Origin of the sequence: Phaeobacter sp. PT47_59 (assembly GCF_028890025.1) — a bacterium.
Lineage (GTDB): Bacteria > Pseudomonadota > Alphaproteobacteria > Rhodobacterales > Rhodobacteraceae > Phycobacter.
In genome coordinates this window covers 1-108,582 of the sequence record NZ_JARCJL010000007.1, presented here as the reverse complement: position 1 = coordinate 108,582, position 108,582 = coordinate 1, and the positions used below count along the sequence as shown (strand labels likewise).

122 protein-coding genes (1 of these 122 only partly in view) are annotated in these 108,582 nt (G+C 62.5%); 55 read left to right on the top strand and 67 right to left on the bottom strand.

The genetic code is table 11. The features are described from left to right. The 7 genes from PXK01_RS08665 to mgtE all read right to left on the bottom strand — a co-directional run. Positions 1-590: the 5' portion of an enoyl-CoA hydratase-related protein gene (locus tag PXK01_RS08665; RefSeq protein ID WP_274859663.1), read on the bottom strand. The gene continues 190 nt to the left of window position 1, outside the view; 590 of the gene's 780 nt are visible here — the first part of the coding sequence; its start codon is at positions 588-590; its stop codon lies beyond the left edge, outside the window. A gap of 12 nt (positions 591-602) precedes the next feature. Continuing rightward, on the bottom strand, positions 603-1,901 hold the full coding sequence (locus tag PXK01_RS08660; protein WP_274859662.1) for a 3-hydroxyacyl-CoA dehydrogenase: 1,299 nt from the start codon (positions 1,899-1,901) through the stop codon (positions 603-605). Next, positions 1,898-3,613 (bottom strand): class I adenylate-forming enzyme family protein, encoded by a 1,716-nt coding sequence (locus PXK01_RS08655; RefSeq protein ID WP_274859661.1) that lies wholly within the window; start codon positions 3,611-3,613, stop codon positions 1,898-1,900. Before PXK01_RS08655 ends, PXK01_RS08660 begins: the two co-directional genes overlap by 4 nt. 487 nt (positions 3,614-4,100) lie before the next feature. Continuing rightward, positions 4,101-5,144: a succinylglutamate desuccinylase/aspartoacylase family protein gene (locus tag PXK01_RS08650; RefSeq protein WP_274847595.1), complete on the bottom strand. Its 1,044-nt coding sequence runs from the start codon at positions 5,142-5,144 to the stop codon at positions 4,101-4,103. After that, positions 5,144-6,049 carry a 30S ribosomal protein S6--L-glutamate ligase gene (rimK, locus tag PXK01_RS08645; protein ID WP_274859660.1) on the bottom strand — a complete coding sequence of 302 codons (906 nt, stop codon included), beginning with the start codon at positions 6,047-6,049 and terminating at the stop codon, positions 5,144-5,146. Before rimK ends, PXK01_RS08650 begins: the two co-directional genes overlap by 1 nt. Beyond that, positions 6,046-6,540 (bottom strand): ATP-dependent zinc protease family protein, encoded by a 495-nt coding sequence (locus tag PXK01_RS08640; protein WP_274859659.1) that lies wholly within the window; start codon positions 6,538-6,540, stop codon positions 6,046-6,048. The genes rimK and PXK01_RS08640 overlap by 4 nt, the downstream gene beginning before the upstream one ends. Continuing rightward, a complete protein-coding gene (mgtE, locus tag PXK01_RS08635) occupies positions 6,540-7,910 on the bottom strand; it encodes a magnesium transporter (RefSeq protein WP_274859658.1) in 1,371 nt (456 codons plus the stop codon). The genes PXK01_RS08640 and mgtE overlap by 1 nt, the downstream gene beginning before the upstream one ends. 78 nt (positions 7,911-7,988) lie before the next feature. Here mgtE and PXK01_RS08630 point away from each other — a divergent pair, with 78 nt between their 5' ends. Both PXK01_RS08630 and PXK01_RS08625 read left to right on the top strand, forming a co-directional pair. Further along, complete coding sequence (locus PXK01_RS08630; protein WP_274859657.1) at positions 7,989-8,252, top strand: hypothetical protein; 264 nt, start codon at positions 7,989-7,991, stop codon at positions 8,250-8,252. 337 nt (positions 8,253-8,589) lie between these two features. Continuing rightward, entirely contained in the window at positions 8,590-9,840 is a 1,251-nt protein-coding gene (locus tag PXK01_RS08625) for an MFS transporter (protein WP_274859656.1), read from the top strand. 93 nt (positions 9,841-9,933) lie between these two features. On the opposite strand, the gene PXK01_RS08620 is transcribed toward PXK01_RS08625, so the two are convergent. The 12 genes from PXK01_RS08620 to dctP form a co-directional block, all read right to left on the bottom strand. Then, positions 9,934-10,695, bottom strand: coding sequence for a DeoR/GlpR family DNA-binding transcription regulator (locus tag PXK01_RS08620; protein ID WP_274859655.1), 762 nt, complete (start codon positions 10,693-10,695; stop codon positions 9,934-9,936). A gap of 48 nt (positions 10,696-10,743) precedes the next feature. Continuing rightward, positions 10,744-11,637, bottom strand: coding sequence for an HAD-IIA family hydrolase (locus PXK01_RS08615; protein ID WP_274847602.1), 894 nt, complete (start codon positions 11,635-11,637; stop codon positions 10,744-10,746). Then, positions 11,634-12,536 carry a glycerophosphodiester phosphodiesterase family protein gene (locus PXK01_RS08610; protein WP_274859654.1) on the bottom strand — a complete coding sequence of 301 codons (903 nt, stop codon included), beginning with the start codon at positions 12,534-12,536 and terminating at the stop codon, positions 11,634-11,636. The genes PXK01_RS08615 and PXK01_RS08610 overlap by 4 nt, the downstream gene beginning before the upstream one ends. 9 nt (positions 12,537-12,545) lie before the next feature. Then, complete coding sequence (locus PXK01_RS08605; protein WP_274847604.1) at positions 12,546-13,625, bottom strand: sn-glycerol-3-phosphate import ATP-binding protein UgpC; 1,080 nt, start codon at positions 13,623-13,625, stop codon at positions 12,546-12,548. Then, on the bottom strand, positions 13,626-14,474 hold the full coding sequence (gene ugpE / locus PXK01_RS08600) for a sn-glycerol-3-phosphate ABC transporter permease UgpE (protein ID WP_274847605.1): 849 nt from the start codon (positions 14,472-14,474) through the stop codon (positions 13,626-13,628). After that, positions 14,474-15,355 carry a sn-glycerol-3-phosphate ABC transporter permease UgpA gene (ugpA, locus tag PXK01_RS08595; RefSeq protein WP_274847606.1) on the bottom strand — a complete coding sequence of 294 codons (882 nt, stop codon included), beginning with the start codon at positions 15,353-15,355 and terminating at the stop codon, positions 14,474-14,476. Before ugpA ends, ugpE begins: the two co-directional genes overlap by 1 nt. Positions 15,356-15,436: 81 nt before the next feature. After that, positions 15,437-16,750, bottom strand: a complete 1,314-nt coding sequence (gene ugpB, locus PXK01_RS08590; RefSeq protein ID WP_274859653.1) for a sn-glycerol-3-phosphate ABC transporter substrate-binding protein UgpB — start codon at positions 16,748-16,750, stop codon at positions 15,437-15,439. Positions 16,751-17,172: 422 nt separating this feature from the next. Then, on the bottom strand, positions 17,173-18,690 hold the full coding sequence (locus tag PXK01_RS08585; RefSeq protein WP_274859652.1) for a malonate--CoA ligase: 1,518 nt from the start codon (positions 18,688-18,690) through the stop codon (positions 17,173-17,175). Between the two features lie 3 nt (positions 18,691-18,693). After that, positions 18,694-19,950: a malonyl-CoA decarboxylase gene (locus tag PXK01_RS08580; RefSeq protein ID WP_274859651.1), complete on the bottom strand. Its 1,257-nt coding sequence runs from the start codon at positions 19,948-19,950 to the stop codon at positions 18,694-18,696. Next, positions 19,947-21,263: a TRAP transporter large permease gene (locus PXK01_RS08575; protein WP_274859650.1), complete on the bottom strand. Its 1,317-nt coding sequence runs from the start codon at positions 21,261-21,263 to the stop codon at positions 19,947-19,949. The genes PXK01_RS08580 and PXK01_RS08575 overlap by 4 nt, the downstream gene beginning before the upstream one ends. Before the next feature lie 3 nt (positions 21,264-21,266). Then, positions 21,267-21,812, bottom strand: coding sequence for a TRAP transporter small permease (locus PXK01_RS08570; protein WP_274847611.1), 546 nt, complete (start codon positions 21,810-21,812; stop codon positions 21,267-21,269). Between the two features lie 68 nt (positions 21,813-21,880). Then, positions 21,881-22,867 carry a TRAP transporter substrate-binding protein DctP gene (dctP, locus tag PXK01_RS08565; protein WP_274847612.1) on the bottom strand — a complete coding sequence of 329 codons (987 nt, stop codon included), beginning with the start codon at positions 22,865-22,867 and terminating at the stop codon, positions 21,881-21,883. Positions 22,868-23,005: 138 nt separating this feature from the next. On the opposite strand from dctP, the gene PXK01_RS08560 reads away from it, so the two are divergent. After that, complete coding sequence (locus tag PXK01_RS08560; protein ID WP_274859649.1) at positions 23,006-23,662, top strand: GntR family transcriptional regulator; 657 nt, start codon at positions 23,006-23,008, stop codon at positions 23,660-23,662. Positions 23,663-23,682: 20 nt separating this feature from the next. Here the strand turns inward: PXK01_RS08560 and speB are convergent, their stop codons facing one another. The 8 genes from speB to hmgA all read right to left on the bottom strand — a co-directional run bounded on the left by speB (position 23,683) and on the right by hmgA (position 31,687). After that, positions 23,683-24,639 carry an agmatinase gene (gene speB / locus PXK01_RS08555; protein WP_274847614.1) on the bottom strand — a complete coding sequence of 319 codons (957 nt, stop codon included), beginning with the start codon at positions 24,637-24,639 and terminating at the stop codon, positions 23,683-23,685. Between the two features lie 52 nt (positions 24,640-24,691). Continuing rightward, positions 24,692-25,333 carry a maleylacetoacetate isomerase gene (maiA, locus tag PXK01_RS08550; RefSeq protein WP_274859648.1) on the bottom strand — a complete coding sequence of 214 codons (642 nt, stop codon included), beginning with the start codon at positions 25,331-25,333 and terminating at the stop codon, positions 24,692-24,694. Between the two features lie 68 nt (positions 25,334-25,401). Continuing rightward, the gene (locus PXK01_RS08545; protein WP_274847616.1) at positions 25,402-25,944 is read right to left on the bottom strand and encodes a VOC family protein; all 543 of its coding nucleotides are present in this window, start codon (positions 25,942-25,944) and stop codon (positions 25,402-25,404) included. Further along, positions 25,941-26,153: a DUF2783 domain-containing protein gene (locus tag PXK01_RS08540; protein WP_274847617.1), complete on the bottom strand. Its 213-nt coding sequence runs from the start codon at positions 26,151-26,153 to the stop codon at positions 25,941-25,943. Before PXK01_RS08540 ends, PXK01_RS08545 begins: the two co-directional genes overlap by 4 nt. Before the next feature lie 5 nt (positions 26,154-26,158). Then, complete coding sequence (locus PXK01_RS08535) at positions 26,159-27,772, bottom strand: FAD-dependent oxidoreductase (protein ID WP_274859647.1); 1,614 nt, start codon at positions 27,770-27,772, stop codon at positions 26,159-26,161. Between the two features lie 204 nt (positions 27,773-27,976). Next, complete coding sequence (locus PXK01_RS08530) at positions 27,977-28,927, bottom strand: MBL fold metallo-hydrolase (RefSeq protein WP_274847619.1); 951 nt, start codon at positions 28,925-28,927, stop codon at positions 27,977-27,979. A gap of 78 nt (positions 28,928-29,005) precedes the next feature. Further along, entirely contained in the window at positions 29,006-30,262 is a 1,257-nt protein-coding gene (gene fahA, locus PXK01_RS08525) for a fumarylacetoacetase (RefSeq protein WP_274859646.1), read from the bottom strand. Between the two features lie 69 nt (positions 30,263-30,331). Next, positions 30,332-31,687, bottom strand: coding sequence for a homogentisate 1,2-dioxygenase (gene hmgA / locus PXK01_RS08520; RefSeq protein WP_274847621.1), 1,356 nt, complete (start codon positions 31,685-31,687; stop codon positions 30,332-30,334). A gap of 71 nt (positions 31,688-31,758) precedes the next feature. Between hmgA and PXK01_RS08515 the strand changes: the two genes are divergently transcribed. Together PXK01_RS08515 and PXK01_RS08510 are read left to right on the top strand one after the other, a co-directional pair. Beyond that, the gene (locus PXK01_RS08515) at positions 31,759-32,199 is read left to right on the top strand and encodes a MarR family winged helix-turn-helix transcriptional regulator (protein ID WP_274859645.1); all 441 of its coding nucleotides are present in this window, start codon (positions 31,759-31,761) and stop codon (positions 32,197-32,199) included. Between the two features lie 67 nt (positions 32,200-32,266). Further along, positions 32,267-33,493: an adenylate/guanylate cyclase domain-containing protein gene (locus tag PXK01_RS08510; RefSeq protein WP_274859644.1), complete on the top strand. Its 1,227-nt coding sequence runs from the start codon at positions 32,267-32,269 to the stop codon at positions 33,491-33,493. Positions 33,494-33,496: 3 nt separating this feature from the next. Here PXK01_RS08510 and PXK01_RS08505 read toward each other — a convergent pair whose 3' ends face one another. The 7 genes from PXK01_RS08505 to rimM all read right to left on the bottom strand — a co-directional run bounded on the left by PXK01_RS08505 (position 33,497) and on the right by rimM (position 38,907). Beyond that, a complete protein-coding gene (locus tag PXK01_RS08505) occupies positions 33,497-34,306 on the bottom strand; it encodes a division plane positioning ATPase MipZ (RefSeq protein WP_274847624.1) in 810 nt (269 codons plus the stop codon). A 189-nt stretch (positions 34,307-34,495) separates the two neighbouring features. Next, complete coding sequence (rpmE, locus tag PXK01_RS08500) at positions 34,496-34,717, bottom strand: 50S ribosomal protein L31 (RefSeq protein WP_065271573.1); 222 nt, start codon at positions 34,715-34,717, stop codon at positions 34,496-34,498. Positions 34,718-34,728: 11 nt separating this feature from the next. Further along, entirely contained in the window at positions 34,729-35,100 is a 372-nt protein-coding gene (gene rplS / locus PXK01_RS08495) for a 50S ribosomal protein L19 (RefSeq protein ID WP_274847625.1), read from the bottom strand. A 285-nt stretch (positions 35,101-35,385) separates the two neighbouring features. Further along, positions 35,386-36,843, bottom strand: a complete 1,458-nt coding sequence (locus PXK01_RS08490; protein ID WP_274859643.1) for a M20 family peptidase — start codon at positions 36,841-36,843, stop codon at positions 35,386-35,388. Positions 36,844-37,035: 192 nt separating this feature from the next. After that, positions 37,036-37,371 (bottom strand): YegP family protein, encoded by a 336-nt coding sequence (locus PXK01_RS08485; protein WP_274847627.1) that lies wholly within the window; start codon positions 37,369-37,371, stop codon positions 37,036-37,038. 117 nt (positions 37,372-37,488) lie between these two features. After that, positions 37,489-38,319 carry a tRNA (guanosine(37)-N1)-methyltransferase TrmD gene (gene trmD, locus PXK01_RS08480; protein WP_274859642.1) on the bottom strand — a complete coding sequence of 277 codons (831 nt, stop codon included), beginning with the start codon at positions 38,317-38,319 and terminating at the stop codon, positions 37,489-37,491. 84 nt (positions 38,320-38,403) lie between these two features. Beyond that, positions 38,404-38,907 carry a ribosome maturation factor RimM gene (gene rimM / locus PXK01_RS08475; RefSeq protein WP_274859640.1) on the bottom strand — a complete coding sequence of 168 codons (504 nt, stop codon included), beginning with the start codon at positions 38,905-38,907 and terminating at the stop codon, positions 38,404-38,406. A 196-nt stretch (positions 38,908-39,103) separates the two neighbouring features. On the opposite strand from rimM, the gene PXK01_RS08470 reads away from it, so the two are divergent. Continuing rightward, positions 39,104-39,547, top strand: coding sequence for a hypothetical protein (locus tag PXK01_RS08470; RefSeq protein ID WP_274847630.1), 444 nt, complete (start codon positions 39,104-39,106; stop codon positions 39,545-39,547). Here the strand turns inward: PXK01_RS08470 and bluB are convergent. The 6 genes from bluB to ffh all read right to left on the bottom strand — a co-directional run bounded on the left by bluB (position 39,544) and on the right by ffh (position 43,663). After that, positions 39,544-40,200 (bottom strand): 5,6-dimethylbenzimidazole synthase, encoded by a 657-nt coding sequence (gene bluB / locus PXK01_RS08465; protein WP_274859639.1) that lies wholly within the window; start codon positions 40,198-40,200, stop codon positions 39,544-39,546. The two genes, PXK01_RS08470 and bluB, sit on opposite strands and share 4 nt — an antisense overlap. A 4-nt stretch (positions 40,201-40,204) precedes the next feature. Then, positions 40,205-40,582: a 30S ribosomal protein S16 gene (gene rpsP, locus PXK01_RS08460; RefSeq protein ID WP_274859638.1), complete on the bottom strand. Its 378-nt coding sequence runs from the start codon at positions 40,580-40,582 to the stop codon at positions 40,205-40,207. 84 nt (positions 40,583-40,666) lie between these two features. Continuing rightward, positions 40,667-41,011: a chorismate mutase gene (locus PXK01_RS08455; RefSeq protein ID WP_446728358.1), complete on the bottom strand. Its 345-nt coding sequence runs from the start codon at positions 41,009-41,011 to the stop codon at positions 40,667-40,669. After that, complete coding sequence (locus PXK01_RS08450; protein WP_274847634.1) at positions 40,968-41,573, bottom strand: GNAT family N-acetyltransferase; 606 nt, start codon at positions 41,571-41,573, stop codon at positions 40,968-40,970. Before PXK01_RS08450 ends, PXK01_RS08455 begins: the two co-directional genes overlap by 44 nt. Continuing rightward, positions 41,573-42,118, bottom strand: coding sequence for a GNAT family N-acetyltransferase (locus PXK01_RS08445; protein ID WP_274859637.1), 546 nt, complete (start codon positions 42,116-42,118; stop codon positions 41,573-41,575). The genes PXK01_RS08450 and PXK01_RS08445 overlap by 1 nt, the downstream gene beginning before the upstream one ends. 6 nt (positions 42,119-42,124) lie before the next feature. Further along, entirely contained in the window at positions 42,125-43,663 is a 1,539-nt protein-coding gene (gene ffh / locus PXK01_RS08440; RefSeq protein WP_274847636.1) for a signal recognition particle protein, read from the bottom strand. 297 nt (positions 43,664-43,960) lie between these two features. Between ffh and PXK01_RS08435 the strand changes: the two genes are divergently transcribed. After that, positions 43,961-44,488 carry a prolyl-tRNA synthetase associated domain-containing protein gene (locus tag PXK01_RS08435; protein ID WP_274859636.1) on the top strand — a complete coding sequence of 176 codons (528 nt, stop codon included), beginning with the start codon at positions 43,961-43,963 and terminating at the stop codon, positions 44,486-44,488. 47 nt (positions 44,489-44,535) lie between these two features. After that, on the top strand, positions 44,536-44,985 hold the full coding sequence (gene rpiB / locus PXK01_RS08430; RefSeq protein WP_274847638.1) for a ribose 5-phosphate isomerase B: 450 nt from the start codon (positions 44,536-44,538) through the stop codon (positions 44,983-44,985). Between the two features lie 83 nt (positions 44,986-45,068). Here rpiB and PXK01_RS08425 read toward each other — a convergent pair whose 3' ends face one another. Continuing rightward, a complete protein-coding gene (locus tag PXK01_RS08425; protein ID WP_274859634.1) occupies positions 45,069-45,650 on the bottom strand; it encodes an FMN-dependent NADH-azoreductase in 582 nt (193 codons plus the stop codon). Between the two features lie 141 nt (positions 45,651-45,791). Here PXK01_RS08425 and PXK01_RS08420 point away from each other — a divergent pair, with 141 nt between their 5' ends. Continuing rightward, on the top strand, positions 45,792-46,670 hold the full coding sequence (locus PXK01_RS08420; RefSeq protein WP_274859633.1) for a LysR family transcriptional regulator: 879 nt from the start codon (positions 45,792-45,794) through the stop codon (positions 46,668-46,670). Then, positions 46,667-47,569, top strand: a complete 903-nt coding sequence (locus PXK01_RS08415) for a DMT family transporter (protein ID WP_274859632.1) — start codon at positions 46,667-46,669, stop codon at positions 47,567-47,569. The genes PXK01_RS08420 and PXK01_RS08415 overlap by 4 nt, the downstream gene beginning before the upstream one ends. A 6-nt stretch (positions 47,570-47,575) precedes the next feature. On the opposite strand, the gene PXK01_RS08410 is transcribed toward PXK01_RS08415, so the two are convergent. Continuing rightward, positions 47,576-47,923, bottom strand: coding sequence for an ArsR/SmtB family transcription factor (locus PXK01_RS08410; protein ID WP_274859631.1), 348 nt, complete (start codon positions 47,921-47,923; stop codon positions 47,576-47,578). A 274-nt stretch (positions 47,924-48,197) separates the two neighbouring features. Between PXK01_RS08410 and PXK01_RS08405 the strand changes: the two genes are divergently transcribed. From PXK01_RS08405 to PXK01_RS08375, 7 genes are all read left to right on the top strand, one after another. Next, entirely contained in the window at positions 48,198-48,542 is a 345-nt protein-coding gene (locus PXK01_RS08405; RefSeq protein ID WP_274859630.1) for an AtpZ/AtpI family protein, read from the top strand. A gap of 40 nt (positions 48,543-48,582) precedes the next feature. Continuing rightward, on the top strand, positions 48,583-49,383 hold the full coding sequence (locus PXK01_RS08400) for a F0F1 ATP synthase subunit A (protein WP_274847644.1): 801 nt from the start codon (positions 48,583-48,585) through the stop codon (positions 49,381-49,383). 83 nt (positions 49,384-49,466) lie between these two features. After that, positions 49,467-49,703 carry a F0F1 ATP synthase subunit C gene (locus tag PXK01_RS08395; RefSeq protein WP_008205040.1) on the top strand — a complete coding sequence of 79 codons (237 nt, stop codon included), beginning with the start codon at positions 49,467-49,469 and terminating at the stop codon, positions 49,701-49,703. Between the two features lie 85 nt (positions 49,704-49,788). Further along, positions 49,789-50,337 (top strand): F0F1 ATP synthase subunit B', encoded by a 549-nt coding sequence (locus PXK01_RS08390; protein ID WP_274847645.1) that lies wholly within the window; start codon positions 49,789-49,791, stop codon positions 50,335-50,337. A gap of 4 nt (positions 50,338-50,341) precedes the next feature. Then, a complete protein-coding gene (locus PXK01_RS08385; RefSeq protein ID WP_274847646.1) occupies positions 50,342-50,899 on the top strand; it encodes a F0F1 ATP synthase subunit B in 558 nt (185 codons plus the stop codon). A gap of 266 nt (positions 50,900-51,165) precedes the next feature. Continuing rightward, a complete protein-coding gene (locus PXK01_RS08380; RefSeq protein ID WP_274847647.1) occupies positions 51,166-51,375 on the top strand; it encodes a hypothetical protein in 210 nt (69 codons plus the stop codon). 99 nt (positions 51,376-51,474) lie between these two features. After that, positions 51,475-51,864 carry a CZB domain-containing protein gene (locus PXK01_RS08375; RefSeq protein ID WP_274847648.1) on the top strand — a complete coding sequence of 130 codons (390 nt, stop codon included), beginning with the start codon at positions 51,475-51,477 and terminating at the stop codon, positions 51,862-51,864. A gap of 6 nt (positions 51,865-51,870) precedes the next feature. On the opposite strand, the gene PXK01_RS08370 is transcribed toward PXK01_RS08375, so the two are convergent. After that, positions 51,871-52,641, bottom strand: coding sequence for a FadR/GntR family transcriptional regulator (locus tag PXK01_RS08370; protein ID WP_274859628.1), 771 nt, complete (start codon positions 52,639-52,641; stop codon positions 51,871-51,873). Between the two features lie 199 nt (positions 52,642-52,840). Here PXK01_RS08370 and PXK01_RS08365 point away from each other — a divergent pair, with 199 nt between their 5' ends. From PXK01_RS08365 to PXK01_RS08345, 5 genes are all read left to right on the top strand, one after another. Then, entirely contained in the window at positions 52,841-54,085 is a 1,245-nt protein-coding gene (locus PXK01_RS08365) for an aminotransferase-like domain-containing protein (protein WP_274859627.1), read from the top strand. A gap of 53 nt (positions 54,086-54,138) precedes the next feature. Then, positions 54,139-54,435 carry a hypothetical protein gene (locus tag PXK01_RS08360; protein ID WP_274847651.1) on the top strand — a complete coding sequence of 99 codons (297 nt, stop codon included), beginning with the start codon at positions 54,139-54,141 and terminating at the stop codon, positions 54,433-54,435. Positions 54,436-54,581: 146 nt separating this feature from the next. Continuing rightward, on the top strand, positions 54,582-58,037 hold the full coding sequence (locus PXK01_RS08355) for a chromosome segregation SMC family protein (protein WP_274859626.1): 3,456 nt from the start codon (positions 54,582-54,584) through the stop codon (positions 58,035-58,037). A gap of 134 nt (positions 58,038-58,171) precedes the next feature. Further along, positions 58,172-58,639 (top strand): YbjN domain-containing protein, encoded by a 468-nt coding sequence (locus PXK01_RS08350; RefSeq protein ID WP_274847653.1) that lies wholly within the window; start codon positions 58,172-58,174, stop codon positions 58,637-58,639. Positions 58,640-58,732: 93 nt separating this feature from the next. After that, entirely contained in the window at positions 58,733-59,098 is a 366-nt protein-coding gene (locus PXK01_RS08345) for a hypothetical protein (RefSeq protein ID WP_274847654.1), read from the top strand. Positions 59,099-59,108: 10 nt separating this feature from the next. On the opposite strand, the gene PXK01_RS08340 is transcribed toward PXK01_RS08345, so the two are convergent. The 4 genes from PXK01_RS08340 to PXK01_RS08325 all read right to left on the bottom strand — a co-directional run bounded on the left by PXK01_RS08340 (position 59,109) and on the right by PXK01_RS08325 (position 63,313). Next, a complete protein-coding gene (locus PXK01_RS08340; protein WP_274859624.1) occupies positions 59,109-60,281 on the bottom strand; it encodes a lytic murein transglycosylase in 1,173 nt (390 codons plus the stop codon). Positions 60,282-60,325: 44 nt separating this feature from the next. After that, the gene (gene cbiB, locus PXK01_RS08335) at positions 60,326-61,237 is read right to left on the bottom strand and encodes an adenosylcobinamide-phosphate synthase CbiB (protein WP_274847656.1); all 912 of its coding nucleotides are present in this window, start codon (positions 61,235-61,237) and stop codon (positions 60,326-60,328) included. Further along, on the bottom strand, positions 61,234-62,196 hold the full coding sequence (locus PXK01_RS08330; protein WP_274859622.1) for a threonine-phosphate decarboxylase: 963 nt from the start codon (positions 62,194-62,196) through the stop codon (positions 61,234-61,236). The genes cbiB and PXK01_RS08330 overlap by 4 nt, the downstream gene beginning before the upstream one ends. A 142-nt stretch (positions 62,197-62,338) precedes the next feature. Next, positions 62,339-63,313: a glutathione S-transferase family protein gene (locus tag PXK01_RS08325; RefSeq protein WP_274859620.1), complete on the bottom strand. Its 975-nt coding sequence runs from the start codon at positions 63,311-63,313 to the stop codon at positions 62,339-62,341. A gap of 217 nt (positions 63,314-63,530) precedes the next feature. Between PXK01_RS08325 and PXK01_RS08320 the strand changes: the two genes are divergently transcribed. Further along, entirely contained in the window at positions 63,531-63,899 is a 369-nt protein-coding gene (locus tag PXK01_RS08320; protein ID WP_274847659.1) for a hypothetical protein, read from the top strand. Between the two features lie 89 nt (positions 63,900-63,988). Here the strand turns inward: PXK01_RS08320 and PXK01_RS08315 are convergent, their stop codons facing one another. Beyond that, positions 63,989-65,161, bottom strand: coding sequence for a MalY/PatB family protein (locus PXK01_RS08315; RefSeq protein WP_274859619.1), 1,173 nt, complete (start codon positions 65,159-65,161; stop codon positions 63,989-63,991). 99 nt (positions 65,162-65,260) lie between these two features. On the opposite strand from PXK01_RS08315, the gene def (PXK01_RS08310) reads away from it, so the two are divergent. The 5 genes from def (PXK01_RS08310) to PXK01_RS08290 all read left to right on the top strand — a co-directional run bounded on the left by def (PXK01_RS08310) (position 65,261) and on the right by PXK01_RS08290 (position 68,066). Continuing rightward, positions 65,261-65,782, top strand: a complete 522-nt coding sequence (gene def / locus PXK01_RS08310) for a peptide deformylase (protein ID WP_274847661.1) — start codon at positions 65,261-65,263, stop codon at positions 65,780-65,782. A 35-nt stretch (positions 65,783-65,817) separates the two neighbouring features. Further along, a complete protein-coding gene (def, locus tag PXK01_RS08305) occupies positions 65,818-66,324 on the top strand; it encodes a peptide deformylase (RefSeq protein ID WP_274859618.1) in 507 nt (168 codons plus the stop codon). After that, the gene (def, locus tag PXK01_RS08300; protein WP_274847663.1) at positions 66,321-66,818 is read left to right on the top strand and encodes a peptide deformylase; all 498 of its coding nucleotides are present in this window, start codon (positions 66,321-66,323) and stop codon (positions 66,816-66,818) included. Before def (PXK01_RS08305) ends, def (PXK01_RS08300) begins: the two co-directional genes overlap by 4 nt. 15 nt (positions 66,819-66,833) lie before the next feature. Further along, on the top strand, positions 66,834-67,739 hold the full coding sequence (fmt, locus tag PXK01_RS08295) for a methionyl-tRNA formyltransferase (protein ID WP_274859616.1): 906 nt from the start codon (positions 66,834-66,836) through the stop codon (positions 67,737-67,739). A gap of 90 nt (positions 67,740-67,829) precedes the next feature. Further along, a complete protein-coding gene (locus PXK01_RS08290; protein WP_274847665.1) occupies positions 67,830-68,066 on the top strand; it encodes a GlsB/YeaQ/YmgE family stress response membrane protein in 237 nt (78 codons plus the stop codon). A gap of 5 nt (positions 68,067-68,071) precedes the next feature. Here the strand turns inward: PXK01_RS08290 and PXK01_RS08285 are convergent, their stop codons facing one another. The 6 genes from PXK01_RS08285 to ispH all read right to left on the bottom strand — a co-directional run bounded on the left by PXK01_RS08285 (position 68,072) and on the right by ispH (position 71,941). Continuing rightward, positions 68,072-68,695, bottom strand: coding sequence for a trimeric intracellular cation channel family protein (locus PXK01_RS08285; protein ID WP_274859615.1), 624 nt, complete (start codon positions 68,693-68,695; stop codon positions 68,072-68,074). A gap of 22 nt (positions 68,696-68,717) precedes the next feature. Continuing rightward, positions 68,718-69,188: a ribonuclease HI gene (gene rnhA, locus PXK01_RS08280; RefSeq protein ID WP_274847667.1), complete on the bottom strand. Its 471-nt coding sequence runs from the start codon at positions 69,186-69,188 to the stop codon at positions 68,718-68,720. Then, positions 69,181-69,780, bottom strand: coding sequence for a class I SAM-dependent methyltransferase (locus PXK01_RS08275; RefSeq protein ID WP_274859613.1), 600 nt, complete (start codon positions 69,778-69,780; stop codon positions 69,181-69,183). The genes rnhA and PXK01_RS08275 overlap by 8 nt, the downstream gene beginning before the upstream one ends. Further along, on the bottom strand, positions 69,777-70,229 hold the full coding sequence (locus PXK01_RS08270; protein ID WP_274847669.1) for a DUF3429 domain-containing protein: 453 nt from the start codon (positions 70,227-70,229) through the stop codon (positions 69,777-69,779). Before PXK01_RS08270 ends, PXK01_RS08275 begins: the two co-directional genes overlap by 4 nt. Then, on the bottom strand, positions 70,226-70,840 hold the full coding sequence (locus PXK01_RS08265) for a LysE family translocator (RefSeq protein WP_274847670.1): 615 nt from the start codon (positions 70,838-70,840) through the stop codon (positions 70,226-70,228). The genes PXK01_RS08270 and PXK01_RS08265 overlap by 4 nt, the downstream gene beginning before the upstream one ends. A 102-nt stretch (positions 70,841-70,942) precedes the next feature. After that, positions 70,943-71,941, bottom strand: a complete 999-nt coding sequence (gene ispH, locus PXK01_RS08260) for a 4-hydroxy-3-methylbut-2-enyl diphosphate reductase (RefSeq protein ID WP_274847671.1) — start codon at positions 71,939-71,941, stop codon at positions 70,943-70,945. Between the two features lie 370 nt (positions 71,942-72,311). On the opposite strand from ispH, the gene PXK01_RS08255 reads away from it, so the two are divergent. Continuing rightward, complete coding sequence (locus tag PXK01_RS08255) at positions 72,312-74,444, top strand: ATP-binding protein (protein WP_274859612.1); 2,133 nt, start codon at positions 72,312-72,314, stop codon at positions 74,442-74,444. A 110-nt stretch (positions 74,445-74,554) separates the two neighbouring features. Here PXK01_RS08255 and PXK01_RS08250 read toward each other — a convergent pair whose 3' ends face one another. Continuing rightward, positions 74,555-75,127: a LabA-like NYN domain-containing protein gene (locus tag PXK01_RS08250; RefSeq protein WP_274847673.1), complete on the bottom strand. Its 573-nt coding sequence runs from the start codon at positions 75,125-75,127 to the stop codon at positions 74,555-74,557. Between the two features lie 135 nt (positions 75,128-75,262). Here PXK01_RS08250 and folK point away from each other — a divergent pair, with 135 nt between their 5' ends. The 11 genes from folK to PXK01_RS08195 all read left to right on the top strand — a co-directional run bounded on the left by folK (position 75,263) and on the right by PXK01_RS08195 (position 83,778). After that, positions 75,263-75,835, top strand: a complete 573-nt coding sequence (gene folK / locus PXK01_RS08245; RefSeq protein ID WP_274847674.1) for a 2-amino-4-hydroxy-6-hydroxymethyldihydropteridine diphosphokinase — start codon at positions 75,263-75,265, stop codon at positions 75,833-75,835. A 90-nt stretch (positions 75,836-75,925) separates the two neighbouring features. After that, positions 75,926-76,279, top strand: coding sequence for a DNA-directed RNA polymerase subunit omega (rpoZ, locus tag PXK01_RS08240; RefSeq protein WP_274847675.1), 354 nt, complete (start codon positions 75,926-75,928; stop codon positions 76,277-76,279). Positions 76,280-76,317: 38 nt separating this feature from the next. Beyond that, complete coding sequence (locus PXK01_RS08235) at positions 76,318-78,462, top strand: RelA/SpoT family protein (protein ID WP_274847676.1); 2,145 nt, start codon at positions 76,318-76,320, stop codon at positions 78,460-78,462. Between the two features lie 33 nt (positions 78,463-78,495). Then, entirely contained in the window at positions 78,496-79,218 is a 723-nt protein-coding gene (locus PXK01_RS08230) for a DUF2062 domain-containing protein (RefSeq protein WP_274847677.1), read from the top strand. Positions 79,219-79,314: 96 nt separating this feature from the next. Further along, positions 79,315-80,085, top strand: coding sequence for a pyridoxine 5'-phosphate synthase (locus tag PXK01_RS08225; protein WP_274847678.1), 771 nt, complete (start codon positions 79,315-79,317; stop codon positions 80,083-80,085). Continuing rightward, a complete protein-coding gene (locus tag PXK01_RS08220; RefSeq protein WP_274847679.1) occupies positions 80,082-80,519 on the top strand; it encodes an ABZJ_00895 family protein in 438 nt (145 codons plus the stop codon). The genes PXK01_RS08225 and PXK01_RS08220 overlap by 4 nt, the downstream gene beginning before the upstream one ends. Positions 80,520-80,535: 16 nt before the next feature. Next, positions 80,536-80,967 carry a holo-ACP synthase gene (gene acpS / locus PXK01_RS08215; protein WP_274847680.1) on the top strand — a complete coding sequence of 144 codons (432 nt, stop codon included), beginning with the start codon at positions 80,536-80,538 and terminating at the stop codon, positions 80,965-80,967. A gap of 60 nt (positions 80,968-81,027) precedes the next feature. Further along, positions 81,028-81,864, top strand: a complete 837-nt coding sequence (gene lepB / locus PXK01_RS08210; RefSeq protein ID WP_274859610.1) for a signal peptidase I — start codon at positions 81,028-81,030, stop codon at positions 81,862-81,864. Further along, a complete protein-coding gene (gene rnc / locus PXK01_RS08205; RefSeq protein ID WP_274847682.1) occupies positions 81,861-82,547 on the top strand; it encodes a ribonuclease III in 687 nt (228 codons plus the stop codon). The genes lepB and rnc overlap by 4 nt, the downstream gene beginning before the upstream one ends. Beyond that, positions 82,544-83,452, top strand: coding sequence for a GTPase Era (gene era / locus PXK01_RS08200; RefSeq protein WP_274847683.1), 909 nt, complete (start codon positions 82,544-82,546; stop codon positions 83,450-83,452). The genes rnc and era overlap by 4 nt, the downstream gene beginning before the upstream one ends. Next, positions 83,449-83,778: a DUF1491 family protein gene (locus tag PXK01_RS08195; RefSeq protein WP_274859608.1), complete on the top strand. Its 330-nt coding sequence runs from the start codon at positions 83,449-83,451 to the stop codon at positions 83,776-83,778. The genes era and PXK01_RS08195 overlap by 4 nt, the downstream gene beginning before the upstream one ends. 15 nt (positions 83,779-83,793) lie before the next feature. Here PXK01_RS08195 and PXK01_RS08190 read toward each other — a convergent pair whose 3' ends face one another. After that, entirely contained in the window at positions 83,794-84,210 is a 417-nt protein-coding gene (locus PXK01_RS08190; RefSeq protein WP_274859607.1) for a hypothetical protein, read from the bottom strand. Positions 84,211-84,322: 112 nt separating this feature from the next. Here PXK01_RS08190 and recO point away from each other — a divergent pair, with 112 nt between their 5' ends. Next, positions 84,323-85,048 carry a DNA repair protein RecO gene (recO, locus tag PXK01_RS08185; protein ID WP_274859605.1) on the top strand — a complete coding sequence of 242 codons (726 nt, stop codon included), beginning with the start codon at positions 84,323-84,325 and terminating at the stop codon, positions 85,046-85,048. 35 nt (positions 85,049-85,083) lie between these two features. On the opposite strand, the gene PXK01_RS08180 is transcribed toward recO, so the two are convergent. The 3 genes from PXK01_RS08180 to PXK01_RS08170 form a co-directional block, all read right to left on the bottom strand. Then, entirely contained in the window at positions 85,084-85,782 is a 699-nt protein-coding gene (locus tag PXK01_RS08180; RefSeq protein ID WP_274859604.1) for an SGNH/GDSL hydrolase family protein, read from the bottom strand. 137 nt (positions 85,783-85,919) lie between these two features. Further along, on the bottom strand, positions 85,920-87,605 hold the full coding sequence (locus PXK01_RS08175) for an acyl-CoA dehydrogenase family protein (protein ID WP_274859603.1): 1,686 nt from the start codon (positions 87,603-87,605) through the stop codon (positions 85,920-85,922). Next, the gene (locus PXK01_RS08170) at positions 87,575-87,751 is read right to left on the bottom strand and encodes a hypothetical protein (protein WP_274859602.1); all 177 of its coding nucleotides are present in this window, start codon (positions 87,749-87,751) and stop codon (positions 87,575-87,577) included. The genes PXK01_RS08175 and PXK01_RS08170 overlap by 31 nt, the downstream gene beginning before the upstream one ends. A 1-nt stretch (position 87,752) precedes the next feature. Between PXK01_RS08170 and PXK01_RS08165 the strand changes: the two genes are divergently transcribed. From PXK01_RS08165 to dgt, 3 genes are all read left to right on the top strand, one after another. Continuing rightward, entirely contained in the window at positions 87,753-88,517 is a 765-nt protein-coding gene (locus PXK01_RS08165; protein ID WP_446728433.1) for a sulfite exporter TauE/SafE family protein, read from the top strand. A gap of 61 nt (positions 88,518-88,578) precedes the next feature. Continuing rightward, the gene (locus PXK01_RS08160; protein ID WP_274847690.1) at positions 88,579-89,478 is read left to right on the top strand and encodes a cation diffusion facilitator family transporter; all 900 of its coding nucleotides are present in this window, start codon (positions 88,579-88,581) and stop codon (positions 89,476-89,478) included. 76 nt (positions 89,479-89,554) lie between these two features. Then, on the top strand, positions 89,555-90,907 hold the full coding sequence (gene dgt / locus PXK01_RS08155; protein ID WP_274859739.1) for a dGTP triphosphohydrolase: 1,353 nt from the start codon (positions 89,555-89,557) through the stop codon (positions 90,905-90,907). Positions 90,908-90,987: 80 nt separating this feature from the next. On the opposite strand, the gene PXK01_RS08150 is transcribed toward dgt, so the two are convergent. Continuing rightward, on the bottom strand, positions 90,988-92,598 hold the full coding sequence (locus PXK01_RS08150; protein ID WP_274859599.1) for a phosphoenolpyruvate carboxykinase: 1,611 nt from the start codon (positions 92,596-92,598) through the stop codon (positions 90,988-90,990). 342 nt (positions 92,599-92,940) lie between these two features. Here PXK01_RS08150 and PXK01_RS08145 point away from each other — a divergent pair, with 342 nt between their 5' ends. The 7 genes from PXK01_RS08145 to PXK01_RS08115 are packed head-to-tail and all read left to right on the top strand — an operon-like array spanning position 92,941 to position 98,384. Next, positions 92,941-93,648 carry a response regulator transcription factor gene (locus tag PXK01_RS08145; protein ID WP_274847692.1) on the top strand — a complete coding sequence of 236 codons (708 nt, stop codon included), beginning with the start codon at positions 92,941-92,943 and terminating at the stop codon, positions 93,646-93,648. A 35-nt stretch (positions 93,649-93,683) separates the two neighbouring features. Beyond that, positions 93,684-95,399 (top strand): sensor histidine kinase, encoded by a 1,716-nt coding sequence (locus PXK01_RS08140; RefSeq protein WP_274859598.1) that lies wholly within the window; start codon positions 93,684-93,686, stop codon positions 95,397-95,399. A gap of 24 nt (positions 95,400-95,423) precedes the next feature. Further along, positions 95,424-95,897, top strand: coding sequence for an HPr kinase/phosphorylase (locus PXK01_RS08135; protein WP_274859597.1), 474 nt, complete (start codon positions 95,424-95,426; stop codon positions 95,895-95,897). Further along, the gene (gene rapZ / locus PXK01_RS08130) at positions 95,890-96,756 is read left to right on the top strand and encodes an RNase adapter RapZ (protein WP_274859596.1); all 867 of its coding nucleotides are present in this window, start codon (positions 95,890-95,892) and stop codon (positions 96,754-96,756) included. Before PXK01_RS08135 ends, rapZ begins: the two co-directional genes overlap by 8 nt. Positions 96,757-96,777: 21 nt before the next feature. Then, positions 96,778-97,176: a PTS sugar transporter subunit IIA gene (locus tag PXK01_RS08125; protein ID WP_274847695.1), complete on the top strand. Its 399-nt coding sequence runs from the start codon at positions 96,778-96,780 to the stop codon at positions 97,174-97,176. Between the two features lie 9 nt (positions 97,177-97,185). After that, positions 97,186-97,455 (top strand): HPr family phosphocarrier protein, encoded by a 270-nt coding sequence (locus PXK01_RS08120; RefSeq protein WP_274847696.1) that lies wholly within the window; start codon positions 97,186-97,188, stop codon positions 97,453-97,455. Between the two features lie 35 nt (positions 97,456-97,490). After that, positions 97,491-98,384, top strand: coding sequence for a lysophospholipid acyltransferase family protein (locus tag PXK01_RS08115; protein WP_274859738.1), 894 nt, complete (start codon positions 97,491-97,493; stop codon positions 98,382-98,384). A gap of 230 nt (positions 98,385-98,614) precedes the next feature. Here the strand turns inward: PXK01_RS08115 and PXK01_RS08110 are convergent, their stop codons facing one another. Further along, positions 98,615-99,490 (bottom strand): 3-hydroxybutyryl-CoA dehydrogenase, encoded by an 876-nt coding sequence (locus tag PXK01_RS08110; RefSeq protein ID WP_274859595.1) that lies wholly within the window; start codon positions 99,488-99,490, stop codon positions 98,615-98,617. Between the two features lie 156 nt (positions 99,491-99,646). Here PXK01_RS08110 and PXK01_RS08105 point away from each other — a divergent pair, with 156 nt between their 5' ends. Then, the gene (locus PXK01_RS08105; RefSeq protein WP_274847698.1) at positions 99,647-100,471 is read left to right on the top strand and encodes a DUF6473 family protein; all 825 of its coding nucleotides are present in this window, start codon (positions 99,647-99,649) and stop codon (positions 100,469-100,471) included. A gap of 94 nt (positions 100,472-100,565) precedes the next feature. Here the strand turns inward: PXK01_RS08105 and PXK01_RS08100 are convergent, their stop codons facing one another. From PXK01_RS08100 to PXK01_RS08075, 6 genes are all read right to left on the bottom strand, one after another. Beyond that, positions 100,566-101,495: an electron transfer flavoprotein subunit alpha/FixB family protein gene (locus tag PXK01_RS08100; RefSeq protein ID WP_274859594.1), complete on the bottom strand. Its 930-nt coding sequence runs from the start codon at positions 101,493-101,495 to the stop codon at positions 100,566-100,568. Beyond that, positions 101,495-102,253 (bottom strand): electron transfer flavoprotein subunit beta/FixA family protein, encoded by a 759-nt coding sequence (locus PXK01_RS08095; protein WP_274847700.1) that lies wholly within the window; start codon positions 102,251-102,253, stop codon positions 101,495-101,497. Before PXK01_RS08095 ends, PXK01_RS08100 begins: the two co-directional genes overlap by 1 nt. A gap of 264 nt (positions 102,254-102,517) precedes the next feature. Next, positions 102,518-103,090 (bottom strand): cob(I)yrinic acid a,c-diamide adenosyltransferase, encoded by a 573-nt coding sequence (locus PXK01_RS08090; protein ID WP_274847701.1) that lies wholly within the window; start codon positions 103,088-103,090, stop codon positions 102,518-102,520. A gap of 6 nt (positions 103,091-103,096) precedes the next feature. Further along, positions 103,097-103,303, bottom strand: a complete 207-nt coding sequence (locus tag PXK01_RS08085; protein ID WP_274847702.1) for a twin transmembrane helix small protein — start codon at positions 103,301-103,303, stop codon at positions 103,097-103,099. A gap of 71 nt (positions 103,304-103,374) precedes the next feature. Continuing rightward, a complete protein-coding gene (locus PXK01_RS08080) occupies positions 103,375-104,205 on the bottom strand; it encodes an SDR family NAD(P)-dependent oxidoreductase (protein WP_274859593.1) in 831 nt (276 codons plus the stop codon). Between the two features lie 45 nt (positions 104,206-104,250). Next, on the bottom strand, positions 104,251-104,916 hold the full coding sequence (locus PXK01_RS08075; RefSeq protein WP_274859592.1) for an SH3 domain-containing protein: 666 nt from the start codon (positions 104,914-104,916) through the stop codon (positions 104,251-104,253). Between the two features lie 253 nt (positions 104,917-105,169). Here PXK01_RS08075 and PXK01_RS08070 point away from each other — a divergent pair, with 253 nt between their 5' ends. The 3 genes from PXK01_RS08070 to PXK01_RS08060 form a co-directional block, all read left to right on the top strand. Then, positions 105,170-107,518 (top strand): DNA topoisomerase IV subunit A, encoded by a 2,349-nt coding sequence (locus PXK01_RS08070; protein ID WP_274859590.1) that lies wholly within the window; start codon positions 105,170-105,172, stop codon positions 107,516-107,518. 85 nt (positions 107,519-107,603) lie between these two features. Further along, positions 107,604-108,176: a hypothetical protein gene (locus PXK01_RS08065; protein ID WP_274847706.1), complete on the top strand. Its 573-nt coding sequence runs from the start codon at positions 107,604-107,606 to the stop codon at positions 108,174-108,176. 164 nt (positions 108,177-108,340) lie between these two features. Further along, positions 108,341-108,582, top strand: a 242-nt coding sequence (locus PXK01_RS08060) for a GTP-binding protein (protein ID WP_274859588.1), incomplete at its 3' end; no start/stop codon positions are given.

The window sequence follows — 108,582 nt, the reverse complement described above, 5'->3', positions numbered from 1 at the left end:
ATCTGGTCTGCCAGTTCGAAGGCCCGATCCATGAGGCGGTCATGGGGCAGCACCTCGTTCACGCATCCAAGCGTCAGGGCTTCGTCGGCCAGGATGGTGCGACCGGTGATCATCATTTCCTGCGCGGCCAGTCGCCCGATATAGCGCGACAGGCGCTGCACGCCGGAGGCAGAGGCGAAAAAGCCGACCTTCACCTCGGGCAGGGCAAACTTGGCGTTCTCGGAAGCCAGGATGATGTCGCAGGACAGGGCGGTTTCAAAGCCGCCGCCCATGGCAAAGCCGTTGACCGCCGCGATGATCGGCTTTTCCAGGTCAAACCGCGAGGACAGCCCGGCAAAGCCGGAGGCGGGCAGCCCCTTCTTGTTGCCCCCCGAAGCGGTGGCCTTGAGGTCGTTGCCCGCAGTGAAAGCCTTGTCGCCCGCCCCGGTAAGCACCGCAACCCAGAGGTCGTCATCCGCGGCGAAGGCGTCCCAGCAATCGCTCATCTCCTGATGCATCTCGGCATTCACGGCGTTGTAGACTTCCGGCCGGTTCATCGTGACCAGCAGGATGTTTCCGCGCCTTTCGGTCGTGATAAATTCATAGCTCATGGTTTCGTTCCTTTATGCGCCAGTCTTGAGGCCGCCCAAATCCAGTTCGGTGAATTTCCCGCCATTGGCGGCCAGATCCCGCAGGGTCTGTGCAGGGGCAAAGTCCGGATCCTCTGCGCCCAGGGTTTCCATGCGCGCAAGGATCGCCTTTGCGCCGACCATATCGGCGTAAAACATCGGGCCGCCCTTGTCGGCGGGCCAGCCATAGCCGTTCAGCCAGACCACATCGATGTCCGAGGGGCGCTGGGCCTTGTTTTCCTCAAGGATCTTCAGGGCCTCGTTGATCATCGGGTAGATACAGGTCTCGATGATCTCGTCCTGCGACATGCGGGCAGGTTCGGCGCCGGTGATGTCCTTGATGATCTGTTCGGTCACGGGCGAGGGGATAGGCGTGCGCGCAGCGTCGTAGTCATAAAACCCTGCTTTCGTCTTCTGGCCGCGCCGGTCCATTTCGCATAGCGCGTCGCGGATCGGGTTGTCGGTCTTTGCCCCCTTGGACCAGCCGATATCCAGCCCGGCAAGATCGGACATCTGGAAGGGGCCCATCTTGAACCCGAAGGCGTTCAGCGCCGCATCCACGTCCCAGGGCAGGATGCCCTTGTAGACCAGCTTGTTGGCCTGGATCTGGCGAGCAAAGAGGATGCGGTTGCCCACGAAACCCGGGCAGACGCCGACCAGAGTGGCGATCTTGTTAATGTCCCTGGCCAGGGACATGCAGGTTGCCACGACGTCTTTCGCCGTCTTGTCGGCGCGGACGATCTCCAGCAGCTTCATCACGTTGGCAGGCGAGAAGAAATGCAGACCGATCACATCCTGCGGCCGTTGCGTGACGCTGGCGATCTCGTCGATGTCCAGGGCCGAGGTATTGGTCGCAAGGATCGCGCCGGGTTTCATCACCCGGTCGAGCTCGGTGAAGATCTTCTTCTTCAGCTCCATGTTCTCGAACACTGCCTCGATCACCAGGTCGCAATCGGCCAGGTCCTGCATCGACAAGCGGCCGTCGAACCGGCCCATGCGGGCTTCGACCTCGTCCTGCGGGAAACGGCCCTTGTCGGCGCTGCGCTGATAGTTGCCACGCACCACCGCCAACCCGCGATCCAGAGCCTCCTGGGTGGTTTCGACGATCTTGACCGGATAGCCGGCGGTGGCGAAATTCATCGCGATCCCGCCGCCCATGGTGCCCGCGCCAATGATGCCGACGGTGCGCACGGGGCGCTTTTCCAGATCAGGGGCCAACCCGGGAACCGTCCAGGCCGCTTCGCCCGCCGCCGCGATATAGGTTCCAATCTCTTCCTGAGTTGGGTGTGTCATGTCATGTCCTTTTCCGAGGTCTTTGCCTGCAACAGTTCCAGGCATTCGCGGCGCAAGCCGCGTTGATCGAGCTTGTCCGTGGCGCCCCGGGGCAGGGGGCTGTCACGGAACCAGATATGTTGGGGGATCTTGAAGGCCGCGATATGCTCGGCCAGAAAGGCCTGCAGGTCGGCCTCTGTCAGCTGCGAGCCCGCGCGCAATTGCACACCCGCGCCGACGATCTCTCCCAACCGGTCGTGAGGAACGGGAAAGGCGCAGGCTTCGATCACCTCCGGATGCCGGTGCAACGCGCCTTCGACATCCAGACAGGCGATGTTTTCGCCGCCGCGGATGATGATGTTCTTCTTGCGGTCCATGATGGTGATGAAGCCGTCTTCGTCGATCATGCCCATGTCGCCGGTGCGCAGCCAGCCGTCCTGAAGAACCTCTGCGGTGGCCTCCGGCTTGTTCAGGTAGCAGCGCATGTTGCAGGGGCTTTTGACGGTGATCTCTCCGATGCTGCCAACCGGGACCGGATTGCCGTCGTCATCAAGGAACTTGACCTCCTGCAGGGGGGGATAAAGCCGTCCGGCGGTGTTCGGCCTTTCGATGTATTCGTCGCCCACGGCCCCGATGCCGATGGCATTCGTTTCGGTCATGCCCCAGCCGGTGGCCGGTTTCGCATTGGGAAAGCGTTTCGCCAGTCGTGCCACCTGTGCGGCGGGGCGCTTGGCGCCGCCAGATCCCAGGAAATCGAGCGAGGGCAGGTCGATCCCTAATTTTTCGGAGGCATGCATCAGGTCCGCCGATTGTGTCGGAACCCCCAGGAAACGGGTGATCTGTTCGCGGTTGATCACCCGGACGGCCTCTTCTGCATCCCACTTGTAAAGCAGTGCGAGCTTTGCCCCGGCGGGCAGGCTCAGCAGGAACATCGGATGCGTCGCTGTGACGTGAAACAGCGGCGTCACCACCAGGACCGATGGCCGTGGTGCTTCTGGCGCATCCGGTTCGGGCGGGTCGATCAGCGGTGCCATCACCGCCTGCATCAACCAGGTAAAGACCGCGTTCACGGCCCCGCGGTGGGTCTGCACCACGCCCTTGGGATGGCCGGTGGTGCCCGAGGAGTACATGATTGCGAAATCGCTCTCCGGGTCAATCGGATGGTCCGGCCAGCTGTCATCTTTGATCCGGTTGCGCAGGGCGGAGTATGACAGGCCGGTCTGCCCCTCACCATCGCGCACCCCGATCAGGTTCAGGCCGAAGGTGTCTTGCAGAGGGGCCAAACGCTCCAGCCGGGGGGCGTCGGCAAACACCAGTGTCGCGCCGCTGTCCGCAAGGGCGTAATCGAGCTCCTCCGTTGTCCACCAGGCGTTGAGGAACACCACCACGCCGCCGATGGAAGAGATCGCCATGATCAGTATCAGAAGTTCGGGGTAGTTGCGCATGGCAATGGCGACGGGTTGCCCTGGCGTGACGCCCAGTTCATCGCGCAGCGCCCGCGCGAGCCGGTTCACGTCGGAACAGAAGGCATCATATGTCCAGCGTTCGTCCTTGAAGACCAGGTATTCGGCGGCCCCGTTTTCCTGCGCCTCCCGGCTGGCTGGCAGCAGGGCGGGGACATTGGCGGGAATGTTTTTGAAAACCCGGTATCGCGTGCCGCGAATATCCGTTTCGGTGACTTCGAAAACCGGTTCCGTTGCCGTCACATGAGCGGCTGCTTCGTCGACTGACATGCCCGACATCACAACAGCCCCAAGGTTCCGCAACAAAGCGGGTAATGCACTCTATTCATGACTTCCTCCCTGAGACGCCGAATCCTGCCGGGGGGCTGAACAAGGCGCCTTTCCTTACGGAAGGTTAAGAGCGGAAGGCATTCGCGAGCAATACCGCATGCCGGAACGTAATTTTACAAAATGGCCTGTATTGGCCGTCGAAAGGGATGATTTCGCCTTGACCGGCTTGGGGGGCGGATCTGCTCATCCTGCGCCAGCAGTCTGACGGTATCGCAGTCAGGATACGCGCAGTTCTGCTGTAATGGCGTTTTATTTCAGAGTGTTGATGGTGGTCAGGTGGACGTCCCGGCAAAACTGCCGGTCACCAAATCCACGCCCTGTCAGTGGCATGTCGCGCTTGCGAACAGGTCGCTATCCGCGGCTTGCGCGCAGCCCCTGATATTTTGTGGATTTGGTGCCAGTGGCGTAGGGGTGATGGCTCCTGAGCCTAGATGATCTCATCTTCGTCAAACATCGGGTCATCTTCGAGCTGGCTTTCAAGATCCTCCACCGCACCCTCTGCCGTGGCGACGGACTTGACCCGGCCGATGTGGAAAACGGCGTCTCCCTCATTGACGATCGGCATGACTGCGCGCCCGACGATGATGCCGGAGAAGGGGGCTCGGACCTCCATTTCCTTTTCGCCAAAGGGGTCGGAGACCACCGCAAGAACCTCACCCTGGCGCACCAGCGAGCCGTCGCTTTTGAAGATGCGCAACAGCCCGCCCATCGGGGCGCGGAGCCATTTGCTGGACAGGCAGAATTGCGGCGCCGCCTTGGCGGAGGACACGCCGCGTTTCGAGATCATGCCCCTGTGGTTCATGACACGCAGGACGCCTGCGACCCCGGCGCGAATGGAGAATTCATCAAAACGCAGACCCTCACCCGCCTCATAGAGCAGGATCGGTTTGCCGATTTTCTTGGCCTCTCCCCTGAGCGATCCATCCCGCAGGGGAGATTTCATGATGACAGGCGCGCCAAAGACGTTGGCCAAGGCCTCCATCTCCGGATCGTCGGGAGAAATGCGCACCTGGGGGTAGTTCGTGCGATGGATGGCCGCCGAGTGAAGGTCGATGCCCAGTTCAGAACGTCCGACGATCTCGGTCAGGAACCGGTGGGCGAGGCGGGCTGCCAAAGAGCCCGTCTGGCTGCCCGGAAAGACACGGTTGAGATCACGGCGGTCGGGCAGGTAGCGCGAGTGATTGATCAGGCCATAGGCATTCACGATCGGCACGGCCAGCAGGGTGCCCGCAAGCGTTTTCATCGATTTCGACGCCAGTACCCGCCGGATGATCTCGACCCCGATGACCTCATCGCCATGGATCCCACCACTGACGAACATGGTGGGACCTGGCTTTTTCCCGTGGATGACATGCACAGACATCGAGATCGGGGTGTGGTCGGACAGGACGCTGACCGGCAAATCCACCGTGCGGCGGCTGCCGGCTTCGATAGTCCTGCCCGCGATCTCGAATGGGGTGCGCCGGACCATCAGCCTTTGCCCTTTGTCCGTGTGGTGCCCTTGGCGGCGTTCTTCTCGAGGAATTCGATCATCTTGCCGGCAATATCAAGCCCTGTTGCGTTTTCCACGCCTTCAAGACCGGGCGAGGAGTTCACCTCCATGATGACCGGACCGTGATTGGCGCGCAGCATGTCGACGCCGCAGGCATTGAGGCCCATGGATTTCGCGGCGCGTATCGCTGTTGCACGCTCCTCGGCGGAGAGTTTGACGATCTGCGCGGAACCACCGCGGTGCAGGTTCGAGCGGAACTCGCCCTCTGCGCCGGTCCGTTTCATCGCGGCGATTACCTTGCCACCGATCACGATGGCCCGGATGTCGGTGCCGCCGGCTTCCTTGATGAACTCCTGGATCAGGATATTGGTATTGGTCGCGCGGAAGGCTTCGAACACGGATTTGGCGGATCGGTTGGTATCGGCCAGAACCACGCCAAGACCCTGGGTGCCTTCCAGCAGCTTGATCACCAGCGGCGCCTCACCGGCCAGCGCCAGCACCTCTTCGGTCTGCTTGGCGTCATGGGCGAAGGTGGTGACCGGCAGGCCGATCCCGTCCCGTGCCATCAACTGCATGGAGCGCAGCTTGTCCCGCGAGCGTCCAATCGCCACGCTTTCGTTCAGCGGGTAGACCCCCATCATCTCGAACTGGCGCAACACGGCGGTGCCGTAGAAGGTGACCGATGCGCCGATCCGCGGGATCACCGCGTCATAGCCTTCCAGCTTCTCGCCGTTGTAATAGATTTCCGGACGACGCGATGCGATGTTCATGTAGCATCGCAGCGTGTCGATGATATCCAGCTGATGCCCACGTTCTTCCGCCGCTTCCTTGAGGCGTTTGTGCGAATAGAGTTTGGGGTTACGTGCCAACATTGCAATTTTCATAGGTAGTCCTTTCTACGTCGCTCCTGCGGAGGTTCGGTGATCTGATAGGTTTTGCGGGTGTGTACGGCTATGTTGTGATCCTTGAGCGCCGCGCGCCCGATGATCATCGGAAAAGTCATATTGCTGCGGTCCGTGATCGACAGGTCAATCATCCACTGCCGTTTGCCCAGCTGCAGGCGGGTGTGAATGATATAGCGATCCTCGGGGATGCCACTGGTGTTCTTGATGGCCCGGTTCGTATGATAGGGGGCCTCGATGCGGCTGACGGGCAGATGCTCCGAAATCTGGGTGCAAAAACGCACCCAGGGCACACCATCCCGTTCAAACTCCTCGATTTCGGTCGCGTGCAGGGCCGTGGTACGGGCGCCGGTATCGATCTTCGCCTTGATCTTGTTCAGGCCCAGAAGCGGCAGGCTCGCCATCTCCATCCAGCCAATCACGGCTGGAGCAGTCTTCTTGCGGGCGGGTTTCTTTTCGAGGTCAAGCATCATCATACAAGCCATGGCATCATGAGGGTTGCAAAGCTGAGGACGAAGAAGAACCCAGCCATATCCGTTATCGTTGTCAGCAGCGGGCCGCTTGCGGCGGCCGGATCCTGTCCAACGCGTTTCAGCAGCAAGGGCACCACACCCCCGATTGAGACCGCCAGAATGGTGTTGAGCGCGAGCGCCGCACCGATCACCACACCCAGGGCCGGGTTGCCTTTCCAGATCCAGGCCACCATGCCGATCAGCACACCCAGCGCGATCCCGTTGATGACCCCGACAGATACTTCCTTGAGCCAGACCCGCATCGCGTCAATCGGGCGAACCAGACCGAGGCTCAGTTCGCGCATGGTCACCCCGACCGCCTGGTTCCCGGAACAGCCGCTCATATCCGAAACCATCGGCAGGAAGATGGCGAGCGCGATGACCGCGGTCAGCGTTTCTTCATAGGCCGAGATCACGCTGGCAGCGATGATGTTCAAAACGATGTTGGCCGAAAGCCAGGCCAGGCGACGGCGGGACCGCAGCCATAGCGGCATTGATCGCAGCTCATCGCCGACAACACCCTGCCGTTTCAGGCTTTCGCTCTCACTGCGCTCCAGCACGGCTTCGGCAAGGGCGGATCGTGACACCACGCCGACAAGAATACCCTCCGCATCCACGACGGGAACGCCGAGGAAGGGATGTTCGTCAAATATGTCCTCCAGTTGATCCAGAGGCGTGTCGACGTTGACCGTCAGAGGAACGGTCATGATATCGGTCAGCGGCGCGCTGCGTTTGGCGGTCAGAAGCCCGCGCAGAGACACCACCCCCACCGGGCGGCCGCCTTCATCCGTGATATACGGATGCTGACCACGATACCGTTCGAAATCGTCCTCTTCCGAGGCCAGCGCACGCAGGACCTTGCCAACCGTATCCGCGTCGGAGAAGCGGAACACCTCGGCCATCATCAAGCCGCCGGCGCAATCGTAATCATAGGCGGCCAGCTTGCGGATATCCGCAGCGTCTTCGGCATCCATTTCCGAAAGGACCGCCTCGGCGTCTTCGACATCCATCTCGGCGATGACATCGGCCTGAACATCCGAATCCAGCTCTTCAAGGATTTCCGCTGCCCGTTCCGGCTCAAGACGTTCGACCAATTCGGCCGCCATCTCGTCCGGCGCCTCCTCGATCAGCTCTGCAGCCAATTCCGAAGGGACCAGCGCCAGAACGCTGTCGCGCTCTTCTGGAGACAGCGACAAAAGCTCTCGAAGCGCCTCGCTGTAAGGCAAGGGGTCAAGGAGTTCCGCCAGACGCGCTGCGTCATTCTCGGCAATCGCCGCGCGAATGGCTGCGCCGACGATGGCGTCCGCTTCTGTGCTCTCAATGTCCAGCATGTGCTTCCTTTCCTGTTGCCTCTCCCTACATAGCAGATTATATTTTGTCCATAGCTGAAAAAAAATAACGGATATGCTGTGAGACACGATGAAACCGCCGCGAAGCTGGCCGATCTCTATACGCAACAGTTCGGAGGCAAGGCTTCCGGGCGATATCGGATCCCGGAAAAACTGCTCAGGGAATTGATGGGGCGTCGGCGTCTCTATCCAGAAGACCGGATCGCAATATCGCGGGCACTGTTCGAGCTGGGGTATGTCTTGATCGACATGGACAGCTTCTTTGTTGTGATGAGCGTCAATTCATTCGTGAATTATCGGAGGGTCAGCAAGGAGGCGCTTTAGGCTCAGGACCCATTCATCCTATGCCACTGGCTGCGAACCCACGTCATCTGAGCGTCTTGCGTCCGCTGGCGGTGAAGGCCTAGCCTCGGGGTTTGAGGGGCATTCTTCACTTGCGGCAAGTTCCGTGGGCTCTCCTTTCATTACGTGTGGGAATGCACCGTATCCCGGCGAAGACGGGTAGGGCGATCTGGAAGACCAAACCGGAAATGGCACCGGCAGCTTCAAAAGCCCCCCTGCACCCTCACATCAATTTTCCTTATGTGACTGCGCAGATTTCTTGAATTGACGGCGGCGCCGCAATGCATAACGTCGCACTTCTGATTTGAAAGGACCCGGCATGAGCGGCGCAGAAGCACAGAAGACACCCTTGTTCACCCCGGTCTTGATCGTGGGCTGCGTGATCATCATGGTGAGCTTTGCGGTGCGCGCCTCCTTCGGGGTGTTCCAGATCCCCATCGCCGAAGAGTTCGGCTGGCTGCGCACGGAATTCTCTCTGGCCATCGCGATCCAGAACCTGGCCTGGGGCATCGGTCAGCCGATCTTTGGCGCTCTGGCCGAGAAGATCGGTGATCGCAAGGCCATCATCCTGGGCGCTTTGGTCTATGCGGCGGGTCTGGTGCTGAGCGCCGGGTCCTCGACGCCGATCGAGCATCAGGCCTATGCTTGGCTCGTTGGCTTTGGCATTGCGGGTACGGGCTTTGGCGTGGTGCTGGCGGTCGTGGGGCGGGCGAGCTCGGACGACAACCGCTCGATGTCGCTGGCGATTGTCACCGCAGCGGGGTCTGCCGGGCAGATCTTTGGCGCGCCCTGGGCGGAATGGATGCTGACCTTCCTCACCTGGCAGACGGTGTTCCTGGTCTTTGCAGGCGTTGTGCTGACGCTGATCCTGACGCTGCCGCTGATGCGCGCGCCTGACATGGCCAGCAAATCCGAGCTGGAAGAAAGCATGGGCGCAATCCTGATCAAGGCCTTCAAGGATCCCTCCTATACGCTGATCTTCCTCGGATTTTTCAGCTGCGGCTATCAGCTGGCCTTTGTCACCGCGCATTTCCCGGCCTTTGTCACCGAGATGTGCGGGCCCATCCTGCCGGGCGGCGCGCTTTACAGCATCGGGATCACCTCGACCTCTGCGCTGGGCGCGGTTGCGATTTCGCTGATCGGCGCGGCCAATGTGGGCGGCACCCTGTTGGCGGGCTACCTGGGCAAGCGGTACTCCAAGAAATACCTGCTGGCGGCAATCTATGCCGGGCGGACCATCGCGGCGGCGGCCTTCATCATGGTGCCGATCACGCCCACAACGGTGATCGTCTTCTCCATCGTCATGGGCTCTTTGTGGCTGGCCACGGTGCCGCTGACCTCTGGCCTGGTCGCGCATATCTACGGGCTGCGCTACATGGGGACGCTTTACGGGATCGTCTTCTTCAGCCACCAGCTGGGCAGTTTCCTGGGCGTCTGGCTCGGTGGGCGGATGTATGACACCTATGGCGACTACACCTTCGTGTGGTGGATCGGTGTCGCCGTCGGTGCCTTCAGCGCCATCGTGCACCTGCCGGTGCGCGAACGCCCGCTGGGGAGCGTGGCTGCGTAAGCTGGGCAAGGTCGTGAGCTGCCTACGAAACGAGGTGGCTGCCTGCCTGCGCCAATGCCGTGTCTCAGAGGCGCACCCCCAAGGGCATTATTTCTAAAGCGAGTCGCGGCTGGTGCGGGTCACCGGCGGGCCGGACCACTCCATCCCCTCGGGCAGACGGTCAGTGATGAAATGGTCCATCGCATCGAACCCGGCAACCCGGTGGGCGGCGGTGCGACCCCATTTGCTGTGGTCCGAGACCAGCAGCATCTGCCGTGCACTGGCCCGGATGGCGTTGCTGACTTCGGCGTCGAACTGTTTGAAGTCGAGAATGCCAAACTCCGGATCCAGCGCACCGGCGCCGATCACGCCAAAATCCGCAACAAAGCGCCGGTAGCCCTCCAGCGCCGAGGTGCCGACCAGATCGCGGTCTTCGGGGCGCAGTTGCCCGGCCACCACATGCACATCGCAGGAGGGCGCATTGCACATCAGGCGCGCCACCTCGAGATTGTTGGTGACGATGGTGATGTCGGGTGTCTGGACCAGCGCCTCGGCCACATATTGCACCGTGGTGCCGATGCCCAGAAGAACGGTTGAGCCTTCGGGGATCAGCGCCGCCGCCGCTGCCGCAATGGCGCGTTTGCGGTCTTCGTTCAGCGTTGCGCGGGCATGGAAGTTCAGGTTCAGCGGGTTCGACGGCGGCGCCACACCGCCATGGACGCGCCGCGCCAGCCCCTGATCGCAAAGATCATTGATATCGCGGCGGATGGTCTGGGTGGCGACGCCGAAATCGCTGGCCAGCGCGTTGATCGACTGCTGCCCGGAGGCGCGCAGCTGCTCCATGATCTGGCGTTGGCGGTCGTTGAGGTCGCTCATTCCGGCTTCCGTTCCTGCTGTCGCCGCCCCATTCTTCCCGCAGTTGGGTCAGATCGACGGCGCGATCCAATCCGGGGTAATCTCGCTCTGCCGGATGAAGCCGGTGACATCGTGGCCGGCAAACAATCCGTGGTCTGTGATCAGGGCGGTGTTCCAGCCCTGTGCCTGCGCCCCTATCACATCGGTGTGCAGCGTGTCGCCAACCATGGTGATCCTCTGCGGCGCTATGTCACCAAGGCGCGCCTGGGCCGCCTCATAGACCGACGGGAAGGGTTTTCCGTGAAACACCGGGGGGATCCCGAGGCGATCCTGCAGGGCGTGGCCATAGTATCCGGGCTCCAGCGTCAGACCCGTTTCGCGCGGGGCGACCAGATCGGGGTTGGCGACCACAACCGGGCGGGGGTGTGCTGCAAGGCTCTGTTCCAAGAGGGACTGGCGCGCAGCGGTCCAGCCTGCCGTGCTGAGCAGCAGGAAGGCATCGGCCGCCTCATAGGGGGCGGCATCGTCCTCAAGGGCCAGGGCCCGCACCGGCAGTTCCTCGGGATGGAAATCCGGCGGCGCCATCACGCCCCAGGTGCCGGTCGGTGCAATCTCTGTCAGGCAGGTCTCGCAGACCTCGCGGCTGGAGATGATCTCATCTGCGGTGAAGTCGAACCCGAGGCGGGCGAATTTCTCTGTCGTCTGGGCGCGGGTGAAGCTGGCCGCATTGGTCAACACCAACAGCGCCTTGCCCGCATCGCGCAGCTGTTGCACCCGTTCATGCGCGCCGGGGATCGGACGGTCACCGACGTTCAGAACGCCGTAAGCATCAAAGATGAAGGCATCCGTCTGTGCCATCACCTGATCGATTCCCGTGATAGGGGCGGCGGCCCCCTGTCGGCTGCTGACGGGCAGGCGCGGGCGGATTTCCTCGTATCGGGCAAAGGCCTCTTCGGGGGTCATTGCGCAGGGTTTCCTGTTGCAAGCATGTCGTCCCGCAGGCGCACAGCCAGTGCCGGATCGTCGGTGATCACCCCGTCCACATCCGCCGCCAGTCCCTTGCGGATGGCGGCTTCGCCGCGCAGGGTCCAGACCATCACCTGCAGGCCCAGATCACGGGCCAAGGCACGTTGGTCGGGTGTCAGTTCCCAGAACAGCGGGCTCCAGACCGTGGCGCCCCGATCGGCCAGATCACGCAGCATCGCCTCGGGGGTGGAACTGGCACCATCCAGCCAGGGAGACCCTTCGTAGAGGTTGCCGCTGGGGTGTATGGTCTTGCTCATCGACAGATGCGAGCGGCGGAACCCCGGCGCATGGTCGCGCGCGGCCGACAGGATCTGCCAGTTGAAGGCGTGGATCAGGCAGGCTTCTTCGGTGCCTGTGGCCGCGATCACTTCGGTTGCCGCGCGTACGAAATCCGCAGGCTTTGGCTCTGATCCGTCTTCGGGATCGTGTTTCAGCTCGACCAGCACATCAATGGGGCGATCCGCCTTGGCCACCAGATCCAGCACTTCCGAAAGGCGCGGAACGCGGGTGCCGGGTAGTTCCTGTTGCTGCGGGTGTTTCTTTGCGTACTCCGATCCGGGGCGAATGCCGCCGACGTCAAAGGTGCATAGTTCATCAAAGGTCAGCGCACCGATGGCGGGGCCTTCCGTGGTCAGGAAGGCGCCGCTGGCATCGCGCGTCGTGTCTGCCATCAGACGGTGATTATGAGTGACAACCGGCACGCCATCGCGGGTCAGGAGCACGTCCAGCTCGATCCCGTCGGCCCCCGAGGCGATGGTATGCGCAAACCCTTCCAAGGAGTTTTCCGGCAGAACGTCCGGGGCGCCGCGGTGGCCGAATATCTTGGGCAGTTGCATCACGCTTCCCTAGTTCAAACGTTGCCCGGAGGAAAGGTCGAAGAGGTGCAGCTGATCGGCGCCGCAGCCCAGTTCCAGCACCTCGCCGCTGGCATGCTGCTGCACGCCAGAGAGGCGCACCGCCAGCGGCACCGAGGTGCCGGAGACCTTGCCGTGCACCACCGTGTCGGCGCCCAGCTGTTCGACAAAATCGACTTCCAGGTGGAACTGTGCCGCCCCCGTGGCATCAAGTGACAGGTGTTCGGGGCGGATACCCATGGCGACCTTGGCCCCTGCGCTGGCGGGGATCTCACCGGCAAAGCGGATATCGCGGCTGCCGTCCACCAGCAGGCCGCGGCGATCCTCGGTCACGGTGCCCTCGACCACGTTCATGGCGGGGCTGCCGATGAAGTCGGCCACGAACCGGCTGGCGGGGCGCAGGTAAAGATCCATCGGCGTGCCGATCTGTTCAACCCGACCTGCGTTCATGATGATGATCCGGTCTGCGAGGCTCATGGCTTCGACCTGATCGTGGGTCACGTAGATGAAGGTGGCGCCCAGACGTTGGTGCAGGGCCTTCAGTTCGGCCCTGAGCTGCGTGCGCAGCTTGGCGTCTAGGTTCGACAGAGGTTCATCAAACAGGAACACCTTGGGATCGCGCACGATGGCGCGGCCCATGGCGACCCGCTGGCGCTGCCCGCCCGACAGCTGCGCGGGCTTGCGGTCCAGATACTCTTCCAGCCGCAGGGTGCGGGCGGCCTCGGCGATGCGGGTGGCGATCTGATCCTTGGGCAGGCCCTCGTTTTTCAGGCCGTACTCCATGTTGCCGCGCACCGACATATGCGGGTAAAGCGCGTAGTTCTGGAACACCATGGCGATGTCACGCTCGCCCGGCTCAAGGTCGTTCACCCGGCGCTCTCCGATCTGCAGGTCGCCGGTGGTGATGCCTTCAAGGCCCGCGATCATCCGCAGGATGGTGGACTTGCCGCAGCCCGAGGGGCCGACCAGAACGATGAACTCTCCATCCGCGATATCCGCGTTGACGTCGGACACGGCGGTGACACCGCCCGGATAGGTCTTGCCCAGGGATTTGATGTTGAGAGTAGCCATTTATTTCTCGCTTTCGACCAGCCCTTTGACAAAGAGCTTTTGCATTAGAACGACGACCAGAACCGGGGGGATCATGGCAAGGACGGCGGTGCCCATGATGTAGTGCCAGACCGGCAGCGCCTCGCCCGAGTTGACCATGCGCTGGATGCCCATGACGACGGTGTAGAGGCTTTCGTCGGTGGTGATCAGCAGAGGCCAGAGATACTGGTTCCAGCCGTAGATGAAGAGGATGATGAAGAGCGCCGCGATATTGGTGCGCGACAGCGGCAGCAGGATATCCTTGAAGAAGCGGATCGGCCCTGCGCGGTCGATGCGGGCGGCCTCGACCAGCTCATCCGGGATGGTCAGGAAGAACTGGCGGAACAGGAAGGTGGCCGTGGCCGAGGCGATCAGCGGAATGGTGAGGCCCGCGTAGGTATTGAGAAGGCCCATCTTCACCACCACGTCGAATGTGGGCAGGATCCGCACTTCGACCGGTAGCATCAGGGTGATGAAGATCATCCAGAAGAACCCCATGCGGAAGGGGAAGCGGAAATAGACGATGGCATAGGCCGACAGGATCGAGATGACGATTTTGCCGAAGGTGATGACCAGCGCCATGATCAGGCTGTTGAACATCATCATGCCGATGGGCACGCCGCCCGCCTCGGGCAGGCCACCTGCCAGAAGTTGCGAGTAGTTCTCCCAGGCCTGATCGCCGAACCAGAGCGGGATAGGCGATTGCGACAGGGCGCCGGGCCCATGGGTGGAGGCAACCAGCGCCATCCAGACCGGGAAGCACAGGAACAGCACACCGACGATCAGGATCGCATGGGTGAGGAACGTCAGAATGGGGCGATTTTCGACCATCAGTATTGCACCTTGCGCTCGACGTAACGGAATTGGATGAAGGTCATCAGGATCACCATGCCCATCAGGATCACCGATTGCGCGGCAGAGGATCCGTAGTCCTGCCCGATAAAGCCGGTGTTGTAGACCCGGAACACCAGGATCGAGGTGGCATCGGCGGGGCCGCCCTCGGTGGTGGCGTGGATCAGGGCGAAGGTATCAAAGAAGGCGTAGACGAGGTTCACGACCAGCAGGAAGAATGTGGTGGGCGTGAGCAGCGGGAAGGTGATCGACCAGAAGCGGCGCATGGGGCCTGCGCGGTCGATGGCGGCGGCCTCGATCAGGGATTTCGGGATCGATTGCAGGCCTGCAAGGAAGAACAGGAAGTTGTAGCTCACCTGTTTCCAGGCGGCGGCGACAACGACCAGCAAGAGCGCCTGATCGCCGTTCACATAGTGGTTCCACTCCACCCCGATGCCTTTGAGCCAATAGGCCACGATGCCCAGCGAGGGGTTCATCAGGAAGTACCAGATCACCCCGGCCAGAGCGGGGGCGACGGCATAGGGCCAGATCAGCAATGTACGGTAGCCGGTGGCGGCCTTGATCACCCGGTTGGCGGCCACCGCCAGGATCAGCGAGATCGCCATGGCGAGGAAGGCCACCGAGAAGCCAAAGACCAGCGTGGTGCGGAAGGACTTCAGATATCCCGGATCGCGAAACAGCTCGTAGTAATTCTCAAGCCAGACCCATTCGCGGGAAAACCCAAAGGCGTCTTCGATGAAGAACGAGCTTTCCAGCGCCTGGTAGGAGGGCCAGAAGAAGAAGGCGACGGTGATCGCGATTTGCGGCAGCACTAACAGGTAGGGCAGCAGCCGGGAGCGGAAGACGACACGCTTTTGCACGGGCAGGGACCTTTGGGAGATCGTGGAAAAAGGGGGAGGCCCCGGATGGGACCTCCCGATAAAGCCAACAGGTGGGGATGATCAGTCGTTGGCTTTTTCGAACTTGCGCAGCAGGGCGTTGCCGCGCTCAACCGCTGCGTCCAGGGCGGTCTTGGCGTCCTTGTCGCCTGCCCAGACGGCTTCCAGCTCTTCGTTGATGATGTCGCGGATCTGCACGAAGTTGCCGAAACGCAGGCCCTTGGAGGCCGGGGTCGGAGCGTTCAGCGACAGCTGCTTGATCGCGGTGTCGGTCATCGGATCGGTTTCGTAGAAGCCCTGCTCCTTGGACAGGTCATAGGCCGCGGTGGTGATCGGAACATAGCCGGTGTTCTGGTGCCAGTAGGCCTGCTGCTCGGCTGCAGAGACGAACTGGAAGAAGTCGGCGACACAGGCGTATTCGGGCTTCTTGTGGCCGTTCAGCACCCAGAGGGTCGCACCGCCGATGATCGAGTTCTGCGGCTTGTCCGTCACGGCGGTGTCCACCGGCAGCATGGTCTGGCCGAATTCGAAGTCGGTGATGTCCTTCTTGAAGCCACCGTAATAGGCCGAGGAGTTGATCCACAGCGCGGTTTCGCCGTTGACGAACTGGCCACGGCTGTCACCGCGACGACCGCCATAGGCGAACAGGCCTTCCTTGCCCATGTCGGCAATGCGCTGGATGTGGTTCACAACCGCGTCGTTGTTGAAGGTGAACTCGGTCTTGAGCGAGGCAAAACCGTTCTCCTCGGTGCCCAGCGGCAGGTTGTGCCAGGCCGAGTAGTTCTCGATGTTGGACCAGGACTGCCAGCCAAAGGAGAAGGGCTTTTCAACGCCGTTGGCCTTCAGGGCGCGGGCGGCTTCCTCGACTTCGTCCCAGGTGGTGGGAACACCGACACCGGCTGCGTCCAGGGCGGTCTTGTTGTACCACAGAACCGGGGTGGAGGAGTTGAACGGCAGCGACAGGAGGTTGTTGTCGGTGTCGGTGTAGTAGGAAATCACGGCCGGCAGGTAGGCGGAGGGATCGAAGTCGATGCCTGCGTCTTCCATCAGCTTGTAGACCGGGTAGATCGCGCCCTTGTCACCGGCGGCCATCATGGTGGCGGTGCCGACCTCGAAGACCTGCACGATGTGCGGCTGCTCACCGGCGCGGAAGGCGGCGATGGCTGCGGTCATGTTCTCGGTGTAGTTGCCCTTGTAGACGGCATTGATCTGGCAGCTGTCCGAACCGGCGTTGTAGTCGGAAGCAAACTTGTCGACGATCTCGCCCAGCTGGCCGCCCATGGCGTGCCAGAACTGCACTTCGGCTTTTTCTGCAAATGCGGCGGTGCCGACCATGGCAAAGGCGGTGGTCGCCGACAGAATGGATTTGAGTTTCATCTTCATCTCCTATCGCTGCGGTGTGTCAAATTCGGCCGCAGCAGGTCCCCGTGTTGATTCTCTATGAGTTCAATCACTCACATGAGGCGCTTTATTCTGTGTATGTAACGCTCATATGAATTCACTTAGCGTTCAGATGAACATTGCGTCAAGCGTGTGCATAATCTGCCCAGGAATTAATCATTCGCGGGATTGAGGGCCTGTGGCCTGCGTATCTGCTTGATGTCGTGGTGGATTTATGGGCTTTGCAGCGGTCGCCGGGGTGGCGCTGACGCAGATGTGAACGGCGCAGATTTTTCTTCGCCGCCGGGGGTGACGTCAGGCAATGCGCAGCTCGACAGCCCCGGCCCGCAAAGGTGCAGGCCGAGCGCTGATTCCCTGCCGGGCGCCGATGCCCGTGCAATGGGGGTGTGAGAGGGGCTTTAGGCGCCGGTGAAGGTGGCTTTGTACTGGTCGCGCAGGATGTTCTTCTGCACCTTGCCCATGGTGTTGCGTGGCAGCTCATCCAGCACCACCAGCTTGCGGGGATGCTTGAACCGCGCCAGCACGTCGCGCACCCTGTCCATGATGGCATCGGGGTCAGGCGCGGCGCCGGGTTCCGGCACGATGACGCCCAGGACAGTTTCTCCGAAATCCGGGTGCGGCACGCCGATCACCGCGCTTTCCAGCACGCCCGGCTGCTCGTCCAGCACCAGCTCGATCTCCTTGGGGTAGATGTTGTAGCCGCCCGAGATGATCAGGTCCTTGTTGCGCCCGACGATCTGAACATAGCCGTCCCTATCGATCAGCCCGAGGTCCCCGGTGATGAAGAACCCGTCGCTGCGCAGCTCGGCGGCGGTCTTTTCCGGCATCTGCCAGTAGCCCTTGAACACATTGGGGCCGCGCACCTCGATCTGGCCGATGTCGCCGTCCGGCAAGGTTGCGCCCGTGTCGGGATCGGTGATCTTCAACTCCACGCCCGGCAAGGGGAAGCCGACGGTGCCTGCACGCCGCTCGCCCTCGTAAGGGTTGGAGGTGTTCATATTGGTTTCCGTCATCCCGTAGCGTTCCAGGATGCGGTGACCGGTGCGCTCTTCGAATTGCACATGGGTTTCCGCCAATAGCGGCGCCGAGCCGGAAATGAACAGCCGCATATGCGCGGTCAGATCGCGGGTGAAACGCGGATCCCCCAGAAGACGCGTGTAGAAGGTCGGAACCCCCATCATCGTGCTGGCCTTTGGCAGATCCGCGATGATGGCGTCCAGATCGAACTTCGGCAGGAAGATCATCGACCCGCCCGCCGCCAGGGTCACGTTGCTGGCCACGAACAGCCCGTGGGTGTGAAAGATCGGCAAGGCGTGCAGCAGGACGTCGTCGGCCGTGAAGCGCCATTCGCTGACCAGGGTGCGGGCGTTGGACAGAAGGTTGTCCTGCGTCAGCATCGCCCCCTTGGAACGGCCCGTGGTGCCCGAGGTATAGAGAAAGGCGGCCAGATCATCGCCAGAGCGCGAAACCGTGGAGTAGGCCCTATCCTGGCCGCTCGCGGCCTCCATCAGGCTGCCGCTGCCATCGGCGCCAAGGGTCATCAGCTGCGCGTCCAGATCCTGTGCTACCGGCGTCAGCCCCTGCAGGCTAGCGCCATCGCAGACGATCATCCGCGCGCCGCTGTTGTCGATGAAATAGGTCAGCTCATCGACCGTGTAGGCGGTGTTGAGCGGCAGAAAGACCAGTCCGGCTTGGGCGCAGGCGGCATAAAGCGCCAGCGCCTCGGGGGATTTCTCGACCTGAACCGCCACGCGGTCGCCCGGCGCAAGGCCCTTGCCCGTCATCACATGGGCGATCTGTGCCGCCGTCTCGAGGAACTGTTGATGGGTGATCACCTGACCGTCCGGCAGATGCAGGAAGGCGGTGGATTTACCGGCATGGGCGCCAAACAGCCCGTCATAAAGGGGATTTGCCATGGTCTAGCTACTTTCCGTTTTCTGCAGCTGCGATGCGGCGGCCAGGGCGCGGACCTCAGCCGTTGCGGCCACTTTCTGGGTGGTGGCGAAGTGTTCGTGGTTCTGGGCGACCTTCTTGAGGTCATAAAGGTAGTTGACCATCGCGCCGCCCGACTGCGCGCGCCCCTTGTCCGAGGTATCCGCATCGGCGTGCACCGCGTGGACAATGGCGCCATTGCCAAGGTGGAACCGGGCGACCGGATCATAGGGCAGACCGCCGCGTCCCTTGGCCGACAGCAGGTAATGGGCGGCATCGGCCTTGACCCGCTCCGGATCACCGGGATCCCAGTCAAACCCTTCCTTTGCGATCCAGCTTGCCAGTCCCGGGATCGGGGAGAGGGTGACAAAGGTTTTCAGTCCCGCCAGCTCAGTCGCAAGATCGGCGGCGACCTGTTTGATCAGCGAATTGCCGAAGGAGATGCTGGCCAGTCCCGCCTGACAGTTGGAGATCGAATAGAACACCGCCGTATCCGCCTCATCCGCGGTCATCGGTGTGCGATCCTCGGCCAACAGCGCCTGAACAGAGCCTGGAATGCCCTTGGTCAGGGCCACTTCGACAAAGATCAGCGGCTCGTCCGGCATGGCGGGATGGAAGAAGGCAAAACAGCGCCTGTCCGCCGGTTGCAGCCTGCGGCGCAGGTCGTCCCAGCTGTCGATGGCATGTACCGCCTCATAGGCGATGATCTTCTCCAGGATATTGGCCGGGCTTTGCCAGTTGATCGGGCGCAGCACCAGGAAGCCCCGGTTGAACCAGGAGGCAAAGAGATGGCGGAAATCCTGATCCAGCGCCTCCAGTTCGGGGATGCCCCGCCCCAGCCGCAACAGATCCGCCCGCATCCGCACCAGGGCGCCGGTGGCGCCGGGCACGCGGTTCAGGCGGCGGATCAGCTCTTGGCGGCGGGGCTCCACCGCCGCCATGAAGGCACGATAGCTGTCTTTCGAAGGCGCTTGTTCGTAGGCGTCCAGGCCATTGCGCACCGCTTCGGGGTCGATGTTCAGCTGGGTGGCGATATGGGTGAAGAAGGCCAGCTTCTTTTCGTCCTCCAGCCGCTCAAAGCCCGAGATCACCTCTTGTGCCAGCATCAGGCCCGAGGTCTCCCCGGCGGAGCCGACCAGATCCTCGGCCAGTTCCGTGATCGGGCGGCTGTCCCTTTGCCCGCCCCCGGGCCACAGGTAGCGGCGTTCGAAGACGGTGGACAGAAGATCGGCCAGAAGGGTCACAGCGCCCCTCCCATCACCATGTTCGGCAGCCAGGTGGCAAGGCCGGGGAAGAGGCACAGCAGGATGATGGCGATCACCATGCAGGCCACGAAGGGCAGCGATCCCATCAGGATGGTCTTCAGCGAGATATCCGGCGCGATGCCGTTGATCACGTAAAGGTTCAGACCCACCGGCGGCGAGATCAGCCCGATCTCCATGTTGATGGTCAGCACCACGGCAAACCAGATCGGATCAAAGCCCGCGGTGGTGATGATCGGCAACAGGATCGGCGCCGCCATCAGGATCACTGCAACCGGCGGCAGGAAGAAGCCCGCGATCAACAGGAAGACATTGACCGCCCCCATCAAGACCCAGCGGTTCACATCCAGCGTGCCGATCCATTCGGCGATCGACTGGGTGATGAAGAGCGAACTCAGCATGTAGGAGAACACACCGGCGGCGGCGATGATGAAGAGGATCATCACCGATTCCTTGGTGCTGTCACGCAGCACCACCCAGATATCGCGCGGGTTCCACAGCTTGTAGATCACCATCGCAATCACGAGGCACAGCAGCGCACCCACGGCGGCGGTTTCCGACGGCGTCGCAACGCCGCCATACATCGCGTAAAGCACGCCAAGGATGATCAGAAGGAAGGGCACCACGCGGGGCAGGATCTCAAACCGCTGCGCCCAGGTATAGCTGCCCGACCCCAGCCGCTGCGTATCGCCCGAGCGCCAGGTGGAATAAAGCGACCATCCCATGAACAGACCGACGAGCATCAGCCCTGGAATGACGCCCGCCAGGAACAGACGCCCGATCGAGGTCTCGGTGGCGATGCCGTAGACGATCATGGTGACCGAGGGCGGGATCAGGATGCCGAGCGTGCCACCGGCGGCGATGGAGCCCGCAGCCACCCCGTCCGGGTAGCCGCGCTTGCGCATCTCGGGGATGCCCATCTTGCCGATGGCTGCGCAGGTCGCCGGAGAGGACCCCGACATCGCCGCAAACAGCGCGCAGGCGCCAAGGTTGGAGATTACCAGCCCGCCGGGCACCCGGGTCAGCCAGCGCTCCAGCGCCTCGTATAGGTCGGCACCCGCGCGGGTCGAGGCGATGGAGGATCCCATGATGATAAACATCGGGATCGACAGCAGGGCAAAATTATCAAGCTTTCCGAACAGGATCTCGGGCATCAACTCAAGGCTGCGCATGCCGTCGAAGGCGATCAGGAAGCCGGCCGAAACGATCAGCAGGCCAAGCGCGACCGAGACGCCGGAAAACAGCACGAGGATAGTGGCAAGGGCGACCAGCCCGCCCAGGATAAGAGGGTCCATGGCTCAGATCTCCAGGCCGAAGGGTTTGTCGGCGCCAATCAGCAGGGCCACGAGGTCGGCAATCAGCTGCAACAGGAACAGGGCGAAGCCGATGGGAATTGCAAGGTAGGGAATCCAGAGCCGCACGCCCCAGACCGTGTCAGAGCGCCAGCCGCGCTCCCAGGCGAAATGCCAGTATTCGAACCCGTACCACAGCATGATCGCCATGATGCCGATCGACAGGATCGAGGTGAGGATGGCGAGGAAAAACCGCGCCCGTGGCGGCAGCGAAATCGGGATCAGATCCACGTTCACATGGCCGCGCAGACGCTGCACGTAGGGCAACCCCACAAGGGTCGCTGCAATGACCAGATAGATCACCGCTTCGGTCTGCCAGACGGTGGAGCCGTTCAGCACGAAGCGCACGACGATCATCTGGCATGTGATGGCCACGGCGGCCACGATCATGGCGGCTGCGCACCAGCCTGCAAGGGTCGACAGGGCCGCAACGGCCCGCAGGAACGGATTGTTCCCGGTGTTTGCGATCCTGGCCGAGCTTTGTCCTGCCATTCCCGCCTCCTGAATTTCTTGGGTCTTTGGGGGGCAGAGCGGACATGGGTCCGCCCTGCCGGTTCAGATCACTCGACGGCGAGTGCCAGGTCGAGCAGCGCCTGCCCGTCCGCAACCTCATCCACGAATTTCTTGTAGGAGGTTTCCATCGCCAGCTTGCGCCAGGCCTCGAAATCATCCGCGCTCATCTGCGCGATTTCCACGCCCGCGTCGGCAAAGACCTTGGCCGAGGCCGCATCCTGCTTCTTGGCTTCTTCCAGGTAATAGGCTTCGGCCTTTTCGGCGGCGGCCCGCAGGGCGTTCTGCTGCGCTTCGCTCAGGCCCTCAAAGGTGGACTTGTTCATCAGCAGCGGCTGATACATGAACCACAGCGCCACATCGCCGGCCGGGGTGTAGCAGCTCACTTGCTCGTAGATCCGGTAGGAGACAAAGGACGAGGACGAGGTATTCGCGGCCTGCAGAACGCCGGTCTGCATGGCGTTGTAGATTTCAGACGACGCCATCGAGGCGATGGAGGCCCCGGCGCCTGCCAGCATCTGCTCGAACGACTTGCCGGCCGCGCGGGTCTGCAGGCCTTCGATGTCGGAGGGCTTGGTGATGCACTTGTCCTTGCCGGCAAAACCGCCCGCCAGGTAGCCATGCACCAGAACCATAACGTCGTCTTCGGCCATCTTGGCCTCAAGCGCGTCCATGAAGGGCGAATTGCTGAGCCGCGCGGCATGGTCATGGTTCTTCACCAGGCCGGGCATCAGTGTCAGGTTATAGGCGGGCTGCTGACCGCCGGCATAGCTGAGCGGCAGAACGGTCATGTCCAGCTGGCCCCGGCTGAGCGGTTTGTACTGCTCGCGCGGCTTGAACAGGGATTTGGAACCGAAGATCTTGATCTCCAGATCCACTCCGGCGGCGGCGACCTCATCCGCGACGATCTGTGCGACCTTGTGGCGGATGTCCTTGTTCGACCACTGGTGCGACAGGCGCAGCTCGGTGGCATTGGCCAGAACGGCCGACGACAGAAGCGCCGCGGTGGCGACCGCAGCTTTCAGCATGGTTTTCATTTTTTTCCTCCCAGAACTTCCGGCCTTTTGCTGGCCGGAGATGCCCAAACGTAAGCGGCATGTGTTTTTCAAGTCAATCTTTTTGTATACAAGAATGCAAATCTTGAATTTGGTCAGGCGGGGTGCTACTGCGAAAGAATGGGACAGCGGCGTGCAGACACAATCGCGGAAGAGCTGGAAGAGCGGATCTTTGACGGGACGTTCTCGGATGGCGACCGTCTGGACGAGGTGCGGCTGGCGCAGCAATTCGGCGTCTCCAGAACGCCGCTGCGCGAGGCGTTTCAGCGGCTTGCCCTGTCTGGCCTTGTCGAACTGATCCCGCGCCGGGGCGCCTTTGTGCGTCAGCCCGGGCCGGTGGAACTGATGGAGATGTTCGAGGTCATGGCCGAGCTGGAGGCCGTCTGCGGGCGCCTTGCGGGCAAGCGGATCTCGGATCGGGCCCTGGCCGAATTGAACGACGCCAATGCCAAATGCCAGGCTGCGCTCGCGGCGCAGGACAGCGATGCCTATTACGTGGAAAACGAACGCTTCCACCACATTCTTTACCGCGAATCGGGCAACAGTTTCCTGCAGCAGGAAGCCTGCAAGCTGCACAAGCGGTTGAAACCTTTCCGCCGCCAGCAGCTGCGCTTTCGCGGGCGCCTGGCGCAGTCCATGGCCGAGCATGAGGCCGTGGTGCAGGCCCTGACCCATGGCGACGGCGAAGCTGCGGCAGCGGTTTTGCGCGAACATGTGGCGGTGCAGGGCGAGAAGTTCCACACCCTGATGGCCAGCCTCAAAAGCGCAGCGGAATAGTCCCGCCCCTAGCCCCGCTTCTAGTCACGGTGATGCAGGATGCGTCCGATGGTGTTCATCAACAGCTGTGCGGCCAGGATCGAGGTGCAGCCCGTCGCGTCGTAATCCGGCGCCACTTCCACCAGATCAAGCCCGACGATATCGCCGTGCTGGGCCAGCGCATCTATGAACTCCAGAACCTCGTAATAGAGAAAACCGCCGTGGCTGGGCGTGCCGGTGCCCGGCGCGATTGAAGGGTCGAAGGCGTCGATGTCGATGGTCAGGTAGTAGCGTTCCCCGCGCGGGATTCGGTTGATCAGCGCTTCGGTGCCCATCGCACGCACATGGCGGACCGACTGGATGTCCGACCCCATGGCGCGGGCGGCGTCATAACCATCCTTTGCGGTGGAAGAGACATTGCGGATGCCGATCTGGGTCAGCCCGGTGACATAGGGCTTTTCGGCAGCGCGGCGCATCGGGTTGCCATGGCCATAGCGCACCCCGTGGCGTTCATCCACGAAATCGAGATGCGCATCGATCTGCACCACATGGATCGGATCCTGATCGTCAAAGGCATTGATGCAGGGGATATTGACCGAGTGATCGCCGCCCAGGACCACCGGCAGGGCGCCGGCCTCTAGGATCTTGCGCACGCCGTATTCGATATTGGCGTGGCTTTGCAGCGTGTCGGTGTGGATGATGTCGGCGTCCCCCAGATCCACGATGCTGACCTTTTCGGGATCCAGATAGGTGACGTCATCCTCGAAATCATAGGCGCCCGCATGGCCGAAACTGAACAGGGTCGAGGCCTCGCGGATGGCGCGCGGCCCCATGCGCGCGCCGGACCGCCACTGGGCACCGAAATCGAAGGGCGCGCCAAGCACGGCGGCATCGGCATCGATGGCGTTCCAATCCTCCACGTAAGGATATTTGCCAAAGGTGCAGATGCCGACGAAGGGCAGGTTCAGCCGCCCGCTGTCATATCCGTGTTTGCTCATGCCGCGCTCCCCATTGTCTTTGCAGCCAGTAAGGGGAAGCGGCGTGGCCCGGTCAAGCGCCGGGTTGCACCGCGTCCGGATGGGCGGCGGCAAAGGCCGGATGTCGGGCGCAGGCGGCCTCGACCGCCAAGAGGCGCGGCATGTCCGAGATATCCGCCTCCCAGCGGCGCGCGTTGTAGATCTGCGGCATCAGGCAGATATCGGCCAGACCGGGGGTGTCGCCGGTGCAATAGGGAGCTTGCTCGAACCCTGCCAGCAGGGCTTCGAACGCCTGCAGGCCGGGGCGGATGAAATGCTGCATCCAGGCCTTGGGCATATCCTCGCGCCCGCCGCTGATCTGCGTGGCGTGGCGGGCAACGGCCAGGTTGCAGACCGGGTGCAGATCGATTGCGATGGATTGCGCCAGTGCCTGCGCCTGCGCGCGCTTGGCGGGTTCTTTTGGGAGAAGGTTCAGATCGCGGGTCTGATCCAGATAATCAAGGATCGCCAAGGATTGCGTCAGCCGCAGCCCGTCGATCTCCAGCACCGGCACGAAACCCTGCGGGTTGCGCGCCAGATGTTCAGGGCTGCGTTGCTCTCCCTTCACCAGATCGACGGGGATGGATTGATAGTCGATCCCTGCCAGGTTCAGCGCAATGCGCAGCCGGTAGCTGGCCGAAGAGCGCCAGTAATCAAAAAGAACCACATCCGTCATTTTGCCTCTCCCTATATGAAACCGCACCCGAACGGGCCGGGTGCGGTCTGTCATTTTGTGCCCGAGGATCAGGCCTTGTTCAATTCCTTGGCGTGCAGCCAGTCGGCGTGCTGGGGGGCCTTCTTGGTCTTGGACCATTCCTCCAGCATCTCCCATTTCACCGCGTCCAGCTTTTTCAGAAGCGCATCTTCTTCCGGATCGGGGCAGGCCAGTTCCACCCGGTGCCCGTTGGGGTCGAAGAAGTAGATCGAGTGGAAGATCGAGTGATCCGTCACACCCAGCACCTCAACCCCGTTGGCTTCAAGATGTTCCTTGAACTCGATCAGGGTCGCGCGGTCCTTCACCTTGAAGGCGATGTGCTGCACCCATTCCGGGGTGTTCAGATCGCGGCCCATCTCGGGCTTGGTGGGCAGCTCGAAGAAGGCCAGCACATTGCCGTCGCCTGCATCCATGAAGACATGCATGTAAGGATCGGGTTCATGGGTCGATGGCACGTGATCCTCGGCAATCGCCAGGACAAAGTCCATCTTCAGCATGGTGTTGTACCACTCCACCGTTTCTTTGGCGTCCTTGCAGCGGTAGGCGACGTGGTGGATTTTCTCGATTTTCACTTGCTCTCCTCCGAGGGCTGAAGCGCGGCTGCCGCCAGCGCCTGTTTCAGGATTGCGCGTTTCCCGATGTGATTGGACAGGACCAGAACCAGCCGCGCATTGAGCGCGTCGCTCTCGGTCTTGCTGAGGCCTTCGTGCACGGCCAGAAGATCGGCGTAGAAATCATCTGCGCCATCGATGTTCGGGGTCAGGATCAGTTGGTCGGACATCGCTGTTACTCCTTGCCCACGGCGCGGCGGATGGCGGCGCGGAACTGGTTGTCGTCATAGGTAGAGCGGCGCGCGGCCACGTGCTGATCCGGGCGGATCAGGTAGACGCCGCTGTCATTGTCGCCGAGATACCGTTCCTTCAGCGCCAGGGTGCGGTCGTCCTTCACGGACAGCGCCAGGCGGGTGACTTCGATACCGTCTTCCTCGATCACATCGGGGGCTTCGGCGTCGATGGTCAGAAGGGTGAACTTGTCCGCCAGTTTTGGCAGCAGGAATTCATCGCCAAGCGGCGCATCGGGGCAGGGGGAGCCGGGGCGGGTGCGCGCGGGCCCATCCTGCAGCGCATCGGCTGAATTCAAGGTAGAGCCGTCATAGGTACAGGGCACCGACAGGCGGCCCGAGTTCACCAGGGGACGGGCAAATTCATGATGCTCGCTGAGGTCCAGAACCGCATCGCGCAACACGCGGGACATTTCCGATTTCGGGGTGATGAAATCGGTGGAGCGGCTGGAATTCAGGATATTCTCATCGGCGCCGTGGATGCGCTCCTGATCGTAGCTGTCCAGCAGGCTTTCGGGCGCCTTGCCCTCCATCACCAGTTTCAGCTTCCAGCAGAGGTTGTCGGTGTCCTGCAGGCCCGAGTTCGCACCGCGCGCGCCAAAGGGAGAGACCTGATGCGCGGCGTCGCCGGCAAAGATCACCCGGCCATGGCGGAACTTCTCCATGCGGCGGCACTGGAAGGTGTAGATCGACACCCATTCCAGTTCGAACTTCACGTCCTCGCCCAGCATTTCCTTGAGGCGCGGGATCACATTCTCGGGGCGCTTTTCACGCTCCTTGTCGATGTCCCAGCCCAGTTGCAGATCGATGCGCCAGACGCCATCGGGTTGCTTGTGCAGCAGCGCCGACTGGCCCTTGTTGAAGGGCGGGTCGAACCAGAACCAGCGTTCGGTGGGGAAGTCGGCATCCATGATCACATCGGCGATCAGGAAGTTGTCTTCAAAGACGCGGCCGACAAAATCCAGCCCCAGCATGGTCCGGGTCGGGGAGCCTGCGCCATCACAGGCGATCAGCCAGTCGGCTTCGATGTTGTACGATCCTTCGGGCGTGTCGATTTCCAGCGTCACGTGATCGGGGTGGGTGCCGATGGCCGAGACCTTGTTGCGGCCGCGGATCTCAATCGGGGCGCCTTCGGCTTGCAGCTCCTTGACCCGGTTCACCAGGTACTCTTCAAAGTAGTACTGCTGCAGGTTGATGAAGGCGGGGCGCTGGTGGCCTTCTTCGGGCAGCAGGTTGAAATCATAGACCTGGCGGTCGTCAAAGAAGACCTTGCCGATGTTCCACTGCACGCCCTTGTCGACCATCGGCTGGCCACAGCCAAGGCGATCAAGAATTTCCAGCGGGCGCTTGGCAAAGCAGATCGCGCGGGAGCCGAAGCTGACCTTGTCGTTGTCATCCAGGATCACCGCCTCGATGCCCTGCTGGGCCAGGTCGATGGCGGCGGCAAGGCCGATGGGGCCTGCGCCAATGATCACCACCTTGCGCCGCACCGGCGCCGGGGCGTCCTGATCCGCATGGCGTTCATACGGGTACAGGGGCACTTCAAAGATCTTGTTCATCTGGTGTCCTCCCAAATGGTGCCGATTGGCACAGCTTCTCTGTTTCCCGGCCCTGTGATCAGGCCGGGAGGCTATGGTCATCGTTTCATGTCTTTTTGCGGGCCGGTACGATCTGGATCAAACCGGCCTACAGGTTGGATGGAACCTGGGGCTCCGCCCGTTCGGCCCTGAAACCATCCCTTGGGACGGTTTCCAAGACGGGCCTCACCCCTGCAAAGCTTCCCACATTTCCAGATCGCGCTGGGCGGTCCAGATGCGGGGGGTGTCGATGCCGCGGGCCTCGTCATAGGCGCGGGCGACGTTGAAGGGCAGGCAGTGTTCGTAGATCGCGTAGTCCTTGAACTTGGGATCGCATTCCTCGCGTACCGCGTCCCAGGCTTCTTTCAGGGTGCCGTTGCGGGCAGCCACACGGGCGGCGGGGCGGTAGGTGCTTTCGACGAAGTCGCGGGTGTTCTCGATGGCGGCGTTGACCATCTCCTTGCCAACCAGCGCATCGCCCCGGCCCGGCGCGATGGCGTCCACGTCGAAGGATTTGATGGCGTCCAGCGTGTCACCCCAGTCGCTGAAGTGACCGTCGCCGCAGTAGCAGGCCGAGTGGTATTCCACGATGTCGCCGGTGAACATGACGTTCTGGTCCGGCACGTGGATCACGATATCGCCCGCCGTATGAGCGCGGCCGAGGTGCATCAGATCAACGCGACGGTTGCCCAGGTAGATGGTCATATCTTCCGAGAAGGTGGTGGTCGGGTAGGTCAGGCCCGGAATGCTTTCGTGGCCTTCGAACAGGCGCGGGAAACGCTGGAACTCACTGTCCCAGTCTTCCTGGCCGCGTTCCACGACCATGGCGCGGGCGGCATCGCCCATGATGATCTGCTGCGCGCCAAAGGCCGAAGCGCCCAGTACCCGCACCGCGTGATAGTGGGTCAGCGCCACATGGGTGATCGGCTTGTCCGTGACCGAACGCACGCATTCGATCACCTTGTTGGCCAGACGCGGGGTCGCCTGCGCCTCGACGATCATCACGCTATCGTCGCCGATGATCACGCCCGAGTTCGGATCGCCCTCGGCGGTGAAGGCGTAAAGCCCCTCGCCCACCTCGGTGAAGCTGATCTTCTTTTCCGTCATGTCGCCTTGCGACGCGAATGCCTTTGCCATGTGTTCAGTCCTTTTGCGGTGGGCCGAAGACCGCGCGTTAGGGGCGGACTTCGGTGCCAGTGTTTCTTGAGGTTGCGCTTAGCGCTTGTAAGGGTCGTCCAGCGCGGGCAGCACCTTGCCCACACAGTCGCCAAAGCCGATCATGTAGCCGTCGCCCTTGGCCGCACCCTTCAGGGTCAGCGTGTCGCCATCGACGATGAAGGAGCGCTCTTCGCCGGTCTCCAGCGTCAGCGGCTCCTTGCCGCCCCAGCTGAGTTCCAACAACGAGCCACGGCTTTCCTTGGTCTCACCGGAAATGGTGCCGGAGCCCAGGAGGTCACCGGAATTCATCGGGCAGCCCGAGGTGCTGTGATGCGCCAGTTGCTGCGCGGCGGAGTAGTACATCTCTTTGTAGTTGGTGCGCGCGATGGTGGTTGCCTCCTTGCCTTCGGGCGCCATGGTGACCTCAAGGTCGATGTCATAAAGCATCGGCCCGCAGTCCTTGATGTGGTCCAAGAGCTCCACTTCGCGTTCCGGCGTGTCGCAGCGGAAGGGCTCCAGTGCTGCCTTGGTCACGATCCAGGGGCTGATGGTGGTGGCGGTCGCCTTGGCCTGAAACGGGCCAAGCGGCTGGTATTCCCAGGCCTGGATATCGCGCGCGGACCAGTCGTTGAGCAGCACGTAGCCAAAGATATTGGCGTCGGCCTCGGCCACGGTGATCGGGCCTTCGGAAGGGGTGCCGACGATGGCGCCCATTTCCAGCTCGATATCAAAGCGCGCGCAGGGCGCCCAGCGGGGGGCGTCGTCATTCGGGCCTTTCAGCTGGCCCCAGGGGCGGCGCACATCGGTGCCGGAGACCACGACGGACGACGCGCGGCCATTGTAGCCGATCGGAATATGCAGCCAGTTCGGCGGCAGCGCGTTTTCCGGGCCGCGGAACATGGTGCCGACGTTCACGGCGTGGTTCTTGCCCGCGTAGAAGTCGGTGTATTCGCTGACCATCACCGGCATGTGCAGCTCGGCGTCCTTCATCGGCACCAGGAGCGGCTCGACCTTGGCCTGTTCGGCAGCACCTTCGGACAGCAGTGCGATCAGCCGTTCGCGCAGGGCAGCCCAGACGGCGGGGCCTTCTTCCATCAGGTCGTTCCAGAAGGGCACTTCGAACAGGGCGTAGTCGGTCAGATCGATGAGACCCGCCTCTTCGGCGGCCTGCATGTCGAGGATCATGTCACCAATGGCGACGCCGCAGCGGGGGTCTTCTTCTCCAACGGAGAAGACGCCATAGGGCAGGTTGTTCAGCGGAAAGGGCGTGTCGGCGGAATTGGCCGAGGCGACCCAGGATTTCAAAAGGGGCATGGTGTCTCCCAAGTGTTATGTGCGGGCGCCGGGATCACCCCGGCGCTGAAAACGGCTATGGCTACAGGCTTACTTCAGGCCCGGCGTGCCGTCGAATTTCTTTTCGATGTCGGACCAACAGTCGATGTAATCGTCCTGCAGCGGCGCCTCCTTGGCGGCGAATTCGGTCAGGTGCTGCGGGAAGCGGGTCTCGAACATGAAGGACATGGTGTTTTCCAGCTTCTCCGGCCCGAGGTTCGAGTTCGACGCGCCTTCGAATGCGTTCTTGTCCGGCCCGTGCGGCAGCATCATGTTGTGCAAGCTCATGCCGCCGGGGATGAAGCCCTGGGGTTTCGCATCGTACTGGCCGTAGATATTGCCCATCAGCTCGGACATGATGTTTTTGTGATACCAGGGCGGACGGAAGGTGTTCTCGGCCACCATCCAGCGCTCGCGGAACAGCACGAAGTCGATATTGGCGGTGCCCGGCTGCCCCGAGGGCGCGGTCAGCACGGTGAAGATCGAGGGATCCGGGTGGTCGAACAGGATGGCGCCGACCGGGCAATAGGTGCGCAGGTCGTATTTCACCGGCGCGTAGTTGCCGTGCCAGGCGACCACGTCCAGCGGCGAATGACCGATCTTGGTTTCGTGGAACTGGCCGCACCATTTGATCGTCACGGTCGAGGGCACTTCGCGGTCCTCGAACGCCGCCACTGGCGCCTTGAAGTCGCGCGGGTTGGCCATGCAGTTGGCGCCGATGGGGCCACGGCCCGGCAGTTCGAACTTCTGACCGTAGTTTTCGCAGACGAAACCGCGCGCGGGGCCTTCCAGAACCTCGACCCGATACAGCAGACCACGCGGCAGGATGGCGATCTCTTTCGGCTCCAGATCGATGATGCCGAGTTCGGTGCAGAAGCGCAGGCGGCCTTCTTGCGGCACGACCAAGAGCTCACTGTCGGCCGAGAAGAAATAGCTGTCCGTCATCGACTCGGTCACCAGATAGACATGGCTTGCCATGCCGACCTGGGTGTTCACATCGCCGGCGGTGGTCATGGTGCGCATGCCGGTGAGCCAGGTCAGAGCCTCGCCGCCGTGGGCGACCGGATCCCAGCGGTACTGGCCGAGCGAGGTCACATCGGGATCGACGCAGGGTGCGGATTTCCAATAGGGCAGGTCGATCTTTTCATAGCGGTGAGAATGCTTCACCGAGGGGCGGATGCGGTAGCACCAGGTGCGTTCGACGCGTTCGGCGGTGAAGGCGGTGCCGCTCAGCTGTTCGCCATAAAGACCGTAGTTGCATTTCTGCGGGCTGTTCATGCCTTCGGGCAGGGCGCCGGGCAGGGCCTCGGTTTCGTAGTCATTGCCAAAGCCGGGCATATAGCCCTCATGCGGGCCCGCAAGCGACGGGGCCTGGATCATTTCGTGCGGATGTACAGGACGATTCATGGCGCGTTCCTCCTTTTCTGCTTGTCGGGGTAATAGTTGTTTTTGTAACTAACAAGGGCAAGGAGACCCAAATGCCCGAAAAAGATGATTTCCTTTTGCAGGATTTCCTGCCCTTCCTGCTGAACCGCGCGGCCGAGGAAAGCTCGCTCGCGTTTCAGTCCTACTACAAGAATCGCTATGGGATGCTGCGCAATGAATGGCGGGTTCTGTTCCATCTTGGCACCTATGGCACCATGACGGCCAAGGACATCGGCCAGCGGGCAAAGATCCACAAGACCAAGATCAGCCGCGCCGTGGCCAAGCTGAGCGAGCGGCGTTTCATCACTCGCAGTCGCGACGAAAGCGATCGCCGGTCAGAGCATCTGCAACTAACCCCGGCAGGAGAGGCCGCCTATCGTGACCTGCGCGGACAGGCGGCCAGCTATGACAAACAGCTGGCCGATCGGTTCTCGACGGAAGAAGAGCAGCTGTTGCGGCGGATGCTGCGGCAGTTGGCAGGGATCGAGCCATAGACATTTGCGCAAGGGGTGCCCAGATGACAGGGCACAGCCTCATGTGACCAGAGCGAAGGAGCGCCTGATGCAGCAGCCGGATACCCGTACCCTAGCCCTGATCACCTGGCTGGCAGAGCAGGGGCTGCGTTGCCAGGACCGGCAGGTCTTCCTCAACGGGTTCTGCGAGCAACTGATCAATGTGGGCGTGCCCTTGCTGCGGTTTCACCTGGCGCAGCGGGCCTTCCATCCGAAATTCGGCGGTATCGGCTTCAACTGGACACGCAACGAGGGCATTTCACAGGAGCACTACGAGCACCGGGAGGCGCCAAGGGAGATCTGGCTGCAAAGCCCGCTGTTCCACCTGCTGTCCCGGGATCTGGAGGAATTCCGCTCTGACCTGAATGCCGAGGACCGACAGAGGTTTCCGATATTGGAAGAGCTGCGTCGGCGCGGTGCGACCGACTATCTGGCGCAGGGGCTGCGGTTCTCTGACGAAGAAGGCCCGGTGGATCCCTACCATCCCTCCGAGGGCGTGTTGTTTTCCTGGAGCAGCGATCACCCGGATGGGTTTTCCGATGCGGATCTTGCGCTTTTGCGCTCTGTCGCGCCGCATATGGGGCTGGCGTTGAAATCCATGTCCAACCGGCAGATGGCCAGCGATCTGTTGCAGGTCTACCTGGGGCGCGACGCGGGACGGCGGGTCCTGTCGGGAGAGATCCAGCGCGGATCGTCGGACCGGATCAACGCGGTGATCTGCCTTTTCGATCTCAAGGGGTTCACCAGCCTGGCTGAACAGCTGCCCGGACCCGAGGTGATCGATATGCTGAACGATTACTTCGGGATCGCCGTGGCCGTGATCCAGGCGCATGGCGGCAATATCCTGAAGTTCATGGGCGATGGCATGCTGACCATGTTCAACCTTGGCTCCATCGCGCAGGATGCCAAGGCAGCGCTGGATGCGGCAGCTGAGCTGCGCACGAAGATCGGCGCCCGCAATGACGCGCGGACAAAGGCCGGATTGCCCGCCCCGGATTTCACCCTGGCCCTGCACGCGGGCGATATTCTTTACGGCAATATCGGCGCCCAGAACCGGCTGGATTTCACCGTGATCGGCCCGACCGTGAACCAGACAGCCCGGATTGCCGGGCTGCACCATTCGGTCGGGCAAAGCGTGATCCTGTCCCAGGAGGTGCAGCGCGCGGGCGCTGACGCCGGGCATGATCTGGTCTCGCTGGGCCGCTACATGCTGCGCAGCGTGCCCGAACCGATCGAACTGTTCACGATCTACGAAGGGTCTGAGACCCCGCGGTAGGGCCTAGATATTGACCTCGACACCGGGCAGGTTCAGCTCTTTCATCATGTCGCGCAGCTCCTGACGGGCAGCGATGTTGGAGATGTTGAGCTGCTTGATGCCGATATCCTTGAGATCCAAGAGCGTCAGCCCGCGCGGGAACAATTCGCGGAAGATCACCCGTTCGGAAAAGCCGGGGGCGACGCGGAAGCCGATGCGCTTGGACAGCATGTTGATGGCGCGTTCCATCTTTTCCTTGTTGACCATGCGCTGGGTGCCGACGCGGTTGCGGATCACGATCCAGTCGATCGGCTTCAGCCCGGCCTGGGCGCGCAGCTGGCGGGCGTTCCAGACCATCTCGGAATAGACCGAGGGGCCGGTGATCTTCTCGCCCTTCTCGTCGGTGTGGGCCAGAAGGTCGAAATCCACGAAACTGTCGTTGAGCGGCGTGATCAGCGTATCGGCCAGCGAATGGGCCACCTGGCTGAGCCGGGTATGCGATCCGGGGCAGTCGATCAGGATGAAATCCATGTCCGGCTCCAGGCTGGAGACGGCGGCCGACAGGCGGTGATCGTAGATGTTTTCGCCCGGCTGCAGGCTGTCGGGGTCAATGTCGGGCAGCTCGTGCAGCTCGACGATGGGCAGCTCCAGCCCTTCCTGCTTCATGAAGGCCTTGCGGTTTTCCAGATACCGCCCCATCGAGCGCTGCCGCAGGTCCAGATCCAGCGCGGCCACCTTGTGGCCCATCCGGGCCAGGGCGGTTGCCACATGCATGGAGACGGTGGATTTGCCCGCACCGCCCTTTTCGTTGCCGACGACAATGATATGCGCCATTCAGTGATCCCTCTGGTTCCCCGCGCGCCCGGCGCGATTTTCTGCGGACTATAGCCAGAGCCCGAATCATTGAAAAGCGCAGAACCGCCTTAATTAGAGCCTGATCGGCGGCAGCTACAGCATCAGCCATAACAAAAACGCCGCCCGGTGGGGCGGCGTTTTCTTGATACCAGCAGGTGCTGTGGCTGATTAGAAGCCCAGACCTTCGTATTTCTTCTTGAACTTGGACACGCGGCCACCAGCGTCCATCAGGCGGGTCGAACCGCCGGTCCATGCGGGGTGCACGGAGGGGTCGATGTCCAGCGACAGCTGGTCGCCTTCCTTGCCCCAGGTGGAGCGCATCTTGATGATGGTGCCATCGGTCATCTTGACGTCGATGAAGTGGTAATCGGGATGGGTGTCGGCTTTCATGATACCACTCCTTATGCTTTGGTTTTGTAGTTTGCGTCTTCGGCGATACGGGCAGATTTGCCGCGGCGCGAACGCAGGTAGTACAGCTTGGAACGACGCACGCGGCCACGGCGCACGACGGTGATGCTGTCGATGTTGGTCGAATGCAGCGGGAACACACGCTCCACGCCTTCGCCAAAGGAAATCTTGCGGACGGTGAAAGAACCGGCGATGCCCGAACCATTCTTGCGGCTGATGCAGACGCCTTCGTAGTTCTGGACGCGCGAACGCGAGCCTTCGGTCACTTTGTAGCCGACGCGGATGGTGTCACCGGCTTTGAAATCGGGGATCTCTTTCCCCAGGGCGGCGATCTGTTCCGCCTCCAGCTGTGCGATCAGGTCCATCTGATCATCTCCTAATATTTGCTCGTGGTTTGGCCCACGAAGATTTGCGCGTCCTGAGAGCTCTTGGTCTTCATCGGGTCCCGCGATGTGCAGCCCGCCAGAGGTCAGATCGTCCGTTCCTTTTAGGTTCGCTCCTGCGCGGCGCTGAGGGGGTCGAAGAAGACCGGTCAGAAGGTGCCGTGCATTGCAAAACGACTCGGGTTCGCAAAAGCGAATCCAAGTAGGCGGTCTCTAGGGGAAATGCGCGCCCGGATCAAGAGGCAGCTGCGTAATGCCCCTGCGCAGTCACTGCCTGTGCAGCAGGGCCCCGTAGAAGTTGATGCCACGCTCCAGGTTTTCGATCGACAGGCGCTCGTTGGTGCCGTGGATGCGGGGCAGATCAGACCCGGTGACCTTGAAGGGATTGATGCGATAGGCATCCCGCGCTGCCTTGCCATAGTGGCGCGCATCGGTGGCGGCAATGGTCAGGCCTGGAACCGTGGCCAGCGGGCCAAAGGCGTCCAGGATCGAGCTGCGAATCTGACCATAGCCTTCGGCCTTGGAAGAGGACACCGGCGAGGCCGGGTTGGCCAGCGCGGCATCGTAGCGGATTTCCACCTTGGGATCGTCGATGGTGCTGCGGACATGCTCCACCACGTCCTCGATACTGTCGCGCGGATGGATGCGGAAATTGATCTTGGCAGAGGCTTCGGCGGCCAGGACGTTTTCCTTGCTCGACCCGGTCAGCATGGTGGGGGCGGTGGTGGTGCGCAGCATGGCATCCGTCGAGGGCGATCCCGACAGCAGATGTTCAAGCAGGGGATTGAACAGCCAGCGATTGGCAAAGACCACCCGCTGCCCCATCGGGAAATGCTGACCAAGCGCGTCAAAGAATTCTTCCGAAATGCCATTCAGCCCGCCGGGCACCGGGTTGGCCTGCAGCCGTTCCACCGCGCGGGCGATGCGCCCCACGGCAGTGACACGCGGCGGCATCGAGGAATGCCCGCCTTCCGATTGGGCGACCAGCTCCAGCGTGACATAGCCTTTTTCAGACAGGTTGATGCTGGCCACCGGTTGCTCCAGTCCCGGGATGATCTTGTCGAGCACAAAGGAGCCTTCATCCAGCATCCAGTCCAGCTCGACGCCCTGCTTCTTCAGATGCAGGGCCACGGCCATTGCGCCTAGGCCGCCCACTTCTTCGTCGCCGCCAAAGCTGAAGTAGACCGTGCGTTTGGGGGTGAAGCCCTGGGTGATCAAATGTTCGGCCGCCGTGAGCAGGGCGATGGCGGCGCCTTTGTCATCCAGCGTGCCGCGGCCCCAGACAAAGCCATCCGCGATGGTGCCAGAAAAGGGCTCATGCTCCCACAGGTCGTGGGATCCGGGCGCGATCGGGACCACGTCATAATGGGCGGCCAGCAGGATCGGGGCCAGGTCAGGGTCACTGCCCTGCCAGGTGTAGAGCGGTGTTTTGCGCGCCAGCAGATCCCGCGACATGGTCTGATGCACCGCCGGGTAGCGCTCCTGCAGGAAGCCGAGGAAGGCATCAAAATCGGGATGGGTCAGATCGGGCGAGACGGTTTGGAACCGCACCGCTTGCGACAGGCTGGCCGTGGCCTGCTCGATGTCAGCCCCCAGATCAAAGATCTCGGCATTCTCTGGCAAGGGCTCCGGGGCATAGCGCAGGGTGTTCACCGTTAGCACGGCCCCCAGCAGCACGAATGCAATGGCCAGTCCCGCCAGATGCCGTTTCACAAACCGCAACATCTTGACCCTCTCCCCGTTTGGATTTGAGTCTCATGATGGCGGCATCGGGCCGTTCTGTCGCCCCTGACGAGGCGTCAACGCCCCGCGACAGCTTGGAAGACCTGCCGGGCTGCGCAAGCCCGTCGTATCAAGCAAAACACCCCCGATGCTGTGGTCGGGGGTGTTTTTATATCTGTGCTCTGCGCGCCTGGATCAGGCGGTCTGATCGTCCACCGCGGCGTCGGGGGCGTTCTTCTTGACCGACTCGATGCCATTGTCACGGCCCGAGGCACTGGTATAGCTCTGCGAGGTGCCGATCACCTGGCCGTTGGTGGCCTTGAGGTTGAACATGAATTTCCCGGCAGAGGTTTCCTTGCGCTCGTAGCGCGCATCCTCGGGGGCGTTCTTCTTGACCGAGGCGATGCCGTTTTCGGCGCTGGCCTTCTGCTTGTAGCCTTCGCTGGCCAGGATGTTCTCGCCGTTGCCCGCCTTCAGACGAAAGCGGAACTCGCCAGCCTTGTCTTCATAAAGTTCAAATTTCCCAGCCACCTTATGACCTCCTGTCATCATAAAAACTCAAGGTAGAGATAAGCACGGCTTGGCCTTCACGGCAACGGCTTCCAAGGGGAAAAGCCGGGCTGGGACATCAGGAAGGATGACCAGAGGTCAGCTTTCGTCCCGCTTGCGGCTGTAGCTTTCCCACAGGTCGGGGCGGCGCGCCTTGGTGATCTCTTCGCTCATCTGGTGGCGCCACTCGGCGATCTTGCCGTGGTGGCCGGACATCAGGATCTCGGGGATCTCGCGGCCCTTCCATTCGGCGGGGCGGGTGTATTGCGGATGCTCCAGAAGCCCGGAGGAAAAGCTCTCTTCCTCGGTCGAGGCCTGGTTGCCAAGAACGCCGGGGATCAGCCGCACCGTGGCATCGATCAGCGCCTGGGCGGCGATCTCGCCGCCGGTCATGACGAAATCGCCAAGGCTGACCTCCTGGATGCCGTAATGCTCCAGCACCCGTTCGTCGACCCCCTCGAAGCGGCCACACAGAAGCGTCATGCCATCGCAGCGCGCGAGGTTCTGCATCATCTTCTGATCCATCCGGCGCCCGCGCGGCGACAGGTAGATCAGCGGCCAGTTGCCGCGCGTGCCTTCCATCGCGTGTTCGATCGCATTGCCCAGCACATCGGGGCGCAGCACCATGCCCGCACCGCCGCCCGCAGGGGTGTCATCCACGTTGCGATGCTTGCCGACGCCGAACTGGCGCAGATCGATGGTTTCCAGCTGCCACAGCCCCTCCTGCAGGGCCTTGCCGGTCAGGCTTTCACCCAGCACACCGGGAAAGGCGCTGGGAAACAGCGTCAGGATCTTCGCCTTCCACACGCCCGCCAGATCCGGCGTCGGGGTCATCAGCTCGCGCGGCTTCAGGGTCGGGCGGATCGCCTTGCGGCCATGAGATTTGGCGGGAGGCTGTGCCGACGTGGGTTTGGAAGGGGTGTCGCTCATTGCGGATCTGCCATCTGTGAACGGGGTGTGCCGGTCCTATAACGCCCATGTGCCGGGTTTGAAACCGCGGGCGCGAAGACCGGCTCAGAACAGGCCTTCGGGCGGGTCGGCGATGATACGGCCCTGCTCCAGGTCCACCGTGGGTACCGCCGCGAGGGTAAAGGGCAGAAGAACCGTGGTCTTCAACCCGGCTCCATGCAGTTCGAGCAGGTCCGAGGCGCCGTGGTTCTGCACCGATTTCACCCGGCCCAGAAGCGTGCCGCCGGTGTCATAGACCTCCAGACCGATCAGATCGGCGTGGTAGTATTCGTCATCCGGCAGGCTGGGCAGGCGATCGCGCGGGGCAAACAGGCGCAGGCCTTTCAGGGCATCGGCCTGCTCCTTGGTCTCCACGCCGCTCAACCGGGCGGTAAAGCCGTTCTTGATCGCCGCGGTCAGCGTGACCGTGAAACTGCGGCTGCCATCCTCGGAACTGAGCGCACCATAGGTCTCGATGTCTTCGGGAATGGAGCAAAAGCTCTTCAGGCGCACCTCGCCGCGCACCCCAAAGGCGCCTGCCACCGCGCCGACGCAGATCAGATCGCTCATGGGAAAATCCTGTATGGCTGTTGATTGCTGGCCGAATTCATTCCACACTATCTGGGCTATTGGATCTTTTTTCACAAGATCTAGTTTATGGCGGGTGTCGGGCTGGCAGCACCGACGGTCCTATGCTTGCCACAAGTCTTGTATGCGAATGTAGATTTTCCGGATTTTACGGTGCACACCGCGCAAGAGGTCGGCGATGCAGGTTGCTGTTTCGGTTCTACCCCATCTTGATCTGGCCTATATCCAGTATCGCGGCCGCTTTGCCGTTGCCGACCTGCCGCGCGTGGCCGAGGCGGTGAACAAGATCGAAGGCTACTCGGACATGGGGGCGACCTTTGACGACATGAGCCTGGTCACAGACATGGATATCGGCTTTGCGGATCTCAGCAATGTTGCGCGGCTGACCTCGGAACGCCTGTGGGCTCAGGGGCGCGTGTTGCGCTCGGCGATCTGGGCGCCTACGGATCTCAGCTTTGGACTGGCGCGGATGTATCAGATGGCCTCGGCTATGCGCGGCAATCTGGAGGTGGAGGTCAGTGCCGATCAGGCCAGCTGCCTGGCATGGCTGGGCCTTGATTTCATATCCATCGATGAGCTGCTGAATGGGGCGCGGGTCGTGGTGCTGCCCGAACAGGCCTAGCGCGTCTCGATGACCAGGGATGCGGCGCGGCTTTCCCAGCCCTTCTGTTCCAATTCAGGCGTGTCGACCTCGGTGACTTCCGGATGACCGATGCAGAAATAGCCGACCAGTTGCCAGCCTTCGGGGGCGTTCAGGTCGCGGTTCAACTGCGCGGGGTCCAGGACCGAGACCCAGCCCAGGCCCAGCCCTTCGGCGCGCAAGGCCAGCCAGACCAGGGTGATGGCCGAGACCACCGAATAGCGGCGCATCTCGGGCATGCTGCCCGCGCCAAGGCCATGGCCCTTGGTCGTGGTGTCGTCGCAATAGACGGCCAGCTGCACGGGCGCCTCGCGCATCCCCGACAGCTTCAGCCCGGCATAGCGTTCCGCCTGTGCGCCCGAATAGCCCTGCAGGGCTTCGGCATTGGCGGCCTCGAAATTCTTCAACGCGGCGGCGCGGGCGACTTCACTGGTGATGCGAAGGATGCGCCAGGGTTCGCTGAGGCCCACTGAAGGCGCCAGTGAAAACGCAGAGAGGCAGCGCGCAAGCACTGCCTCATCCACTGGATCAGTGCGAAACCGGCGCACATCGCGCCGGAGCCGCATCAACCGGTCCAATTCGCTGCGGAAGCCTTCGGGGAACGCGCCCTCTGTGACGGTATCCCGCAGCGTCATGGTCTTATTCCGCGTCGGCGGGTGCTTCTGCTGCTTCAGCCGCTTCGGCAGCCTTGGCGGCTTTTTCTTCAGCGCGCTCCTGGGCTTTCTTGCCGGGGACGGCTTTCTGCGGGTTGTTGCGCTCTTTCTTTTCCAGAACGCCAGCCGCTTCGAGCATGCGGGACACGCGGTCGGTGGGCTGGGCGCCCTTGTCGAGCCATGCCTTGATCGCGTCGACGTCCATTTTCACGCGCTCTTCGCTGTCTTTGGGCAGCAGCGGGTTGTAGGTGCCGAGCTTCTCGATGAAGCGGCCGTCGCGGGGCATGCGGCTGTCGGCAGCCACGATGCGGTAGAAGGGACGCTTTTTCGAGCCGCCGCGGGCCAGACGGATTTTCATTGCCATGGGTTCAGTCTCCTTTGATGGCGTTGACCGGGGTGGACCCGGTTATTTCGTTCAGTCTCGTATGTGCCAGGGGATCGGGGAGGATCATTCCTGGTGTTTCTTGTGGTGGCGGATGACCTCATCGATGATGAAGTTCAAGAACGCCTTGGCGAATGCAGGGTCCAGATCTGCCTGCTGCGCCAGGTCTTCAAGCCGTGCGATCTGCTTTGCCTCGCGGGCCGGATCGGACGGGGGAAGGTCGTGTTCGGCTTTCAGCTTGCCCACCGCCTGGGTGTGCTTGAAGCGTTCGCCTAGGGTGTAGACAAGGATCGCGTCCAGCCGGTCGATGCTTTCGCGGTGGCCTTTCAGGATTTCTGCGGCACGGGCCACATCGTCGCGTGTCGTATCAGTCAATGGCCCATCCTTTCGGTTTGAACAGCGGGTCGGCATAGTGGCTGATTTCCATCTCGATCCCATGGGCGATCTGGCTGCCCTTCAGTGCCGCCGGGGACGGATGCCGGTAGACCGCATCGCTGCCGTCGATGGTTTCGGCCTCATTGTCCTTCTTGGCGCCAAGCCGTTCGGCCAGGCGGATGGAATCGAGGTTCTTGGGGTCGATGTAGCTGACCGCCGTGTCCCAGCCCAGGGTTTCGTAGAAATAGCGGCGCGCAGCACTGGTGGCTTCCAGCGCGTAGCCCTTGCCGGCCTTGTCGGGCCAGATGATCCAGGCGATTTCACGCTCCGGCCAGCCTGCGGGTTTCCAGCCGCCGGCCATGCCATAGGTTTCGTCCGTCACCTTGTCGTGGATCATCCACATGCCGAAACCGCGGATCTGCCAATGCCCCATTTCAGCGGCATAAAGCATCCAGGCCTCATAGGTGTTGAGCGGCCCGCCCATGAAACGCGCGCGATAAGACGAGAAGGTCGCCTTGAAGTTCGGGTAATCCTCGGGCTCGGGGCCGCGCAGGATCAGGCGTTTGGTCTCGAGGGTGGGGATGGAGGACGTGGACATTACGCGTAGGCCTCCATGCCGCCGTCGGCCAGCTCCGCCGGGGAGAGGTGGCGCCAGAGTTCCAGCGTGCCAAGGCGCGGATGGGTATAATCGTCACCGCGGCGCGCACCCAGCCGTTTCGCCACCGCGCGGGAGGCGTGATTGTCCGGATGCACCAGGCTGATGGCGGTCTCCCAGCCCAGAGCGTCATAGGCATAGGAACGGGCCGCCATGGCCGCCTCGGTCGCATAGCCCTTGCCGCCGAAGCCTTCGAACAGATCCCAGCCGATTTCCGGCTCGGGCCAGCCATGGGGATTCCAGAGGCCGATATTGCCCGCCAGCTTGCCCGAGGATTTCTCGTCCACGCTCCAGCGCCCGTAGCCCAGCATCTGCCAATGGCCGATCTCGCAGGCGAGGTGCCGCCAGACCTGTTCCGGCTTCATCTGACCGCCCACGTAAGTTGCGCGATCAGAGGCATAAAACTCGCACATGGTGTCGAAATCCGACAGCGCAGGGGCGCGCAGGATCAGGCGTTCGGTCTCGATGGTGGGGACGGTCACGGTCATGGGGCGTTACTTCTTCTTGCCAAAACCGGAGAGGCCACCGGGCAGGCCGCCCATGCCCCCAAGACCGGGCAGGCCACCGGGCAGACCGCCCTTGCCGCCAAGCGCCTTGGCTGCGGCCTCCATCGCCTTGGGGTCCAGCTGGCTGGGATCCATGCCGCCGGGCAGACCGCCTGCCATATCGGGCATGCCGCCACCCTTGCCGAACATGCCCTTCATGGCCTGTTTCAGCATCTTGCCTTTGCCCATCTTGCCCATCTTCTTCATCACATCCGCCATCTGGCGGTGCATCTTCAGAAGCTTGTTGAGGTCGGAAACCTCCATGCCGGAGCCCGCCGCGATGCGCTTCTTGCGCGAGGCCTGCAGCAGGGCCGGGTTGGCGCGCTCCTTCTTGGTCATCGACTGGATCATGGCGATCTGGCGCTTCAGCACCTTGTCGTCCATGCCGGAGTCTTCGACCTGTTTCGCCATCTTGGCCATGCCGGGCATCATCTGCATCATGCCCTGCATGCCGCCCATCTGGAGCATCTGTTCAAGCTGCATCTTCAGGTCATTCATATTGAAATGACCCTTCATCATGCGCTTCATCATCTTCTCGGCCTGTTCGGCCTCGATGGTTTCCTGCGCCTTCTCGACCAGGGCCACGATGTCGCCCATGCCAAGAATGCGGCCCGCGATCCGGTCCGGCTCGAAGGTCTCGATGGCGTCCATCTTCTCGCCAAGGCCGACAAAGCGGATCGGCTTGCCGGTGACGGCGCGCATCGACAGCGCCGCACCGCCGCGCCCATCGCCGTCCATCCGGGTCAGAACCACGCCGGAGATGCCGATCTTGGCGTCGAATTCCTCGGCGACTTCGACCGCGACCTGACCGGTCAGACCATCGACCACCAGCAGGGTTTCGCGCGGCGAGACCACATCGCGCACATCCTCGACTTCCTGCATCAGGACTTCGTCGATCTGCAGGCGACCGGCGGTATCCAGCATATAGACGTCATAGCCACCCAGTGCCGCCTGCTGCTTGGCGCGTTTGGCGATGTCGACGGGTTTCTGGCCCTTGACGATGGGCAGGGTGTCGACGCCGATCTGGGTGCCCAGGACCGCCAACTGATCCATCGCGGCCGGGCGATAGACGTCGAGCGAGGCCATCAGGACCTTCTTGCCCTCTTTTTCCTTCAGCCGCTTGGCCAGCTTACCGGTGGTGGTGGTCTTACCCGAGCCCTGCAGGCCGACCATCAGGATCGGCGCGGGCGGGTTGTCGATCTTGAGCGTGCCCGGATCGCCTTCACCGCGCAGGGTTTCGACCAGGGCATCATGGACGATCTTGACGACCTGCTGGCCGGGCGTCACCGATTTGGTCACGGCCTGGCCGGTGGCCTGATCCTGTACCTTCTTGACGAAATCACGCGCCACGGGCAGCGAGACGTCCGCCTCCAGCAGGGCGACGCGCACCTCGCGCAGGGCGGTCTTGACGTCTTCCTCGGAGAGGGCGCCCTGTTTGGTCAGCCGGTCAAATACACCGGAAAGGCGTTCGGATAGATTTTCAAACATGCCTTGCGGCCTCCTTTGAGCCGGTTTCGGTTTTCTGCCCCCGGTATGTAGGGACCACGACGCCCATGCACAAATGCCCCCACGGGCGTAACACGCTGGTGGAGGGCGATCCCCGGCAATGCACGGGGACCGGAAGACATGGGAATCTTCCGGAAAGTTGCGCTGTCCCTACGCCGGATCGGTTGGGGAGTCAACTCTGCTGGGGTTTGTAACCGGAGCAGGGCGCCGCATTGTGCCTTGGGCAGATTTGCGGCATGAGAGGCAACAGCACATGACCAATAGCGGATCGACAGCCAGATGAATACCAGCGCCGGGGACATTTCGACCATGCCCGTCTCTTCAGATGCGCTCTTGGCGCGGCTGGATGACTGGGGGCTGGCCTACAGGCTTCACGAACATATCCCCCTGCGCACCGTCGAGGATGCCAAGACGGTGGAAGATCAGATCATGGAGCCGGGCCTTACCACGCTTCGGATCAAGAATCTCTACCTGCGGGATCGCAAGAAGCGCAACCTCCTGGTCTCGGTCGAGCAGGACCGCGAGATCGACCTCAAGGCACTGGGCAAGGAGATCGGCGCGCCGGGGCTCAGCTTTGGTTCGGCGGATAGGCTGATGGAGCACCTGGGGATCTTTCCCGGCGCCGTCAGCCCGCTGGCGATGATTACCGGGGCGCAAAAGGGTGTGGCCTTCCACCTGGATCGCGCCGCGCAGCAGGCGGATGTGATCTCGATGCATCCGCTCATCAACACCCGCAGCGTCGTCATGGCGCGCGGCGACCTACTGGCCTTCCTTGACCGCATCGAGGTCGAGGTGAACTGGATCTGAAACACGGGCAGCGCCTTGCGTTTCGCATATATAAGGAATGACATCCCATGGCTGACAACAAACGTATCGTCCTGTCCAGCGACCACGCCGCCATCGACATGCGGCAGGCCATCGCGAAACATATCGCGGCAAAGGGCTGGGAGGTGGTCGATATCGGCCCCACCACCCCCGAAAGCACCCATTATCCCAAGCACGGCGAAGCAGCGGCGCAAAAGGTTGCCTCGGGTGATTGCGCGCTGGGCATCATTCTCTGCGGCACCGGGCAGGGCATCATGATGGCGGCCAACAAGGTCAAGGGCATTCGCTGCGGCGTCTGCTCGGAACCCTTCTCGGCCCGCATGACCCGGGAACACAACGATGCCAACATGCTGTCGATCGGGGCGCGCGTGGTCGGGGAATCGCTGGCGCTGGAGATCGTGGACGCCTTCCTTGACGCCGCGTTCGAAGGCGGTCGCCACGGCACCCGCGTCGATATGATCAAGGAGATCGAAGCCTGAGCGGTTTCGATCCTGCCAAAGACAAAAGAGCCCCCGGATCCGGGGGCTCTTTTCGTTTCTATGAGAGAGGGGCGGGAGCCGGATCAGGCCGCCAGCGCCTCGATCTGGGATTTTGCCTTGGCGAGGGCGGCGCCTTCGTCGATGGCCAGGGTGTCGGCTGCGACGATCTCGACCTCGGTGATGCCCATGAAGCCCAGCATGTGGCGCAGGTAGCCGGTGGCGAAATCCACGGCCGACCCGGCCTCGGTGCCGCCCGAGGCAACCGCGATGATGGCGCGCTTGCCTTCCAGCAGGCCAGCGGGGCCAGCCTCGCTATAGGCGAAGGTCAGGCCAACGCGGGCGACCAGGTCGATCCAGGCCTTCAGACCGGCAGGCACCGAGAAGTTGTAGATCGGCGCGCCGATCACCAGCGTGTCGGCGGCCTTCAGTTCCTCGACCAGCGCGTCGGACAGGGCCAGCAACCCTTTCTGTTCGTCGCTGCGCTGATCGGCAGGGGTGAAGTTGGCGCCGATCCAGGCCTCGTCCAGCAGCGGCAGCGGTGTCGCCAGGTCACGGCGGATCACCTCGTCAGCGCCGAGGCGCGCGACGATCTGGGCGGTCAGATCGCGGGAGACGGAGCCTTCGCGGCGGGCGGAGGAGTCGATATGCAATACGGTCTTGGTCATTGTGTTTTGTCCTGTTCTGGGGTGAAGCTTTGAAAACACAAATGTGTCATTGCAATTTTGAACGCAATTCTCGATATTTCACAGGATATGCGCAAATTTGCACATGGGGCCGCCCTCTGCAAATTGACAACGGAGAGACAGATGGAAAACTGGGATGAGGTGCGCACGGCCTATCAGGTGGCGCGTATGGGCACCGTCAGCGGCGCCGCCGAGGTCTTGGGCGTCCACCACGCCACGGTGATCCGCCATATCGACGCGATCGAGGCGCGCCTGGGCGTCAAACTGTTCCAGCGCCATGCCCGTGGCTATACCCCGACCGAATCCGGGCAGGATCTGTTGCGGGTGGCGCAGACCACCGATGACCAGTTCAGCCAGCTGGCCGGGCGGCTCAAGGGGCAGGGCGACGAGGTCACCGGCGAATTGGTCGTCACCTCCCTGTCCTCCCTGTCGCACCTTCTGGTGCCGGTGCTGACGGATTTCCAGCAGATGCATCCGGGATTGATCATCCGCTACCTGACCGGAGAGCGCCTGTTCCGTCTGGAATACGGCGAGGCCCATGTGGCAATCCGGGCCGGGAATGCGCCGGACCAGCCGGACAACGTGGTGCAACCCTTCCTCAGCCAGCGGGTCGGTATGTTTGCAACGACCGATTACGTGGAACGGTACGGCATGCTCGGTGGCGTGGAGGACCTGCACAACCACCGCTTTGTGGGCAGCGACAATGAGAACAGCCGGGCGCCGTTCTATCGCTGGCTGCGCGAGCATACGACGCCGGAGACCATCATGTTCCGCTGTACCGATGGGGTTGCCATGCAGGAGGCGGTGCTTGCCGGGGCGGGGATCGGTTTCCTCTCGCTCTGGGAGGCCGCGCGTCACGACAACCTTGTGCAGATGATGGAACCCTTGAAGGAATGGGAGGGCAGCCTGTGGCTGGTCACCCATGTGGATTTGCATCGCACCAACAAGGTGCAGAGCTTCCTCAAGTTCCTGAAAGAAAGGTCCAAGGAATGGGTGGCATGACTCCTGCCCTGAAGGGGCATCTGGCCATGCTGTTGTTCTCGGCGCTGGTGGCGGGGTCATTCTCGCTGGGCGTGATGGTGGCCAATGAGATCGCGCCCGCGGCATTGAACGCGGCGCGCTTTGCCTTGGCTGCGGTGATCATCGGCGCGGTTGCCATTGGGACGCGGAAACTCCGCGCCAGTCATTTCCATGCGCCCTGGCGGTTCCTGGTGCTGGGCGGGCTGTTCGCGGCCTATTTCGTGCTGATGTTCTACGGGTTGAAGACGGCGGACCCGGTCAGCGCCTCGGCGGTTTTCACCCTGACCCCGGTGATGAGCGGGGTGTTCGGCTGGATCCTGTTGCGGCAGGTGACCACCCCGCGCATGGCGCTGGCGCTGGCCATTGGTGCCACAGGCGCGCTTTGGGTGATCTTTCGCGCCGACTGGTCCGCCTTTGTCGTCTTTGAGATCGGCCAGGGCGAGATGATCTATTTCCTCGGTTGCGTCTCCCACGCGATCTATACGCCCATGGTGCGCAAGCTGAACCGGGGCGAGCCTGCGGTGAGTTTCACCTTTGGCATGCTGATTGCGGGTGCGGTGATCCTGACGGTCTTTGGCTGGAGCGACATCCGCACGACCGCTTGGACCGACCTGCCGGGCATCGTCTGGGTGGGGCTGTTCTATCTGGCGATCTTCGCCAGCGCGACGACCTTCGTGCTGCTGCAATACGCGACCCTGCACCTGCCCTCGGCCAAGGTGATGGCCTATACCTATCTCACCCCCTCTTGGGTGATCGTCTGGGAAGTGGCGCTGGGCCGCCCAGTGCCCTCGGGACTGCTTCTTGTTGGGATCGCGCTGACGGTGATCGCGCTGGTGCTGCTGTTGGAGGATGACGCGAAACCTGCCCGCGCGCCGAGCTGATCCCGCCTATTCGCGGTTCTCATCCTCGCCACCCAGTTCGGAAGCAAGGAAGCGTTCAAAGGCATCAAGGTTCACCGGCTCGAACTGGCCAAAGCCCTGCATCCAGACCGAAGCGCCGCGCAGCGCATCCGGTTGCAGCTTGCACCATTTCACCCGGCCCCGTTTTTCCTGCGCGATCAACCCTGCGCGGGTCAGGATGGTCAGGTGCTTGGAAATCGCCGCCAGCGACATCTCGAAGGGTTCGGCCACATCGGTCACGGCCATGTCGTCTTCCAGCAGCATGGTCAGGATCGCCCGCCGGGTGGGATCGGCGAGGGCGGCAAAGACGGTATCGAGATCAGCGCGGTCAGTCACCCCTTGCCGTTAGACGCAAGGGTTTGACCGGTCAAGGCCCGGCTTGGCATCACAGGCGCCCGTTTTGGGGTGATTTTCTTACTTAACCGGAGGGTTGAATGAGGATTTTGCCCTGGAATCTCCAGCCCCTGGCTGTCCGGTTCCTACATTGGCTGAGTTTGCTTGGCGGAATTATATTTTAAATCAATACATTAGGCGCTGTGCCGCAGTCCCATCTGAACAATTGACTCTTTACCCCGCACCCCTTAGCACCCTCATCAGAATTCGCGTGAGGATGGCGCCCGTGACAGATGATGACCAAAAGCAGCGCATGGCGCAGCTGGAGGCCAGACTGGCGGAGGCGCGTAAGGCCCAAGAGCCCAAGCCGCGCGCGGATGAGCATTATTCCCTGGCCAACCAGGCCTGGCGGATGGTGATCGAATTGGTGGCCGGTCTCGGGATCGGCTTTGGCATCGGATATGGGCTGGACCAGCTGTTTGGAACCCTGCCCTTCTTCATGGTGCTGTTCATATTGCTGGGGCTTGCCGCCGGGGTGAAGACGATGCTTCGCACCGCGCAAGAGATCCAGAACGAGAAACTGGCCAAAGAGGCCGACAAAAATGCGCAAGACCGGGGCTGACCCACAGGGGGCAGGTTCTGGCGACAGGAGACACGGACAGATGGGCAAGATTTTCTTTTTCGCGGCACTGGCGCTGGTCGTCGTTTCGGGCTTCCTTTTCGCGCCCGAGCATGCCGCCCTGGCGATCCACCCGATGGACCAGTTCAACGTGAGCCCGCTTTTTGGTGATCACATCGCCTGGTACACCCCGACCAACGTGACCCTGTGGATGGGCCTGGCGATCGTCGCGGTCTTTGCCCTGCTGGTTCTGGGCTCCTCGCGCCGCGCCATCGTTCCGAGCCGCGCCCAGTCGGTTGCGGAACTGGCCTATGGCTTCATCTACAAGATGGTTGAGGACGTTGCCGGCAAGGACGGTGTGAAGTTCTTCCCCTACATCATGACCCTGTTCATGTTCATCGTGATGGCGAACTTCCTGGGCCTGATCCCCGGCTCTTTCACCACCACCTCGCATATCGCCGTGACCGCCGTTCTGGCCGCGCTGGTCTTCTTCACCGTGACCATCGTCGGCTTCGTCAAGAATGGCGTCGGCTTCCTTGGCCTGTTCTGGGTGTCGAGCGCGCCGCTGGCACTGCGCCCCATCCTGGCCATCATCGAGCTTATTTCCTACTTCGTGCGCCCCGTCAGCCACAGCATCCGTCTTGCTGGTAACGTCATGGCTGGCCACGCGGTTCTGAAGGTGTTCGCAGGTTTTGCCGCCGCTCTGGGCGCGTTCAGCTTCCTGCCGATCTTCGCCATCACCGCAGTCTACGCGCTCGAAGTTCTGGTGGCCTTCATCCAGGCCTATGTGTTCACCATCCTGACCTGCGTGTACCTCAAGGACGCACTGCACCCGAGCCACTAAGGCAGGATTGTACCCTCATCCGGGTGGGCCAGATGGCCCTCCCGAGACCCTAAATCACCAATTCCATCGTAAGGAGAGAAATCATGGAAGGCGATATCGCACAACTCGGTCAGTTCATCGGCGCAGGCCTGGCAGCAATCGGTTCCGGCGCAGCCGCAATCGGTGTGGGCCACGTTGCCGGCAACTTCCTGGCAGGCGCTCTGCGCAACCCGTCGGCAGCCGCCGGCCAGACCGCAACCCTCTTCATCGGCATCGCGTTTGCAGAAGCCCTGGGCATCTTCTCGTTCCTGGTCGCTCTGCTGCTGATGTTCGCTGTCTAAGACCTCAGGAACCTCAATCCTTACGGCCGGGCGGCGCGGATCTTCGCGCTGCCCGGTGTAACGGCAAGTTCCCAAGGAGAACGACATGGCATCAAACACGCAAGAGGCAGCACACGGCGCAGCAGATGCCGCGCACGGCTCTGCACCGGGCATGCCGCAACTGGATTTTTCGACCTTCGGAAACCAGATCTTCTGGCTCGCCGTTGCGCTGGTCGTGATCTACCTCATCCTGTCGCGCGTAGCCCTGCCCCGCATTGCGGCGGTACTGGCCGAACGCCAGGGAACGATCACCAACGACCTCGCCGCGGCTGAAGATCTGAAAGCCAAGGCGGTCGAGGCCGAAAACGCATATAACAAGGCCCTGGCCGACGCCCGCGCGGAAGCGCAGCGCATCGCCGCCGAGGCCCGTGCCGAAATTCAGGCCGATCTGAACGACGCAATCGCCAAGGCGGATGCGCAGATCACCGAAAAGGCCGCCGAGTCTGAAAAGGCCATCGCCGAAATCAAGGCGGGCGCGCTGGACAGCGTCAAGACCGTGGCCAATGACACCGCAGAGGCGCTGGTTGCAGCCCTGGGCGGCAAGTCGGACGCCAAAGCCATCGCGGCTGCGGTTGACGAGCGGATGAAAGGATAAGGACATGCGCACAGTACTGGCAATTGCCCTGACCCTTGGCGCCACCTCGCCTGCCTTTGCTGCCGGTGGTGGTATGGACCTGTCCAACACCAACCTGGTTGTTGCTCTGGCCTTCATCCTGTTCATCGGCATCCTGCTGTTCGCCAAGGTTCCGACCTTGATCGGCGGTCAGCTGGACCAACGTGCCGAAGGCATCCAGAAAGAGCTGGACGAAGCCCGCGCCCTGCGTGAAGAGGCCCAGACCATTCTGGCCTCCTATGAGCGCAAGCAGCAGGAAGTCCAGGCTCAGGCGGATCGCATCGTGGCAGCTGCCCGCGAAGACGCCGAAAAGGCCGCTGCAGAAGCCAAGGTCGATCTGGAAAAGTCGATTGCGCGCCGTCTGGCCGCAGCCGAGGATCAGATCGCTTCCGCCGAAGCTTCGGCCGTGAAGGAAGTTCGCGATCAGGCGATCTCCATCGCCGTTGCAGCCGCCGACCAGGTGATTGCAAAGCAGATGACCGCAACCGAAGCGAACAAGCTGATCGAAGCGGCTATCGCGGATGTGGACGCCAAACTGCACTAAGCGGCACCATCAACGCTGAATTCGAAAAACCCGGCCCTGGTGGCCGGGTTTTTTGTATGCATCCACCGGCTGTGCGGTGGCCGACCTTGACAGGCACGTGGCAGAGACGCGGCCGCTCCATTCGTCCTGCAGGGGGGGGCAAACGGGGCCTATCCATAAGGATAGGGCATATGATCAGACGCACCTTTTCTATGCGCTTTGGTGGCGCTGCGCGATCTGCCGGATTGTTTTAAAACTGTAATCAACACGCAATGAAGGAAAGACCCATGGCAGTTGAAACAGGTATTACCAGAGCCTTTGAAATCACCGGTTCCGCGGTGAAGTTTCAGCCACTGTCCCTTCGTGCAGCCGCGGAAGCCGCGGAACCAGGGCGGATCATATCCACGCAATGCTATGGCCTCGGGCTTCCAAGCCTGAGCTATCGACGCGCTCCCAGCGGCAAGACCACCTTTCTGGAACGATTTTCAGCCGCATAACCCGTTGCGCAACGCGTTAGCCATTACACCGTATACCGGCTGTTCACACCCAAGCGCTAAACTGCCCGCACAGGCAGAGGCGTTTGGGGAATTCAGTAGATGTCGGATCTGGCGCAACAGATCAAACAGGCCATGGGATCGCATGGCTGCTGGAAGCTGCAACTGTCAGAGGCCGTGGCCAAGGGCAGGTTGAGCAGCAGTTCTCTGGAGATTTCGCGGGACGATCTTTGCACCTTTGGCAAGTGGCTGCGGCAGCTGTCTCAGGATCCAGTGGTTGCCAATGCGGCAGAGTACCGGCTCGTGGTCGAGGCCCATGCGCGGTTCCACAAGGCTGCGGGGCAGATCGCCAGATGCGTTGAAAACGGCGAGGTCGAGGCGGCAGCAGCGCTGTTAAACGGGAGTGATTTCCAGAAGATCTCGGATCGGCTCACCTCGACGATGGCGGATTGGCGCCAAAACCTGCAACCGGGTGTTTCGCACGGCGCCTGACCGGTTTCAGGATTTACTTCTTTCGTGCTCCAGCCTTTGGCGGGCGATCTCTGCATTGCGTTCGGCGCGCTGGTGATCCATCAGCGCCTGTTTCACATAGTCCAGATGGCGCTCGACCGCGGCGCGCGCACCACCCGGATCGCGGGCCTGCAGGGCCGCGTTGATGGCGCGGTGCTGCTCCACTATGGCGTCATAGGTGGTGTACTGCTGGAACATGACCTTGCGATTGTAGAACACCCCCTCGCGCAGAAGGTCGATCATCGAGCGCATCATATGCAGCATGATCACGTTGTGGCTGGCATCCATGATGGCGGAGTGAAACTCGGCATCAAGCTGGGCCGCCTCTTCCGATTCAGCGGGGTTTCCTGCGGCTTCCATCTTGTCAAAGATGGTCTGGATCACCTGCAGATCATCGTCCGAGCCAAGCCGCGCTGCCCGTTCTGCCGCCAGGCCCTCCATGTCGCGGCGAAAGGACAGATAGTCAAAGACCGCTTCGTCATGGCTGGAAAACAGCTGCACCAGGGCAGGGGAGAAGGCCGAGCCAAGAACATCGCCCACAAAGACCCCGGATCCGGCTTTGGATGTCAGCAGCCCACGATCCTGCAATTCGCCGATCGCCTCGCGCAGCGACGGGCGCGACACGCCAAGACGCTCGGCCAGTTCCCGTTCGGCCGGCAGGCGTTCGCCGGGCGACAGGATCCCGCGCAGAATCAACTGCTCGATCTGGCGCACAACCGAGGTGGAGAGCTTTTCGGGTTGGACTTTCTGAAACGGCATCGGTGCCTCGGACCCTGTAACTAGACACATGGAAGGGTGGTTGAATTGGTCAAATCATATGACCGCGGCCCGCGCAAGCTTTCTAACCCGCGGCAACAAACGGAATGATCCGATCACTCTTTTGTAATAAAAGGTCAGATTTGTTGACTTAATGTTGGTAAAACATACTTTCGGCTCAAGTGGTCCAGGAGAAACGCCCATGTCGTTGAAAGAGATCTTTGCCAGTCGCGCCCTGCGCATGAAGGCATCGGAAATCCGCGAGTTGCTGAAACTGCTGGACCAGCCAGGAATCCTGTCTTTTGCCGGGGGCATCCCGGATCCCTCCCTGTTTCCGGCGGAGGCCTTTGCCGATGCCTTTGGTCAGGCGCTTACGAACGGGCAACAGGGGCAATCGCTGCAATACTCCGTCAGCGAGGGGTATCTGCCGCTGAAGCAGTGGATCGTGGAGCGCATGGGGCGGCTCGGCATCACCTGTACGCCGGACAATATCCTGATCACCTCCGGGTCGCAGCAGGCGCTGGATTACCTGGGCAAGCTGTTCCTGTCGCCGGGCGATACCGCGCTGGTGACGGCGCCGACCTACCTGGGCGCGCTAGCGGCTTTCAACGCTTATGAGCCGCGCTATGACCAGTTGACCCTAGAGGGTAATCGCACCGCGCAAAGCTATCGCGATGGCGCCGAAAGCTCTGGCAGTGCGGTGAAATTCGCCTACCTGTCCGCCGATTTCGCAAATCCCACCGGGCAGACGGTGACGGAATCTGTCCGCGCCCGCCTGCTGGACCTCGCCGAGGAGCTGGACTGCGCCGTGATCGAGGATGGCGCCTATCAGGACCTGCGCTATGACGGGACGCCGGTGTCGCCGATCCTGGCCATGGAACTGGGCCGCAAAGGCTCGATCGAGGACTGCCGGACGATCTATTGCGGCTCTTTCTCCAAGACCCTGTCGCCGGGGTTGCGGGTGGGCTGGGCGGTGGCCGCCAAGCCGGTGATCTCTCAGATGGTGCTGATCAAACAGGCCGCCGACCTGCATTCGGCGACCGTGAACCAGATGGCCGTGAACACCGTGGCACGGCAGATCTTCGACGCCCATGTGGAGAAGGTGCGCGCCGCCTACAAGGCCCGCCGGGATGCCATGCTGGCGGCCTTGCAGCGGCACATGCCGCCCGGCGTGCACTGGACCCGGCCCGAGGGGGGCATGTTCGTCTGGCTGACCCTGCCTGCGGGCGTGAGCGGTGCAGAACTGTTGGCGCGCTCGCTTGAGACGGTGAAGGTCGCCTTTGTGCCGGGCCAGGCCTTCTTTGCCGATGGCGGTGGCAGCAATACGCTGCGGCTCAGCTTCTCGGTGCTGGCCGAGGCAGAGATCGAGGAGGGGATCGCCCGTCTGGGGCAGCTCCTGTCCGAAGCCCCTGCCCAGACTCGGCAGCAGGCCGCGCAGATGGTATGATACGCCTCAGCTCCGGCGTTTGATGGCCGGGCAAGAGGGGTGAGGCGGCTCCGATGCGCGTTCCGACAATTGCGGTTTCTCTTTTGCTGATGGGCTGTGCTGCGCCCAGCACGCACTTCCAAGGGATCGAGCCGGTGCGGGTGACGGTGGAGGGCAGCAGCTTTGATCTGCGCCAACGCGGCACCCTGATCGAGGCGGTGCGTATCAACCCCGAATATGCGCCCCGCTTGGGACCGCTGAGGGATCGCGCGCGGCGCGCGATGGCGGCTTCCAGCGGCTGCAGGGTGCGTTGGGTGATGGGGGATCAGGCGCTATTGCTGGGGCGCCTGGACTGTCGCGATCGCCTGTGATCGCGGGTTTCGGCCTGTTTTTTCGGGTTATCCACAAGATATAGTGGCGACAGCCTGCCTTTGGTCCTGATTTGGGGGCTGCGCCGTTGACTCACGGCCTGCGAACCTGCTGAGGTTTTTGCCACGAGAATCACAAAGGGGCGGTTTTGCGCTTTTCCAAACTCAGGCTCAACGGCTTCAAAAGCTTTGTCGATCCGACCGATCTGATCATCGCGGATGGGCTGACCGGCGTTGTCGGGCCGAATGGCTGTGGCAAGTCGAACCTTCTGGAGGCGCTGCGCTGGGTGATGGGGGAGACCCGCGCGCGTGCCATGCGCGGCGGCGGCATGGAGGATGTGATCTTTGCCGGCACCTCCTCCCGTTCGGCGCGCAATTTCGCCGAGGTGAGCCTGCAGATCGACAACAGTGACCGGCTGGCGCCCTCCGGGTTCAACGACAGCGATCAGCTGGAAATCGTTCGCCGCATCACCCGCGACGTGGGCAGCGCCTATAAATCCAACGGCAAGGATGTGCGGGCGCGCGATGTGCAGATGCTGTTTGCCGATGCCTCGACCGGCGCGCATTCGCCGGCCCTGGTGCGGCAGGGGCAGATTTCCGAGCTGATCAACGCCAAACCCAAGGCACGCCGCCGCATCCTGGAGGAAGCCGCAGGCATCTCCGGCCTTTATCAGCGTCGCCACGAGGCGGAGCTGAAGCTGAAGAACACCGAACAGAACCTGCTGCGCGTCGATGACGTGATCGAACAGCTGGCAGCACAGCTATCGCAACTGGCGCGGCAGGCCAAACAGGCGCAGCGCTATCGCGATATCGGGGAAAAGCTGCGTCTGGCCGAGGGCATGTTGCTCTATCGCCGTTGGCGCGAGGCGGACGATGCCCGCCAGGCGGCCGAGGACGAGCTGCGCATCCGCATCACCCAGGCTGCCAAGGCTGAGGCGCTGAGCCGTGCTGCGGGTGAAAAGCGCGCCAAGGATGAAGAGGCGCTGCCGCCTCTGCGCGAGGAAGAAGCCATTGCCGCCGCCATCCTGCAGCGCCTTGTGGTGCAGCGCGATGCGCTGAGCGACCAGGAGGCGCAGGCGCGGCAGGCGATTGAGCGGCTGACCTCCCGCATTCAGCAGCTTGGCAATGACATTGAACGTGAAGGGGGGCTCAACCGCGATGCGGGAGAGACCATCGAGCGCCTTGAATGGGAACAGCGCGAACTCTCCAAGGCCAGCGAAGGCCATGATGATCGCCTGTCCGAGGCCGCCGAACTGGCGCGCGATGCCGGGCAGATCCTGGAGGCGCGCGAAGAGCACCTGGCACAGGTGACCGAAGACGTGGCCCGGCTTGCCGCGCGCCACCAGTCGGCCCGCCGCCTGGTCGAGGATTGCCAGCGTGCCCTGCAACGGGCGACGGACGAGGGCGAGAAATCCCGCGCCGCACAGGAGAGCGCAGAGGAAGCGCTGGAGCAATCGCAAGAGCGGTTCGAGGCTGCCGTTGCCGCCGAGGAAGATGCCCGCGAAGCCGCCGAGGCCGCCGAAGAGGCGCTGGCCGCCGCGGATGAGCTGCGCGCCGACACCCAGGAGCGCGAGACCGAGGCGCGCTCGCAGCGCTCGGAAGCCGAAGGGGAGCTGGGGGCGCTCAGAGCCGAGGTGACCGCGCTGGCCAAACTGGTGGAGCGCGACACCGCCGAGGGTGGCCAGATCCTGGATGAGCTGAGCGTGACGCCGGGCTATGAAAAGGCGCTGGGTGCGGCCCTCGCGGATGATTTGCGCGCGCCTTTGGCGGAGGTGGATGGTCCCACCGGCTGGGTAACGCTGGCAGGCTATGATCGCGACGCGCCGCTGCCGGATGGGGTGGATCCCCTGGCGAAATATGTCTCCGGCCCCGAGGCGCTGGCCCGGCGGATCGGTCAGATCGGCCTGGTGGAAGGCGATGCCGCCCGCGATCTGCAGGCGCAGTTGAAGCCGGGGCAACGGCTGGTGACGCTGGACGGGGATCTGTGGCGCTGGGATGGCTACCGGGCCTGGGCCGAGGATGCCCCCAGTGCCGCCGCGCTGCGGTTGGAACAGCTCAATCGGCTTGAGGCCCTGAAACAGGACCTGGAACGGGTCGGGGCCCGTGCCGATGGCGCCCGCGCCGCCCATGAAACGCTGCTGCGCAAGCTCGAAGAAGTGTCCCAGGCGGATCAACTGGCCCGTCAGGCCCGCCGTGCTGCCGACCAGCGCGTCGCGGATGCGGCCCGCGCGCTGAGCCGGGCCGAGGCGGATCGCAACATGGCTGAGGGCAAGCTGGAAACCCTTGGCATCGCCCTGGCCCGTCACGACGAAGACGCCATGGCCGCGCGCCTGCAGCTGACCGAGGCCGAGACCGCCCATGCGGATCTGGGGAATCTCGACGAGGCCCGCGCGGTGGTGGAAGAGATCAAGCAGCAGGTGGAAGCCGCCCGTATCACCATGCTGACGCATCGCTCCTCTCATGACGAGCTGCGCCGCGAGGGCGAGGCGCGCACCAAACGCGCCCAGCAGGTCACCAAGGAACTGTCGGGCTGGCGTCATCGCCTTGAAACCGCCGAACGGCGGATCGAAGAATTGGCCGAACGGCGCGAGGCCTCGCAGGAGGAGTTGGAAGACGCCCATGCGGTGCCGGCCGAGATCGCCGAAAAGCGCGAAGAGCTGAACGAGGCGATCGAGGAGGCCGAGGCCCGCAAGGCGGCCGCCACGGATGCCCTGGTCGCGGCCGAAGGTGTGCTGCGCGAGGCGGTCCAGGCGGAACGCGATTGCGAGCGGCTGGCCTCCGAGGCGCGCGAGGCCCGCGCTCGATCAGAGGCGCGGTTCGACGGGGCGCGCGAAACCGTCGCCCATGCTGCCGAGCGGATCGCCGAGGAACAGAATTGCGCGCCGCAGGCGTTGCTCGAACAGCTGGACACCGACCCGGATCAGATGCCCTCGGCCGAGGCGCTGGAGGCGGAAGTATCCCGCCACAAGCGACAGCGCGATGCCCTGGGCGCGGTGAACCTGCGCGCCGAGGAGGACGCCCGCGAGATCCAGACCGAATATGACGAGCTGGTTGCGGAAAAGCAGGATCTGGAGGAAGCGGTAAAGACCCTGCGTAGCGGCATTGCCAGCCTCAACCGCGAAGGGCGCGAACGTCTGCTGACCGCCTTTGAGCAGGTCAACGCCAGCTTTGCCATGCTGTTTACCCATCTCTTTGGCGGCGGCGAGGCGAACCTGGTGATGGTCGAAAGCGACGATCCGCTGGATGCGGGCCTGGAGATCATGTGCCAGCCGCCGGGCAAGAAGCTCTCGACCCTGTCGCTCTTGTCGGGCGGTGAGCAGACCCTCACGGCCATGGCGCTGATCTTTGCGGTCTTCCTGTCCAACCCGGCGCCGATCTGTGTGCTGGACGAGGTGGACGCACCGCTGGATGACGCCAATGTCACGCGCTTCTGTGACCTTCTGGATGAGATGTGCCGCCAGACCGACACCCGCTTCCTGATCATCACCCACCACGCGGTGACCATGGCGCGCATGGATCGGCTGTTTGGTGTCACCATGCAGGAAAAGGGCGTCAGCCAGCTGGTTTCGGTCGACCTGAAGAAGGCCGAAGCCATGGTTGCCTGATCGGTTTCCCGCCCCTTGGGGGCAACCGATCTGCGCCGTCTCGGCGGAAACTCCCCCCTGTCAGGCCGGAGAATTTCTTGTGCCAGGGCAGGCCCCGACTTAGGCTCTTGCTAAACGCCCAAAGGAGAGCCGCCATGCCCCTCGCCAGATCCCTTGCCGTCGCCAGCCTCGTGATGCTGCCTTTGGCGGCGCAGGCCGAAAACCTTTATGCCTTGGATGCAGGAAGCCTGGCGCGGTTCTTCGAGAATGAGGGAGCCGAGGTCGAGCGGACAACCGACAATGTGGGCGACCCCAAATTGCGTGTCGACTATTACGGCAGCGAATTCTCGGTCTACTACTACGGCTGCGACAACAACCGGAACTGCGATGCGGTGCAGTTCTTCTCGGGCTATCAGACCGATGGCTCCGTGCGCCTGTCCAAGGTGAACGAGTGGAACATGCAGAACCGGTTTGCCCGCAGCTATATTTCCGAGGAAGGCTCGGCCCGGATCGAGATGGACATCTTCATGGGTCAGGACGGGATCAGCGCCGATGACTTTGCCCGCCAGGTTTCGATCTGGTCGCGTGCGATGAAGGATTTTGAAGAGTTCATCGGCTGGTAAGCCTTTGCCCGTGCAGCTGCAGCTTAAATCGGGGTCGGGCTCTGTCACCGGATCGTGACCCCGCCTAGCCCTCAAAACCGCTAGGCTGCGGGGATGAGATGCGCCCTGGTATCAACAGCACTGTTTCTTTTGGCGGCTGCGGCTGTGGCCGATGCGCCCGGTTGGGCTTTGCGGCCCTCAGATCGGCCATTTGATCCGGTCGAACTGGCCGCGCTGCCGGGGCAATCCTTCGTGTTCTACGATGATGGAGAGGCCCGTTTTGGTTCCGATGGAGCCTATTCCTATACCTATTCAGCGGTGAATGGCGGCGGCACCAGCTGGGGCAGCTATCACCTTGCGCCTGACGGCAGTGTCTGCATCGACTTCGTGGACGGGTTTTCCCGCTGTGATCTCTATGTTCACAGCGGCACCCGCGTGGTGCTGATCACCCAAAAGGGCGCGCGGTTTCCTGTGCGCTAAGGCCTGGGTGTCAGAGCCGGTTCAGCAGCGCAGGCGTGGGCCAGGCATCGGCTGGCAGGCCAAGGCGTTTTTGTTCACTCTGTACCGCGATCCGGGTCTTGGCACCCAGGATGCCGTCGATATCCCCCACGTCATGCCCCAGGGACCGCAGCTTTTTCTGGAGCTGCTTCATCTGCGCGCCGCTGAGGCCCTGATCGGGATTGCCTGCGTCATAGACCGCAGCGCCCTCCAGCCGGGTGGCGAAATAGGCGGCGGTCATCACGTAGGTGAAACTCTGGTTCCATTCGAAATAGACGTCGAAATTCGGATAGGCGAGGAAGGCCGGCCCCTTGTGCCCCTGCGGCAGGATCAGCGAGGCGGGCGTTTCAGGGGCGGGCAGGCGTCCGTCGCGCGCGGCAACCCCCATGCGCGCCCAGTCCGCCACACTCAGCTTTTGCGCAGGCCCGGTGAGCGACAGATCGATGCCGCCGGGCAGGCGCACCTCCTGGATCCAGGGCTGCCCTGCGCGCCAGCCGAGGTGGGACAACATCTTGGCCCCGGACATCAGCGCATCGGGCGCCGAGGTCTTGAGCGTCACATGCCCGTCGCCATCCGCATCGACGCCGTTTTCAAGAATGTCGCGGGGCAGCATCTGCACCATGCCGATTTCCCCGGCCCAGGCGCCGGTGGTGCGCGCCGGGTCGAAATCTCCGTGTGAAAACAGCTCCAGCGCGGCAAAGATCTGCGGGCGAAACAGCTCCGGGCGGCGGCAATCATGGGCCAGGGTCACCAGCGCGTTGCGGGTGTTGAAATCGCCCTGGAAGGCGCCGTAATCGGTCTCGAACGCCCAGAAGGCCAAGAGCACGCCGCGGTTGATGCCATAGGTGCTTTCGATGCGCCGGAAGGTGCTGTCGTATTTCTTTGACATTGCCTTGCCCCGGTCGATCCGGTTCTGCGAGATCAGGCGGCGCGAAAACTCAATAAAGGGTTTCTGGAACACCCCCTGTGCCCGGTCGGCGCGCAGCACCTTTGGATCCTGCTCTGTACCCTTGAAGAAGGCGTTCACCGTGGCGGGATCAAAGCCTGCTGTCACGGCCTCCTGTTTCAAGCCTGCGATGAAATCAGAAAAGCTGCCGCCGCATTCAGCCATGGCGCTTGCGGGCAGCAACGCGGCGGTTGCAAGGGAAAGGGCCAGTTTGCGCATGCCTTCGGTGTCCTTTCTAGACAGGGAGGTTGCCTTGATATGTGCTAGAAGATCACCGCGATGGCAACTGTCAACACAAGGCCTAGCGCCCAGGCCATCCACAGCATCTCGGTGCAGCGCCGGATCGCATGGGCGTCAGCGCTTTTGGCGCCAGCCTCGTGCACCCATGGAAAATCGCGCATCTTTCCGTCGTAGGATCGTGGCCCCGATAGCGCCACGTTCAATGCGCGCGCCATGGCCGCCTCGGGCCAGCCGGCATTGGGAGAGCGGTGCTGTTTCGCATCGGCCGCGATGGCGGGCCAGTCGCGCAGCACGCGGCCGCTCACCGCGATCAGCACGGCGGTCAGCCGCGCCGGGATCAGGTTCAAAAGATCATCCAGCCGGGCGGCGGCCCATCCGAACTCCTCGTAACGCGCGTTGCGGTAGCCGATCATGCTGTCGGCGGTATTGATCATCTTGTAGGCGATCAGCCCCGGCAGCCCGGCCACCAGGAACCAGAAGGCGGGTGCAATCACCCCGTCCGACATGTTTTCCGCACCGCTTTCGATGGCAGAGCGCGCCACTTGCGGGCCGGTCATGCCGTCGGTGTCGCGGCTGACGATCATCGCCACCGCCTGGCGCCCGCCCTCCAGACCGTTTCGCAGCCCTGTGACCACGGCCAGAAGATGATCGATCAGGGAGCGTTGCGCGATCAGCACGGCGGCCAGCAGGATCTCGACCAGGGGACCAAAGAGCGACAGCAGCCAGCCCAGGATCAAGCCCGTCAGGATCAGAGCCGATGCGGCCGCCACGCCCTTGATCTTGCGACCACTGCCTGCGTTCAGCCCCTCGTCCAGTGTCTTGACCAGCCGACCCATCAGCACAGCGGGATGCGGCAGACGATCCCACAGCCAGCGCGGTTCGCCAAAGAGCGCATCCAGGATCAGAGCAAGGGCAAGGAGTGTGGCGGTGCTCAAAGGGCGGCCTCCAAACGGGTCCAGCCATGGTCCGGCGGCAGGCCAAGGCGCAGGTATGTGGTGGAATAGGGGAAGATGCGGCTCCAGATATGGGCGCGGGCCAGCCGGTCCTGCCAGGCGGCGGCATCATCCACGCGGTAGAGCCGGAACAGATCGGTTCCACCGACCAACTCGGCCCCTTTGGGCAGGACCAGATCGTCTAACCGGGTGGCATCGCGTGCCAGCCGGGCTCGGGTCTGCACGGCCCAATCACCATCGGTGAGCGCGCGAATGCCGGTCTTCAGCGCCGGGCCGGACACGGCCCAGGGGCCTTGCAGATCGGCCAGGCGTGAAATCAGCGCCGGATCCCCGATGGCAAAGCCCAATCGCAAGCCAGCCAGCCCCCAGAACTTGCCAAAGCTTTTCAGGACCAGCGTTCCCGGCTCCTTGGCCAGGTGGATCAGGCTTTGATCCGGGCAGATGTCGCAGAAGCTTTCGTCGATGATGCGAAACGGCGTGTTGAAGTCTGAGGCCTGCCACAGGCGCCCGTCGGGATTGTTGGGATGGACGGCGACGCAGGCCTCGGCCGGCTGGGTGTCTGCGATGCGCCAGCCCTGCGCGAGAAAGGCGGCAGCGTGTTCATTATAGGTGGGCGTGTCGATCCGTACCCAGCGGGCGGCCGCCAGCGCAGGTGCCAGGGCAATCAGGGCCGAGGCGCCGGGGGAGGCCAGCACCGCCGCACCCTCTGGCACGCGCCAGAACTCGCGCGCCGCCCGGTGCAGCTCGTCGGCGGCGGTCGCATCGGGCAGGGCGGACCAATCCTCGGCTGTGAAATCGGGCAAGGGATAGGGGGCTGGATTGATGCCGGTGGACAGATCGATCCACTCCGAGCGCAGGCCGCCATATGTGGCAATGGCTGCGGAGAGATTACCGCCATGGTCGCGTGCGGTGGGTTCAGCCCCGGTATCCAGTGTCACCATTTCAGGCCCTGACTCGTGAAAGGACACCGATCACCCGGTGCCGGTCGTCAGCCATATGAAACAGGTCAGGTGATAAAGCAACTGGACACTGCAACCCAGGGCGGCATTTTGCGGGCTGGCAGTCAAAAAGGTAAGGAATTCCTTAGCTTCTTCCGTGCGGAGCCTCCCAGTCGATCACCGGGTTGATCGGCAGGATCCGGTTCGGATTGATGGTGTCGTGGCTGTAGTGATAGTGGCGCACGATGTGCTCCATGCCGACGGTCTGTTTGACGCCGGGCCACTGGTACAGTTCTCGCGTATAGGCCCAGAGGTTCGGGTAATCGATCAGCCGGTTGCGGTTGCACTTGAAGTGCAAATGATAGACCGGATCGAACCGCAATAGCGTGGTGAACAGGCGCCAGTCGGCCTCGGTCACGCGGGTGCCCAGCAGGTATCGGTGTTCTGACAGAAGGTCCTCCAGCCAGTCGAGCGTGTCGAACAGCGGCCCGATTGCCGTATCATAGGCCTCTTGCGTGGTGGCAAAGCCGCAGCGATAGACCCCGTTGTTGAGCGTGTCGTAAATGCGTGCGTTGACCGCCTCGATCGGTTCGCGCAGCTCTTCGGGCCAGTAGTCGTCGCGATTTCCTGTGAGATCGTCAAAGGCCGAGTTGAACATGCGGATGATTTCCGAGCTTTCGTTCGACACGATGGTGTTGCGCTGCTTGTCCCAGAGGATCGGCACGGTGACCCGACCCGAATAGGTGGGATCGGCGCGGGTATAGATTTCATAGGCGTAATCATGGCTGAACAGGGTATCACCGGTGGCGCCATGATCGTCGGTCTGAAAGGTCCAGCCGCGATCCAGCATGTCGGGGTGGACAACCGAGACAGAGATATGGTCGGCAAGGTCTTTCAACTGGCGAAAGATCAGGGTGCGATGCGCCCAGGGGCAGGCGAGCGAGACATAGAGGTGATAGCGCCCGCTTTCGGCGGCAAAGCCCGCATCGCCCGAAGGGCCTGCGCTGCCGTCCGGCGTGATCCAGTTGCGAAACCGCGAGACCGAGCGCTCAAAGGCACCGCCTGTCGATTTGGTATCGTACCATGTGTCCTGCCATGTGCCGTCGATCAAAAGACCCATCGTTTCGCTCCTTACCGTTCCAGACCCGCAAAATAGGCAAAGCGGGCCTGCGCGCCACGCCAACAGGCGCGCAGCTTCTCTGCGGATCTGCACAGGGGCGCGTGTCCTGCGACCACATGCAGCGGATTTCAGGAAAACTTCACTTGATTTTAGGGCATTGTGAGTCACCCTAGGGCGTGCCCGCAGATCAGAAGATCCCACCAGGAAGGCAATTGCCATGACCACCTATGTTCCCAAGGCCGTTCAGGACGCATTGGACGCCGCGCGTATTCAGGGGATGAAGAAGAAAAGCCGCCTGCGTGTGCAGGTGGGCGAATCCCAGTTTCCCGTTCTGCGCATGTGGAAGGACGGCTTTTCGGTGGAAGAGGTGGACGCACCGCAACTGCGCGGCCTGGTCGATCTCTACGATGGTGCCCGTCACCTGTCGCAATGCCTGATCGTTGCCTCCGAAGCCGAAGGCGGCGAGATGCGCTATGAGTTCAAGCGGGCGACCGCGGCCGCCGAGAAGGCTCCGCTGGATTTCTACCGAGCGCCGGACGCTCCGGTTGGGCTGATCTCATACGACGGGCTGCACGGCGAGGCGTGAGACCTGCCAGCGGCGTGACTTAATGGAGAGACCTTGCCAACTATTGGCATTGGTGGGCGCAGCCATAGGCCGCGCCCTTTGTCGTTTGATTACTGCAGATCCGAGAAGGCCTCGGCCAAGCGCGCGCAGGCCTCTTCGATGCGGGAGCGTTGTGTGCCAAGGTTGAAGCGCAGGAAATCTTCCCCGCCGGTGCCGAAGGTGGTGCCGTGGTTGGCGGCGATCTTTGCGCCCTGTTCGACCCTTTTGGTAAATTCCTCGCGGCTCATGCCGGTGCCGGAGAAATCGACCCAAGAGAGATAGGTCGCGGCCAAGGGCATCGACGACAGACCGGGGATCTTGTCGATCGCGGCGTCAAAAACCTGACGGTTGCCATCCAGGTAGGCGACCAGTTGATCGGCCCATTTGGCACCTTCGGGCGAATAGGCGGCGGCAGTGGCGAATTGCCCGGCCGAGTTCGGCGCCAGGGCAAGGGCCAGCATGCGGCGCTGGAATTGTTCACGCAGGTGCGGATCGGGAATGATCACCTGACCCGTGTGCAGGCCCGCAAAGTTGAAGGTCTTGGACGGCGCGGTCAGCATCAACAGCCGCTCGGTCACGTCCGGAACCGCGTTCTGCATCGGGATGTGTGTGTGGCCGGGATAGACCAGATCGTGGTGGATCTCATCCGACAACAGGATCAGATCGTGGCGCTTGGCAAAATCCGCAACCGCCTGCAGTTCCGCCTGGCTCCAGACGCGGCCGCCGGGATTGTGCGGCGAGCAGAGGATGACCATCTTTTCCTTGCCGGTCATCTGCGCATCATAGGCGTCAAAATCCATCTCGTAGCGACCATCAGTGTTGGTCATCAGGCATTCGACAACCTCGCGGCCCGCATTGCGGATCACCTTGGCAAAGGCGTGATAGACGGGCGTGAACAGGACGATGCCATCGCCGGGCTGAGTGAAGGTATCCAGGCACATGCCGACACCGTTCACGAGACCCGTGGTGGTGAAGATCGCGTCGGCCTCCACCTCCCAGCCGTGGCGGTTCTGCATCCACCAGCGGATCGCGTCCTTGTAGGGTTTCTCGCAGTTCACGTAGCCATAGACGCCGTGATCGGCCATCTCGCGCATCTTGTCGGTGACCGCGGGAGGTACCGGGAAATCCATGTCTGCCACCCACATCGCCAGCCCGTCATCGGGCGAGACGCCATATAGGCTCTCCATCATGTCCCATTTGGCGCAATGGGTGCCGCGGCGGTCGATGAGGGTGTCAAAATCCATGGCTCGAAACTCCGGTTGTTTGGCAGTGAAGCTACGCACAATGACGCCATGCGCAAGGGGGGCGTTGCAGGGCGGGGTGCAATCGCCTAAATCATGCCCATGAAACGACCGATCCTGATCCACCCCGATCCCCGCCTGAAAAAGGTCTGCGTGCCTGTGCCTGATGTGTCGGACGAGCTGCGCGTGCTGGCCGATGACATGCTGGAAACCATGTATGCCGCACCGGGTATCGGCCTGGCCGCGCCGCAGGTGGGTATCCTGCAGCGAGTGATCGCGATGGATTGCGTCAAGGAAGGTGAGGGCGATGCGCGCCCCCTGGTGATGTTCAACCCCGAGGTCGTCGCCTCCTCCGAGGAAACCAACGTCTACGAGGAAGGCTGCTTGTCGATCCCCGAGCAATACGCCGAGGTGACCCGCCCCAAAGAGGTGCAGGTCAAGTGGATCGACCGCGACGGGCATGAGCAGAGCGAGACCTTTGACGGGCTTTGGGCGACCTGCGTGCAGCATGAGATCGACCATCTGAACGGCAAGCTGTTCATCGACTACCTGAAACCGCTGAAGCGGCAGATGATCACCCGCAAGATGCAAAAGCTGAAACGCGAGCGCGCGCGGGAGCAGTAAACCCCCGCCCGCAGCGCCAGATGAGGGGCTTGCCCATGGCCGTTCTGCCGATCCTGAAATGGCCCGATCCAAGGCTGGTGCAGCACTGCGCGCCGGTGGAGCAGGAGCACCTCGACGATCTGATCGCGGATATGTTCGACACCATGTATGCCGCCAATGGCCGGGGCCTTGCCGCGCCGCAGGTGGGGGTGATGAAGCGGCTTTTCGTGATGGATTGCACCTGGAAAGAGGGTAAGCGCTCCCCGATGGTGATGATCAACCCGTCGATCATGGCGGTGGAGCGCGTGCCGGTCACGATGGAGGAAGGCTGCCTGTCGATCCCCGGTGTCATGGTCCCGGTTGAACGCCCCGTGGCTGTCACCGTGCAATGGACCGCCGCCGAAGGGGATATTCACATGGCCGATTTCGACGGCTTCGAGGCGCGCTGCATCCAGCATGAATTCGACCATCTGAACGGCACCCTGACCCTTGATCACCTTGATCCGGCGGCCCGTGCTGCGGTCGAAGCCGAATACTCCGCCCTGAAAGGGACCACAGAATGACCGTCCGCCCCTGCCTGCCCTGGCCCGACAAACGCCTGCGCACCCGCGCCGAAGAAGTGACCGAGATCACCGACGAGATCCGCCAGATCTGGCAGGACATGATCGACACGATGGAGGCGATGCCGGGCGTCGGCCTTGGCGCCAACCAGATCGGCGTGATGCTGCGCCTTGCCGTCGTCGATGGCTCGACCGAGCGCGGCAAGGCGGTGCGCATGGCCAACCCCGAGATCCTGCATGCCTCCACCCAGCTGCGCGAACATGACGAGGCTTCGCCCAACCTTCCTGGCGTTTCCGCCAAGGTGAAACGCCCCCGCGCCGTCACCGTGCGCTACATGGATGAGAGTGGCGAGATCACCGAGCGCGACTTCGTCGGGATCGAGGCGACCTCCGTGCAGCACCAGATCGACCACCTGGACGGCAAGCTCTATATCGATCGGCTCAGCAAGGTGAAGCGTGACATGCTGATCCGAAAATCCAAGAAACTGACCGGCTAATGGGGGGATAGGGCCATGCGCGTCATCTTTATGGGAACGCCCGAGTTTTCCGTGCCGGTGCTGGATGCGCTGGTGGATGCGGGGCATGACATCGCCGCCGTCTATTGTCAGCCGCCGCGCCCGGCGGGCCGCGGCAAGAAGGACCGCCCGACGCCGGTTCACGCACGGGCCGAGGCGCTGGGTCTTGAGGTGCGCCACCCGGTCTCCCTGAAAGGGGCCGAGGAACAGGCGGAGTTTGCAGCCCTTGAGGCGGATGTGGCCGTGGTGGTGGCCTATGGGCTGATCCTGCCGCAGGCGGTGCTGGATGCGCCTAAGCATGGCTGCCTCAATATCCACGCAAGCCTGCTGCCGCGCTGGCGCGGCGCGGCGCCGATCCACCGGGCGATCATGGCGGGCGATGCGGAGACCGGCATCTGCATCATGCAGATGGAGGCGGGGCTGGACACGGGGCCGGTTCTGTTGCGCCAGGCGACGCCCATTGGCGCCGAGGAGACCACCGCCCAGTTGCACGACCGCCTGTCCGACATGGGGGCCGGTCTGATCGTGGAGGCCCTGGCGCTGCTGCCTGACCTCACGCCGGACGTGCAGCCCGAAGAGGGCGTCACCTATGCCTCCAAGATCGACAAGGGCGAGGCCCAGATTGACTGGAGCCAACCGGCCGAGGAGGTGGACCGCAAGATCCGTGGCCTGTCGCCCTTTCCCGGCGCCTGGTGCGAGGTCGACGGCCAGCGGGTGAAACTTCTGGCCTCGCGTCTTGCCGACGGCAGCGGTGAGGCGGGCGAAGTGTTGAGTGACAGCCTGACCGTCGCTTGCGGCAGCGGCGCGGTGGAACTGCTGCGCTTGCAAAGAGCAGGCAAAGGCGCGCAGGACCGGGATGTCTTCCTGCGCGGCTTCCCGGTGGCAAAGGGCACGCGCCTGTAATCGGCGCGCGATATTGCGCGCACTCTCTTTTCTTTGCAGGGCCGGGATGCGATCCTGTCCCTGTTTCGCCGTGTTGTTGGAGGAAATGAGATGCCCATTGTCGCGCTTATCATCATCGGGGCCGCTGCCGGTTTCCTGGCCACGCGGCTGATGCGGATCGAGGCGGATATCATCACCACCGTGGCCATCGGAATGGCGGGCGCCGTGATTGGCGGGCTGGTGCTGCGTACGCTTCTTGCGGTGATGGGGATGCTGTCGGGCTTTGTCGGCGCGGTGCTTGGCGCCCTGGCACTGATCTGGATCTGGCAGAAATATTTCCAGAAGTAAGGGCCTTAACCGCGCGGCGGGCGGCTTTTGTAGACGGGCAGGTGCCAGCCAAAGGCGATGGAGCCTGCGCGCAGGGCCCAGCAGACCACCGCACAGGCCAATAGGGCCGGGCCCGTTTCCAGCCCCATCCAGATCGCGGTGACAGCGGTGATCGCCCCTGCCATCGCGCAGGAGATGTACAGCTCGCCCTGTTTCAGAACCAGTGGCACCTCGTTGCAGACCACATCGCGCATCAGCCCGCCCAGTGATCCGGTCGCCATGCCCATCAGCACCACGATCACCGGCGGTTTGCCCATGGCGATGGCCGCGCCGGTGCCTGCCGGAACCGCAACTGCCAGGGCAAAACTGTCGAGCCAGATCACCCATTTCATCCGGCTTTCCACCAGATGCGCGGTGACAAAGACCACTCCGGCGGCACCGGTTGCCAGAAGGATGAAATTGGGATCATCCACCCAGAACACCGGGTGACGGTCCAAAAGGAGGTCCCGCACCGTGTCGCCACCCACCGCCGTGAGGCAGGCCACGAAGGCAAAGCCGACGATATCAAGCTGCGCCCGGCTGGCCACCAGCGCGCCAGTGAGGGCAAAGACCAGAACCGAAGCATAATCAAGCAGCGTCAGGACTGTCATGGGCTGCTCTCCGGGAGACTAATCAGGCCGACTTGCGTTTGCCGGGTTTGAAGGGCGCCATGCCCGCGCGGGCCAGCTCATCGGCGCGCTCGTTCTCGGGGTGGCCTGCGTGGCCCTTGACCCATTCCCAGGTCACATCGTGCTGGTGCTGTGCCGCATCCAGGCGCTGCCACAGCTCGGCGTTCTTCACCGGTTTCTTGGCGGCATTCTTCCAGCCGTTCTTCTTCCAGCCGAAGATCCAGCCGGTGATGCCGTTCTTCACATAGTTGCTGTCGGTGACCACGGTGATCTTGCTGGGGCGGCTCAGGCTTTCCAGCGCATTGATCGCCGCCAGCAGCTCCATCCGGTTGTTGGTGGTTTCCGGTTCGCCGCCCTGGAGTTCGCGCTCCTTGACGATGTCACCGCCCTCCATCGCGCGCAACAGAACGCCCCATCCTCCGGGGCCGGGATTTCCGGAGCAGGCTCCGTCGGTATATGCAAAAAGTTCAGCCATGCGCGGTCATTACTACGAAGGTTTCCTCTCCGCCAGCCAGACCTTCGCCATTTCCCTTGCGGCTGCGCGATACGGTGAACCCGGCCTTGGTCAGCAGCTGCCGCAGCTCGTCTTCGCCGTAGTAGGCGTAAAACCGGCCAAGCGAATCGCGCGCCTCTCCGCCGCCCAGCTTGATGCCGATGCTAAAGATTCCCCCCGGTTTCAGGGCGCGTTTGATGCGGGCAAGTTCAGCCGGGAAACCGGCGCGCGGCACATGCAGCAGGCTGAAATTGGCCCAGATCCCATCGTATTGCCCCATTGCATCCAGCGCCTCAAAAGGGCCGACCGTGACCTCCAGCCCGTAAGCCGCGCGGGCATGATCGGCCATCTCTGCTGAGGCATCCAATGCCTCGGCCTGATAGCCATCATCGCGCAGGCGCGCGGCCCAATGGCCCGGACCGCAGCCCAGATCCAGCACACGCGCGCCCTCAGCCAGCCGTTCGGTGAAGGCAGTATAGTCCTCCTCCTGGTCGGTGTCCTTGCTGCGGGCAAAGCCCTTGGCATAATCCGCAGCCGCACGGGCATAGACCGCAAGTGTTTCCTGATCGCTCAAATGTATACTCCGACAGAGAGGGACAGCAGCACCACTGCCGTCAACAGCAGGCGCAGCCGCATCCACCAGGGGGGTGTCAGCTCCCAGACATGGAATATGAGATCCAGCAGCAGCAGACCGGCAAAGCCATAGATCAGGTTCTTGGCTGCCACCTCGGGGCCTCCCCCGGTCATGAGAAAGGCCCATATGGCCGGGATGACCGACAGCACATAGCCAAGCGCGGCCTGGGCGCCATTGGTCCTGGTGGCAAATCCCCACAGGACGCCCGACATGAAGCTGAGGATGACCGAGCCGTAGAACAGCCCCACATAGGGGCCAACGAAACGCGGCCCCAGATTGGCGGCGCCCCAGGCCTGCAGCTCCGGGCGCAGCACCGTGGCCGCGCCCCAGACAAAGGGGATCAGACCGGCAAGGCCCAGCACAAGCGGGACAAGGGGGATCCGGGTCATGCGCGCTCCAGCGCCAGCCGCGCGGCCAGGGCGGCAAAGATCGCCGCAAAGCTGCGGTTGAGCCATGTCAGCACCCGCTCCGATCCAAGGACCAGATCGCGGGCCTTGGCGGCAAAGAGCCCGTAAAGCACGAAGACAAGGAAGGTCATGGCCATGAAGATCCCGCCCAGAAGGGTCATCTCTGCGGTGGCGCTGGTGGGATCGCCAGAGAGGAAGGGCGGCAGCAGCGCCAGGAAAAACACCGAAAGCTTGGGGTTGAGGATATTGATCAGGGCGCCGCGCCGGGCAATGCGCAGCCCCGGCTGGGCGCGGGTTTCGGAGGTGATCGCCAGCGCGCCGCCTGATTTCAGCGCCTGCCAGGCAAGGAACAGAAGATAGGCAACACCTGCGAATTTCACCAGCTGGAACAGAACCGCCGAACTGTGCATCACCGCCGCCAGTCCCAGCGTGGCGGCGGCCAGGTGGGGCAGGATCCCGAGCGTACAGCCAAAGGCCGCCCAGATCGCGGCGCGTGCGCCCTGACCAAGGCCCAGAGCCAGCGTGTAGATGACCCCGGTGCCGGGCGCGATGACCACCACCAGGGCGGTGATCAGGAATTGTAGAGAAATCATCCAAGGCCTCCTGTTTTCGCGCGGGGCGCGGTCCACCTTGTGGTAGCACGGCAGGCGCGTTCAGGGGAGTCTTAGGCTATCCGATACCGACAGTTGCTCGGCTCAGGCCGGGGTGCGCAAGACGCGGGGCACCTTGAATTCGACCCGCTCCACGGCGGTCTCTACGATCTCCACCGTCACGTCAAACCGGCTGCGGAAGGCGTCGATCACCTCGTTGACCAGTAGTTCCGGTGCCGAAGCCCCGGCGGTGATGGCGACACTCTTGATGCCATCCAGGGCGCGCCAGTCGATGTTTTCGGCCCGCTGCACCAGCTGCGAATAGGCGCATCCTGCCTTGGCGCCCACTTCGACCAGACGGCGCGAGTTGGAAGAGTTGGGGGCGCCCACGACCAGCAGCGCGTCGGATTTGGGAGCGACCGCCTTCACCGCTTCCTGCCGGTTGGTGGTGGCATAGCAGATGTCTTCCTTGTGCGGTCCGACGATCTTGGGGAAACGCGCCTCAAGCGCGGCGACGATGTCCTTGGTGTCATCCACCGACAGGGTGGTCTGGGTGACATAGGCCAGGCGGCTTGGGTCGCGCACCTCGACGGTGGCGACATCATCCGGGGTTTCCACCAGCAGCACCTCGCCCTCGGGCAGCTGCCCCATGGTGCCGATGGTTTCGGGGTGGCCCTTGTGGCCGATCATGATCATCTGAAGGCCAGCCTCCGCGTGGCGCTGAGCCTCGATATGCACCTTGGAGACCAGCGGGCAGGTGGCATCCACATAGACCATCCGGCGCTGTTCGGCCTCGGCGGGGACCGATTTAGGCACCCCGTGGGCGGAAAAGATCACCGGGCGGTCCTGCGGGCATTCCTCCAGTTCCTCAACAAACACGGCGCCCTTGGCGCGCAGCCCGTCCACCACGTATTTGTTGTGCACGATCTCATGGCGCACATAGACCGGGGCGCCCCATTTCTCGAGCGCCATCTCGACGATCTTGATCGCCCGGTCCACCCCGGCGCAGAACCCGCGCGGCGCGGCAAGATAAAGGGTGAGGGCCGGTTTGCGGGCCGCATCGCTGTCGGCCTGCTGATCAAAGGGCATCTCTTGGGTCGTCATGGCGCATCTCCTTGCAGGGCAGAGGTAGGGTGTTCCGCCTGCAAGGTCCAGAGGCAGGAGAAATCCGCGCCTTTCGTGCCAGCCCCTAGAACCGTGCAAGGCCCAATGCCCGGGACGTGGTGAATGTCCGGCCGACTGGGGGCAGTCGGGAAAAATGACGGAATATTAACCCGATGGCGCCATGTTTTTCGGCAAAGGGGCGGCTTCGCTCGCGCGGTTTACGCATGGGTGCGCGAAGGATCCTCTGATCAGATTTAGGCAACAGCCCGGTTTTTAGGGCCCGTGGTATGGTTTGGGGGCCGCAGTGGCGGAGGCAACGAAGGCACAGAACAGCAGCCGCGTTCTTGAACGCAGCGCGATGGAAGACAATATGGATCGCCGATTCCGGACCGTCCGGAGCACGGCGGTTCTTGTCGTGGTGCTCAGCCTCATGTGGGCGGTGTTTGGTGCCTACCTGGGAGAGCCTGCGCTTATCGGCAATGCACTGGTGGCCGGGTTCGGTTCGGCGACCGCCTGGTTCCTGGTGCAGACACGCCACAAGATGGTGGCGCGGCTGATCTGGTATACGACCGGTCTGTTTGCGGTGCTGGGGGCGGTCTTTACCCTGCATCCGGCCAGCAATGCCGAGATGATGTTCGTGGCGCTTCTGGGCGGGCCATTCATGACTTTTTCCCTGAAGCGGGAGAAACCGATCATCATCGGGCTGATCGTCGGCATTCTCTGCGCCTGGATCGCGACGCGGATTGTCGGCCACGACTACTTTGGCCCGCCGGTCTTTGATGAGGCCTTCTCGCGCAGCTATCTGTCCCTTCCGGTCATGCTGACCATCTTCGGGATCATCATGATCGAGATGATGGCCTTCGGGCAGTTGACCGATTCCTACAGCGAGGAACTGTGGCGCGCGCATCAGAAAGAGCGCAAGGCCAACCGCGCTAAGAGCGAATTCCTGGCCGCCATGAGCCATGAAATCCGCACGCCGATGAACGGCGTTATCGGCATGGTCGAGATTCTGGAGAACACCACGCTCAAGCCCGAGCAGCGGCGCATCCTGCATGCGATCAAGGAGTCCTCCTCGTCCCTGTTGTGGATTATCGACGACATCCTGGATGTGTCGAAGATCGAAGCGGGCAAGATGGAGCTTTCCAACGGGCCGATGCGTCTGCTTCCGGTGGTGGAAAGCGTCGCCGAAACCCTGCGGGCGCATGCGGATCAGCAGCGGGTCGAATTGTCTTTGTCGGTACAGGCCAGCATCCCCGATTCGATTCTGGGGGATGCGGGGCGGCTGCGGCAGATCCTGCTCAATCTCCTTGGCAACGCCATCAAGTTTTCCGCCCCGCAAGAGGGGGCGCCGACCGGAATCGTCAGCCTGAGGGTGGAAACCAGCGGCCCCGACTGGATCGAGTTCATCGTCGAGGACAATGGCATCGGCATGGATGCAGAGGTTCAAAAGGCGATCTTCCAGCCGTTCGAGCGTTCTGGCGATGTGGTGCGGCGGATGATTCAGGGCAATGGTCTGGGCCTGACCATCGTCAAGCAGCTTGCGGAGAAAATGCGGGGGGAAATCTCGGTCACCTCCACCCTGGGGCAGGGATCCGTCTTTACCCTGCGTCTGCCGGTAACCGATGCGACCGGTCCGCTGAAGTGTCTGAGCCTGACCGGGGTGCAGATCGTGGCCATGCTGCCGAAGGGCACGGATACCGCCAGCTGGTCCTCATGCGCGCTGGCGGCGGATTGCGATATCAAGTGGGTCTCCAATCGCGACGAATACCTGGCGCTTGCCCGCGCGGCGGGGCCGGAAACGATCTTTGTGTTGTCGGCGGCCCAGTCACAGGATCGCACCAGTGAATGGCTGCGTGCCCGGATCGAAGAGGAGCTGCCGGACCTGCAGGTGCTGATGCTCAGCCGGGATCGCACCGAGGTCACGGGAAGGCGCAGCGCGACGCGCTTTGCGGTTCAGGACATGCCGGTGCTGCCCAGCCACTTTTGGGACGGGATCGCCTATCTGTCGGGGCGCAAGGAGGCGCAGGAAGAGGCGCCGGACCGCCGCGCGGTGGACCGGGCGACGCCCAGTGAGATGCGCATCCTGGTGGCAGAGGACAATGAGATCAATCAGGCTGTCTTTGAATCGCAACTGGAGCTTTTGGGCTATTCCGCCGTGATCGTGCGGGACGGCCAGGAGTGCCTGAAGGCCTGGGAGAGCGGAGATTTCGATCTGGTTCTGACCGATTGCCAGATGCCGGTGATGGACGGGTTCGAGATGACCCGCCTGCTGCGGGAGGCCGAACAGCGCGATGGGCGCAGGCCGACGCCGGTGATCGCGGTGACCGCCAACGCGCTGGACGGCGAGGCGGACAAATGCCTGGCCTCAGGGATGGACGGGTATCTGGCCAAACCCGTCACCATCGCGGCGCTGGAGCAGATCCTGAATACCCATCTGCCGATGAGCGGAGGGGCGCGTTCGCTGGCGGGCTCGGATATTCCGCCCCGCGCGGCCCAGGGGTAGAAACAGGAAAAGGCGCCCCGAACTGCGAGGCGCCTTTTGTATCTGTCAGCTTGGGAGATCGAGGCCCATGCCCTGATCAGAACCCAGCCCCAGTCAGAACCCTGCCCCGATCAGGACGGAGAGGTCACTGCGGTGCGCTGTTCGCTGGGGAATTCGCGCGGCGGACGCCCGATCACGTCCTTCAGCTCTTCCAGCTCGATGAAGTTGTCGGCCTGGCGGCGCAACTCGTCCGAGATCATCGGGGGCTGGCTGCGGATGGTCGAGACAACCGAAACCCGCACGCCCTGACGTTGCAGGCTGGCAATCAGCGGCCGAAAATCGCCATCGCCCGAGAACAGCACGATATGATCGACGCGCGGGGCCAGTTCCATGGCGTCCACTGTCAATTCGATATCCATGTTGCCCTTGACCTTCCGGCGGCCCATGCTGTCCGTGTATTCCTTGGCCGGCTTTGTCACCATGGTGAAGCCATTGTAGTGCAGCCAGTCGACCAGGGGTCGGATCGGAGAATACTCGTCATTTTCCAGCAGTGCCGTGTAATAAAAGGCGCGCAACAGCTTTCCACGGCGCATGAATTCCTGCCGCAAAAGCTTATAGTCGATGTCAAAACCCAGCGCCTTTGCTGCTGCGTATAGGTTCGAACCATCGATGAACAGCGCGAGCCGTTCGTCTTTGTAAAACATTAAATTGTCCTTCCGATGTCACCGCGTCGCCAAGTGTACCGTGAGTGAATGCAAATATGCGGCGAAACGGGTGGACTTAATGTAAGTTATTTGCCATCCGCTGCAAGCAAAAGGATTATGGGAAACGATGCCAAAATGACCGTTATCCGGTCAAATGCGTTAATCGCACTGGGGGGGAATCTCACCCGGCACGACCTGCTGCCACAGGATATCCTTGCTGCGGCCGTTGCCGACCTTGCCGTCGAGGCGGGCGATTTGACCGCGGTGTCCCGGTTCTTTCGCACCCCGTGCTTTCCTGCCGGGGCGGGTCCAGACTATGTGAACGCGGTGGTTGAACTGGAGACAGATCTGTCCGCTTCGGCGCTCTTGGAGCGGTTGCACGGGATCGAGGCACGCCATGCGCGCAAGCGGGTGCAGCGATGGGGCATGCGCACGCTTGATCTGGATCTGTTGTCTTTCGATGACCGTGTGCTGCCCGATGCCAGGAGCTACGGCCACTGGCGCGACCTGCCGCTTGAGCGCCAGATGCAGGAGGCCCCGGATCAGCTGATTCTACCGCATCCGCGCCTTCAGGATCGGGCCTTTGTTCTGGTGCCCCTGTGCGACATTGCGCCGGGCTGGTGCCATCCGGTTCTGAAGAAAACCGCAGCGGAGATGCGCGATGCGCTGCCAAAATCGGAAATTGACAGTGTAATCGCGCTTTATTGACCCGATGCGCTCTTTTCTGCGCTTGTCAACAAAAACATATCGGCTTAGAAGTCTCCCTTCCGGACCCACTTATATTTTGGAGAGTCGCCCATGGCCCGCGTGACGGTTGAAGACTGCGTAGACAAGGTTCCCAACCGGTTTGAGCTGGTGATGCTGGCTGCCCATCGCGCCCGCGAGATTTCCGCCGGTTCGCCGATCACCGTGGAACGCGACAATGACAAGAACCCGGTGGTCTCCCTGCGTGAAATCGCCGAGGAAACTCAAAGCGCCGATGAACTGCGCGAGCGGCTGATCGAAAGCAACCAGACCCAGATCGAAGTCGACGAACCCGAAGAGGATTCGATGGCGCTTCTGATGGGGGCCGAAAACGACAAACCCACCGAGGACGACATGTCCGAGGAAAAACTGCTGCGCGCGCTGATGGAGGCCCAGGGCCAGGGCTAACCCGCGCAGATATCGCTACCTGAGGCTGCGGATCGGATATGACATCTCCCGAAATCTCCGCCGGAGATCTGATTGCTCTGGTCCGCAACTACAACCCGAAGACAAATGCCAAGCGCATTGCCGAGGCCTATGAGTTCGGCATGGAAATGCACGAGGGCCAGTTTCGTCATTCGGGTGAGCCCTATTTCACCCATCCCGTGGCGGTCGCCGCCATCCTGACCGAACAGCGCCTGGATGATGCCACCATCATCACGGCGCTTCTGCACGACACCATCGAAGACACCAAGGCCTCCTACGAGGAAGTCGCGCGCCGCTTTGGCAACGAGGTGGCGATGCTGGTCGATGGGGTGACCAAGCTCACCAATCTGCAGCTTTCGAGCCGGGAAACCAAGCAGGCGGAAAACTTCCGCAAGCTGTTCATGGCCATGTCCAAGGATCTGCGGGTGATCCTGGTGAAACTGGCCGACCGCCTGCACAACATGCGCACGATCAAGGCGATGCGCCCCGAAAAACAGGCCCAGAAGGCGCGCGAGACCATGGATATCTATGCGCCGCTGGCGGGCCGCATGGGCATGCAGTGGATGCGCGAAGAGCTGGAGGATCTGGCCTTTCGGGTGCTGAACCCCGAAGGCCGCCAGTCGATCATCCGCCGTTTTGTCACCCTGCAGCGGGAAACCGGCGATGTGATCCACCGGATCACCGGCGACATGCGCTCCGAGCTGGAAAAGGCGGGCATCGAGGCCGAGGTCTTTGGCCGCGCCAAGAAACCCTATTCGATCTGGCGCAAGATGCAGGCCAAGGATCAGGGGTTCTCGCGTCTTTCGGATATCTACGGCTTTCGCGTGATCACCCAGTCCGAGGATGACAGCTACCGCGCGCTGGGCGTCATTCACCAGCGCTGGCGGGCGGTGCCGGGCCGGTTCAAGGACTATATCAGCCAGCCGAAATCGAACGGGTACCGCTCGATCCACACCACCGTTTCGGGGCGTGACGGCAAGCGGGTCGAGGTGCAGATCCGCACCCGCCAGATGCATGACGTGGCCGAAACCGGCGTTGCGGCGCATTGGTCGTACCGGGATGGTGTGCGTTCGGAAAACCCCTTTGCGGTGGATCCGGCGAAATGGATTTCCTCGCTCACCGAACAGTTCGACGCCGAGGAGGATCACGATGAATTCCTCGAGGCGGTCAAGCTGGAGATGTATTCCGACCAGGTCTTCTGCTTCACCCCCAAGGGCGATGTGATCAAGCTGCCCAAGGGGGCGACCCCGATCGATTTCGCCTATGCGATCCATACGCGCATCGGTCACGCCTGCGTCGGCGCCAAGGTGGACGGCATCCGCGTGCCGCTGTGGTCGCGGCTGCGCAACGGTCAGTCGGTCGAGGTGATCACCGCCGAAGGGCAGACGCCGCAGGTCAGCTGGCTGGAGATCGCCACCACCGGTAAGGCCCGCACCGCCATTCGCCGCGCCCTGCGCGAGGCGGATCGGGCCCGGTTCGTGAAGCTGGGGCATGAATTGGCGCGCTCGGCCTTCGAACATGTGAACCGCAAGGCCACCGACAAGGCGCTGGAAACCGCCGCCCGCGCCCTGCGGGTCAGTAGCGTCGATGAACTTCTGGCGCGTCTCGGCGCGGCCGAGATCGTTGCCCATGATGTGGTGCAGGCGGTCTACCCCGATCTGACCGCCCACGAGAGCGATGAGATATCCATGCGCCGGGCGGTGATCGGCCTGGAGCCGGGGCAGAGTTTCGAGCGCGCGCCCTGCTGTCAGCCGCTGCCGGGCGAGCGGATCATCGGGATCACCTACCGGGGCCAGGGCGTTGTCGTGCATGCCGCCGATTGCGACCGCTTGGGCGAATATGAGGACCAGCCGGAACGCTGGGTCGATGTGCATTGGCACAGTGGCACCCACCCGGCGGTCTACAGCACGACGCTGGAAATGATCATCGGCAATGACGCGGGGGTCCTGGGGCGAATTTGCACATTGATCGGCGAGAAGAAGGCCAATATCTCGGACCTGGAATTCGTCGACAGGAAACCAGACTTTTACCGACTTATGATCAACGTGGAACTGAGGGACGTGGAGCAGCTCCACTCCCTCATGTTGACACTCGAGGCGGAAAGTGATGTCGCCGAAGTGGTGCGGTTCAGGGATAAGCCGGTGAACCGCGCGATTCCGGGATAGTGGTTCGGCTGGAACTGGGAAGGACGCAGACCGTTGGTATTCAGGCGCCGGGACAGACGTCCGCCCCTTCGTGCGGTTGCGGATTTTTTCTGGCCCCGTGGCGGCTGGACCCGGGCTTTTCACTACGTCAAACACCGCGTCCGCAGGCTGCCCGATTCGCCTGAACGGATCGCGCGCGGGGTCTGGGCCGGGGTCTTCACCACCTTCACGCCGTTTTACGGCATGCATTTCGTCGTCGCCGCGCTCATTGCCCGGCTGATGAATGGCAATATCCTGGCCGCTCTCAGCTCTACCTTCTTTGGCAATCCGCTGACCTATGTGCCTATCGGTGTGGCTTCGTTGCAGACCGGACATTGGCTGTTGGGCACGGAATTCGACGAAGATGTCGACAAATCCCTGGTCGGCAAGTTCCTCGCGGCGGGCCATGACCTGAAAAGCAACCTCTTTGCCCATTTCACCGGCGACCCGGTGGATTGGCATGGGTTGAGCCTGTTCTATAACGAGGTCTTCTATCCCTATATGGTTGGCGGCCTCATTCCCGGTGTCATCACCGCCACGGTCTGTTACGTGATCAGCCTGCCTCTGATCCGTGCTTATCAGCAGCGCCGCCGGAGCAAGATCAAGGCCAAGTTCGAAGAGATCAAACGCCGGGCGGCTCTGGAAGGGGTCAAACCGCAAGAGGCGCCGGTGAAGAAGGGGCTGAAGACCAGCCTCAAATCCTCGCTTGGGGCGCGGGTCAAGCGCCGGGCCGACTGACCGCCCTTTGTTTCGCGGGCGGGTGAAAACGGGGTTGCCCCTGTCGATTGCCCGTCTAGTCTCTGGCGCAGGACAACCCTATCAGGATCAGGGATCATGGCAGAGACAAAGGCAGACAACCGGCTGCGGCTGGGTGTGAACATCGACCACGTGGCGACCGTGCGCAATGCCCGTGGCGGCGACAACCCGGACCCGGTGCGCGCCGCGCTGCTGGCGCAGAACGCAGGCGCCGACGGGATCACCGCGCATCTGCGTGAAGACCGCCGCCATATCATCGACAGTGATATCGACGGCATGATGAAGGTGCTGCGCGCGCCCCTGAATTTCGAGATGGCCGCAACCGAAGAAATGCAGGGCATCGCCCTGCGCCATAAGCCTCATGCGGTCTGCCTGGTGCCCGAACGGCGCGAGGAACGCACCACCGAGGGCGGGTTGGATGTGGCCGGAAACGACAATGCCCTGGCCAAGTATATTACGCCCCTGGGGGATGCGGGCTGCCGTGTTTCCATGTTCATCGCCGCCGACAGGGCGCAGGTCGAGGCGAGCCACCGCATTGGCGCTCCGGTGATCGAACTCCACGCAGGCGCCTATGCCGATGCCTGGGCCGAAGGGCGCTGGGATGCGCGCGATGCGGAACTGGCCAAGATCACCGAGATGGCCGCCTATGCCCATGAGCTGGGCCTGGAGGTCCATGTCGGCCACGGTCTGACCTATGACAGCGTCGGTCCCATTGCAGCCCTGCCGCAGGTGAAGGAGCTGAACATCGGCCACTTCCTGATGGGAGAGGCGATGTTTATCGGCCTGCCTGCCGCCATCGCCGAAATGCGCCGCCTGATGGATGCCGCCCGCAGCGGAGCGGAGACATGAACCTCAAGCGTTTCAGCATCGTTTATGTGGTCACGGCTCTTGCCCTGATCGCCATCGTCTCTGTCGTGCAGGCCGTTCTCGGTTTTCGTATCGCCAATGGCGGGATGAGCATCATCCCTGCCATCGTTGCCGGTATGATCGAAGGGCAGCGCTATGCCCGGGCCCACCGCGCGCTGCCTGAAGGCGCAGACATGTGGCGCTTTGCCAAGGCTGCGGCGCTGGTGATCCTTGGCCTGTCGCTGGTCTTTGCCGTGGTGTTCAGCCTCATCATGCCAGACCTGCGTCAGATGATGAGCGATCCGGTCGGGGCCAGCGTTCTGTTCGCGGGATCCCTGCTGCAGGCGGCTCTTGGCCTGGTGCTGGTGCGGTTCTTCGTCGGTATGGGCGCGAAATCCCAACTGACCGCGATCCGCAAGCAGGAGGAGCGGGAGTGATCCCGGCCACAGGCCCATGATCCTTGGCATCGGCACCGATCTTGCCAACATAGAGCGGATCCAGCGCACGCTGGACCGGTTCGGGGATCGGTTTCGCAACCGGGTCTTCACCGAGGTGGAGCAGCGCAAATCCGAACGCCGTCGTGATGTGGCGGGCACCTATGCCAAACGCTGGGCCGCCAAGGAAGCCTGCTCCAAGGCGCTGGGCACCGGGTTGCGCATGGGGATCGCCTGGAAGGACATGTCGGTCAGCAACCTACGCACCGGCCAGCCGGTGATGCATGTGACCGGCTGGGCGGCGGACCGCCTGGCACAGATGACCCCGCCCGGCCATGAGGCGGTGATCCATGTGACTTTGACCGACGATCACCCCTGGGCGCAGGCCATGGTACTGATCGAAGCGCGGCCCATTGCTGATCCAGGGCGCGAATCCGGCGCGGAAGCTTGACTTACCCCCTGTCGGCCCGCATGTAGCCCCGGACTCAATGCCATTACACCGGAGAGCCCGATGACGGCCAAACACCATGCCGGACATTCGATCCTTGAGACGATCAAGACCATTGTCTACGCGCTGCTGATTGCGGGCGTCTTTCGCACGCTGTTCTTCCAGCCCTTCTGGATTCCCTCCGGCTCGATGAAGGAGACGCTGCTGATCGGCGATTTCCTCTTCGTGAACAAGATGGCCTATGGCTATTCCTATGCCTCCTGTCCCAGCGTGCGCCTTGGGGTTGTCGGCCTTGATGTGGATGCCAGCGACATCTGCGGTTTCCTGGATGGCGAAAACACTCGCATCCTTGGCAGTGAGCCCGAGCGCGGCGATGTGGTCGTCTTCCGCCACCCGGTGACCGGCACCGATTTCATCAAGCGTCTTGTCGGCTTGCCCGGCGACCGGGTTCAGGTCAAGAACGGCGTGTTGCACATCAACGGCAGCGCCGTGGCCCTGCAGGATGCGGGCGAGTTCGAAGAGGTGATGGAGCGTCAGGGGCCGATGGGATCCTACCCGCGCTGTGAAAACGCGCCGGTGGGGCAGGGTGCGGCCTGCAAGAAATCCCGCCAGATCGAAACCCTGCCGGGCGGCACGCAGCATGCGGTCCTCAATATCGCCAATCAGGGGATGGATCACACCGGGGTCTACCTTGTGCCGGACGGGCATTACTTCTTCATGGGCGACAACCGCGACAATTCCAGCGACAGCCGCCTGCCGCAATCCGCCGGTGGCGTGGGCTTCGTGCCCTATGAGAACCTCATCGGTCGTGCGGATCGCATCATGTTCTCTTCCGCCGGGCGGTCGATGCTGTTCTTCTGGACCTGGCGCGGCGATCGTTTCTTCAAGGGCATCGAGTGAAGCTGTCCAAGGATATGCGCGCCCTTGAGGCGCGGATCGGCCATCAGTTCACCCGGCCCGATCTTCTGCTGCGCGCGCTGACCCATGCCTCGGTCTCTTCGCCGACCCGGCAGGACAACCAGCGGCTTGAGTTTCTCGGTGATCGGGTGCTGGGGCTGGTGATGGCCACGGCGCTGTTGGAGCATGACAAGGCTGCAAGCGAAGGCCAGCTGGCGCCGCGTTTCAACGCTTTGGTGCGCAAGGAAGCCTGCGCCGATGTGGCCCGTGAGATCGATCTGGGCGCCGTGCTGAAACTGGGTCGGTCGGAAATGATGTCCGGCGGACGGCGCAAGCAGGCGCTTTTGGGGGACGCGATGGAGGCGGTGATTGCCGCCGTCTACAAGGATGCAGGCTTTGAGGCCGCGCAGGCGATGATCCTGCGGCTGTGGGGGGATCGGATCGGTGCCGTCGAAGAGGATGCCCGCGATCCCAAGACAGCGCTGCAGGAATATGTGCAGGCCCGCCGCCAGAACCCGCCATCCTATGTGCAGATCGCCCGCGAAGGGCCCGATCACCAGCCGATCTTCACCATCGCGGTGCGGCTGGAGGACGGCACCGAAGAGCAGGCCTCTGCCGGGTCGAAACGCCAGGCCGAACAGGCCGCCGCCAAGGCCCTTTTGACACGATTGGAGCAAGACACATGACCACCCGCGCCGGATTCATTGCCCTGATCGGAGAACCGAACGCAGGCAAATCCACCCTGTTGAACCGCATGGTCGGGGCCAAGGTCTCGATCGTGACCCACAAGGTGCAGACCACCCGCGCCCGCATTCGCGGCGTGGCGATGGAGGGCGACAGCCAGCTTGTGTTTGTTGACACGCCGGGCCTGTTCAAGCCGCGCCGCCGTCTGGACCGTGCCATGGTTGCCGCCGCCTGGGGCGGGGCTGCAGATGCCGATGTGGTCGTCCTTCTGGTCGAGGCCCATCGCGGCGTCACCGAGGGTGTCGAGCGGATCCTGGAAGGTCTGGAAGAGATCGGACAGGGCCGCACCGTGGCGCTGGCGATCAACAAGATCGACAAGGTTCAGGCCGAGGATCTGCTGGCGCTGACCAAGAAGCTGAACGACGCCTACGCCTTTGCCGAGACCTTCCTGATCTCTGCCGAGCGTGGCCACGGGGTCGATGATCTGCGCCACTGGCTGGCCAATGAGCTGCCCGAAGGTCCCTGGCTTTACCCCGAAGACCAGATTGCCGATCTGCCGATGCGCATGATCGCGGCGGAAATGACCCGCGAAAAGCTGACCCTGCGCCTGCATCAGGAATTGCCCTACCAGCTGACCGTTGAGACGGTGAACTGGGAAGAGCGCAAGGACGGCTCCGCCAAGATCGACCAGATCATCTATGTGGTGCGTGACGGTCACAAGGGCATCGTGCTGGGCAAACGCGGCGAGACGATCAAGGCCGTCAGCCAGGCCGCCCGCGCCGAGCTGGAAGAGTTCCTGGACCGCAAGGTGCACCTGTTCCTGCAGGTCAAGGTGCGGCCCAACTGGCTGGAAGAGGCCGAGCGCTACTCGGAAATGGGGCTCGACTTCAAAGACGGAAACGCATGAGCCGCCTGACCGCCCGGTTCTGGGTCGATGCCTATCTGGCTCGCCTCAGGTTCCAGGAGATCCCCGCCTTCGTGACCGCCCATGGCGATGACACTGCGGGCGCGGTTCTGGTCAAGCTGAACACGCTGGATGGCCAGGCCGAAGCCTTTCACCGCTCCTACGATCTGATGAGCGGCGATCGCAAATGGGTCTCGCTGGCCGCCGGGGCAGAGAGGGATGTGGATGCCGCCATCGCCAAGCAGCGCGGCTTTGATCCCGACCTCTGGGTGATTGAGGTCGAGGATCGGCAGGGGCGGCACCTGCTGGATGAACCGGGGTTGGACTGACGGGACTTTTCCGGCTCAGGCAGACTGATCCGGGCGCAGGCAGGCCGGTTCAAAAAAGAACGAGAAGATCTTCTCATCCCGCAAGACGAAGGTGACAGCGCTGGTGCAGTTGCTGTCCGTCGTTGCCTGGCCGTTGAGCGTCGTGGCGTCGGAGCCGATGTGAACGCGGGTGAAGCTGCTGCTCGTATAGACCTGAAGATTGCGGAACCGCTGCTCCAGGGCGGCGGGAGAGATGTCTTTCTGGGTGTCGGGATGCAGGCGCGTGTAGGCCGCCTCGTAATTCTGCTGGCTCAGGATTTGAATGAACTCCTTGGCAAGGGCGCGTTCCTGTCTGCTGAAGAAGGACACCGCGCCGACGAACAGGAGAATGAGCAGGAATATCGTGCCGCAGATCTTGATGATCCACCCAAAGGCTTTCTTGATCAGGTTCATTTCAATTCATCCGTGTTGATGGTGGCATCCTTCCACAAGCCATCGTGAAATGGTAGCGGTTGTGGGGGAAGGGCAGGCTGAATTTATCGGTTGGACGAGGGAAGAGGCGCAGATGGACTGGCGCGATCACGGCATATTGTTGAGCCTGCGCCGCCACGGCGAAAGCGCCGCCATCATCGATGTCTTTACCGAAAGCCATGGCCGCCACGCCGGTGTGGTACGCGGCGGGGCCGGGCGGCGGATGGCGCCGATCCTGCAACCGGGGGCGCAGCTGGATCTGACCTGGCGGGCGCGGCTGGAGGAACATCTGGGCAGTTATCAGGCCGAGCCTTTGCGCAGCCGCGCGGCGGCGGCCCTGTCGGGGCGGCTGGCGCTGGCAGGCCTCAACGCGGTGACGGCGCTTCTGTCCTTTTGCCTGCCCGAACGTGAAGCCTATCCTGCGCTTTATGCCGGGACCGAGCAGCTTTTGGATCTGCTGGAGCAGGAGCAACTCTGGCCCTTGGCCTATCTCCATTGGGAAGTGGCTTTTCTGGAGGAGATGGGCTTCGGTCTGGACCTTGCAGCCTGTGCCGTCACCGGCTCCCAGGAGGGCTTGATCTATGTTTCGCCCAAGAGCGGGCGCGCGGTCTCCAAGGACGGCGCGGGGGATTGGGCAGATCGCCTGTTGCCATTGCCGCCGGTTCTGCTGGGACAGGGCGAAGCCGAAAACGGAGAGATCGCCCTTGCCCTGCGCACCACCGGGCATTTTCTGGAGCATCACCTGGCGCCCTCACTCGGCAACCGCCCCCTGCCAGAGGCGCGGGGGAGGCTTCTGGACCTGATCAGCCGCCTGCCGTGACGGCTCAGGTGCTGTGCGCTGTCGAGGGTGGCTCTTCAACCGTCCTCGTTTTTGATGAGCGTCGCGATCTTGGCGCCGATGGCCGCGCTGCCCCTGATCGACGGGTGAATGCGGTCCACCGCGTGAAAGCTGAGATCCCCATGCGGCACCAACCCGTCAAGCGAGAGGAAGAACAGACCTTCGGTTTCCTCTGCCAGCAGGGCGATGCGGCGGTCCAGCTCTTGTCCGTCTGTCTTGCAGTGATCGATGGGGGAGCCGCGCCCGGGGCTGCGCAGGTATCCGGTGTAGATTACGCGGGCGCCGGTTTCCCGTAGCTTTCTCATGAGATCGGGAATTGTGCCGCTCTGTGCATCCTCGGCGGCCAGACGATCCAGTTTGCGGGCGCAGGCGATGCAGCCGCAGCCAAGCCACAGATCGTTGCCGCCGCCATTGACCACGATCCAGTCCCAGTCACCGGCACGGAACTGTTTGCGGATGTTCAGCCCCGCAGCGCCGGTCAGCGGCAGCGGGTAGATCATCCGGGCCCCGATGACCGAGCGGTCCACGACCGGCTCTTTCAGGGCGTCTTCGATTGCATCGGATACCGCCTGCCCGGTGCCGCCATTCCAGGCCAGCATGGAATCCCCCATCACCAGAATGCGGGCCTCGGGCTTGCGCGCGGGTGCCTCACCGCAGCCGATGAGGGAAAACAGCGCAAAGAGGGCGATCAGGAACGGGCGCAAGAGGGTGGTCATCCTGAAAACCTATCGCCGGGCCGGCTGCAGGGGAACGGGAAACTGCACGCCTGCGGTCGGTCACAAAAAGAAGCCCGGCACAAAGGCCGGGCCAAGTCGGGGATGTCCCCGGGGAGTGATCGTTGAGAAGGGGGCCTTTAGGCCAACAGGCGACGCGCGATCACCTGGGCCTGGATTTCGGCGGCCCCTTCGAAAATGTTCAGGATCCGGGCATCGCACAGCACGCGGGAGATCTTGTACTCCAGCGCAAAGCCGTTGCCGCCGTGGATCTGCAGGCCGTTGTCGGCCGCCGCCCAGGCCACGCGGGCGCCGAGCAGTTTTGCCATGCCAGCCTCAAGGTCGCAGCGATGGCCGTGGTCCTTTTCCCAGGCCGAGAAATAGGTCAGCTGGCGGGCCACCATGATCTCGACAGCCATCATCGCCAGTTTCGACGACACGCGCGGGAAGTTGATCAGGGACTTGCCGAACTGCTTGCGGTCCTGGGCGTATTGCATCGCGATATCCAGCGCCGATTGCGCCACGCCAATGGCGCGGGCGGCGGTCTGGATGCGGGCGCTTTCAAAGGTCTCCATCAGCTGCTTGAAGCCCTTGCCCTCTTCGCCGCCCAGAAGGTTCTCGCCCTTGACCTTGAACCCGTCAAAGCCCAGCTCGTATTCCTTCATGCCGCGATAGCCCAGAACCTCGATCTCGCCGCCGGTCATGCCTTCGGTGGGGAAGGGGGTCTCGTCGGTGCCGGGGATCTTTTCCGCCAGGAACATGGACAGGCCGCGGTGATCGGTGGTGTTCGGATCGGTCCGCGCCAGCAGGGTCATCACATGAGTGCGCGCCGCATGGGTGATCCAGGTCTTGTTGCCGGTGATCTCATAGTCGCCCTCGGCATTCTTCACCGCGCGGGTGCGCAGGGAGCCAAGGTCGGAACCGGTGTTCGGCTCGGTGAAAACAGCGGTGGGCAGGATTTCGGCGCTGGCGATCTTGGGCAGCCAGTTGGCCTTCTGCTCGTCGGTGCCGCCTGCGATGATCAGCTCGGCCGCGATTTCGGAGCGGGTGCCAAGGCTGCCAACACCGATATAGCCACGCGACAGTTCTTCGGAGACCACGCACATCGATGCCTTGGAGAGGCCAAAGCCGCCAAATTCCTCGGGAATGGTCAGGCCGAAGACACCCATCTCGGCCAGCTCGTTGATGATCTCGATCGGGATCAGCTCGTCCTTGAGGTGCCATTCGTGGGCAAAGGGTTCGACCTTTTCCAGTGCATAGCGGCGGAACTGGTCGCGGATCATTTCCAGCTCTTCATCGAGGCCCGAGGCGCCGAACATGACCGACCCGGCCTGCTCCTGCATCAGCTCGACCAGGCGGGTGCGGGCGGCGTTGGAGTTGCCGTCGCGGCTCAGCGCCTGCACCTCGGCGGTGTTCAGCGCCGCTTCGGCCTCTGCGCCCAGACCAAGATCCTGCAGGCGGATGATCTCGCCCTGGTTCATCTGGATGCCGCCACGGATCTGCGCCAGGTATTCGCCAAAGGCGATCTGGTGGATCAGCTGCTCCATCTCGTTGAACTTGCTTTCGCCGTCCATGCGGGTGGCCCAGTTCTGCATCTGGCGCAGGCTGTAGACATATGTGGCCAGCCAGGACAGCCCGTGGGCCGCCGTCTGATGCTGTTCCACCAGCGCGCCGGAGACGCGGCCATCCGCCGTCACCAGATCGCGCACCGCGGTCTTGGCAGCCTCCAGAAGCTGGTCCAGAGGGGCAATCGTCGCTGCGGTCAATGTCAGCAGGTCGGGGAGTACAGTGGGCTTCATTTGCAAGTCCTGTCCGTCATGGGCCATGAATCACATCCTTCTTCGGTCGCTTGGTGGTAATCATTTCGCAGTTGCAGCGCAATAAAAATACGCCGCGATGCGGCATTTGGACCAAAAGTTTCGCGTTTATTTTGCCCGTGCAGCGGTTTGAAGCTGAGGCTATGAAGGGCCATGATGGATTTCTTTGCTGCATTTACACCTGAAGAACTGGTGGCCGCCTTTGGCGTTGCCCTTGTGGCGGGCACGGTCAAGGGGCTGGTCGGTTTTGCCATGCCGATGATTCTGGTCTCCGGGCTCAGCATGTTCATGTCGCCCGAGATCGCCCTTGCCGGCCTCATCCTGCCAACGCTTGTGACCAATGGCATGCAGGCGCTGCGCCAGGGGGTGGCGGCGGCGATGCAATCGATGAAGCGGTTTCGGCTGTTCCTGCTGGTCGGTCTGGTCTTCCTCTTGGCCAGCGCCCAGATGGTGCGGGTGCTGCCGCAACAGGTGATGCTGCTGATCATCGGCGTGCCTGTGTCGCTGTTCGCGCTGACGCAGCTGATGGGCAAGCAGCTGACCCTGTCCAGACCCACCCGCCGTTCCGAGGCGCTGGTGGGTGGTTTTGCCGGGCTGATCGGCGGCATGTCGGGCATCTGGGGGCCGCCGACGGTGGCCTATCTCACCGCGCTTGGCACCGAAAAGAGCGAGCAGATCCGGGTGCAGGGGGTGATCTACGGCATGGGGGCGGTGGCGCTCTTGTTCGGGCATATCGCATCCGGCGTGATGCGGGCGGAAACGGCGCCCTTCTCGGTGGCGCTGATCCTGCCAGCCGTCTTGGGCATGTGGGTCGGAGGACGTCTGCATGACCGTATCGATCAGGTGGCCTTCAGGCGGGTGACCCTGGTGGTGCTGCTGGTTGCGGGGTTGAATTTGCTGCGCCGTGCCTTGATGCTGTAGGCACAGCCCGCAAAGCCGGGCAGGTTTGGGCCGGACTAGTCATGCGGGGCAGAAGAGCGACATGGGCAATCGCCTGACGGCACATCAGCTGGCCCTTGGTTCCATCCTGGTTTCCCTGATCGTTCTGGGGATGAAGGTCATTGCCTGGTGGCTGACCGGCTCCATTGCGCTGTTTTCCGATGCATTGGAATCGCTGGTGAACGTGGGCGGTGCGGTGCTGGCTTGGTTCGCGGTGCGCTATGCCAGCCGTCCGCCGGATGCGGATCACCCCTTCGGGCACCACAAGGCCGAGTATTTCTCGGCGGTGACCGAAGGCATCATGATCATCATCGCGGCTTTCCTGATCCTGGAGCAATCCATCTATGCGCTGATGCGCCCGGTGTCGCCAGCCGAATGGGGCATGGCGGGGCTTTGGATCAATGCGGGCGCCATGGTGGCCAATCTCTTGTGGGCGCGGGTCCTGATCGGGCGGGGCGGCGTGTTGAAATCTCCGGCGCTGGTTGCGGGTGGGCGCCATCTGATGAGTGATGTCTGGACCTCTGCCGGGGTGCTGGTCGGCCTTGGCCTGGCGCTGTGGAGCGGCTGGAGCTGGCTGGATCCGGCACTGGCCCTGCTGGTGGCGCTCAATATCCTGCGCGAGGGCTACGCGGTGGTGGTGGCATCGGTGAACGGGTTGATGGATTCCGCTGCCCCGGCGGCAGAGCGCGAGGAAATCGAGGAGATCATCCACCGCTCGGCCGAAGGGGCGCTGCAGGTGCATGGGTTGAAGACCCGCCGCGCAGGCACGGCGCTGTTCGTGGAGTTCCACATGGTGGTTGCGGGCATGATGACGGTGCGCGCGGCACATGACATCTGCGACCGGGTCGAGGACGCGATCCGCGCCGAGCTGCCCGAGGCGAAGGTGAATATCCATGTGGAGCCAGAGCACAAGCTGGAAAAGACCGGCATCTCCCCGCGCTGAGGCGATTGCAATTCCCGTTCGGTTATCCTTTAACTCGCCCTATGGGGGAGAAGCGGATGGAGAATGCTGTATGATTATGGAGTGGGGAAAGTTGTTGAACCCGGGGCGTCTGTGTCGACCGGATTTTGAGGAAAAGCCGGGCCGCCCCGCCTATTTGCAGGATCATGACCGGATCCTGTTTTCCGAGCCCTTCCGCCGCCTGGCCCAGAAAACCCAGGTTCATCCCCTGCACGATCATGACCACGTGCATCACCGGATGATCCATAGCATGGAAACGGTCAGTGTTGGGCGGTCGCTGGGCGCGGGGGTTGGCGCTGTGCTTGAAGACAAGAAGAGGATATCGGATGAGCAAATCAGCAGATTATCCGGTCATATCCAAGCCGCATGTCTAATGCATGATATTGGCAACCCACCTTTCGGACATTCGGGGGAAGACACAATCGGCAGCTGGTTCTCTAAGCACTTTAAAGGGAACGGCGGGCTGTTTGAGGCAATTCCAGAAAACCAGAGAAATGAGTTTCGAAAATTCGAGGGAAACGCCCAGGGCCTCAGGATTGTAGGCAGGTTGGAATACGGTCACCAAGATGGCGGCCTTCGCCTAAGCTATGCCACTCTCGGTGCTTTTATGAAGTATCCCTGTACGCGTGAAATGCATGACGAGATGAAAGTGGGGGGCAAGGTTCCTTACGTAGGGTTGAAAAAATTCGGTGTATTTGCATCGGATGCGCCGCTGTTTGAGGAAATCGCCGACGCTTTGGGCTTGATCCGCGAAAGCCAAGGCTGGTGTCGCCGCCATCCGCTCGCCTTTCTGGTCGAGGCAGCGGACGATATCTGCTACCGCATTCTGGATACCGAAGATGCTGCAACTATGGGCGACCTTCAGGTTCTGGAGGTTGTCGAAGCTCTTGAAGGAATCGCGGGTAAGGCCAACTACATGCCAACAATTCCAGCGCGAGAGCGTATCGGTGCGCTCAGAGCGGTTGCGATAACCGGGGCAATTGCAGGTGCCGTTGAAGCCTTCATGAGCAATTATGATGCTATCATGATGGGCGAGTTCAACAGCGATCTTGTTGGGGCTTCATCTAAGGCTGATGGGTTTCAGAAGCTAGAGGACTTGGCGAACACTCGGATTTTCGTTGCGCGTCGGAAAACTGAACTTGAAGTATCCGGGCGCCAGATCCTGCATGGTATTCTCGACCACTTTTATATGCTGTTCGAGGACTTGAAAGACTGCCAGTGGGATCAGGCCAAGCTGGAAGAGGAGAATTCCCACTGGGCAAAGCTGATCCGCGCTGTGGATCTGGATCTGCGCGGTGTGCAGGATGAATACACGGCGCTGCACTCGCTGGCCGATTTTGTTTCCGGCATGACCGACCGCTATGCGGTAAAGGTGCGCGACATGGTCGAGGGACGCATCGCGCAAGGCTGAGCGTCCTGTCCCACAGCAGGTCAAATGAAAAACCCCGGCACCAGGCCGGGGTTTTTTTGTTTTGCGCAAGAAGTGAGGCCTTAGCCGATGGCGGCGGCTTTCACGTCTTCGTCGATATAGGGCAGGTACTGTTCGAAGTTGTCCGAGAACATCTGCACCAGCTTGGCGGCCTGCTTGTCATAGGCTTCCTGGTCGTCCCAGGTGCGGCGCGGGTCCAGCAGAACCTCGGCAACGCCGGGCACGGCAACCGGCACGTCAAAGCCGAAGTTGCTGTCCTTGCGGAACTCGACCTCTGCCAGCGAACCGTCCAGGGCCGCGGTCAGAAGGGCGCGGGTGGCGCGGATCGGCATGCGCGAGCCGATGCCATAGGCGCCGCCGGTCCAGCCGGTGTTGACCAGCCAGCAGGTGGCACCGTGCTGGGCGATCTTGTCACGCAGCAGGTTGCCGTAGACTTCGGGGCGGCGCGGCATGAAGGGGGCGCCAAAGCAGGTGGAGAAGGTCGGCTCCGGCTCGGTCACGCCGCGCTCGGTTCCGGCCACCTTGGAGGTGAAGCCCGACAGGAAGTGATACATCGCCTGCGCAGGGGTCAGCCGCGCGATTGGAGGCAGCACGCCGAAGGCATCGCAGGTCAGCATGATGATGTTCTTGGGGTGACCGCCGCGCGCGGTGTCCGATGCGTTGGAGATGTAGTTCAGCGGATAGGCGCAGCGCATGTTTGCGGTCAGGCTGTCGTCGTCGAAGTCGAGCTCAAAGGTCTCGGGGTCGAAGACCATGTTCTCGATCACGGTGCCGAACTTGGAGGTGGTGGCGTAGATTTCCGGCTCAGCCTCGGGGTTCAGGTTGATGGTCTTGGCATAGCAGCCGCCTTCGAAGTTGAAGGTGCCGTTGTCGGCCCAGCCATGTTCGTCATCGCCGATCAGTACGCGGTCGGGGTCTGCCGACAGGGTGGTCTTGCCGGTGCCGGAGAGGCCGAAGAAGACGGCGGCGTCCACCGGGTTGCCCTTGGCGTGGTTGGCCGAGCAGTGCATCGGCATGATGCCTTTTTCCGGCAAGAGGTAGTTCAGCAGGGTGAAGACGGATTTCTTGTTCTCGCCCGCATATTCGGTGCCGCCGATCAGGATCAGCTTCTTGTCGAAGTTCAGCGCGATCACGGTCTCGGAGCGGCAATTGTGCTTGGCCGGGTCTGCCTGGAAGCTGGGGCAGTTGATGATGGTGAAATCGGCCAGGAATTCATCCAGGTCCTCGCGCTCGGGGCGGCGCAGCAGGTGGCGGATGAAGAGGTTGTGCCAGGCCAGCTCGGTCACCATGCGCACGTTGATGGCATGGGCCGGATCGGCGCCGCCGACCAGATCCTGCACGAAGTAGTCGCGACCCTTCATGTGCTCCAGCATGTCGGCATAAAGCGCATCAAAGCCTTCCGGGCTCATCTCGGCGTTGTTTTCCCACCAGATGGTGTCGGCAACGCTGTCGGTTTTGACGACGTGTTTGTCCTGAGGAGAGCGGCCGGTGAACTTGCCGGTGGTGACGAGGAACGCACCGCCATTGCCCAGGGTGCCTTCGCCCCGTTTCAGGGCCGCTTCGATCAGCGCGGGCTCCATCAGGTTGTAAGAGACATTGCCCAGACCCTCGATGCCTTGATCCTCGAGGCGGAAATTCGGGTTCACCCGTCCTGATGCCGTGCCTGATGTCATGTGTTCTTTCTCCTGTGGCGGCCAGATGACCGCATACATTTAAAGCCGCGCCCATGCGCAAATTCCCCGGTATCGACACCGGTAAGCGGGGTCTTAACATGACGTTTTAGGGGGTGAACAGGACGCTTTGGCGCAGTTAGCGCCATCAAGACAAGGTTTAGCGCAACCATTCCGCCGGGGCCGAAAAGACAGGCCGCTCTTTAGTCCGGGCTTAGACATTTTTGTCCAAAATAAGCTGCAACAGAGCCATGATTCGCCAATGGGGATTGATTCGCCGTGCCGAAACGGCGATTAAGGAAGGTAAAAGGCGAAAAGCTGAGCAGTGATTGAGGGGCGCTTTCAATGTCGAAGATTGCTTTGGTGGATGACGACAGGAATATCCTGACCTCTGTGGCGATGACGCTCGAGGCCGAAGGGTTCGAGGTCGAAACCTACAACGATGGCCAGGCCGCGCTGGATGCTTTCAACAAGAAGCTTCCAGATATGGCGGTGCTGGATATCAAGATGCCGCGCATGGACGGGATGGACCTGTTGCAGCGCCTGCGTCAGAAAACCCAGATGCCGGTAATCTTCCTCACCTCCAAGGACGATGAGATCGACGAGGTCCTGGGCCTGCGGATGGGGGCGGATGATTACGTCAAGAAACCCTTCTCGCAGCGGCTGCTGGTGGAACGGATCCGCGCCCTGTTGCGGCGTCAGGAGGCGATCAGCGGCGATGCGGGCGATGGCGCTGCCGCTGCTGAAACCAAGGTGATGGAGCGCGGCAACCTGCGCATGGATCCCCTGCGCCACGCGGTCAGCTGGAAGGGCAAGGATGTATCCCTGACGGTGACCGAGTTCCTGCTGTTGCAGGCTCTGGCGCAGCGGCCCGGCTTCGTCAAAAGCCGCGATCAGCTGATGGATGTCGCCTATGACGATCAGGTCTATGTGGACGATCGCACCATCGACAGCCACATCAAGCGCCTGCGCAAGAAGATGCGCAGCGCCGACTCCGATTTCGCGGCCATCGAGACGCTCTACGGGATCGGCTACCGCTACAATGAAGAATAAAGCCAATTCCGGCTTTGTTGGGGAGGCAAGCGCCTATGCGCGACACCGGCGGCACTGACAACCCATCCAAAGGGGATGTGGTCCTGGGCGACGATTGGGTCGCCCCGGAGCAGACGGTGACCGAAGACATGCAGGTGCGCCGGGCGCGTCGCGGGATGTTCTCGCTCAAGGGATCTCCGCTCACCCGCAAGATCATCACCTTCAACCTGATTGCCCTTATCATTCTGGTGGCGGGCATTCTCTACCTCAATTCCTCGCGCCAGAGCCTGGTGCGGCAGAAGGCCGGCGCCCTGGTTTCCGAGGCGAGCCTGATTGCCGATGTCTTCGAGGCGGAACTGCCCGCGGTCGGAAGCGTGAGCTTTGCCACCGGCGACGGGATCGACGCGGCGCGCACCCTGTCAGGTCTCAACCTGCGCGGCGGTGTCGAGGCGATGGTCTTCGATGCCGAAGGAACGCTGATCGCCAGCGTCAAGGGCGTGGCGCGCTCGGATGCCTTGAATGCCCTCAACGAAAGCGAAACCGGCCGCACACTGATTTCCGACGGTTTGTCGGCGCTCTGGTCCACCGTGGGCCGCCTGTTCAACACCGAAGGTGCAGCAGGCGCCGAAGCGCCGCCTTTGGAAGCGCAGCTGGGGGTTCTGGCAGAACGCACCCTGGGCGCCGGGGCCATTATCGATACCGCTGTTGATACCCGTGGCGGCACCGTCTTCTCGGCGGCGGCTCCGATCATTCACAACGGGCAGGCAGTCGGCGTCGTGGCGCTGGCCTCTCCGATCGGTGAAATCGACGCCTTGGTGCGCAGTGAGCGCGAGCGGGTGCTGCAGATGTTCGTGGTGGCCCTGTTGGTCTCCATCGGCCTGAGCCTGGTCCTGGCCTCGACCATTGCCAATCCGCTGGCGGACCTGGCCGCGGCGGCAGAAAGCGGACGCGACCGCGATGCCCGCAAGAGCCATCCGGGCCGGGTGCGTATCCCGGACCTGTCTGCACGCCCTGACGAGATCGGCCGTCTCAGCCGGGCGCTGCGCGGAATGGTGAAAGCTTTATATAGTCGCATCGATAGTAACGAACAATTTGCAGCTGATGTGGCACATGAGATCAAGAACCCTTTGGCCAGCCTGCAATCGGCCGTCGGGACCCTGCGAATGGTAAAGCGGGATGATCAGCGGGAGAAGCTTATGGAAGTGATCGAACATGACGTGCGCCGCCTTGATCGGCTGGTGAGTGACATCTCCAACGCTTCCCGTCTGGACGCAGAACTGGTCAAGGAAGAGGAAGAGGAATTCGACCTTCTGACCATGCTTGGCAACCTCAACCAGTTCCTGGGCGAGGATGCGCGGGCCAAGGGCATCGACTATATTGCCGACCTGCCGCCGCAGCCGATCATGATCCATGGGCTTGAGGCCCGCCTGGCGCAGGTCTTTGTCAATCTGATCACCAATGCGATTTCCTTCTGCGAAGATGGCGATGCCATCCGGGTCTGGGCCCGCCGCCGCGCCAACCGCGTGCTGGTGGTGGTCGAAGACACCGGGCCCGGCATTCCCGAACAGGCGCTGTCCAATATCTTCAAGCGCTTCTACTCGCAGCGCCCGGCCGAGCATTTTGGCAACAACTCGGGCCTTGGCCTGGCGATCTCGAAACAGATTGTCGAAGCCCACGGCGGGGTGATCTGGGCCGAGAATATCCGCCCGACCGAAGTGGATATCACCTCCGAACCCCTGGGGGCGCGCTTTGTGGTTGGTTTGCCGGTCTGACCCTGGTCCAGCATCCGCGCAGGCATGACCCAGCCGGACGCCATGCCAAAGCCGGACACGAACCAGTCTGACACGGGCCTGTGCCTGCATGCCTCCTGCGTCGCGCTGGAGGGGCGGGCCCTGCTGGTCAGGGGCGCGGCGGGTCGTGGCAAGTCCGCGCTGTGTCTTCAACTGATGGCCTATGGCGCCCAGCTGGTGGCCGATGATCGGGTTCTGCTGCGCGTTAATGACGCTGATCTTGTTGCATCCGCCCCCGAGGCGACAAAAGGCCTGATCGAGGCGCGCGGCCTGGGCATCCTGCGTGCGCAATCTGCCGCAGAGGCCCGCGTTGTGGCGATCGTGGACATGGACAGGGTTGAAGGTGACCGGCTCCCGGTTCAGATATGGGAGGAGATACTGGGGCGCACCCTTCCCGTGTTGAAACGGGTCGATGCCGCGCATTTCGCCCCGGCCCTGATGCAATATCTGAAATGCGGAGCCCTGGACCCCGATGCCTAAGCCCTCTCGCGATGTGCAGCCGATTGTTCTGGTCACCGGCCCCTCCGGAGCCGGGCGTACCACGGCGATCAACGTTCTGGAGGATCTCGGGTTCGAGGCGATTGACAACCTGCCGCTGCGACTTCTTCCCAAGCTGATAGACGTTCAGGACAGCGCAGCCCCAATGGCGCTGGGGCTCGACAGCCGCAACCGGGATTTCTCTCCGGCTGGACTCCTGGACATGATCGACATGCTGGCGGCCCGGCGCAGTGCGGAGCTGACGGTGCTCTATCTTGATGCCCGCGCCGAGATCCTGCTGCGCCGCTATTCCGAAACTCGCCGCCGTCACCCGCTGGCGCCTGCCGAAACGCCCGAGGTCGGCGTGGCAAAAGAGCTGGATCTGATGGCGCCGATCCGCGAGCGGGCCGACATGCTGCTGGAAACATCTGAAATGAATGTCCACCAGTTGAAGGCCGAGATCGAACACTGGTTTGCGCCGGGCGGGCGCTCGCTGGCGCTGTCGGTTCAGAGTTTTTCCTACAAGCGCGGGGTGCCACGCAGCGTCGATCTGGTGTTCGATTGCCGCTTCCTGGCCAATCCCTACTGGAAGCAGGAGTTGCGTCATCTCAACGGGCGTGACGCTGCCGTGCAGGCCTATGTCGCGGAGGATCCCCTCTATGAGGGCTTTTTGTTGCGGGTGACGGATATGGTTCAATTCCTGCTGCCGGCCTTTCGCCGCGAGGGGAAATCGCATCTTTCCATCGCCTTTGGCTGTACCGGCGGGCAGCACAGGTCCGTAACACTGGCAGAAACCCTGGCAAAGGCCCTTGCGGAAGACGGACAGCAGGTGTCAATTAGGCATCGCGAGCTGCAGAGCTAGGCAGCAGAACGGAGAGACCGGTTGATCGGAATTGTGATTGTCGCACATGGGGGGCTTGCCAGAGAATATCTGGCGGCGGTCGAACATGTGGTGGGGGCGCAGCCGAACCTGCGTGCGATCACGATCGCGCCGGACGATGACCGCGACGAAAAACAGCGCGAGATCTGCCGTGTGGCCGATGAGGTCGACACCGGCGACGGTGTGGTGATCGTGACGGATCTGTTCGGAGGCTCGCCCTCCAACCTCAGCCTGCGCGCCTGCGTGCCGGTGGACCGACGGATCCTATATGGCGCGAATCTTCCGATGCTGATCAAACTGGCGAAGTCGCGCCATTTGCCGGTGGCTGATGCGGTGCGTCAGGCGATGGAAGCCGGTCGCAAGTACATCAACTCGCAGAACATAAACCCCGCAGGGGAGTAAGATATTTCAATGGTTGTGAAGACGCTTCAGATCGTGAACGAAAAAGGCCTGCATGCACGGGCTTCGGCAAAGCTCGTGGAGGTTGTCGAAGGCTTTGATGCCACCGCCGAAGTTTCCAAGGATGGGATGTCGGCGTCCGGCGACAGCATCATGGGGCTTTTGATGTTGGCAGCCTCGAAAGGAACGACTATTGACGTCGAAACCTCGGGGCCTGATGCAGGCGCTTTGGCTGAGGCATTGGAGGCCCTGGTCGCCGATAAATTCGGCGAAGGGTACTGAGCGGCAGAGCAGCTGTGAAAGACGGGAAGGGCACAGTGGCGGATACGGCGCATGACCATGACGGCGGCCTCACACCGGAAAGTGGGTCGCAAACGGGCGAGGTCTATGACCGGCGCACGCTGACCTATGCCAACTCCTTTGATGACCGCTGGACGGCACTGGCCATTCGCGCCCTCGAATGGTGCACCGGCAAGCTGTCCATCCTGCGGATGGTCAAGAAGTTCGAGAAACAGAACGCCCAGTATCGCGGTCAGAAGTTCTGGCGCGGGGCGCTGAACGTCATGGGGATCGATCTTTTGACCCCCGAAGAGCAGATCCGCAACATCCCGGCCGAAGGGCCGGTGGTGATCGTCGCCAACCACCCGCACGGCATGGTCGATGGCATGATCTTTGCCGATCTCATCGGCCGCACCCGGCTGGACTACCGGATCCTGACACGCTCGGTACTGACCGGTCTGGACGAGGCGGCGACCTCTTTCATGATCCCGGTGCCGTTTCCCCACGATCCCGAAGCACAGCGCAAGATGGTCGAGATGCGCGCCAAGACCATGGCGCATCTGAAAGAGGGCGGCGTGGTGGCGCTGTTCCCGTCGGGCGTGGTGATGTCCTCTGACAGCTGGTTCGGACCTGCGGTGGAGCGGGAATGGAACGTCTTTACCGCGCAATTGATCCGGCGTTCAGGCGCGCGCGTGGTGCCGATGTTCTTCCCGGGCTCAAACTCGCGCTGGTATCAGATTGCCTGCCGGATCTCTCCGATCCTGCGGCAAGGGCTGTTGCTGCACGAGATCGTGCGCTCCTGCAACAAGCCGCAGGCGCCCGTCGTGGGCAAGCCGCTGACGGATGAGCAGATGGAACGGCTACACAGCGATCCGCGTGGCTTCATGGCCTGGCTGCGCGAGCATACGCTGTCGCTTGGCGAGAAAGACTGATTTCTCAGCGTTGAACCTGTGGAGCCTGATGTCTGGGGCTTCAGAGTCACCAAAGCAGCAGCATCAGATCCCTCCTCTCCTGATCCCGGCCTGGCGAAAGCGACCCCATCCTGCAAGGCAAATAACGGTTTCCACGCCCCTTGGGGCGCGGAGCCTCCGCGATTTGTCTGGCAGGCTGTTGCCCCCTTCGCCCGTTGGTCCCCAGGCGAGGAGGGCTCCGAAGCAGCGGCTCAGCGGGTGGGGACCGGCGTTTCGCCGCGGTAGTCGTAAAAGCCGCGCTGGGTCTTGCGGCCCAGCCAGCCGGCCTCGACGTATTTCGTCAGCAGCGGGCAGGGGCGGTATTTGGTGTCGGCCAGCCCGTCATGCAGCACGTTCATGATGGCAAGGCAGGTGTCCAACCCGATGAAATCCGCCAGTTCCAGCGGCCCCATGGGATGATTGGCGCCCAGCTTCATCGATTCGTCGATGGATTTCACCGAACCGACCCCTTCGTAGAGCGTATAGACCGCCTCGTTGATCATCGGCATCAGGATGCGGTTGACGATAAAGGCCGGGAAATCCTCGGCGCTGGCGGCCGTCTTGCCCAGCCGTTCCACCACGGTTTGACAGGCGGCGAAGGTCTCTTCGTCGGTGGCAATGCCGCGGATCAGCTCGACCAGCTGCATCACCGGCACCGGGTTCATGAAGTGGAACCCCATGAAGCGCTCGGGGCGATCCGTCCGGCTTGCCAGGCGGGTGATGGAGATGGAGGAGGTATTCGAGGTGAGAATCGTTTGCGGCTGCAGATGCGGCTGCAGGTCTTCGAAGATCGCCTGTTTGATGGTTTCGCGTTCCGTGGCCGCTTCGATCACCAGATCCGTCGCGCCGATATCGGCCAGCGACAGGGTCGGTACAATCCTGGCGAGCGCGGCCTGCACTTCTTCTTCGCTGATCTTGCCACGGCTGGCCTGCCGGGCCAGGTTTTTCTGGATCGTGCCGATTGCGCCATCCAGGGCACTTTGATTTACGTCATTAATAACAACATCATAGCCCGCTATGGCCATCACGTGGGCAATCCCGTTGCCCATTTGCCCCGCACCGATCACACCGATCTTTTTGACTTCCATGCCCCTGGCTCCCTGGCTGCCTGCCGGAGGATCTTATCGGGCGGTTCGGGGGAGGCACAAGGCCGCACCAGTGCTATTTTAACCGAATTTGAACTTTAGGGAATTTGCAAGCTTTGAGCCTCAGATTGATTATTGGGTGAAAAATTTGGTGGGACTATGAGCTACGAACTCAAAAGCGTTACGGCGCTTTCGGGCGGAACATGTTGCTATGCGGGATCAAGGCTGCAAGTGCGTGGACCCGTGCGTGATCTAGATGACCCGTATATTGCATTCCTGGGCGGAACCGAAGTCTTCGGACGCTTTGTCGCGGAGCCCTTCCCGGCCGTGACGGAAACGCTAGTGGAGCAGCCGTGCGTCAACCTGGGTGGGGTGAACGCGGGGCTGGAAAGCTTCCTGTGCGATACCAGCCTGATGAAGATCGCGCGCGATGCGGATCTTGCGGTGGTGCAATTGCTTGGGGCGCAGAATCTGTCAAATCGCTATTACAAGGTCCATCCGCGGCGCAACGATCGCTTTCTGAAGGCCCGTTCTGAGCTGACCTCGCTGTATCCGGAAGTGGATTTCACCGAGTTTCATTTCAGCAAGCACCTTCTGAGCCGATTGAAGCAGGTGTCCGAAGAGCGTTTCGAAACCCTGCGCCTGCATCTGCAGTCGGACTGGGTCAGCCGCATGGGGGATCTTATCGCGATGATGGAGGGGCGCGTGGTGCTGCTGTGGCTGCGCTACACGCTTGGCGGTCCCGGGCTGCTCGGGCGGGAGCCGGTTCTGATCGACCAGGGCATGGTGGATTCGCTGCGGCCCCTGGTAAAGGGGGTGGTGGAGCTGCCCGTCTCTACCGCAGGGCTGGCCAATGATGTGTTTGGGATGGACATGGGGCCGCTCGACATGCCCACGGCCAAACACATGCTGGGGCCGAAGGAGCATAATCGGATCGGCTGCGCCACGGCCGAGCAGTTGCAGACGGTTCTGAACCCGCGCTAGGCGTCAGGAAACTGCATCTGACAATGAAAAAGGCCCGCATCCTGTGCGGGCCTCTATGGTGTGCGCCCCGGTCAGAGCCGGGGCACTCCGGGGGTCAGCCCAGTTTTTCTGTCAGTTCCGGCACTGCCTGGAACAGGTCGGCCACCAGGCCGAAGTCGGCAACCTGGAAGATCGGGGCCTCTTCGTCCTTGTTGATGGCGACGATGATCTTGGAGTCCTTCATGCCCGCCAGGTGCTGGATCGCACCGGAGATGCCGACTGCGATGTAAAGCTCGGGCGCGACGACCTTGCCGGTCTGACCCACCTGCCAGTCGTTCGGCGCATAGCCCGAATCGACCGCGGCACGGGAGGCACCAACTGCGGCGCCCAGCTTGTCCGCCAGGCCTTCGATCAGTTTGAAGTCCTCTTCGGAACCGACACCGCGACCACCGGAGACAACGACGCCAGCCGAGGTCAGCTCGGGGCGGTCGCTTTCGGCAACCTTGTCTTCGACCCATTCGGACAGGCCGGGGTTTTCGGCAGCACCGGCGGTTTCAACGGCGGCAGATCCACCTTCACCCGCCGCATCAAAGGTCGAGGTCCGGAAGGAGATGACCTTCTTGGCGTCTTTCGACTTCACGGTCTGGATCGCGTTACCGGCGTAGATCGGGCGCTCGAAGGTTTCGCCGTCAACCACTGCGGTCACGTCGGAGATCACCATCACGTCCAGCAGCGCGGCCACGCGGGGCAGCACGTTCTTGGCGTCGGTGGTGGCCGGGGCCACGATATGCTCGTAGTCGCCCGCCAGCGAAACGATCAGTGCTGCGGTCGGCTCGGCCAGGCGGTGACCCAGCGAGGCGTCCTCGGCGACCAGAACCTTGGCAACGCCATCGATCTTGGCGGCGGCGTCACCTGCGGCGGCAGCGGATGCACCGGCGCACAGAACGGTCACGTCACCCAGTGCCTTGGCGGCGGTGACGGCCTTGGCGGTGGCGTCCAGCGCCAGTTCGCCGTTGTTCACTTCGGCAAGGAGAAGAACAGCCATTACACAGCCCCCGCTTCTTTGAGTTTTGCAACCAGCTCGTCGACCGAACCCACGATGATACCGGCCGAGCGCGCTTCGGGCTCCTTGGTGGAGACCACTTCCAGGCGCGGCGAGACATCGACGCCGTAGTCGGCGGCGGTCTTCTCATCCAGCGGCTTTTTCTTGGCCTTCATGATGTTGGGCAGCGAGGCATAGCGCGGCTCGTTGAGGCGCAGGTCCACGGTGACGATGGCAGGCATCTTCACGCTGATGGTCTGCAGGCCGCCGTCGACTTCGCGGGTGACCTTGGCGTTGTCGCCGTCGATGTCGATCTCGGAGGCAAAGGTGCCCTGCGACCAGCCCAGCAGTGCGGACAGCATCTGGCCGGTGGCGTTCATGTCGTTGTCGATCGCCTGCTTGCCGGCGAGAACCAGACCGGGCTGCTCTTCCTCGACGATCTTGGCGAGGATCTTGGCAACGGCCAGGGGTTCGATGTCGGTGTGCACGTCATCGGCGGCAACAACCAGGATCGCGCGGTCGGCCCCCATGGCGAGCGCGGTGCGCAGGGTTTCCTGAGCCTGTTTCACGCCGATCGAGACCGCAACGACCTCGTCTGCCTTGCCGGCTTCCTTCAGGCGGATGGCCTCTTCGACGGCAATCTCGTCAAAGGGGTTCATCGACATCTTGACGTTGGCGAGATCGACACCGCTGCCGTCCGCTTTGACACGGACCTTCACGTTGTAGTCGATCACGCGTTTGACAGGCACGAGTACCTTCATTTTGCGTTCTCTCCTTAACAAATGGCCTGCCGCATGGGCGGCTGGCCTTCATGCTCTCGCGCCGTTGATACCGGGTCAGCCATGCGGGCAACAGCGAAAAATCGTCACGTTGGCGGCCCCGGACGTCGCGTCTGCATGTTTGGGGCATCATTTTTGCAAGAATGTTTCGTAACGGAAAGCCGACTGCCGCCACGGCAGCTTTCCGGGGCGGGGATCACGCCGGGGCAGCGTGGCCCCGGGCGATTCGCCAGATCCGCCCTTGGCTCAGCGATTGGCGCCGGGCACCCATAGAACGTCCCGCGTGCCATTTTCGTTGGCGATCCGGGAGGCGACGAAGAACCAGTCGGACAGGCGGTTGAGGTAGCGCACCGCCGCCGGGTTCACCTCTTCCTCTGTGGCCAGTTCGGTGGCCAGCCGTTCGGCGCGGCGCGCCACGGTGCGGCAGACATGCAGATGCGCCGAGAGTTTCGAGCCGCCCGGCAGCACGAAACTGCGCAGCGGCTGCAGATCCTTGTTCATGGCATCGATTTCGGCCTCAAGCCGCTCGACCTGAACATCCGCAATCCGCAGCGGCGGGTATTCGGCCTCGGCGTCCTTGGCCATATCGGGGCGGCACATGTCGGCGCCCAGATCGAACAGGTCGTTCTGAATGCGGGCAAGGGCTGCGTCCATCTCGCCCGAGGCCTCAAGCCGGGCCACGCCGACAAAGGCATTGAGCTCGTCCGAGGTGCCATAGGCGCTGACCCGCGCGGAATGTTTTGCAACCCGCTGCCCATCGCCCAGGGCGGTGTCGCCCTTGTCGCCGGTGCGGGTGTAGATCTTGCTCAGAACAACCATGCTTCCTTAGCCCCCTTGCGTGCGCAGATAGACAAAGCCCGCGATCAGCACCACGGCGATGAACTGGAACAGCAGCCGCAGCCGCATCATCTTGTTGCCGTACTTGTGGTTGAAGGCGCCGCCCTTGCCGAAGCCGCCCATGCCGATCACCAGAACGATCACCACCGCCGCCATGGCGACGACGGCCAGAATGTATAGCGGGTCACCACCCATTGCGCTTGCTCCTTCGCATTAGCCTTGTGTCGGTCTACCGCCTGGACGGGCCGATGGCGACCGCGAATCCGCTATCTAAGGCGGGTCAGGATGCGGTCAATTGACCGGGTCGACAAAATCCGGCGCAGGACGCCCGCGACATGGGTGGGGGTGGTCACATAGTAGCGCGGGCGTGGGCGCGGCGATTCGCAGGCATGGATCAGCTTGGCCGTCACCGCCGAGGCGGGTAGTTCAAAGGTGTCTGGTCCCTTGCTCTCGTATAGCCGCTTCAGCAGGCTTTTCTCGTAGAGGTCCCGCAACGGGGATGCCTGCCAATTCACGTAGCGTTCGAAATGGGGAATGGAGTTCTCGCGGATCTTCGAGGTCACCGGGCCGGGTTCGATCAGGATCACGTGGATGTCGGTGTCGATCAGCTCGATCCTGAGCGTGTCGGTCAGCCCCTCCACCGCGTATTTTGTCGCCACATAGGCGCCGCGCCAGGGGAAGGAGACCAGCCCCAGGATCGAGGAATTCTGCACGATGCGCCCATGGCCTTGTTCCCGCATCACCGGAATGACCTGGCGGGTCAGCTCGTGCCAGCCGAAGAAATTGCTTTCGAAGATATCCCGCAGGGCCTCGGTCGGCAGATCCTCCACCGCGCCGGGCAGCCCGTGGGCGCCATTGTTGAACAGCACATCCAGGGTGCCGCCGGTGGCCTTGAGCACCTGCCCAAGGCCGGACGAGATCGTTTCGGCGTCGGTATAGTCGATCAGCGGGCTGTCAAACCCCTCGGCGCGCATCCGGTCGCAGTCATGCTGCTGGCGGCAGGAGGCAAAGACCCGCCAGCCGCGGGTCCGCATGCCGCGTGCCGCATCAAGGCCGATCCCGGAGGAACAGCCGGTAATCAGGATGGATTTCTGCATGAGACCCCCTTTGGCTTTGCGCGGCGGCGCGCCACGCCAGCGCCGTTATGGGGTCTTTTTGCTTACCAGTGAAGCGGCGATCCAGCCGAAATGCGCATTGTCGGTGGTGCGCAGGTGCAGCCACCCGGCACTATTGTCATCGATGACGATCACCTCGTCCCCGGCCAGAAGGCGGGTGATGATCGGATAGGCAGTACCCGGTCCCTGCCGCATGTTGACCCGCGAGGCGCGAATGCTGCGCAGGTCCAGATCGACTTCGGCGTCTTGAGCCTGCGGCACGTTGGGCGGGGTCGAGGCAGGGGCTGCGCGTTCGGGCGCCTCGCTCTGCAAGCCACCGCCAAGACCCGCCTCAAGCGAGGCAAGCTGTAGCCCACCCGATCCCAGGCCGGCGTTGAACAGGCTGGCGGATGCCGCCGCCGAGACGTCGCGCGCTCCTCGGCCCAGGGCTTGCGGGGCAAGCACGGTGGCGGCTTGCCGCTCTTCGATGCGTGCGCGTACCAGGCTCTTGTGGCGCGTCTCGATCGTGGTGTGCGTCACCAGAGAGGCGGCGGAGACGGTGATCCCCTCTTGGGTTTCACGGCTCGATTTGGGAGCAGGCGCCGTGGCGACCTCGGTGACAGGGCGTTCGGGCGGGGTGAAATCGCCGCCGCCGCTCAATTCGTAAAACCCCCATCCGAGGAATGCAAAAGACACCAGAACAAAGCGCGACATGGCGCATCCCCCGAAACAAATCAACGACAAGCCGCCGGTGGCAGCTGGACCCGGTGCCCACGCTTCGGCCCTTGTAAAAAAACGGGACGGGGCAGGCGGGGGGACCATAGGCGGCGCGGGCTTAATCTTAGGTGAAAGAGGGCTTTGGGCACAGGGGGAGAGTCAGTTTTCTTCTCCCCCGCCGCATTGCGGTAATTCGGCAGTCGGTAACGCGCCGCTTTACCACGGCAGACGGGGGCAGTATTACCACGGAATGAGCGACTTGGTAGAAGACCCCGACCTCCCCTCCGCGCCGCAGAATGGCGAAGTGCTGGAACCCCTGCGCCGCGCCATTGGCGAGCGTTACCTGACCTATGCGCTGAGCACGATCATGCACCGGGCGCTGCCCGATGCGCGCGACGGGTTGAAGCCGGTGCACCGGCGGATTCTCTACGCGATGAACCGTCTGCGGCTGAGTTCGACCGGCGGGTTCCTGAAATCGGCCAAGATTTCCGGCGATACCATGGGGGATTTCCACCCCCACGGCGATGCGGCGATCTATGACGCCATGGCCCGCCTCGCGCAGGAGTTCAACGTCCGCTATCCGCTGGTGGACGGCCAGGGCAACTTCGGCAATATCGACGGCGATAACCCGGCGGCCTCGCGCTATACCGAGGCGCGGATGACCTTCGTCGCCGAGGCGATGCTGGAGGGGCTGAGCGAAGACGCGGTCGATTTCCGCGACAACTACGATGGGCGCCTGACGGAACCGGCTGTCTTGCCCGCGACCTTCCCGAATATCCTGGCCAATGGCGCCAGCGGCATCGCGGTGGGCATGGCGACCAACATCCCGCCCCATAACATCGCCGAGCTGATCGACGCCTGTATCCACCTGATCAAGGCGCCGGGTGCCGATGATGATACACTGCTGAAATACGTGCCCGGCCCCGATTTCCCGACCGGCGGCATTATCGTCGAGCCCAAGGAGAATATCGCCAAGGCCTATCGCACGGGGCGGGGATCCTTCCGTCTGCGCGCCACCCATGAGGTCGAGGACCTGGGCCGCGGCCAGTGGCAGATCGTGGTCACGGAAATTCCGTACCAGGTGCAGAAGTCCAAGCTGATCGAGAAGATCGCCGAGCTGATCCAGACCAAGAAGGTGCCGATCCTGGCCGATGTGCGCGACGAGTCCGCTGACGACATCCGCATCGTGCTGGAGCCGAAATCTAAGAACGTCGATCCCGAGATCCTGATGGGGCTGATGTTCCGCAACTCCGATCTTGAGGTGCGCTTCTCGCTCAACATGAACGTGCTGATCGACGGGGTGACGCCCAAGGTCTGCTCGATGAAGGAGGTGCTGCGCGCCTTCCTCGATCACCGCCGCGACGTGCTGCAGCGCCGCTCGCGCCACCGGATGGCAAAGATCGACCACCGGCTGGAGGTGCTGGACGGTTTCATCATCGCCTTCCTGAACCTTGATCGGGTGATCGACATCATCCGCTATGACGAGGATCCCAAGGCTGCCTTGATGCGCGAGGATTGGTCCAAGGATCACCCTCGCGCCCATGACGAGGCCGATTATGTGACGCCCGCCAAAGGGGCAGGGGAACTCTCTGAGGTACAGGCCGAGGCGATCCTCAACATGCGCCTGCGCTCCCTGCGCAAGCTGGAAGAGATCGAGCTGGTGCGCGAACGCGACGCCCTGCGCGAAGAACGCGCTGGGCTGGTCGAGCTGCTGGGATCGGAAGAACTGCAGTGGAGCCGGATCACCGAACAGCTGCGCGAGACCAAAAAGACCTTTGGCAAGGATTACGAAGGCGGCGCCCGCCGCACCCGCTTTGCCGAGGCGGGAGAGGTCGAGGATGTGCCGCTAGAGGCGATGATCGACCGCGAACCGATCACCGTGGTCTGCTCCCAGATGGGCTGGATCCGGGCAATGACCGGCCATATCGACCTCAGCCGCGAGCTGAAGTTCAAGGACGGCGACGGGCCGCGCTTCATCTTCCATGCGGAAACTACCGACCGTTTGCTGGTCTTTGGCAGCAACGGGCGATTCTATACCCTGTCGGCGGCGAACCTGCCCGGCGGGCGCGGCATGGGGGAACCCGTCCGCCTGATGGTGGATCTGCCCAACGAGGTGGAGATCGTCGATATCCTGATCCACAACCCCGAAGGGCGGCTCCTGGTGGCCTCCTCCGCGGGCAACGGCTTCATCTGCGCTGAAAAGGACATCGTCGCCCAGACCCGCGGCGGCAAGCAGGTCTTGAACGTCAAGGATGACGAAAAGGCGAAGATCTGCGTACCGGTTCAGGGCGATCACGTCGCCGTGGTGTCGGAGAATGGCAAGTTCCTGGTCTTCTCGGTCGAGGAAATGCCGGAGCTGACCCGCGGCAAGGGCGTGCGCCTGCAGAAATACAACATGGCGCGCGGCAAGCAGGGTTCGCTCGAACTGGACGGCGGCCTCAGCGATGTTACCACATTCAATTGGGACGATGGCCTTACGTGGGAAATGGGCGGTGGCAAGACCCGTCACGAGACCGATCTTGGCCAATGGCTGGGCAAGCGGGCCGGCGTCGGCAAACGTCCGCCCTATGGTTTCCCGCGCAACTACAAGTTCAAATAATCGACACCGGGGTTTACCGGCGCTGCCCGCTCTGGCTATCTGGCGGCGACCGGCATCCTGCCCGGTGTGATCAAGGGAACAAGACATGATCCGACTTCTCGCCTTTCTGGGCCTGTTTGCCCTGGTCGCGGCCTGCGGTGAAACGCAACTGAACGAGCCGCCCGAGGATCTGGGTGCGTTCAAGGTGCGCGTGGCCCACGTTTATACCGAGAAGGCGCTGAAATGGCCGATGTCCCGCGATGCGGAGCAATCCGAATGGCTGGAACCGATGAAAACCGCGCTGGAGGCGCGTCTGCGTCGCTACGACGGGGCGCAGGAATACGATGTGGCGGTCACGCTTGAAGGCTTCATGCTGGCCCCGGCGGGGGTGCCGATTCTGTTCAGCCCCAAAAGCGTCGCGGTGGTGAATGTTTTTGTCTACGACGTTGCCAAGAAGGAATTTCTGGCCGACAAGCACCAGATGGAGATCTTCGAAAGCACCACCGGCGAAAGCGCCATTGTCGGTTCGGGGCATAGCCGCACCCGGGAAGAGCAGATCGCCGGCCTGTCCCTGAATATCGCCGATGCGGTCGAGGAATTCCTGGCTGAGCAGCACAAGAAAAACGGCTGGTTCGCCCCGCGCGAAGCGGCAGCTGAAAAGGCCAGCGAAGAGGGCTAACCCCCTGCCGGGGGGCTGAAACCCGAACAATCCGGCTGAACTTGGCCAAATCCACCTCTGTCAAGCAGGAACGGGTTGATTTTTGCGCGTAAACCAAATAATCGGCGCGCGCAGAGGAAACCGGGTCGCAGATGGACCCCACATTTCAAAAGGGCGCCAAGAGAATGGCTAAGGAAAAGTTTGAGCGTAATAAACCGCACGTCAACATCGGCACCGTTGGCCACGTTGACCACGGCAAGACCACGCTGACCGCAGCGATCACCAAATACTTCGGTGACTTCAAGGCATACGACCAGATCGATGGCGCGCCGGAAGAAAAAGCCCGCGGCATCACCATCTCGACCGCCCACGTTGAGTATGAAACCGAGGCGCGTCACTACGCGCACGTCGACTGCCCCGGCCACGC

Bases quoted from the DNA above. Each gene is read 5' to 3' on its own strand.
- PXK01_RS08660 (WP_274859662.1), bottom strand. From the start codon at position 1,901: ATGACACACCCAACTCAGGAAGAGATTGGAACCTATATCGCGGCGGCG.
- PXK01_RS08655 (WP_274859661.1), bottom strand. From the start codon at position 3,613: ATGTCAGTCGACGAAGCAGCCGCTCATGTGACGGCAACGGAACCGGTT.
- PXK01_RS08650 (WP_274847595.1), bottom strand. From the start codon at position 5,144: ATGGTCCGGCGCACCCCATTCGAGATCGCGGGCAGGACTATCGAAGCC.
- rimK (WP_274859660.1), bottom strand. From the start codon at position 6,049: ATGAAAATTGCAATGTTGGCACGTAACCCCAAACTCTATTCGCACAAA.
- PXK01_RS08640 (WP_274859659.1), bottom strand. From the start codon at position 6,540: ATGATGCTTGACCTCGAAAAGAAACCCGCCCGCAAGAAGACTGCTCCA.
- mgtE (WP_274859658.1), bottom strand. From the start codon at position 7,910: ATGCTGGACATTGAGAGCACAGAAGCGGACGCCATCGTCGGCGCAGCC.
- PXK01_RS08625 (WP_274859656.1), top strand. From the start codon at position 8,590: ATGAGCGGCGCAGAAGCACAGAAGACACCCTTGTTCACCCCGGTCTTG.
- PXK01_RS08620 (WP_274859655.1), bottom strand. From the start codon at position 10,695: ATGAGCGACCTCAACGACCGCCAACGCCAGATCATGGAGCAGCTGCGC.
- PXK01_RS08615 (WP_274847602.1), bottom strand. From the start codon at position 11,637: ATGACCCCCGAAGAGGCCTTTGCCCGATACGAGGAAATCCGCCCGCGC.
- PXK01_RS08610 (WP_274859654.1), bottom strand. From the start codon at position 12,536: ATGCAACTGCCCAAGATATTCGGCCACCGCGGCGCCCCGGACGTTCTG.
- PXK01_RS08605 (WP_274847604.1), bottom strand. From the start codon at position 13,625: ATGGCTACTCTCAACATCAAATCCCTGGGCAAGACCTATCCGGGCGGT.
- ugpE (WP_274847605.1), bottom strand. From the start codon at position 14,474: ATGGTCGAAAATCGCCCCATTCTGACGTTCCTCACCCATGCGATCCTG.
- ugpB (WP_274859653.1), bottom strand. From the start codon at position 16,750: ATGAAACTCAAATCCATTCTGTCGGCGACCACCGCCTTTGCCATGGTC.
- PXK01_RS08585 (WP_274859652.1), bottom strand. From the start codon at position 18,690: ATGGCAAATCCCCTTTATGACGGGCTGTTTGGCGCCCATGCCGGTAAA.
- PXK01_RS08575 (WP_274859650.1), bottom strand. From the start codon at position 21,263: ATGGACCCTCTTATCCTGGGCGGGCTGGTCGCCCTTGCCACTATCCTC.
- PXK01_RS08570 (WP_274847611.1), bottom strand. From the start codon at position 21,812: ATGGCAGGACAAAGCTCGGCCAGGATCGCAAACACCGGGAACAATCCG.
- dctP (WP_274847612.1), bottom strand. From the start codon at position 22,867: ATGAAAACCATGCTGAAAGCTGCGGTCGCCACCGCGGCGCTTCTGTCG.
- PXK01_RS08560 (WP_274859649.1), top strand. From the start codon at position 23,006: ATGGGACAGCGGCGTGCAGACACAATCGCGGAAGAGCTGGAAGAGCGG.
- speB (WP_274847614.1), bottom strand. From the start codon at position 24,639: ATGAGCAAACACGGATATGACAGCGGGCGGCTGAACCTGCCCTTCGTC.
- maiA (WP_274859648.1), bottom strand. From the start codon at position 25,333: ATGACGGATGTGGTTCTTTTTGATTACTGGCGCTCTTCGGCCAGCTAC.
- PXK01_RS08540 (WP_274847617.1), bottom strand. From the start codon at position 26,153: ATGTCCGACCAACTGATCCTGACCCCGAACATCGATGGCGCAGATGAT.
- PXK01_RS08535 (WP_274859647.1), bottom strand. From the start codon at position 27,772: ATGAACAAGATCTTTGAAGTGCCCCTGTACCCGTATGAACGCCATGCG.
- PXK01_RS08530 (WP_274847619.1), bottom strand. From the start codon at position 28,927: ATGGCAAAGGCATTCGCGTCGCAAGGCGACATGACGGAAAAGAAGATC.
- fahA (WP_274859646.1), bottom strand. From the start codon at position 30,262: ATGCCCCTTTTGAAATCCTGGGTCGCCTCGGCCAATTCCGCCGACACG.
- hmgA (WP_274847621.1), bottom strand. From the start codon at position 31,687: ATGAATCGTCCTGTACATCCGCACGAAATGATCCAGGCCCCGTCGCTT.
- PXK01_RS08515 (WP_274859645.1), top strand. From the start codon at position 31,759: ATGCCCGAAAAAGATGATTTCCTTTTGCAGGATTTCCTGCCCTTCCTG.
- PXK01_RS08510 (WP_274859644.1), top strand. From the start codon at position 32,267: ATGCAGCAGCCGGATACCCGTACCCTAGCCCTGATCACCTGGCTGGCA.
- PXK01_RS08505 (WP_274847624.1), bottom strand. From the start codon at position 34,306: ATGGCGCATATCATTGTCGTCGGCAACGAAAAGGGCGGTGCGGGCAAA.
- rpmE (WP_065271573.1), bottom strand. From the start codon at position 34,717: ATGAAAGCCGACACCCATCCCGATTACCACTTCATCGACGTCAAGATG.
- rplS (WP_274847625.1), bottom strand. From the start codon at position 35,100: ATGGACCTGATCGCACAGCTGGAGGCGGAACAGATCGCCGCCCTGGGG.
- PXK01_RS08490 (WP_274859643.1), bottom strand. From the start codon at position 36,843: ATGTTGCGGTTTGTGAAACGGCATCTGGCGGGACTGGCCATTGCATTC.
- trmD (WP_274859642.1), bottom strand. From the start codon at position 38,319: ATGAGCGACACCCCTTCCAAACCCACGTCGGCACAGCCTCCCGCCAAA.
- rimM (WP_274859640.1), bottom strand. From the start codon at position 38,907: ATGAGCGATCTGATCTGCGTCGGCGCGGTGGCAGGCGCCTTTGGGGTG.
- PXK01_RS08470 (WP_274847630.1), top strand. From the start codon at position 39,104: ATGCAGGTTGCTGTTTCGGTTCTACCCCATCTTGATCTGGCCTATATC.
- bluB (WP_274859639.1), bottom strand. From the start codon at position 40,200: ATGACGCTGCGGGATACCGTCACAGAGGGCGCGTTCCCCGAAGGCTTC.
- rpsP (WP_274859638.1), bottom strand. From the start codon at position 40,582: ATGGCAATGAAAATCCGTCTGGCCCGCGGCGGCTCGAAAAAGCGTCCC.
- PXK01_RS08455 (WP_446728358.1), bottom strand. From the start codon at position 41,011: ATGCCGACCCGCTGTTCAAACCGAAAGGATGGGCCATTGACTGATACG.
- PXK01_RS08450 (WP_274847634.1), bottom strand. From the start codon at position 41,573: ATGTCCACGTCCTCCATCCCCACCCTCGAGACCAAACGCCTGATCCTG.
- PXK01_RS08445 (WP_274859637.1), bottom strand. From the start codon at position 42,118: ATGACCGTGACCGTCCCCACCATCGAGACCGAACGCCTGATCCTGCGC.
- ffh (WP_274847636.1), bottom strand. From the start codon at position 43,663: ATGTTTGAAAATCTATCCGAACGCCTTTCCGGTGTATTTGACCGGCTG.
- PXK01_RS08435 (WP_274859636.1), top strand. From the start codon at position 43,961: ATGAATACCAGCGCCGGGGACATTTCGACCATGCCCGTCTCTTCAGAT.
- rpiB (WP_274847638.1), top strand. From the start codon at position 44,536: ATGGCTGACAACAAACGTATCGTCCTGTCCAGCGACCACGCCGCCATC.
- PXK01_RS08425 (WP_274859634.1), bottom strand. From the start codon at position 45,650: ATGACCAAGACCGTATTGCATATCGACTCCTCCGCCCGCCGCGAAGGC.
- PXK01_RS08420 (WP_274859633.1), top strand. From the start codon at position 45,792: ATGGAAAACTGGGATGAGGTGCGCACGGCCTATCAGGTGGCGCGTATG.
- PXK01_RS08415 (WP_274859632.1), top strand. From the start codon at position 46,667: ATGACTCCTGCCCTGAAGGGGCATCTGGCCATGCTGTTGTTCTCGGCG.
- PXK01_RS08405 (WP_274859630.1), top strand. From the start codon at position 48,198: ATGGCGCCCGTGACAGATGATGACCAAAAGCAGCGCATGGCGCAGCTG.
- PXK01_RS08400 (WP_274847644.1), top strand. From the start codon at position 48,583: ATGGGCAAGATTTTCTTTTTCGCGGCACTGGCGCTGGTCGTCGTTTCG.
- PXK01_RS08395 (WP_008205040.1), top strand. From the start codon at position 49,467: ATGGAAGGCGATATCGCACAACTCGGTCAGTTCATCGGCGCAGGCCTG.
- PXK01_RS08390 (WP_274847645.1), top strand. From the start codon at position 49,789: ATGGCATCAAACACGCAAGAGGCAGCACACGGCGCAGCAGATGCCGCG.
- PXK01_RS08385 (WP_274847646.1), top strand. From the start codon at position 50,342: ATGCGCACAGTACTGGCAATTGCCCTGACCCTTGGCGCCACCTCGCCT.
- PXK01_RS08380 (WP_274847647.1), top strand. From the start codon at position 51,166: ATGGCAGTTGAAACAGGTATTACCAGAGCCTTTGAAATCACCGGTTCC.
- PXK01_RS08375 (WP_274847648.1), top strand. From the start codon at position 51,475: ATGTCGGATCTGGCGCAACAGATCAAACAGGCCATGGGATCGCATGGC.
- PXK01_RS08370 (WP_274859628.1), bottom strand. From the start codon at position 52,641: ATGCCGTTTCAGAAAGTCCAACCCGAAAAGCTCTCCACCTCGGTTGTG.
- PXK01_RS08365 (WP_274859627.1), top strand. From the start codon at position 52,841: ATGTCGTTGAAAGAGATCTTTGCCAGTCGCGCCCTGCGCATGAAGGCA.
- PXK01_RS08360 (WP_274847651.1), top strand. From the start codon at position 54,139: ATGCGCGTTCCGACAATTGCGGTTTCTCTTTTGCTGATGGGCTGTGCT.
- PXK01_RS08350 (WP_274847653.1), top strand. From the start codon at position 58,172: ATGCCCCTCGCCAGATCCCTTGCCGTCGCCAGCCTCGTGATGCTGCCT.
- PXK01_RS08345 (WP_274847654.1), top strand. From the start codon at position 58,733: ATGAGATGCGCCCTGGTATCAACAGCACTGTTTCTTTTGGCGGCTGCG.
- PXK01_RS08340 (WP_274859624.1), bottom strand. From the start codon at position 60,281: ATGCGCAAACTGGCCCTTTCCCTTGCAACCGCCGCGTTGCTGCCCGCA.
- PXK01_RS08330 (WP_274859622.1), bottom strand. From the start codon at position 62,196: ATGGTGACACTGGATACCGGGGCTGAACCCACCGCACGCGACCATGGC.
- PXK01_RS08325 (WP_274859620.1), bottom strand. From the start codon at position 63,313: ATGGGTCTTTTGATCGACGGCACATGGCAGGACACATGGTACGATACC.
- PXK01_RS08320 (WP_274847659.1), top strand. From the start codon at position 63,531: ATGACCACCTATGTTCCCAAGGCCGTTCAGGACGCATTGGACGCCGCG.
- PXK01_RS08315 (WP_274859619.1), bottom strand. From the start codon at position 65,161: ATGGATTTTGACACCCTCATCGACCGCCGCGGCACCCATTGCGCCAAA.
- def (WP_274847661.1), top strand. From the start codon at position 65,261: ATGAAACGACCGATCCTGATCCACCCCGATCCCCGCCTGAAAAAGGTC.
- def (WP_274859618.1), top strand. From the start codon at position 65,818: ATGGCCGTTCTGCCGATCCTGAAATGGCCCGATCCAAGGCTGGTGCAG.
- def (WP_274847663.1), top strand. From the start codon at position 66,321: ATGACCGTCCGCCCCTGCCTGCCCTGGCCCGACAAACGCCTGCGCACC.
- fmt (WP_274859616.1), top strand. From the start codon at position 66,834: ATGCGCGTCATCTTTATGGGAACGCCCGAGTTTTCCGTGCCGGTGCTG.
- PXK01_RS08290 (WP_274847665.1), top strand. From the start codon at position 67,830: ATGCCCATTGTCGCGCTTATCATCATCGGGGCCGCTGCCGGTTTCCTG.
- PXK01_RS08285 (WP_274859615.1), bottom strand. From the start codon at position 68,695: ATGACAGTCCTGACGCTGCTTGATTATGCTTCGGTTCTGGTCTTTGCC.
- rnhA (WP_274847667.1), bottom strand. From the start codon at position 69,188: ATGGCTGAACTTTTTGCATATACCGACGGAGCCTGCTCCGGAAATCCC.
- PXK01_RS08270 (WP_274847669.1), bottom strand. From the start codon at position 70,229: ATGACCCGGATCCCCCTTGTCCCGCTTGTGCTGGGCCTTGCCGGTCTG.
- PXK01_RS08265 (WP_274847670.1), bottom strand. From the start codon at position 70,840: ATGATTTCTCTACAATTCCTGATCACCGCCCTGGTGGTGGTCATCGCG.
- ispH (WP_274847671.1), bottom strand. From the start codon at position 71,941: ATGACGACCCAAGAGATGCCCTTTGATCAGCAGGCCGACAGCGATGCG.
- PXK01_RS08255 (WP_274859612.1), top strand. From the start codon at position 72,312: ATGGATCGCCGATTCCGGACCGTCCGGAGCACGGCGGTTCTTGTCGTG.
- PXK01_RS08250 (WP_274847673.1), bottom strand. From the start codon at position 75,127: ATGTTTTACAAAGACGAACGGCTCGCGCTGTTCATCGATGGTTCGAAC.
- folK (WP_274847674.1), top strand. From the start codon at position 75,263: ATGACCGTTATCCGGTCAAATGCGTTAATCGCACTGGGGGGGAATCTC.
- rpoZ (WP_274847675.1), top strand. From the start codon at position 75,926: ATGGCCCGCGTGACGGTTGAAGACTGCGTAGACAAGGTTCCCAACCGG.
- PXK01_RS08235 (WP_274847676.1), top strand. From the start codon at position 76,318: ATGACATCTCCCGAAATCTCCGCCGGAGATCTGATTGCTCTGGTCCGC.
- PXK01_RS08225 (WP_274847678.1), top strand. From the start codon at position 79,315: ATGGCAGAGACAAAGGCAGACAACCGGCTGCGGCTGGGTGTGAACATC.
- PXK01_RS08220 (WP_274847679.1), top strand. From the start codon at position 80,082: ATGAACCTCAAGCGTTTCAGCATCGTTTATGTGGTCACGGCTCTTGCC.
- acpS (WP_274847680.1), top strand. From the start codon at position 80,536: ATGATCCTTGGCATCGGCACCGATCTTGCCAACATAGAGCGGATCCAG.
- lepB (WP_274859610.1), top strand. From the start codon at position 81,028: ATGACGGCCAAACACCATGCCGGACATTCGATCCTTGAGACGATCAAG.
- era (WP_274847683.1), top strand. From the start codon at position 82,544: ATGACCACCCGCGCCGGATTCATTGCCCTGATCGGAGAACCGAACGCA.
- PXK01_RS08195 (WP_274859608.1), top strand. From the start codon at position 83,449: ATGAGCCGCCTGACCGCCCGGTTCTGGGTCGATGCCTATCTGGCTCGC.
- PXK01_RS08190 (WP_274859607.1), bottom strand. From the start codon at position 84,210: ATGAACCTGATCAAGAAAGCCTTTGGGTGGATCATCAAGATCTGCGGC.
- recO (WP_274859605.1), top strand. From the start codon at position 84,323: ATGGACTGGCGCGATCACGGCATATTGTTGAGCCTGCGCCGCCACGGC.
- PXK01_RS08180 (WP_274859604.1), bottom strand. From the start codon at position 85,782: ATGACCACCCTCTTGCGCCCGTTCCTGATCGCCCTCTTTGCGCTGTTT.
- PXK01_RS08175 (WP_274859603.1), bottom strand. From the start codon at position 87,605: ATGGCCCATGACGGACAGGACTTGCAAATGAAGCCCACTGTACTCCCC.
- PXK01_RS08170 (WP_274859602.1), bottom strand. From the start codon at position 87,751: ATGGCCCTTCATAGCCTCAGCTTCAAACCGCTGCACGGGCAAAATAAA.
- PXK01_RS08165 (WP_446728433.1), top strand. From the start codon at position 87,753: ATGGATTTCTTTGCTGCATTTACACCTGAAGAACTGGTGGCCGCCTTT.
- PXK01_RS08160 (WP_274847690.1), top strand. From the start codon at position 88,579: ATGGGCAATCGCCTGACGGCACATCAGCTGGCCCTTGGTTCCATCCTG.
- dgt (WP_274859739.1), top strand. From the start codon at position 89,555: ATGGAGTGGGGAAAGTTGTTGAACCCGGGGCGTCTGTGTCGACCGGAT.
- PXK01_RS08150 (WP_274859599.1), bottom strand. From the start codon at position 92,598: ATGACATCAGGCACGGCATCAGGACGGGTGAACCCGAATTTCCGCCTC.
- PXK01_RS08145 (WP_274847692.1), top strand. From the start codon at position 92,941: ATGTCGAAGATTGCTTTGGTGGATGACGACAGGAATATCCTGACCTCT.
- PXK01_RS08140 (WP_274859598.1), top strand. From the start codon at position 93,684: ATGCGCGACACCGGCGGCACTGACAACCCATCCAAAGGGGATGTGGTC.
- PXK01_RS08135 (WP_274859597.1), top strand. From the start codon at position 95,424: ATGACCCAGCCGGACGCCATGCCAAAGCCGGACACGAACCAGTCTGAC.
- rapZ (WP_274859596.1), top strand. From the start codon at position 95,890: ATGCCTAAGCCCTCTCGCGATGTGCAGCCGATTGTTCTGGTCACCGGC.
- PXK01_RS08120 (WP_274847696.1), top strand. From the start codon at position 97,186: ATGGTTGTGAAGACGCTTCAGATCGTGAACGAAAAAGGCCTGCATGCA.
- PXK01_RS08110 (WP_274859595.1), bottom strand. From the start codon at position 99,490: ATGGAAGTCAAAAAGATCGGTGTGATCGGTGCGGGGCAAATGGGCAAC.
- PXK01_RS08105 (WP_274847698.1), top strand. From the start codon at position 99,647: ATGAGCTACGAACTCAAAAGCGTTACGGCGCTTTCGGGCGGAACATGT.
- PXK01_RS08100 (WP_274859594.1), bottom strand. From the start codon at position 101,495: ATGGCTGTTCTTCTCCTTGCCGAAGTGAACAACGGCGAACTGGCGCTG.
- PXK01_RS08095 (WP_274847700.1), bottom strand. From the start codon at position 102,253: ATGAAGGTACTCGTGCCTGTCAAACGCGTGATCGACTACAACGTGAAG.
- PXK01_RS08090 (WP_274847701.1), bottom strand. From the start codon at position 103,090: ATGGTTGTTCTGAGCAAGATCTACACCCGCACCGGCGACAAGGGCGAC.
- PXK01_RS08085 (WP_274847702.1), bottom strand. From the start codon at position 103,303: ATGGGTGGTGACCCGCTATACATTCTGGCCGTCGTCGCCATGGCGGCG.
- PXK01_RS08080 (WP_274859593.1), bottom strand. From the start codon at position 104,205: ATGCAGAAATCCATCCTGATTACCGGCTGTTCCTCCGGGATCGGCCTT.
- PXK01_RS08075 (WP_274859592.1), bottom strand. From the start codon at position 104,916: ATGTCGCGCTTTGTTCTGGTGTCTTTTGCATTCCTCGGATGGGGGTTT.
- PXK01_RS08070 (WP_274859590.1), top strand. From the start codon at position 105,170: ATGAGCGACTTGGTAGAAGACCCCGACCTCCCCTCCGCGCCGCAGAAT.
- PXK01_RS08065 (WP_274847706.1), top strand. From the start codon at position 107,604: ATGATCCGACTTCTCGCCTTTCTGGGCCTGTTTGCCCTGGTCGCGGCC.